At 32.1% G+C, this 115,343-nt stretch carries 116 protein-coding genes and 3 tRNA genes; 57 read left to right on the plus strand and 62 right to left on the minus strand.

What is annotated here, in order from left to right; all coding sequences use genetic code 11:
* Positions 1–159 precede the first annotated feature (159 nt).
* Positions 160–1,290, minus strand: a complete 1,131-nt coding sequence (xerA, locus tag Q0807_RS10235; RefSeq protein WP_299109354.1) for a site-specific tyrosine recombinase/integron integrase — start codon at positions 1,288–1,290, stop codon at positions 160–162.
* A 93-nt stretch (positions 1,291–1,383) separates the two neighbouring features.
* Here xerA and Q0807_RS10240 point away from each other — a divergent pair, with 93 nt between their 5' ends.
* The 9 genes from Q0807_RS10240 to Q0807_RS10280 all read left to right on the plus strand — a co-directional run bounded on the left by Q0807_RS10240 (position 1,384) and on the right by Q0807_RS10280 (position 8,737).
* On the plus strand, positions 1,384–1,767 hold the full coding sequence (locus tag Q0807_RS10240) for a hypothetical protein (RefSeq protein WP_299109357.1): 384 nt from the start codon (positions 1,384–1,386) through the stop codon (positions 1,765–1,767).
* A gap of 920 nt (positions 1,768–2,687) precedes the next feature.
* Positions 2,688–3,041 (plus strand): single-stranded DNA-binding protein, encoded by a 354-nt coding sequence (locus Q0807_RS10245; protein WP_299109359.1) that lies wholly within the window; start codon positions 2,688–2,690, stop codon positions 3,039–3,041.
* A gap of 78 nt (positions 3,042–3,119) precedes the next feature.
* Positions 3,120–3,500 (plus strand): DUF6876 family protein, encoded by a 381-nt coding sequence (locus Q0807_RS10250; protein ID WP_299109361.1) that lies wholly within the window; start codon positions 3,120–3,122, stop codon positions 3,498–3,500.
* Between the two features lie 10 nt (positions 3,501–3,510).
* Positions 3,511–3,708: a hypothetical protein gene (locus tag Q0807_RS10255; protein ID WP_299109363.1), complete on the plus strand. Its 198-nt coding sequence runs from the start codon at positions 3,511–3,513 to the stop codon at positions 3,706–3,708.
* Positions 3,709–4,098: 390 nt separating this feature from the next.
* A complete protein-coding gene (locus tag Q0807_RS10260) occupies positions 4,099–4,491 on the plus strand; it encodes a BfmA/BtgA family mobilization protein (protein ID WP_299109366.1) in 393 nt (130 codons plus the stop codon).
* A 4-nt stretch (positions 4,492–4,495) separates the two neighbouring features.
* Positions 4,496–5,524 carry a MobB family relaxase gene (mobB, locus tag Q0807_RS10265; RefSeq protein ID WP_299110220.1) on the plus strand — a complete coding sequence of 343 codons (1,029 nt, stop codon included), beginning with the start codon at positions 4,496–4,498 and terminating at the stop codon, positions 5,522–5,524.
* 1 nt (position 5,525) lies between these two features.
* Complete coding sequence (locus tag Q0807_RS10270) at positions 5,526–7,118, plus strand: type IV secretory system conjugative DNA transfer family protein (RefSeq protein WP_299109368.1); 1,593 nt, start codon at positions 5,526–5,528, stop codon at positions 7,116–7,118.
* Between the two features lie 75 nt (positions 7,119–7,193).
* A complete protein-coding gene (locus Q0807_RS10275; protein WP_299109370.1) occupies positions 7,194–7,481 on the plus strand; it encodes a helix-turn-helix domain-containing protein in 288 nt (95 codons plus the stop codon).
* A 5-nt stretch (positions 7,482–7,486) separates the two neighbouring features.
* A complete protein-coding gene (locus Q0807_RS10280) occupies positions 7,487–8,737 on the plus strand; it encodes a type II toxin-antitoxin system HipA family toxin (RefSeq protein ID WP_299109372.1) in 1,251 nt (416 codons plus the stop codon).
* 126 nt (positions 8,738–8,863) lie between these two features.
* Here the strand turns inward: Q0807_RS10280 and Q0807_RS10285 are convergent, their stop codons facing one another.
* The 7 genes from Q0807_RS10285 to Q0807_RS10320 all read right to left on the minus strand — a co-directional run bounded on the left by Q0807_RS10285 (position 8,864) and on the right by Q0807_RS10320 (position 15,741).
* The gene (locus Q0807_RS10285) at positions 8,864–9,697 is read right to left on the minus strand and encodes a DUF4138 domain-containing protein (protein ID WP_299109374.1); all 834 of its coding nucleotides are present in this window, start codon (positions 9,695–9,697) and stop codon (positions 8,864–8,866) included.
* 31 nt (positions 9,698–9,728) lie between these two features.
* On the minus strand, positions 9,729–10,658 hold the full coding sequence (traM, locus tag Q0807_RS10290) for a conjugative transposon protein TraM (RefSeq protein WP_299109376.1): 930 nt from the start codon (positions 10,656–10,658) through the stop codon (positions 9,729–9,731).
* Between the two features lie 20 nt (positions 10,659–10,678).
* Entirely contained in the window at positions 10,679–11,293 is a 615-nt protein-coding gene (locus Q0807_RS10295) for a conjugal transfer protein TraK (RefSeq protein ID WP_299109378.1), read from the minus strand.
* A gap of 11 nt (positions 11,294–11,304) precedes the next feature.
* Positions 11,305–12,147: a hypothetical protein gene (locus tag Q0807_RS10300; protein WP_299109380.1), complete on the minus strand. Its 843-nt coding sequence runs from the start codon at positions 12,145–12,147 to the stop codon at positions 11,305–11,307.
* 2 nt (positions 12,148–12,149) lie between these two features.
* Positions 12,150–12,776 carry a conjugal transfer protein gene (locus Q0807_RS10305; RefSeq protein ID WP_299109383.1) on the minus strand — a complete coding sequence of 209 codons (627 nt, stop codon included), beginning with the start codon at positions 12,774–12,776 and terminating at the stop codon, positions 12,150–12,152.
* 4 nt (positions 12,777–12,780) lie between these two features.
* Positions 12,781–15,183: a TraG family conjugative transposon ATPase gene (locus Q0807_RS10310; protein ID WP_299109385.1), complete on the minus strand. Its 2,403-nt coding sequence runs from the start codon at positions 15,181–15,183 to the stop codon at positions 12,781–12,783.
* Positions 15,184–15,453: 270 nt separating this feature from the next.
* On the minus strand, positions 15,454–15,741 hold the full coding sequence (locus Q0807_RS10320; RefSeq protein ID WP_299109389.1) for a hypothetical protein: 288 nt from the start codon (positions 15,739–15,741) through the stop codon (positions 15,454–15,456).
* A gap of 188 nt (positions 15,742–15,929) precedes the next feature.
* Here Q0807_RS10320 and Q0807_RS10325 point away from each other — a divergent pair, with 188 nt between their 5' ends.
* Positions 15,930–16,583, plus strand: a complete 654-nt coding sequence (locus Q0807_RS10325) for an N-acetylmuramoyl-L-alanine amidase (RefSeq protein ID WP_299109391.1) — start codon at positions 15,930–15,932, stop codon at positions 16,581–16,583.
* 120 nt (positions 16,584–16,703) lie between these two features.
* Here Q0807_RS10325 and Q0807_RS10330 read toward each other — a convergent pair whose 3' ends face one another.
* Genes Q0807_RS10330 through Q0807_RS10350 form a run of 5 tightly spaced genes read right to left on the minus strand, consistent with a single transcriptional unit; the run spans position 16,704 to position 19,397 of the window.
* The gene (locus Q0807_RS10330; protein WP_299109394.1) at positions 16,704–17,369 is read right to left on the minus strand and encodes a hypothetical protein; all 666 of its coding nucleotides are present in this window, start codon (positions 17,367–17,369) and stop codon (positions 16,704–16,706) included.
* Between the two features lie 3 nt (positions 17,370–17,372).
* A complete protein-coding gene (locus Q0807_RS10335) occupies positions 17,373–18,332 on the minus strand; it encodes a hypothetical protein (RefSeq protein ID WP_299109397.1) in 960 nt (319 codons plus the stop codon).
* A gap of 33 nt (positions 18,333–18,365) precedes the next feature.
* Positions 18,366–18,851, minus strand: coding sequence for a Pycsar system effector family protein (locus Q0807_RS10340; protein WP_115812865.1), 486 nt, complete (start codon positions 18,849–18,851; stop codon positions 18,366–18,368).
* A complete protein-coding gene (locus Q0807_RS10345; RefSeq protein ID WP_299109407.1) occupies positions 18,838–19,263 on the minus strand; it encodes a lecithin retinol acyltransferase family protein in 426 nt (141 codons plus the stop codon). The genes Q0807_RS10340 and Q0807_RS10345 overlap by 14 nt, the downstream gene beginning before the upstream one ends.
* Before the next feature lie 8 nt (positions 19,264–19,271).
* Positions 19,272–19,397, minus strand: a complete 126-nt coding sequence (locus Q0807_RS10350; RefSeq protein WP_262480634.1) for a hypothetical protein — start codon at positions 19,395–19,397, stop codon at positions 19,272–19,274.
* A gap of 146 nt (positions 19,398–19,543) precedes the next feature.
* On the opposite strand from Q0807_RS10350, the gene Q0807_RS10355 reads away from it, so the two are divergent.
* From Q0807_RS10355 to Q0807_RS10365, 3 genes are read left to right on the plus strand one after another with little or no spacing between them, the layout of a single operon-like run.
* Positions 19,544–20,227: an RNA polymerase subunit sigma gene (locus Q0807_RS10355; protein WP_115812869.1), complete on the plus strand. Its 684-nt coding sequence runs from the start codon at positions 19,544–19,546 to the stop codon at positions 20,225–20,227.
* The gene (locus Q0807_RS10360; protein WP_299109418.1) at positions 20,214–20,552 is read left to right on the plus strand and encodes a hypothetical protein; all 339 of its coding nucleotides are present in this window, start codon (positions 20,214–20,216) and stop codon (positions 20,550–20,552) included. Before Q0807_RS10355 ends, Q0807_RS10360 begins: the two co-directional genes overlap by 14 nt.
* Complete coding sequence (locus Q0807_RS10365; RefSeq protein ID WP_115812873.1) at positions 20,545–21,339, plus strand: ImmA/IrrE family metallo-endopeptidase; 795 nt, start codon at positions 20,545–20,547, stop codon at positions 21,337–21,339. Before Q0807_RS10360 ends, Q0807_RS10365 begins: the two co-directional genes overlap by 8 nt.
* Here Q0807_RS10365 and Q0807_RS10370 read toward each other — a convergent pair.
* From Q0807_RS10370 to Q0807_RS10395, 6 genes are all read right to left on the minus strand, one after another.
* Complete coding sequence (locus Q0807_RS10370) at positions 21,336–22,454, minus strand: hypothetical protein (protein WP_299109426.1); 1,119 nt, start codon at positions 22,452–22,454, stop codon at positions 21,336–21,338. The genes Q0807_RS10365 and Q0807_RS10370 overlap by 4 nt on opposite strands.
* Before the next feature lie 11 nt (positions 22,455–22,465).
* The gene (locus Q0807_RS10375) at positions 22,466–23,122 is read right to left on the minus strand and encodes an ATPase (protein ID WP_299109429.1); all 657 of its coding nucleotides are present in this window, start codon (positions 23,120–23,122) and stop codon (positions 22,466–22,468) included.
* A complete protein-coding gene (locus Q0807_RS10380; RefSeq protein ID WP_367180242.1) occupies positions 23,106–23,618 on the minus strand; it encodes a hypothetical protein in 513 nt (170 codons plus the stop codon). Before Q0807_RS10380 ends, Q0807_RS10375 begins: the two co-directional genes overlap by 17 nt.
* A 143-nt stretch (positions 23,619–23,761) precedes the next feature.
* On the minus strand, positions 23,762–24,040 hold the full coding sequence (locus Q0807_RS10385) for a helix-turn-helix domain-containing protein (protein ID WP_299109435.1): 279 nt from the start codon (positions 24,038–24,040) through the stop codon (positions 23,762–23,764).
* A gap of 324 nt (positions 24,041–24,364) precedes the next feature.
* The gene (locus tag Q0807_RS10390) at positions 24,365–25,204 is read right to left on the minus strand and encodes an RteC domain-containing protein (RefSeq protein ID WP_299109438.1); all 840 of its coding nucleotides are present in this window, start codon (positions 25,202–25,204) and stop codon (positions 24,365–24,367) included.
* 26 nt (positions 25,205–25,230) lie between these two features.
* Positions 25,231–27,633, minus strand: a complete 2,403-nt coding sequence (locus Q0807_RS10395; protein ID WP_299109440.1) for an aminotransferase class I/II-fold pyridoxal phosphate-dependent enzyme — start codon at positions 27,631–27,633, stop codon at positions 25,231–25,233.
* Positions 27,634–27,829: 196 nt separating this feature from the next.
* Between Q0807_RS10395 and Q0807_RS10400 the strand changes: the two genes are divergently transcribed.
* From Q0807_RS10400 to Q0807_RS10420, 5 genes are all read left to right on the plus strand, one after another.
* On the plus strand, positions 27,830–28,204 hold the full coding sequence (locus tag Q0807_RS10400; RefSeq protein WP_299109443.1) for a hypothetical protein: 375 nt from the start codon (positions 27,830–27,832) through the stop codon (positions 28,202–28,204).
* A gap of 29 nt (positions 28,205–28,233) precedes the next feature.
* Positions 28,234–29,205 carry a helix-turn-helix domain-containing protein gene (locus Q0807_RS10405; RefSeq protein WP_299109445.1) on the plus strand — a complete coding sequence of 324 codons (972 nt, stop codon included), beginning with the start codon at positions 28,234–28,236 and terminating at the stop codon, positions 29,203–29,205.
* A gap of 96 nt (positions 29,206–29,301) precedes the next feature.
* Positions 29,302–29,748: a MauE/DoxX family redox-associated membrane protein gene (locus Q0807_RS10410; RefSeq protein ID WP_299109448.1), complete on the plus strand. Its 447-nt coding sequence runs from the start codon at positions 29,302–29,304 to the stop codon at positions 29,746–29,748.
* Positions 29,745–30,839, plus strand: coding sequence for a hypothetical protein (locus tag Q0807_RS10415; protein ID WP_299109451.1), 1,095 nt, complete (start codon positions 29,745–29,747; stop codon positions 30,837–30,839). The genes Q0807_RS10410 and Q0807_RS10415 overlap by 4 nt, the downstream gene beginning before the upstream one ends.
* Before the next feature lie 98 nt (positions 30,840–30,937).
* Positions 30,938–31,213, plus strand: a complete 276-nt coding sequence (locus Q0807_RS10420; protein ID WP_299109454.1) for a DUF6520 family protein — start codon at positions 30,938–30,940, stop codon at positions 31,211–31,213.
* Positions 31,214–31,309: 96 nt separating this feature from the next.
* On the opposite strand, the gene Q0807_RS10425 is transcribed toward Q0807_RS10420, so the two are convergent.
* The 5 genes from Q0807_RS10425 to Q0807_RS10445 form a co-directional block, all read right to left on the minus strand.
* Positions 31,310–33,406 carry a zinc-dependent metalloprotease gene (locus tag Q0807_RS10425; RefSeq protein ID WP_299109457.1) on the minus strand — a complete coding sequence of 699 codons (2,097 nt, stop codon included), beginning with the start codon at positions 33,404–33,406 and terminating at the stop codon, positions 31,310–31,312.
* Positions 33,407–33,598: 192 nt separating this feature from the next.
* Complete coding sequence (locus tag Q0807_RS10430; protein ID WP_299109460.1) at positions 33,599–34,999, minus strand: RagB/SusD family nutrient uptake outer membrane protein; 1,401 nt, start codon at positions 34,997–34,999, stop codon at positions 33,599–33,601.
* A 10-nt stretch (positions 35,000–35,009) separates the two neighbouring features.
* The gene (locus tag Q0807_RS10435; protein ID WP_299110222.1) at positions 35,010–37,952 is read right to left on the minus strand and encodes a SusC/RagA family TonB-linked outer membrane protein; all 2,943 of its coding nucleotides are present in this window, start codon (positions 37,950–37,952) and stop codon (positions 35,010–35,012) included.
* 455 nt (positions 37,953–38,407) lie between these two features.
* Positions 38,408–39,499, minus strand: coding sequence for a FecR family protein (locus tag Q0807_RS10440; RefSeq protein ID WP_299109462.1), 1,092 nt, complete (start codon positions 39,497–39,499; stop codon positions 38,408–38,410).
* 138 nt (positions 39,500–39,637) lie between these two features.
* A complete protein-coding gene (locus tag Q0807_RS10445; RefSeq protein ID WP_299109466.1) occupies positions 39,638–40,171 on the minus strand; it encodes an RNA polymerase sigma-70 factor in 534 nt (177 codons plus the stop codon).
* Between the two features lie 357 nt (positions 40,172–40,528).
* On the opposite strand from Q0807_RS10445, the gene Q0807_RS10450 reads away from it, so the two are divergent.
* The gene (locus Q0807_RS10450; RefSeq protein WP_299109469.1) at positions 40,529–40,783 is read left to right on the plus strand and encodes a helix-turn-helix transcriptional regulator; all 255 of its coding nucleotides are present in this window, start codon (positions 40,529–40,531) and stop codon (positions 40,781–40,783) included.
* Positions 40,784–41,756: 973 nt separating this feature from the next.
* Here Q0807_RS10450 and Q0807_RS10455 read toward each other — a convergent pair.
* From Q0807_RS10455 to Q0807_RS10465, 3 genes are all read right to left on the minus strand, one after another.
* Positions 41,757–41,830 (minus strand) — tRNA-Arg (locus Q0807_RS10455).
* A 33-nt stretch (positions 41,831–41,863) separates the two neighbouring features.
* Positions 41,864–41,938: transfer RNA gene (locus tag Q0807_RS10460), tRNA-Pro, on the minus strand.
* 53 nt (positions 41,939–41,991) lie between these two features.
* A tRNA-Ser gene (locus Q0807_RS10465) sits at positions 41,992–42,080 on the minus strand.
* A gap of 470 nt (positions 42,081–42,550) precedes the next feature.
* On the opposite strand from Q0807_RS10465, the gene Q0807_RS10470 reads away from it, so the two are divergent.
* The gene (locus Q0807_RS10470) at positions 42,551–42,982 is read left to right on the plus strand and encodes a hypothetical protein (RefSeq protein ID WP_299109472.1); all 432 of its coding nucleotides are present in this window, start codon (positions 42,551–42,553) and stop codon (positions 42,980–42,982) included.
* Here the strand turns inward: Q0807_RS10470 and Q0807_RS10475 are convergent.
* The 9 genes from Q0807_RS10475 to tsaD form a co-directional block, all read right to left on the minus strand.
* Positions 42,969–44,150 (minus strand): class I SAM-dependent methyltransferase, encoded by a 1,182-nt coding sequence (locus Q0807_RS10475; RefSeq protein WP_299109475.1) that lies wholly within the window; start codon positions 44,148–44,150, stop codon positions 42,969–42,971. The genes Q0807_RS10470 and Q0807_RS10475 overlap by 14 nt on opposite strands.
* A 6-nt stretch (positions 44,151–44,156) precedes the next feature.
* Positions 44,157–45,245, minus strand: a complete 1,089-nt coding sequence (locus Q0807_RS10480; RefSeq protein ID WP_299109478.1) for an AI-2E family transporter — start codon at positions 45,243–45,245, stop codon at positions 44,157–44,159.
* A 48-nt stretch (positions 45,246–45,293) separates the two neighbouring features.
* Complete coding sequence (locus tag Q0807_RS10485; RefSeq protein ID WP_299109480.1) at positions 45,294–45,797, minus strand: TrmH family RNA methyltransferase; 504 nt, start codon at positions 45,795–45,797, stop codon at positions 45,294–45,296.
* A 219-nt stretch (positions 45,798–46,016) separates the two neighbouring features.
* Entirely contained in the window at positions 46,017–46,349 is a 333-nt protein-coding gene (locus Q0807_RS10490; protein ID WP_299109482.1) for a hypothetical protein, read from the minus strand.
* A gap of 5 nt (positions 46,350–46,354) precedes the next feature.
* On the minus strand, positions 46,355–47,020 hold the full coding sequence (locus Q0807_RS10495; RefSeq protein WP_299109485.1) for a hypothetical protein: 666 nt from the start codon (positions 47,018–47,020) through the stop codon (positions 46,355–46,357).
* Positions 47,021–47,041: 21 nt separating this feature from the next.
* Positions 47,042–47,683, minus strand: a complete 642-nt coding sequence (locus Q0807_RS10500; RefSeq protein ID WP_299110224.1) for a DUF4159 domain-containing protein — start codon at positions 47,681–47,683, stop codon at positions 47,042–47,044.
* Between the two features lies 1 nt (position 47,684).
* Positions 47,685–48,389, minus strand: coding sequence for a 16S rRNA (uracil(1498)-N(3))-methyltransferase (locus tag Q0807_RS10505; RefSeq protein ID WP_299109488.1), 705 nt, complete (start codon positions 48,387–48,389; stop codon positions 47,685–47,687).
* Complete coding sequence (locus Q0807_RS10510) at positions 48,389–49,021, minus strand: peptidylprolyl isomerase (RefSeq protein ID WP_299109491.1); 633 nt, start codon at positions 49,019–49,021, stop codon at positions 48,389–48,391. The genes Q0807_RS10505 and Q0807_RS10510 overlap by 1 nt, the downstream gene beginning before the upstream one ends.
* Positions 49,022–49,146: 125 nt before the next feature.
* The gene (gene tsaD, locus Q0807_RS10515; protein ID WP_299109493.1) at positions 49,147–50,169 is read right to left on the minus strand and encodes a tRNA (adenosine(37)-N6)-threonylcarbamoyltransferase complex transferase subunit TsaD; all 1,023 of its coding nucleotides are present in this window, start codon (positions 50,167–50,169) and stop codon (positions 49,147–49,149) included.
* Between the two features lie 186 nt (positions 50,170–50,355).
* Between tsaD and Q0807_RS10520 the strand changes: the two genes are divergently transcribed.
* From Q0807_RS10520 to Q0807_RS10545, 6 genes are all read left to right on the plus strand, one after another.
* On the plus strand, positions 50,356–54,744 hold the full coding sequence (locus Q0807_RS10520) for a translocation/assembly module TamB domain-containing protein (RefSeq protein ID WP_299109496.1): 4,389 nt from the start codon (positions 50,356–50,358) through the stop codon (positions 54,742–54,744).
* Between the two features lie 135 nt (positions 54,745–54,879).
* Positions 54,880–55,866 carry a 6-phosphofructokinase gene (gene pfkA, locus Q0807_RS10525; protein ID WP_299109498.1) on the plus strand — a complete coding sequence of 329 codons (987 nt, stop codon included), beginning with the start codon at positions 54,880–54,882 and terminating at the stop codon, positions 55,864–55,866.
* 35 nt (positions 55,867–55,901) lie between these two features.
* Positions 55,902–56,903 carry a type I glyceraldehyde-3-phosphate dehydrogenase gene (gene gap, locus Q0807_RS10530; RefSeq protein ID WP_299109501.1) on the plus strand — a complete coding sequence of 334 codons (1,002 nt, stop codon included), beginning with the start codon at positions 55,902–55,904 and terminating at the stop codon, positions 56,901–56,903.
* A gap of 78 nt (positions 56,904–56,981) precedes the next feature.
* Positions 56,982–57,845 (plus strand): N-acetylglucosamine kinase, encoded by an 864-nt coding sequence (locus Q0807_RS10535; RefSeq protein ID WP_299109504.1) that lies wholly within the window; start codon positions 56,982–56,984, stop codon positions 57,843–57,845.
* A 1-nt stretch (position 57,846) separates the two neighbouring features.
* Positions 57,847–58,209: a methylglyoxal synthase gene (locus Q0807_RS10540; RefSeq protein WP_299109507.1), complete on the plus strand. Its 363-nt coding sequence runs from the start codon at positions 57,847–57,849 to the stop codon at positions 58,207–58,209.
* Between the two features lie 97 nt (positions 58,210–58,306).
* Positions 58,307–58,492, plus strand: a complete 186-nt coding sequence (locus Q0807_RS10545; protein ID WP_299109510.1) for a hypothetical protein — start codon at positions 58,307–58,309, stop codon at positions 58,490–58,492.
* Positions 58,493–58,561: 69 nt separating this feature from the next.
* Here Q0807_RS10545 and Q0807_RS10550 read toward each other — a convergent pair whose 3' ends face one another.
* Positions 58,562–60,190, minus strand: a complete 1,629-nt coding sequence (locus tag Q0807_RS10550) for an acyl-CoA carboxylase subunit beta (protein WP_299109513.1) — start codon at positions 60,188–60,190, stop codon at positions 58,562–58,564.
* Between the two features lie 148 nt (positions 60,191–60,338).
* Here Q0807_RS10550 and Q0807_RS10555 point away from each other — a divergent pair, with 148 nt between their 5' ends.
* From Q0807_RS10555 to ettA, 6 genes are all read left to right on the plus strand, one after another.
* Positions 60,339–60,695, plus strand: a complete 357-nt coding sequence (locus Q0807_RS10555; RefSeq protein ID WP_299109516.1) for a DoxX family protein — start codon at positions 60,339–60,341, stop codon at positions 60,693–60,695.
* A gap of 1 nt (position 60,696) precedes the next feature.
* Positions 60,697–61,227: an NADPH-dependent FMN reductase gene (locus Q0807_RS10560; protein WP_299109519.1), complete on the plus strand. Its 531-nt coding sequence runs from the start codon at positions 60,697–60,699 to the stop codon at positions 61,225–61,227.
* Between the two features lie 54 nt (positions 61,228–61,281).
* Entirely contained in the window at positions 61,282–61,719 is a 438-nt protein-coding gene (locus tag Q0807_RS10565) for a MarR family winged helix-turn-helix transcriptional regulator (protein ID WP_299109522.1), read from the plus strand.
* A gap of 62 nt (positions 61,720–61,781) precedes the next feature.
* Positions 61,782–62,507, plus strand: coding sequence for a pirin family protein (locus Q0807_RS10570; protein ID WP_299109525.1), 726 nt, complete (start codon positions 61,782–61,784; stop codon positions 62,505–62,507).
* A gap of 107 nt (positions 62,508–62,614) precedes the next feature.
* Positions 62,615–62,797, plus strand: a complete 183-nt coding sequence (locus tag Q0807_RS10575; RefSeq protein WP_173301102.1) for a CAL67264 family membrane protein — start codon at positions 62,615–62,617, stop codon at positions 62,795–62,797.
* Between the two features lie 51 nt (positions 62,798–62,848).
* On the plus strand, positions 62,849–64,540 hold the full coding sequence (gene ettA, locus Q0807_RS10580; RefSeq protein ID WP_299109534.1) for an energy-dependent translational throttle protein EttA: 1,692 nt from the start codon (positions 62,849–62,851) through the stop codon (positions 64,538–64,540).
* Positions 64,541–64,595: 55 nt separating this feature from the next.
* Here the strand turns inward: ettA and Q0807_RS10585 are convergent, their stop codons facing one another.
* Both Q0807_RS10585 and Q0807_RS10590 read right to left on the minus strand, forming a co-directional pair.
* Positions 64,596–64,790, minus strand: coding sequence for a hypothetical protein (locus Q0807_RS10585; protein ID WP_299109536.1), 195 nt, complete (start codon positions 64,788–64,790; stop codon positions 64,596–64,598).
* A gap of 9 nt (positions 64,791–64,799) precedes the next feature.
* Positions 64,800–65,024 carry a hypothetical protein gene (locus tag Q0807_RS10590; protein ID WP_299109538.1) on the minus strand — a complete coding sequence of 75 codons (225 nt, stop codon included), beginning with the start codon at positions 65,022–65,024 and terminating at the stop codon, positions 64,800–64,802.
* A 409-nt stretch (positions 65,025–65,433) separates the two neighbouring features.
* Between Q0807_RS10590 and Q0807_RS10595 the strand changes: the two genes are divergently transcribed.
* The 11 genes from Q0807_RS10595 to Q0807_RS10645 all read left to right on the plus strand — a co-directional run bounded on the left by Q0807_RS10595 (position 65,434) and on the right by Q0807_RS10645 (position 77,578).
* Positions 65,434–66,780, plus strand: coding sequence for a microtubule-binding protein (locus tag Q0807_RS10595; protein ID WP_282030938.1), 1,347 nt, complete (start codon positions 65,434–65,436; stop codon positions 66,778–66,780).
* Between the two features lie 160 nt (positions 66,781–66,940).
* The gene (locus Q0807_RS10600; RefSeq protein WP_115816712.1) at positions 66,941–67,510 is read left to right on the plus strand and encodes a hypothetical protein; all 570 of its coding nucleotides are present in this window, start codon (positions 66,941–66,943) and stop codon (positions 67,508–67,510) included.
* Positions 67,507–68,553 (plus strand): hypothetical protein, encoded by a 1,047-nt coding sequence (locus tag Q0807_RS10605; RefSeq protein WP_115816711.1) that lies wholly within the window; start codon positions 67,507–67,509, stop codon positions 68,551–68,553. Before Q0807_RS10600 ends, Q0807_RS10605 begins: the two co-directional genes overlap by 4 nt.
* A gap of 94 nt (positions 68,554–68,647) precedes the next feature.
* Positions 68,648–70,609, plus strand: coding sequence for an AAA family ATPase (locus Q0807_RS10610; RefSeq protein ID WP_299109545.1), 1,962 nt, complete (start codon positions 68,648–68,650; stop codon positions 70,607–70,609).
* Between the two features lie 2 nt (positions 70,610–70,611).
* Positions 70,612–71,940, plus strand: coding sequence for a hypothetical protein (locus tag Q0807_RS10615; RefSeq protein WP_115816709.1), 1,329 nt, complete (start codon positions 70,612–70,614; stop codon positions 71,938–71,940).
* Between the two features lie 23 nt (positions 71,941–71,963).
* The gene (locus Q0807_RS10620) at positions 71,964–72,551 is read left to right on the plus strand and encodes an NUDIX domain-containing protein (RefSeq protein WP_115816708.1); all 588 of its coding nucleotides are present in this window, start codon (positions 71,964–71,966) and stop codon (positions 72,549–72,551) included.
* Positions 72,551–73,786, plus strand: a complete 1,236-nt coding sequence (locus Q0807_RS10625) for a DUF6638 family protein (protein WP_299109553.1) — start codon at positions 72,551–72,553, stop codon at positions 73,784–73,786. The genes Q0807_RS10620 and Q0807_RS10625 overlap by 1 nt, the downstream gene beginning before the upstream one ends.
* A gap of 41 nt (positions 73,787–73,827) precedes the next feature.
* On the plus strand, positions 73,828–74,367 hold the full coding sequence (locus Q0807_RS10630) for a hypothetical protein (RefSeq protein ID WP_299109556.1): 540 nt from the start codon (positions 73,828–73,830) through the stop codon (positions 74,365–74,367).
* 95 nt (positions 74,368–74,462) lie between these two features.
* Positions 74,463–76,160: a hypothetical protein gene (locus Q0807_RS10635; protein ID WP_299109558.1), complete on the plus strand. Its 1,698-nt coding sequence runs from the start codon at positions 74,463–74,465 to the stop codon at positions 76,158–76,160.
* Between the two features lie 196 nt (positions 76,161–76,356).
* Positions 76,357–76,833 (plus strand): hypothetical protein, encoded by a 477-nt coding sequence (locus tag Q0807_RS10640; RefSeq protein WP_299109560.1) that lies wholly within the window; start codon positions 76,357–76,359, stop codon positions 76,831–76,833.
* 31 nt (positions 76,834–76,864) lie between these two features.
* Positions 76,865–77,578 (plus strand): hypothetical protein, encoded by a 714-nt coding sequence (locus tag Q0807_RS10645; RefSeq protein WP_299109562.1) that lies wholly within the window; start codon positions 76,865–76,867, stop codon positions 77,576–77,578.
* Here Q0807_RS10645 and Q0807_RS10650 read toward each other — a convergent pair whose 3' ends face one another.
* Both Q0807_RS10650 and Q0807_RS10655 read right to left on the minus strand, forming a co-directional pair.
* A complete protein-coding gene (locus Q0807_RS10650; protein ID WP_299109564.1) occupies positions 77,579–78,043 on the minus strand; it encodes a GNAT family N-acetyltransferase in 465 nt (154 codons plus the stop codon).
* Positions 78,033–79,052: a formimidoylglutamase gene (locus Q0807_RS10655; protein ID WP_299109566.1), complete on the minus strand. Its 1,020-nt coding sequence runs from the start codon at positions 79,050–79,052 to the stop codon at positions 78,033–78,035. Before Q0807_RS10655 ends, Q0807_RS10650 begins: the two co-directional genes overlap by 11 nt.
* 108 nt (positions 79,053–79,160) lie before the next feature.
* Between Q0807_RS10655 and Q0807_RS10660 the strand changes: the two genes are divergently transcribed.
* Positions 79,161–80,048: a chromosome partitioning protein ParA gene (locus Q0807_RS10660; RefSeq protein WP_299109569.1), complete on the plus strand. Its 888-nt coding sequence runs from the start codon at positions 79,161–79,163 to the stop codon at positions 80,046–80,048.
* A gap of 91 nt (positions 80,049–80,139) precedes the next feature.
* On the opposite strand, the gene hutI is transcribed toward Q0807_RS10660, so the two are convergent.
* From hutI to fumC, 3 genes are all read right to left on the minus strand, one after another.
* Positions 80,140–81,375: an imidazolonepropionase gene (gene hutI, locus Q0807_RS10665; protein WP_299109571.1), complete on the minus strand. Its 1,236-nt coding sequence runs from the start codon at positions 81,373–81,375 to the stop codon at positions 80,140–80,142.
* 99 nt (positions 81,376–81,474) lie between these two features.
* Positions 81,475–82,869, minus strand: coding sequence for a T9SS type A sorting domain-containing protein (locus Q0807_RS10670; RefSeq protein ID WP_299109573.1), 1,395 nt, complete (start codon positions 82,867–82,869; stop codon positions 81,475–81,477).
* A gap of 32 nt (positions 82,870–82,901) precedes the next feature.
* Complete coding sequence (fumC, locus tag Q0807_RS10675; protein WP_299109575.1) at positions 82,902–84,299, minus strand: class II fumarate hydratase; 1,398 nt, start codon at positions 84,297–84,299, stop codon at positions 82,902–82,904.
* A 372-nt stretch (positions 84,300–84,671) separates the two neighbouring features.
* On the opposite strand from fumC, the gene Q0807_RS10680 reads away from it, so the two are divergent.
* The 5 genes from Q0807_RS10680 to Q0807_RS10700 all read left to right on the plus strand — a co-directional run bounded on the left by Q0807_RS10680 (position 84,672) and on the right by Q0807_RS10700 (position 90,098).
* Positions 84,672–85,376 (plus strand): esterase family protein, encoded by a 705-nt coding sequence (locus tag Q0807_RS10680; protein WP_299109577.1) that lies wholly within the window; start codon positions 84,672–84,674, stop codon positions 85,374–85,376.
* A 42-nt stretch (positions 85,377–85,418) separates the two neighbouring features.
* On the plus strand, positions 85,419–86,771 hold the full coding sequence (locus Q0807_RS10685) for a DUF4332 domain-containing protein (RefSeq protein WP_299109579.1): 1,353 nt from the start codon (positions 85,419–85,421) through the stop codon (positions 86,769–86,771).
* A 190-nt stretch (positions 86,772–86,961) separates the two neighbouring features.
* A complete protein-coding gene (locus tag Q0807_RS10690) occupies positions 86,962–88,056 on the plus strand; it encodes a carboxylate-amine ligase (RefSeq protein ID WP_299109581.1) in 1,095 nt (364 codons plus the stop codon).
* Positions 88,057–88,074: 18 nt separating this feature from the next.
* Complete coding sequence (locus Q0807_RS10695; protein WP_299109583.1) at positions 88,075–88,890, plus strand: type 1 glutamine amidotransferase; 816 nt, start codon at positions 88,075–88,077, stop codon at positions 88,888–88,890.
* A 5-nt stretch (positions 88,891–88,895) separates the two neighbouring features.
* Complete coding sequence (locus Q0807_RS10700) at positions 88,896–90,098, plus strand: hypothetical protein (RefSeq protein ID WP_299109585.1); 1,203 nt, start codon at positions 88,896–88,898, stop codon at positions 90,096–90,098.
* Positions 90,099–90,109: 11 nt separating this feature from the next.
* Here Q0807_RS10700 and Q0807_RS10705 read toward each other — a convergent pair whose 3' ends face one another.
* The 9 genes from Q0807_RS10705 to Q0807_RS10745 form a co-directional block, all read right to left on the minus strand.
* Positions 90,110–91,024, minus strand: a complete 915-nt coding sequence (locus tag Q0807_RS10705) for an AraC family transcriptional regulator (RefSeq protein WP_299109587.1) — start codon at positions 91,022–91,024, stop codon at positions 90,110–90,112.
* 16 nt (positions 91,025–91,040) lie between these two features.
* A complete protein-coding gene (locus tag Q0807_RS10710) occupies positions 91,041–92,174 on the minus strand; it encodes an MBL fold metallo-hydrolase (RefSeq protein ID WP_299109589.1) in 1,134 nt (377 codons plus the stop codon).
* Positions 92,175–92,275: 101 nt separating this feature from the next.
* Entirely contained in the window at positions 92,276–93,037 is a 762-nt protein-coding gene (locus tag Q0807_RS10715) for an RDD family protein (RefSeq protein ID WP_299109591.1), read from the minus strand.
* A 65-nt stretch (positions 93,038–93,102) separates the two neighbouring features.
* Positions 93,103–94,302, minus strand: a complete 1,200-nt coding sequence (locus Q0807_RS10720) for an acetyl-CoA carboxylase biotin carboxylase subunit family protein (protein WP_299109593.1) — start codon at positions 94,300–94,302, stop codon at positions 93,103–93,105.
* A gap of 169 nt (positions 94,303–94,471) precedes the next feature.
* On the minus strand, positions 94,472–95,884 hold the full coding sequence (locus Q0807_RS10725; RefSeq protein ID WP_299109595.1) for a M17 family metallopeptidase: 1,413 nt from the start codon (positions 95,882–95,884) through the stop codon (positions 94,472–94,474).
* 2 nt (positions 95,885–95,886) lie between these two features.
* Positions 95,887–96,660: an alpha/beta hydrolase-fold protein gene (locus Q0807_RS10730; RefSeq protein ID WP_299109597.1), complete on the minus strand. Its 774-nt coding sequence runs from the start codon at positions 96,658–96,660 to the stop codon at positions 95,887–95,889.
* 170 nt (positions 96,661–96,830) lie between these two features.
* Positions 96,831–97,502 carry a hypothetical protein gene (locus Q0807_RS10735; protein ID WP_299109599.1) on the minus strand — a complete coding sequence of 224 codons (672 nt, stop codon included), beginning with the start codon at positions 97,500–97,502 and terminating at the stop codon, positions 96,831–96,833.
* Positions 97,503–97,519: 17 nt separating this feature from the next.
* Entirely contained in the window at positions 97,520–98,194 is a 675-nt protein-coding gene (locus tag Q0807_RS10740) for an ABC transporter ATP-binding protein (protein WP_299109601.1), read from the minus strand.
* Between the two features lie 39 nt (positions 98,195–98,233).
* Positions 98,234–100,717, minus strand: a complete 2,484-nt coding sequence (locus Q0807_RS10745) for a DUF5916 domain-containing protein (protein WP_299109603.1) — start codon at positions 100,715–100,717, stop codon at positions 98,234–98,236.
* A gap of 227 nt (positions 100,718–100,944) precedes the next feature.
* Between Q0807_RS10745 and Q0807_RS10750 the strand changes: the two genes are divergently transcribed.
* Positions 100,945–101,223, plus strand: coding sequence for a hypothetical protein (locus Q0807_RS10750; RefSeq protein ID WP_299109605.1), 279 nt, complete (start codon positions 100,945–100,947; stop codon positions 101,221–101,223).
* 43 nt (positions 101,224–101,266) lie between these two features.
* On the opposite strand, the gene Q0807_RS10755 is transcribed toward Q0807_RS10750, so the two are convergent.
* The 9 genes from Q0807_RS10755 to Q0807_RS10795 form a co-directional block, all read right to left on the minus strand.
* Positions 101,267–101,842 carry a type 1 periplasmic binding fold superfamily protein gene (locus Q0807_RS10755; protein ID WP_299109607.1) on the minus strand — a complete coding sequence of 192 codons (576 nt, stop codon included), beginning with the start codon at positions 101,840–101,842 and terminating at the stop codon, positions 101,267–101,269.
* A 12-nt stretch (positions 101,843–101,854) separates the two neighbouring features.
* Positions 101,855–104,254, minus strand: coding sequence for a TonB-dependent receptor (locus tag Q0807_RS10760; protein WP_299109609.1), 2,400 nt, complete (start codon positions 104,252–104,254; stop codon positions 101,855–101,857).
* Positions 104,255–104,292: 38 nt separating this feature from the next.
* The gene (locus Q0807_RS10765) at positions 104,293–104,634 is read right to left on the minus strand and encodes a hypothetical protein (protein ID WP_299109610.1); all 342 of its coding nucleotides are present in this window, start codon (positions 104,632–104,634) and stop codon (positions 104,293–104,295) included.
* Complete coding sequence (locus Q0807_RS10770; protein WP_299109612.1) at positions 104,631–105,125, minus strand: DUF6787 family protein; 495 nt, start codon at positions 105,123–105,125, stop codon at positions 104,631–104,633. Before Q0807_RS10770 ends, Q0807_RS10765 begins: the two co-directional genes overlap by 4 nt.
* A gap of 49 nt (positions 105,126–105,174) precedes the next feature.
* Positions 105,175–105,612: a DUF6146 family protein gene (locus Q0807_RS10775; RefSeq protein WP_299109615.1), complete on the minus strand. Its 438-nt coding sequence runs from the start codon at positions 105,610–105,612 to the stop codon at positions 105,175–105,177.
* 212 nt (positions 105,613–105,824) lie between these two features.
* Complete coding sequence (locus Q0807_RS10780; RefSeq protein WP_299109618.1) at positions 105,825–106,460, minus strand: DUF937 domain-containing protein; 636 nt, start codon at positions 106,458–106,460, stop codon at positions 105,825–105,827.
* Positions 106,461–106,566: 106 nt separating this feature from the next.
* Positions 106,567–107,517: a D-2-hydroxyacid dehydrogenase gene (locus tag Q0807_RS10785; protein ID WP_299109620.1), complete on the minus strand. Its 951-nt coding sequence runs from the start codon at positions 107,515–107,517 to the stop codon at positions 106,567–106,569.
* 89 nt (positions 107,518–107,606) lie between these two features.
* Positions 107,607–108,668 carry a 3-phosphoserine/phosphohydroxythreonine transaminase gene (gene serC / locus Q0807_RS10790; RefSeq protein WP_299109622.1) on the minus strand — a complete coding sequence of 354 codons (1,062 nt, stop codon included), beginning with the start codon at positions 108,666–108,668 and terminating at the stop codon, positions 107,607–107,609.
* Between the two features lie 117 nt (positions 108,669–108,785).
* On the minus strand, positions 108,786–109,844 hold the full coding sequence (locus Q0807_RS10795) for an acyl-CoA reductase (protein ID WP_299109624.1): 1,059 nt from the start codon (positions 109,842–109,844) through the stop codon (positions 108,786–108,788).
* Positions 109,845–109,926: 82 nt separating this feature from the next.
* Here Q0807_RS10795 and Q0807_RS10800 point away from each other — a divergent pair, with 82 nt between their 5' ends.
* From Q0807_RS10800 to Q0807_RS10830, 7 genes are all read left to right on the plus strand, one after another.
* Complete coding sequence (locus Q0807_RS10800; protein ID WP_299109626.1) at positions 109,927–110,280, plus strand: 4Fe-4S dicluster domain-containing protein; 354 nt, start codon at positions 109,927–109,929, stop codon at positions 110,278–110,280.
* 223 nt (positions 110,281–110,503) lie between these two features.
* Positions 110,504–110,884, plus strand: a complete 381-nt coding sequence (locus Q0807_RS10805) for a hypothetical protein (protein WP_299109628.1) — start codon at positions 110,504–110,506, stop codon at positions 110,882–110,884.
* Between the two features lie 191 nt (positions 110,885–111,075).
* A complete protein-coding gene (locus Q0807_RS10810) occupies positions 111,076–111,603 on the plus strand; it encodes a nuclear transport factor 2 family protein (protein WP_299109630.1) in 528 nt (175 codons plus the stop codon).
* Between the two features lie 217 nt (positions 111,604–111,820).
* Positions 111,821–112,150: a hypothetical protein gene (locus Q0807_RS10815; protein ID WP_299109632.1), complete on the plus strand. Its 330-nt coding sequence runs from the start codon at positions 111,821–111,823 to the stop codon at positions 112,148–112,150.
* A gap of 311 nt (positions 112,151–112,461) precedes the next feature.
* Positions 112,462–113,553 (plus strand): sensor histidine kinase, encoded by a 1,092-nt coding sequence (locus tag Q0807_RS10820; RefSeq protein WP_299109634.1) that lies wholly within the window; start codon positions 112,462–112,464, stop codon positions 113,551–113,553.
* A gap of 8 nt (positions 113,554–113,561) precedes the next feature.
* Entirely contained in the window at positions 113,562–114,890 is a 1,329-nt protein-coding gene (locus Q0807_RS10825) for a sigma-54 dependent transcriptional regulator (RefSeq protein WP_299109636.1), read from the plus strand.
* Between the two features lie 187 nt (positions 114,891–115,077).
* Positions 115,078–115,254 carry a hypothetical protein gene (locus Q0807_RS10830; RefSeq protein WP_299109638.1) on the plus strand — a complete coding sequence of 59 codons (177 nt, stop codon included), beginning with the start codon at positions 115,078–115,080 and terminating at the stop codon, positions 115,252–115,254.
* Positions 115,255–115,343: the final 89 nt, after the last annotated feature.

Below are 115,343 nucleotides of genomic sequence, written 5' to 3' on the forward strand. Positions count from 1 at the left end.
CGTTTTTGCAAGACAGAAATAGGAAAATCAGAAGTGAAATTGTCAGCAGTTTGTTCATTTCGGGTATGTTGTACAACAATAGTATATAGAACATATGTTCTATATACACCCAAATATAAGATATATATAACATATGTTATATATATCCTTTATATATTCTTAAATATCTAAAGGGTTCTTAATTTTCTTAAAAGTGGTCGTGGCAACATGGGTGTAAATCTCCGTCGTTTTGGTAGAGCTGTGACCTAATAAAACTTGAATTTGTCTTAAATCCACTCCATCTTCTAAAAGGTGAGTTGCAAAACTATGTCTTAGTATATGTGGTGTTACAGTAATTTGTATTCCTGCCTTTATTGCGGCATTTTTTACTATTTGGCCAACACTTTGTGCGGAATATTGTTTTCCATATACGCCTTCAAAAATATAAGTTTCTGGTTTCCATTGTTTATAGTAGTCTCGTAAATCTTTTAATAAAGTATTAGAAAGTAACGTATAACGGTCTTTTTTACCTTTAGCGGCTTCAATGAGTATTAGCATTCGCTTACTATCAATATCTGTAATTTTTAAATTGATTAATTCGTTTCTTCTAATCCCAGATGAGTACAAAAGACTTACAATACATTTATGTTTTAAGTTATTTGTATTTGTAATGATTTTTAAAACATCCTCTTTTGAAAGAACTTTTGGCAATTTTTTTGCTTTTCTAGGCCTTTCTATTTGATAAAAACGATTTGGCATACCTAATACAGATTCGTAATAAAATTTGATACTGTTGATCGCTATATTTATATAAGAATCAGATTTGTTTTCTTGAATTAATTTGAGAATATAGTTCCTAACATCATTTTCATTGATCTGTATCAATTCTTTGGCTTTGTGATCGTTTATGAAGGTTTCAAAAGCAAGAATATAAGATTTTACAGTATTATTAGCGTATTTTTTTAATTGTAACTTATCTAAGTACGAAGTAGGACAGTGTCGAAAATTATTTGGTAGAGATCGTTGTCTAAACCAAGTGATATCCATGGGCTCAATATTATCATTTATTGGTTTTTTATCAAAAAAGTAATTACAATTCACCCAAACAACACCACTAAAAATATTAAATATTTTATTAAGGTTTTCATTTGAGTTTAAAATATAAGCCATGTTAAATTCATTGCTCCATCTTACGTTAGGCAACTCTTTAACAAGTGCCTGAATAATTTTGTCTGTATTGAATTGTAAGCCGATATATCTTTTATCTTTTATTAAAAGATGCTTTAAAGTAACGCTCCTTCCTTTTTCCATAAAGTATTATTTAATGCAATGTAGTGGATGTTAACGATTTAATCGTATCTTATTCGAATAGGATACGTATAACATACACTTAATATAAGGAACATGAGATTTTATAAAACTTGTATATATTGTAAGAACGAGTTAAAGGGAAGAACCGATAAGAAATTTTGCGACCCACAGTGTAAAAGTGCTTATCAATATCAACAAGCAAAAGAAAAACCGGAACGTTTTTATAATATAGTCGACAATCAGCTAAAACTTAACAGAAAAATATTGAAGGAATATAATAAAGGAGGTAAGGTAATAGTTAGGACAAGTATGCTTACTCAAGAAGGATTTGATCCAAATTTTTTCACACATTATTGGAAAAACACAAAAGGTGATGTCTATTTTTTTGTTTATGAATATGGATTTTTAAAAAGAGTGGAGCATGGTGTTCATAAATATGTACTAATAAAATGGCAGGATTATATGGTTCAGAAATAGAAAGTCCTCATTGAACATTATGACTTTATGTAAAATGTTAGAACAGTACTATCAAGTTCTATAGAATATAATTATAGTAGTAGACTCATTTTTGTGGAATGATTCTTATTACGCTAGTTATAGATAATCTTCAATAATGGGAACAAGTAGAAATTATTCTTTAGAGTATTTAGGATTTAGCTCTGTTACTACAGTAAAAATGTTTAAGGATTAAAAGTCATAATTAATCTTACTTAGAATAAACGATTTTTTGCATCTTTATTTTGATAATTTACATTAAACACGCAGGGATAAAAATTCATCTTATTCCATTCAGCACATTTCTCTACATTCCGCAAAAAGCTTCATTCCCATAAAAGAGCTTCATTAAACAAGGTCTTGAACCTAATCCCCACTTTTGACGCTTCATTCCGTTAACCCTTTCCGCTCTGCAGGAAAGGAACACTCTATTCTCACGTAAAAAGCGTGAATCAAGTTCCCTAAAAAGGATAAAAATGTATTTGCATTTTGTTCCACTTCCCATGATTTTATATTTCACAAAGTCTTTAGAATCACTTCCGTAATCCAACACCGTCAACTCTTTTTTTGACAGCAAAATAACAACATTCAGCTTTGAACGACAGCATAACCAGGCTCACTTCGACTGCGCTAAGCGCAGGCTACCCTCGCACTTTTTATATGTCTAAACAAAGCTGAATATCGAAAGCACTAAGCAACAAAAAGAAGGTAACAGCGTCGGCTCTATGGGAAGTAAATCTAAAATGAATCTTATGAAATCTTACAAAATAAATAAAAAGGAAGCGGAACAAAAGTTAAAAAAACCAAAAAAGGAAAACGCTCTGGATATAATAAGTAAATCAATAATACAGCCTTTCTGAATCGTTCAGATTGGTAAATATTAATCTTTAAATTTTTTAATTATGAGTACTCTAAAAAACAAAGTACAGTTAATTGGTAACGTAGGATACATGCCAGAAATTACAAACCTTGAAAACGGTAAGAAAATTGCAAAATTTTCAATCGCAACCAATGAATCTTATAAGGATTCTAAAGGTGAAAAAGTGACAGACACCCAATGGCACACTATTGTAGCATGGGGAAAGATTGCCGAAATCGTAGAAAAATATGTCGGCAAAGGAAAAGAGGTAGCAGTAGAGGGTAAATTGACCTCACGTTCTTATGAAACCAAAGAGGGAGAAAAAAGATATGTTACCGAAGTGGTAATTGATGAAATTTTGCTTTTGGGAATTAAAGGCGAGGATAACGCTACCTAATAATTGAAAATTAAAAGAGAGCGTTCCTGTCAAAAAGTAGCGCTCTCTTTTTCATTATTAACTAATAAAAAAAATATAATGAACGAAAAAGTTAACAAAATAAAAGCCGATTTACAACATTTTTGTGGTATCGAAATGGTCTTTAAAATTCCATTAATTGGAACGCGTTTTACTGACGGATTAAAATATTTAGCCAACGAAGCGGAATGCTTTTGGCTGATTACAGATGTATCCGTAATTGCAAAAAGTCTGTCAAATAGAAGTCATTTTATTACCATTGATTTTAAACGACTTTCTGAAAAGGAACAGTTTGAAAAGCAATGCGAAGCCATCATTAATTATAGTGATGGAAACGATAACATTTTTGAAACACATAGATATAATGTAACTGATTTTCCGTTGGATGAATTGCTATTATTTTTTGTAAATAATACGCTTATGCTTCCAAGTGAATACTAATTTTTTAGTCATGGTATATCTCAATTATACAAACCTCGATAACGAAACCCAAGAACGTTTGGTTTCGGTTTCCAAAAAAGATGTTGAGCATAAATTTGGAAATGATTTGAAACGTTACGCCAAAGAACATCATGTTGAATATGATATACTTTTGGAAGAAGAAGCTCTAAGAAATTTATATTCTTATGACTATATTTTTAATATTTAAGATCGAATTATTAACCTAGGACCTTTAAGTTTATTAAAGGTCTTTTTTTTTGTCCTGTTATTTTATATTCTGCAACAAAAAGTGTGGTTTGTTAAAGATACTTTTAAACTTCAAGAATAACACTCTTAAAAAATCGAATTACAATTAGCATTCGTTAAAAAGCCATTACATTTTTGGATGTAATGGTATTTTTTTGTCCAGCGCGCTGGACGAAAAGGAATAGCAAGAGGGTAACACGCTAGCGCGATGTTACAATTTTTAGTTTTTACAAAACACTAGTAATTTCAACACCTATCGGCGATTGGTTGTTTTGATTTTTGAATTTTCAACATGGTTTTTTCAGAAAAAACCCTCGCAGGCCAATAAAAACAACAAATATTTTCAGAAAAAATGGATAAAGGATATGAAAAAGAGCGGTTTGAGAAGCTCGGTATTAAAACTTCAGTCGCAGAGCGTTTTCGAGTGTTTTGTAAAAAAATATCTAAATCACAATCGATGACGTTGCTTCTGATGCTGGACTTTTTTGAGGACAATGGCATTTCGCCATATGAAACTTTAGGACCTAATATGAAAACCTTAGAAAGTCAAATCAAGAAGCGAATCAATGCGGTAATCGCCATTATAAAAGACATCGAGAAGAACCATGACAAACCCACAACTGCCATGTTACAATCTTTGTTTATGGAGTTTGAACCAAAGCAAGAAAAGTTGATTTTAGAAAAAGAAGTTGAAGAGAAGGAAGTGCTATTTGTAGAAAAAAATGATTCAAATAATCAATTATAATATTATGTATATCACAATCACGGCTCAAAAATTAGGAGGAGATTATTCGCAAAGCTCTGCCGATTTCGCTGAGTATCTGGAGAAGGAAAATCAAGGTTTGGAGCAAGCAGATGTAGAGCATTTTTTTAATCAATATGGCGATGAAATTGAAGCTAAAGACGTTGTGAAAGAAATTGATGGCAATACGGCGAAATTAAAAAGGAAAGAGCCTAAATTTTATTCAATTACCGTAAACCCAAGTCAGTCAGAATTACGAAATTTACAAAACAGTTCTGCCGATTTAAAGCAATATACCAGAGCCATAATGAACGATTATGCAAGGTCCTTCAATCGAGAAATTAATGGTAAGCCGATAACCGTTGACGACATAAAATATTTTGCAAAAATTGAACATCAACGAACATTTAAAGGCACAGATAAACAGGTAAAAGAAAACCAACTTTTTGCCACTAAAATACTTCAGCTAAAAACAGATATTCGGAAAATAGAGAATCATCAATTAGATGGAAATATCAAGAAAATGAAATCTAAAATAATCAAACTCGAAGCCGAAGCACCACATCAACAAAATGGAAAACGGATTGTTCAAGGCATGAAAAAAGCGGGTAATCAAAGTCATATTCACATTATCGTGAGTCGAATAGATGCCTCAAATTCTGTGAGTCTATCACCAGGATCTAAATACAAAGGTTCGGAAGTTGAGATGCATGGTAAAATTGTAAAACGTGGGTTTGATAGAGATGCGTTTTTCTCAAAAGCTGAAACCACTTTTGACAAAACTTTTAGCTACAAACGCAACTTTGCAGAATCCTATAAATCGAAAAAAGATTTTATTAAGAATCCAAAGTTGTACTTCGCAACATTGTTGGGTTTGCCAGCAAGTGAAAAAGCAGTTGCTTTTAAAATGCTTGCAAAATCTGGAGTCCCTAAGGCGAGTATTCCAACAAATCAAGTGCAGTTAGCGCTTAAAACTATACGATATTTAAAACGTGGTGTGGACGTTGCAATTAAATCGGGTTCAATAGGTATATAACATGGAAATACAAGGAATCACATTTACGATTGGATTAGTATTTGGAATGAGCTTGGTGTTCTCAAGTCTTTTCAAAATGACCCGATATGCCTTTTTTATAAATCTAATTTTAACTGTTATTTGTTTAGGGCTACTTTTCAAAATGAGCCCTTATTTGATACAATGGGTTATACAGTTGCTTTATATTGGTTGTCCACTTTTGCTTATCAATACGGTTCTATATGTGTTTCTTCACAAGGAAAATGAAATTTTAGATTCAAATGATAAACACCAAGTTCATTTTAAAGTAAAGTGTGGAAATTTCAAAATAAACAACATTAAACGAGGCGCTTCAATAATTGGTTCTGCAGGAAGTGGGAAAACCGAAAGTGTTGTTTTTAATTTTCTTCAGCATTTCAGTAAACATAAATTTTCTGGTGTGATTCACGATTATAAGAATTTTGAAATCACAGAAATGGCATTTCCTTTATTTGAAAAAAATGAAGTTGATTTTAAAGTGATTTCATTTAATAATATTCATGACCGAGTGAATCCAATAGCGCCAAGATACATGACCAATGAAGAAAGCGTAAATGAAGTTGCAAGAGTTCTAATTGAAAACCTTTTAGAGCAAAGAGAGTCCGGAAGTATAGGAACAACAAAATTTTTTAATGATGCAGCTGAAGGCTTAATAGGTGGGTTGATTTGGAAATTGAGAAGCTCATATCCGCATCTTTGTACACTGCCACATCTCATAGCCATTTATCAATTCTTGGACACAGACAGTATGATTGCTTTTTTGAGCTCTAATACAACTTCGAGAGCAATGGCAGACGCTTTTATTAGTGGTAAGGATTCCGACAGACAAACCGCTGGTGTAAAAAGCACTTTGGCCAATGCGCTCAAAAAAATAAGTACGCAACGTATTTTTATGGCACTTTCTTCAGATGATGTTCCGCTAGATATTAATAGCCAGGACAAACCTTTAGCTATTTCAGTAGTCAATAACCCAAAATATGAAACAGCCTATTCGCCCATCATAGCCACTATTATTCATACGATTACAAAACAAATGAGTGTGCGGAATTCAAATGCTTCATTTTTGTTGATGGAAGAAGCACCAACAATCAGATTATTAAATATGCACCGTATTCCAGCCACATTGCGTAGTTATGATATTGCCACGATTTACGTGATGCAAGACAAAATTCAAAATGATATGATGTATGGAGATAAGGCGAGTAAAGCCATTTTGAGTAATTTATCGTATCAGTTCTTTGGTAAAGTAAATGATCCAGACACCGCAAAATATTATGAACGCTTTTTTGAAATTGTAAAAAAAGAAACCACTAGCGTTAATCGAGGTCATAATCTCAATTTTGACACCCGAATTACAACCGGAGAACGTGAAGTCTCCAAAATTAGAGCTGATGTGTTTTTTAGACTAAAAGAAGGCGAATTTATTACGTTCGCTGATGGAAAGGACAAAAAAGTTCAATTTAAATTGCCTAAAATTGAAAAACGATTACCAAGAAGGTCACGGGATTATTCTGAGGTTGACTTACAAGCTAATTTTGATAGGATTTATGAAGAGGTACAATCAATTTTTAAGTGATTAGAAGTAAAGTGTATCGATTATTGTCGCTTATTTGTAGCAATATATCTATATTTGTTATAAATAAGCGACAAAATGAATTCTAAGAAAACCATTCTTCTTCCTAAATATCAGAAGATTTTTGAACAGATAGGTGAGAATATAAAGTTGGCAAGAAAAAGAAGAAAGTTAACAACAGAGCAGGTTTCTGAACGTGCAGGTATTCACAGAGCAACGCTTTATCGTATAGAAAAAGGAGACCCAGCTGTAGCTATAGGTCACTATTTTAATGTGTTTAGAGTGTTGAATCTTCAAGATGATTTTCTTAAGCTCGCCATTGATGATGAGTTTGGACGAAAATTACAGGATCTTGATTTATTATAAGCAAAATGGCTAAAGGAAAATTTGACATATACGTATTTGCAGACTGGGATGGTTTAGAAACTCCAACGCTCGTTGGTGTGCTTTCTGCGCATTTTGCGAAAGGTAAAAAGGCATTTAGTTTTGAGTATGATAAAGATTGGCTAAAGACCGATGCGCAACGATTACTAGATCCCGATATCGTTTTTTATTCGGGACCTCAATATCCTAACAACAAGGAGAATTTTGGGATTTTTTTGGATAGCATGCCAGACACTTGGGGGAAGACCTTAATGAAGCGTAGGGCGGCGCAAGAGGCTAGAGCAAATAATGAAAAAGCAAGTACACTCTATGAAATAGATTATCTGCTTGGGGTTTATGATGAGAGTAGGATGGGAGCTCTGCGCTTTAAAACGGAAATGGATGGTCCTTTTTTAGATAATGATAACCAAAATCCAACACCTCCTTGGTCTTCACTTGGTGAGCTTCAAGAGGCTGTAAATCAATTAGAAAATGATGATTATAGTGATGCTATAAGAAAATGGATAGCCGTTTTGATAGCGCCTGGATCTTCTCTAGGTGGCGCAAGACCAAAGGCGAATATTCTGGACGCAAAGAAGAATCTTTGGATTGCAAAATTTCCATCAAAGACCGATACCGTTGATAAAGCCGCTTGGGAATTTTTAGCATATCAACTAGCGACTGCTGCAGGAATTCAAATGGCAGATTCTAAAATAGAAAAGATTAGTGGTCAATATCACACCTTTTTAACTAGACGATTTGATAGAAACAATAGAAAACGTATTCACTTCGCGTCTGCAATGACGATGACAGGAAACACCGAAGATATTCTAAAAAATTCTGCACCAAGTTATCTTGAGATTGTTGAGTTTATTGAGAATTATGGTGCCGATGTAGACGCTAATTTACATCAACTTTGGCGTCGAATCGTATTCAATATCGCGATTTCTAATACGGATGATCATATGCGTAATCATGGATTTATATTAACGCCTAACGGTTGGGTTTTATCACCAGCGTACGATTTAAATCCTTCAATAGAAAAAGAAGGATTGTCTTTGAATATAGATATGGACGATAATGCTCTAAGCTTTGATCTTGCTAAAAGTGTTGGCGCGTATTTTAGATTAAATGATACAGAAATGAATGCCATACTTACAGAAGTATTAACAGTAGTTAAAGATTGGAAGATCGTTGCAAAGGACATCGGAATTAAAAACTCGGAAATAGCGCTAATGTCTGCGGCTTTTAGGATATAAGTAAATCCAAATAGGGAAGTGCATATTCACTCTATGTTTAAAAATTGTAACTCTTCTGTTTTTTTGACACAAAAAAAAGGTTAAAAATCCTCCAATAGGAGCATGGCGATGGCTTTCATTATCCTATTAATTGGGGTTATTGATATATTTATGGGATACTTTTAGTTCAATATTGCGTTCGCCACGTTTCTCGTTCAATTCTAAAATGACCCTTCTGTCATTAGATAATGAAAATTTAGGCATAACATATATAAGTCTTACCGTTTCATTTACTACAATTTTCGAAGGCAGATGATGTTTAAAAATTGGCTCTATGTACAAACGTTGTAAAGATTTTCTTTTCCCTTTTTGTCTTGTTTCAACGGAAATGTTCAAGAAATTCAAATCATAATCCAAAGTGGAATTATTCCTAATTTGAATAACAAAATAAAGCGCTTCTTTATCAAAAACAATAGTTTCAAGTCTCATGACAACACCATTATTTCGTCTTGTGTGTCTTCCTAGATATTGTCTTCTATCAAGAAGGTAAGAGCAGAAGTTTTGGTAATAATAGGTGCTATTATCAATACTTTTTTCGAAAGTTTTAGACTGAATCGAATCTTCAACTTTTGGTTTTTCATTCCCAATACTACTTGTCATTGGGATAAAATAATTAAGCTTTGAAAGCTGCGCTTTATATCTTACAATATACGAAAAAACTGAGCCATTTATATTGATTACCAGTAGATTACTTTCTTTTCCTTGTTTGGCTTGTAGTAAGCCAAAATATTGTTCTTTTTCACGATTGTAGGTAAACACAAAATTATCTGAACCTGTGATGCCTTGGCGTATAGGTTCTGGAAAAAAGAGAACCACATTTTTGGTGTCATTGGCGTAAATAGTGTCAAGTATTGTTGATGTTTGGGCTTCCATAAAAACGGAAGTGATAATAAGTGTTAGAATGCTCATATACTTTTTCATAAGAGTGTGTTTTTAAATGCTCATTATGAGCTCATAATTTTGGTTTTAAAATAAGTTTATAATTGTTCAATACGGTAACCTTCACATTTCGATTACTACGTTTCAATACTTTTGTTATGCCACCGACCTGTGGAACTGTTGGAATATTGATATCTCCTATAACATCGTCCAGAACTTCACTGATAGCTTCGGCTCTGAAGTTGTTTTCCACATAAATGCCTTCGCTGCCATCTTGTAAATCGAAAGCTTTGAGTTTTGTGGGGTGATGGTTGATATTCTCAATCTCAATTAATGCACGATTGGGCTGAAAGCTTATAAAACCAAATAAAAGTGTGTTCTTGGGCATTTGTTTTCCATTGACCATTGCAGCTTTAGTAAGTCGCATTCGCAATCGCGTATTTGCTTTTACAATTTGGTCGCCATCAACAACGGCGTAAATTGTGGTATCCGTATGACCCATGATTGAAAATGTATTGGGTTTTGGTGCAGCCGCAAAAAATAGTTGATGTTCCAGGCCCAATGCTTTAGCTTGTATTTTTAACTCTCTGATTATTTCTGAAGAATCAATAGCTATAGGGGGCTTTGTTTTTAGGTTATGTCGTCCAAAGTTTTGATATTTTAATTCTGAATATTGAATTTTTCCAGCGGCGTAAATACTGTCTACAATACGTTTTTTATGACGTTCTGGTAGTTCTGGATCGTAATACCCCATGGAGTCCATTAATTTTTCATCATAGATACTAGGAGCGTTGGTTTCGCGTACTTCTTTTAAATCATTAAGCGCATCTAATTTGGAGTCATATGTTTTCTGGTTGTCTTCTAAATCAGGAATCAACGTCTGTTCAAGGCTGTCTTTTTCATTATCGTCATTTCCCATGAGCATTAGGCTATAAGAAATAAGGAATATGAACACCATTGCTAATACTGCTATAAATACTATTTTGTTCTTTTCTACTTTCATTTGCGGATTTTTTTAGGGACTCAATTTTTAGTGTTTAGCTTTTTTAAGGTGTTTTCAAAATAATTGGTAATCAGAAGACCATGTGGATTGTTTGGGAAATTCCGGTCAACGCTAATTAAGTTCCCTTTGGAAACTAATTCATAAGTATCGACAATAGAGCCTCGATTAATTTCAAAAATGGTGGTTGTAGTAAACGTATATGAGCCATTGTGTTCTTTTAATTGCGTAGTAATTTGTAGTACTTTCTGAACTAAGGAATATTGTAATAATCGGTTATAAACACCGTCTGCTTTTTTTTGACGATACAAATTATCTACAGAACTGTTGCCTAACCAAAGCGCCTTTTCCAGATTTTTTTCATAGTTGCTGGCATCAATATTATAGAAGTAGTTGTGAAACAGTTCTAAATGTGCCAAAGCTTCCACTTTAAAATTTTCCTTTTGGTTAATGAGTTTCAGCGGAATAATGCTACCATCTGTGTTGATGGCAAAAGCACTATTCAAGGCATTTTTATATGTCCTAAAGGCCACCAAAACGGAAAAAGTACTCGATAGTAAGGCACAACTAACGACGACTAAAACTATAAATCGATTGAGCTTTAATACGTTATAGATGTTTTTGTATGGTGTTTTCATATTGAGTTGGATTAGCTGGTAAATAATCTTAGCGTAAATGATGTGGCTCGCTTATAGAGTTTAAATTTCAAGAAAACTATAAAGCCAACGGTGCCTAGTTGTACAACGGGTGCAAAAAAGCCTTGACCAAAATCGGTCCCAAATAGGTTGGTCCAGAAATTGGTGTTTAATTCCGTATAGATTGCATTGATAAATACATTGACTAAGAAGAAAGCGGGAACTAACATATAGACGGCTGCATAGAGTTTAAAAAAGGTATAGGCTAGTGAACGGAACTTTTCAAATACGGCTAGACTTATAACCAAAGGAAAAAAGGCTTGCATAATTCCTAATAGAAAGAAGCGTTCTGCTAAAAACAGAGGGTAGATAAATAGGTCAAGAATCCACAGCATGGTGCTTATTATAAAGGCTAATATCTTAAATCCATAGAGTGGTGTAAGCAAAGCTTCATAAAGAAGCGTCATTGCCATACTTGCAGCATCTAATAATCCTACATCTTCTTCAAGTGGTAAATCTTGTAGTTGTAATGGTAATAACGCAGGTGCAGTCCCTCTGTATTGCCCTTCAATGGCTACTAATATGCCATCAAAAAAAACTAATACCTGCGTTGAGAAAATAACCAAGAGCACGACAGCAAAATTCTTTGCGAGCTCACCAGGACTTAATCCCCAAGAGTACCCATCTTTATCTGCAACACCTTCATTGTATTTTTTTAGAATATTGATTAAGAAAAACAAAACCGCTAGCGTTTTCATTCCTGCAATGGTGTATTGCGAGAAGCTGCTGTTTTGTATGGTTTGAAATACCGTATCGATATATTCAAGTCCAATTCCTAAAATGAAGGCTGCAGTCATTATTAATAGTTTGTTTCGCGATTATTTACTTTATCCTGCATTTTTCTGAAGGAAATAATATCCTTGTAACGTCGCGTTTTTGTTTTGATATTGGAAACCATTTCCTTCGATTCTAATTCTTTTTCTTTTAGGACTTCGGCACGTTCGGCATCGGTCATTTTAAGATTATCGCTGGATAAAATTTCGCCCATAAATTCAACGGTGTCTAAAGCATTTTGAACTATCGCATCAAAGGATTCTGCAACTCGAGTTACTTCATCAGGTTTTATATATGGCGAGTTCAAAATGTCTTGTAAATCAGTTTGCATAACCTGAATAAGACGTTGGTTGTTTTGTGCAATTTCCTCAACCGCTCGGAGTTGTTGTACCACGCTGGATACTTTTTCTAGCGCTTCTTTAGCGTCTTTCAAAAATTGTACAGACTTAATCATCTGCGCAGTTTGTTTGCCCGATTCTACAAGTTGTTTTACCAAACTTATAAAATTGGTGTTGTCATAAGTCGGCATGCCTTGGCTTGTTGCCTTTAATGGAATTAATAGCATTAATGCTACTGCTAGTACTAAAATTCTGATTTTCTTTTTACTCATTGTAAAAAATTTGTTCTGGTATTCGTGAATCTTGGATTTCATAATATTACGTTTTAGATGTGAATTGAATTATTGCTTTTTGCATATCGTGATGCTCTTCGTAGAGCTTCATGATATCCTCATTTTCTCGTCCATCGGTTAGATATGCTGCATACACTTCTTTAGGGACCTCAAGCCTGAAAATGTTGCTTTCCTTTCCGATTTTGATGAACATTTCAGTGTACTTCCGTGAACCAGAAAGATTATTTTTAATGGATTTTAATTGGTTTAAGTCATGGCTTGATAGGTTGAGTCTTTTTACAAGTTCCTCATAACCTTTTTCATTATTCAGACTATAGATAACTTGGGTGTTTTCCAAAATACTTGCTGAGGTTGCATTGTCGGGAAGTTGATTAATGGATTGTAGTATGATCCCAATAGCTCCATTTTGTTTTCGTATCGCTTGATAGTAAAATTCAACACTTTCTAGTACGTTGTCAAACTTCAGTTGTTTCGCAAACTCATCGAATAAAATGATGCCTTTTTCGGCTCTGTTTTTCCATATAGTTCTTTGGATCGCTGATTTAATTAACTTCAACATTACCGACAAAATTTCTTTATTGTCTTTCACTTCATCCAGTTCAAAAACAATTAAGCGTTTGTCTTCGATTTTATACGTCTGGTCTTCACTTACTTCAAATAGAAAACTATATAGACCATCGCCAACGTACTCAGACATAACGTGCAAAAAGCTGGTCACATTAAAGTAGTCGGGATGGATTTTTAAGCGACTCAGAAGGTCTTTCTGGTGCTTTTCTATATAATTATAGAAACCTTCGAGCGAATGTTGTTTAGAAGTATGACGATAATAATGACGCAATATTTTCTTAACCGAAACCGATTGTGCTTTGGTGACTTTTATATCTGAAGCAAACAGTTCAAATAGAAATACGGATAAATCCTCTAAGCGTTCTGGAGTCAGATCTTTGACATCGCTGATATAAAAAGGATTGATCCCTAAGTTTTGTCCGCTCTCATAACGCAATACGGTATACTTTTCAGGATAGAGTTTGGCAAATTTGGTATAAGAACCCCCCAAATCAATGATGACTAATCGTACACCACTTTCAAAATATTGCCGTAAGATGTTATTAGCTAAAAACGATTTGCCTTCACCTGTGGGAGCGAAAATGGCGAAATTCCGAGCTTTGATGCGCTTCTTTTTTTCATCCCAAACATCTTTTAATACTGGAATGTTATGCTCTCTATCATTAAAAATAATGCCGGTTTTATCGGATTTGTAATTGGTGTTATTAATGAACAGACAAAGCGCGTGTTTCAAATCGGTAACGTACAAATCGTTGTTTGAGAAATTGGATGAAAAACAACAGTAACTGTTCAGGATATAATTTTTGCGTTCTTCACCTCTTGGATAATAAGGAATAATATCCAATTCCTTAAATTCAGTCTTAATTTGTGAGGTGATCTTATCTAAAGTTTTAGCGTCTTTTGACCAATAGATAATATTGAGATGACCACGAATGATTCGTGAATTATCATCGGCATTAATTTGATCTAGAATGTGTTGAATTTTTCCTAGAACGACTTTGTTTTGTGAACCAAAATTGGAACTCTTATTAAGTTCCTCGATTTTCTTATCCAATAGCTTACGCCACTTTTGCTTGTCGTCCAGATAAAGAATCTGGTTAACAATGTGATTCTCGTTAAGTGTAAGCCCTATACCATCAATAAATCCTTGATGAAATACAAAATCGTCCGAAGTAAATTTTTCATTGGTTTTGCTACTTTGTACATGTTCTCCAAAGCATAATTCACTGTTGACGGCAAGCGCATCAAAATGGTTTTCGCCTATGGTGACGTTTTTCTTTTCCAATAAAATGTCCGTGTCAAATCCTTCGTTGAAACCATTGAAATATTGTCGTGTTAATTGCTGAATATCTTCTGGTGGTAGTGGACGAAATTCCATTTTACGACTGTTGTTGATAAAGGAAACGGAATCGTTTACGGCGTTGGCGAAGCTTTTAATATTTTCATCTAGTTCTTGTGCAATCACTTTTGAAATTGTCTTGAAAGGATTGACATATTTAGGATGGTTTAGAGCCTTGTTCTTGGTTAAGATGAAGAACAAATAACAGTGGTGTTTTATATGCTCACGACCTTTAAAATGTGCGTTTGTGGCTTTTTCGAGAAAGGTGGTGTTTGGAAGCGGTTCTGAGTGATATGTTTTTTTAAGATAAATGTCTTGTTTATGGACCACGGTGCCAATAGGTAAGGATTTGAACGCCTGAAACCATGCACTATGTATATCTTCAAAATCCTTTTCAGATAAGGAATAGATTTCTGGCAGATGCCCCTCATAGCAAAACACTACATTACCATTGTTGGCAAATACCATATGGTCTTTAATAGCGACAATGGGTTGATATTTTGAAAGGTTAATCGTGTTCATAATTTAAAACAATAATTCTTTTGTTACTTATAAGTTTTGGAAAGGCTTTTGTCATCTGGAAAAGCTGTGGATGGTTTGTGATCCGTGTTAAAGCCACATATAAGCTGGCATTAAAAAACATCAGACCAATTATAACCCCAAAGCTGAATGAGAAAATGATGATTAATAATGACGCAAGAATAGCCACCATCATTAAAGCAAATAGGGAAATGGGCAATCCAAAAATGGCTGCCCGTTTTCTTATGTTCTTATAGACCTCAAACCGTTTCATTAGACAACGATGCTTATGAGGTAAGTAAAGATGCCTACCACTGCACCTGCAATCAAGACAAATACGAGAACTCGGGTAATGCCTTTTTTAAGATCTGCGTTTTCTCCAAAAAAATGACCAGCGTTAAAGAGGAATCCAATTAAAAAAATGACGCCCAAAATGATGGGGAATATGGCTCTTATGGTATCTGAAACATCATTAACGGAGTCTTCAATACCACCGATCTGAGCAAAGCTTGTGGCTGTTGCCAGTAAAAATGTGAATAGCGTAAACATTAATTTTTTCATAAGTGCTAGATTTAGCCATTTATCGATGGAATCGAAATGGCAGGTTTTGATTAATACGTTATGAAATCTAGTGCGAAATGAATCTGACGGAAGAAAATCTCTAAATTTTAACGCTTAGGGGTGTTAAACTTTTGAAGATTGTTAAGGAAGTGGTTGATTTCTTGAATATTGTGTAATCTAAAATGATTATGATGTATACGTTAAATCAAATGCTACTTGCGTTATTATGTTTGTTTTTTATTAATATTTCTTTTACACAGAATGAGAAAGATCAAGAAAAGAAACCCATTGTTGTAATAGATCCAGGACACGGAGGCAAAGATCCTGGGGCTATAACCACACAAGGTATAAAGGAAAAAGATATCGTTTTAGCAATCGTTTCTAAAATGGTAGTTCTCAATGATACTTTATTTGATGATCCGTTGAGGTTATTTTTCACTAGATATACAGACACCTTAATAGCCCTTCGTGATAGAACTCTTTTGGCAAAAACATTGAAAGCGGATATTTTTATTTCAATCCATTGCAATCAAGCTATAAATACAACCGCAGCAGGAACAGAAGTTTTTATTTATCCTAAAAGTGAAGCGCAGGCATCAGCATCTACTTATTTAGGGCTTACTATACAAAAAGGATTAGTTGATATCCTAGGTATTAGAAATCGAGGATTGAAATATGGAAACTTTCAGGTATTACGAGATAATGATAGTAATGCGTCAATACTATTAGAGTTAGGATTTTTATCTAAATCCGACGAGGCTATTTATTTGAGTAATGAAGAATCTCAAAGCGCTATTGCTTTGGTTATACTTCAATCGATTATTAAATTTTTGGGGTTATGAGTGAGTTGTATTTAAGAGTACTAAAGAGTTTGAAGGAATTATTAGTTACGTTTTTAACTTCCATAAAACACTTATTAAATAATCATAAAACGGACATATAAATAATCCCATCAACTTATTCTAAGAAACATTTTCTATTTTGCTTTCTGAAATTTTATTGAAAGTAATTAAATCACTTTCAAGTTGTTGCTTACCGTAAAGGCGTAATTTATTTACCAGAGGTCTACAACACTTTTTATATTTAGGGTTGCCACATATTGGACAATCTTTATTGGCTTCAAATTTATCACCCTTAATTGCTTTGTTAATCAAATTGATTATATATAAAGGGTCTTTAAGTCCTAACTTTGTTCTGTAATATTGTATAATTCCAGCTTCATGATGATCATATTCACCATTTGCGTAATGACCTTTGGATATTCTATATTGATGATTAGCGAAAAACGGATAGATAACATCTCTATAAAACTCGATTAAATTTATACCAGTGTTTCGTTTAAGAATAAGGTCATGAGTTATATCTAAACAGCATGCGCCTTTTTTAGAAATATGAAAATCCCAATCTCGTTCAATAACGTCACTCATCTCATATACTGAAGGGATGGTGTGAGGATAGGATGTATTTATTGTTATGAGCACTTTATAGTTTTTCCAATGTTGCTTTTTCTCGTCTACAACAGATATCTCTCCATAAAGTGCTTCACAATTATGTTTGTCAAGAGTTACATTATCAAATTTATGATAGACCTCTAAAAATTTTGCTATATCTCTTTTTAATAGCGACATTCTCTAATAATTAAAATATGGTTTACTGATTGAAGCAATTGGTACAAGATTAATAGGGTCAAGTTTTACTTTTGGACTGCCAATTGTTAGAATAACATTACCATTTTGATCTTGGACAGCGAAATCATTTTCTGTGATGTACTTTTCCCAATCAAAGTCATAATGATTGTAAAATCTACCATCTTCGTAATCCCAGATGGGTTTTGACTTTTGTTTGAAATATTTGTCATTAGACAATTGATTAAGGATGTGTTGACCAACAACGATTCCATTACTTAATGCAGTGGCTTGCATTTTAGGTGCTAAACTAGTGTGAAGACTAGAAGTAGTAACCTCTCCAGCCTCTCCTAATCCAGAATACATCCAAAGCACTTGGTTATCATGACCTAGATCTAGACCAGCTCTGGTAAAAATATCTTTGATCCCATTGGCTTCGAAATACTCTTTAAGGTCATTTTTCACGAAATAAGTAATCAATGCAAATGCTTTTAAAGCATCTTTGGTTGCTTGTATTTTCTCGATATTTTTTCCTCCAAAATAAACCATCAAGCCATCTCCTTGAATTCTATGTACATAGCCACCACATAAATTAACAGCAAATATTGATGCTTTGACAATGCCTTCAGTTATAAGCGCAACGGTTTGCAAGGTAAATCGATTATTCAATTGAGTACTTTTTCGAACATCAACAAAACCACTAATTATCCAATGCTTTTCGGTATTAGTAGTTCCACGTAAGTATGAGAAATCTGGGTGATTTCCAAGACTGGGTAAATTATTGATTGCAGGTGTTCCGAGTCCCTTAATCAATCTTGTAGATTCATTTAAGCTTTCAAGTCCAGGAAGTTCTGCTCGTAAACCTTTTATGTAACTTAAGTCATAATCTGAATCTTCTTGATGCAGACTAAAAAGTTTATTCATTCGTTTTGGGTCTTTGTCGACCGCTTTTTTGATTACGTCCAAATAAGGATTAAAAATGTTCATGGTATAGGGTTTTTATGAATTAATTAATATGAAATATAATGTGGGTAAAAGAAGAATGAATTGCACAACCAATAGTACACCGGCGAATTTCAATCTTGAAAATTTTGTTGTTAAACCGTTAGAAAGTATGTAGACTTGGGACCTTAAATCTTGCAGCTCATCTTTGTCACTATAGTTTTTTGATGTACTATTGAATTCAGACCGCTTCATTTTAGAAATAGCGCCGAAATAATATAAAGAATCTGGCTTTTTTGAGAAAAAAGGTATGCTTGCTATTGAAAGTACAATTAAACTGAAAACACCAATAAATAGCAGAACACCAATGCTGACTTTACCAATTGTTGACATGTCGCAAACAATTTCAGTTTGATTTAACAATGCAATAATACCACCAGTAATAAAAGTGTTTATTGCAATATATACAGCCGACTTATTGTTGACACTATCAAAATAGTGGTCAAATCTATCTATTGTGTATTTTAGTCTATCTTTCTCCATCGTTACTTGCTATTATTTGTATTGTAACCAAACCAGCAGCTATCCAAAGACCATTCTTAACTTGGTTGCTGGATTCTTTACCATATTGAACCCAATTAGCAAAATGCTCGCAATTAAAGCCCAGAAAACTATATTTATGTCCGAGTTTTTGTCTAGCTCTTATTATGGCATGTTGTACTTGAAAATGATTGCCATTAAAGCGTCTTATTTTTACAGGTTCATATTCTTGTAGCAATTCAAGTAATTCTGAATGAAAGACTTGTTTTACACTGCCTTTCAAGTTTCCTATGAAGACTCCATTTCCGAGGTGTACTATGTAATGGTCTAGTATGCGACCTAAACCACTTTTCTTTTTGGCTACAATAACATCTATTGGTTGCAAGCCATTAATTAACTGCAAATAATTTGTCATAACTAATTCTATTTTCCTTTACTATCTTTTCTATTGCTTCTAATATGCTCCTTAATAGTTATTGTTTTACCATTAACCTTTCTCTTGTGTTCTGGTATCCTATTGAATTTTTTACCTGTTGAATCTTTTGCCATAATTTTTGTTTTTAAGTTTATAAGGATTTTTTATTATATTTGAATCTCCCTATTAATTATTTGCTAGTATTTTATTGTTTTAACCAAAGGCTATATGTGCCCAGCTACTCATATACCCTAATAGATATATCCGTTTTGGTATATAAATGAATACAGATCTGAATCAAGACATAGATTTTGAAAAAATACCTAGTATAGAATTGCTTGAGTATATTTCTTTCAAAGATGAATTTCCTGCAGAAGCACAGAGTGCCTTTGTGGAATTTTGCTTCAGGTTTGAGAAAGAATTAAAGCGTAAATCAGAAATCTATTGTAATAAGTATGGATACAGTGAAGTTGTTGCTTTGGAAATAGCACATTGCACTTTTTCAAGAGTTTGGAAATATGGAAGTTTCAATAAAGAAAAAGCTAAATCCAATGATATGGATAAAGCCATACTATTATGGATGTATCCTATCGTATTTACCCAAATCATAAAGTATGGAAAAGAAAATACTTGTGCAGAACCGACAGAGGAAGAAGACTTAAGTTTAATTAATAATGCAGAAGAATTGGCTGAAAAATTGGATATCATCAATGTTGAAGCCAAAAGAGAAGTTGTTGCTAAATTAAAGACAATTGAAAGGGCTTTAACTCAATTGACAGTTAAACACCGTATTATTTATTTTACATATAGAGGATACAAAAAACAAGGAAAGAAAGTACCTCGAACAATTACTGCTCTGTTAAGAGAAAAGCTCTCATTAACTCAGAAATCTGTAAATACTTATTATGGAGATGCTGAAAGACACATTACAACCTATTTAAATATTATCAATGGCAAAGCTTAAAAAAATAGAGCTTATTGAAATTGAACAATTAGATACTTGGCTGAGTTCAACTGGTTTTCTGTTCCCAAGTAGTGAACTTGAATTAGATAGATTTAATAAGCTTTATGAAGACTATAATTATAAATTAGATAATTTTCATTTAGATCCAATCTCAATTATCAATAATACATTCCATAGAGAACCAAAGGTTATTACTATGTTCGAAAGTGACGTTGATAAAGAAATAGAAGGTTTGAGAATGGTTGCTAGAAAAGGTAATCAGAATCTGCCTCAGCATATTATAGAAAAAATGCGTAAAAAACATAATCAAGATCCAAGTGATTAATAAAAGCAAAAGCCTTAGCATAAAAAATCTAGCTGAAGTAATTGCTTTAGAATATAAGGATAAGATAACTCCGCTTGATAAGATTATTGAAGATGAAGGTTTAAAAGTATTCTATGATAGTTATGGAAAAGATACTTTTGATGGGATGACTCTATATGAAAATGGAAAATTTTCTATTCATATAAATACTGATTTAGGGAACTTGCATAATTCCGCCCGAGGCCGATTTACATTGGGACACGAGCTTGGGCATTACTACATTGATTCGCACAGAATAGGTTTGAAAAAAGGATTATTGAAGCCGCATCCCTCTAGAACTAATCGAAAACAATTTAATCAAATTGAACACGAAGCAGATTTTTTTGCATCTTGCTTATTAATGCCTGAAGAAAGATTTAATAAGGATTTTCAAAAGAAACCATTTAATATTGGATTAATTGATTTTTTGAAAGAAGAATATAAAGTTAGCCGAACAGCTTGCGCCTTCAGGTTTGCTGATATAGGGAATCATTCAATAATGATAATCTACGGAGAGGCAGGTAAGATTAAATGGTATAATTGTAGCGAAGGGTTCCTTTATAAATACCTTCTCTATGAAAAGACTGTAGCTCCCAATACAGTAATGGGAGAATTCTATAAAGATATCAAAGATGATATCTTTAAAACAGAAGAGATTTGGGCTGTAGATATTTTTAAGTATGTAAAGGATGATGACATAAATAAAAAATTTCTTGAGCATTGTATTACATATAAGAATAAGGCTCTTAGTATTATTTGGGGGGATTAAACCTTAATCTTCCCCCAAACCAAAGGATGCGCACTAGCAGCCACATTTTTATTAGAAACAGATTTGTAGATAGACCATTGTGGTTGTTTTTCTGGCCACATCGCTTTACGATTTAAACCACACGAAGTTATCTTACCAAATAGAGAAGGGGAGAAGAGCATATAATCGTTTTGCTTAATATTTACACCCATACGATAAGCACCAAGTCTAAAATAATTAGCATCATTCCCTTTATCAGAATCCACGTGAAAAGAGTGATGTTTAGTAATGTCTTTTAAGTCTGTGTCTTGGATTATTGGAGATAAAGAATTGCAATAAGGAGGAGCATTAAATGTGCCTGCAATGATGATATTGGTTTTACCTTCTGCTTTAAGCTGATTATAAATCGCTGCAATTCGGGTAACTTGATTTTTTCTAATGGTGTCAGAATAGGTTTTATCTTGTTTGTCTTTTATGAGGTAGACATTGAGCAGCCAAATTGTTTTTTTGGAAGGTGTGGTAATTTCATATACGATGAGGTTTTTACCATCGTCGTTTAGGGTGGTGTTGATGTTGTGCGTTCTCACAGACTCAAGATGATACCCTTCTCTAAGCGCAATACCCATTTCTAAACTATTCATATCATTGCCTTGTATGACAAATGATTGTGGATACGGTTGACATCCATATTTTGGAAGGATAAGCTGATTGAATTCTTCAAAAGAGGCTCTGTCTTCAATTTCTTGTAATAACAAAATATCAGGATTTACATTAGCAATAACCCGTGCTTTGTGATCTGTTGCCTTCGATTGGATGGGAATAGTTTGAAGTTCCACCCAACCATTCCAATTGGTAATATCATTTGCTTTATTTTCTAAAGAATGACTTAAGCCTTTCATATAGAGAAATCCTGCTTTTCTTCGTAAAATAGCATAAGGGCGAGGGCTTGGTTTTTCAAAACCAATGAGAAATGATAACTCTTTAATGCGGTCTTGTTGGTTCAAAGATTTAGAAGAATGAAGCATTAAAGCATCAAGTTCATGTACCCAATCGTTGATATTCTTTCCATAAGGTTTTTCTAGAAGACTTTTGTCTCTGTGAAATAAATTCTGAATGTTAAAGGTGGCGATTTTCATAATACGTGTTTTTATTTGCGTTTATCATTGGTGTTTTCATCAAAGGGAATAAGGTTGAATAGCTCGCGCATACGACTTCGGACGCGATGACCATATAAATCTTCCAATTCTTGAGCATTTAGATTTGTGGTGGCATGTGTTTTTATCTTGTGGTCTATAAAAAGCTCATGACGCGAGATCAGAATTTCGCCCATAACATTACAGTCTTTTCCATAATGTCGTCCCATAGGTTCAACACCTAAATCATCGAAGCAAAAGAATTGTCTACAGCCATAATCTTCAATAGTTTTATAACCAATATGATTAAACCCAAATACAATATTTCTACAAGGAATTAAAATATATGGTTTTTGTAGAGGGACGATATGTTTTAGCAATAACATTAAGCTTGTTTTACCGCAGCCCACAGGGCCGGAAAGTAGAATGCCTTTGTTGATGTCAATATCATTTTTAGCGCAATTGTCTTCATCTTTTATAACGTAATGACAGAGTTTTAAAATAATGTCGTGGTCTGCTTCATAGATTTTAAAACGGTTACCGAATAGCAATTTTCCTTTAATATCGAGGTAAATTAATATTTTTTCAAAGTCATAAATCACTTCTTTGCCATTTAAGGATCCAATAGAATATTCTATGTTTTGTTCAATGAGTTTACAAGGGTTGACCATAATTTTTTTGTTTTGAGGTTCTCAAGTTGTCCTTTTTATGAAACACTGCATTTTTAGTTTCAAGTTCCTTTGCTTTAAGCATCCAATTACTGGCGCTGGCTTGCCAATCTTCAATTTTTATTTTACCACCAATTTTCCAACCAATCGCTTGATAGTGATTGTAAAATTTTGAAGCTTCAATCGATGGCCATTTTTTACTTTTAAAAAAAACAAAAACTTCAAATTCATTTTTTGGTAGCTTAGTTTTATTTATGTTTTCTTTTTGTTTAGTAATGTTTGTATTAGGTACTAATGCTTGTTCAGTGCTTGTTTCATGCTTGTTTAGAACTTGTTTAGAGCTTGTATCAAAAATGAGCATCCTAATTTTGCTCCCTTTATAGGGGTTATGAGATGGCAAATAATGTATGTAGTCCCAACTGTTTAATTGCTTAAGGCAACGATGATAGGTTGCTTTTGATCCAATTTTAGATTGTAACATAATTTCTTGTCTATCCATATAAAATTCTTTTGGAAACCGGTTAACGTTCCAACATTGAAATAGTGCCATATATAAACTGACATGTGTTGGATTTAATCGCTTATCTAAATAGAATATTTGAAATATTGAATTGAGATGTTTTATATAGTTCATAAAGCGTTTTAAATGGTATTGTCCACGCGGTTCTTATCCATTACCTTTTGAATTTCTGCGGCGTCATAGTATATAATACCTCCAACCTTCGTAAAAGGAAGGGTGCCATTTACTCTGAGATTCTGTAATGTGCCTGGACTAATTTTGAGTAAATCCATGAGTTCTGAAGATTTTATATATTTCTTCAGTTGGCCTTGTGATTGTTTGCTGAGAATGTGTTTAATATCAGAGAGTAATTCTAATTTAAATTCTCTGAGATCATCGGTCGTGATTATAGTTGCTGGCATAATAAAAGGGTTTTAAAGAAAGAGACTAAAAAATGGTCTTAAAACATTTTGATAGTTTCTATCTCGATTTAGCTCACGACCATTACTATTTGACTAAATTAATGTTCGTGAATCTGTTGATTTGACTTTCGTTATGCAAATTTGTGGGTGATTATTCTATTGTCTTCAATAGTTTATCCAGAGATGGGAGTTTTTTTTAATATAAGTTTTGAATAGTTTTGGAGATGAGAAGGGCGAGTTCAATAAATTTATTGCCCTATTTTGTATTAAAAATAATGGAGTTTTTAGGAGGTATGGTATTCCCAACTTGGGGAAAACTTAGGGTTATTCATCCAAATCCTTAAAGCGCTTTAGAAGTACTTTTGTCAACCAATCTAAAAATTTTGTTTTACTGTTTTTTCTAGCTCTTATTTCTATAAAAGTGTGATAGTAATTGCCAAGTTCAATGTTAAATACCTGCTCAAACATAGAGGCTAATTCTTTAATGTCGGCAGTTCCGCTATTTATGGAGCCACTACTGTGGAGTGCATAAATTAATTCGGTTAACTCTGTTTTGCTTCCTGTCCAAAAAAGTTTTGAAGATGTTTGCTTCATCGTATTGGTTTTAGTGTCTTTATGCGACTGTAATTTTTCAATTTCTTGTTGCAGATAAACAATCAACATATCATAAGCAATAATGGTAGCTACTGTGGTGTCTTGACATGTAGAAAACTGATCGTCAATAAAAAAATGGAAGAATTCAGTTGGTAATCGTAAATCAGATTTACCTCTAATAAAATATTCTTCATCTAGGGTCGTTGCACCTCTGCGATAATAATGATAGAACTCTAAGTTATCATTGAAAAAGACTTGTAATTTGTTGATGTGATTATTTAAATATTCTATTTGGTACTTTGAGCTACTTCGAGGACGTTTGCTTTCAATATTAAAGAGCCTAACATAATAAATAAGTCTGCTAAATATTTGAGGTTTTATATGCTTAAAAAAACTAATTTCTTCATTTTTTGAACTAAACCCTTTTTTAAGGACTCTTTTTCGAAGTTTTTTAATGCATTTTTCAGTTTTAGTAATCCCATTTTCTGCTTTATATAGAATATCCTCAGTACGGGACTCTAAAGACTCCAGTGTTGTTTCAAATTCTGATATTAATTCTTGGTACCTCATAACCATACAAAACAAACTATTTGATTTCAATTACTTTCTAGTAGTCCCAATAGTTCCAAAGTGTAATTGTCTGAAGTTTGTATATAGGCATATTTCTCTTCTACCACAGCACCAAGTTTCTTTTTCTCAAAGGAAGCAGTCATTCCCAAATCAATGGTTTTAAATTTTAACTGGATCGCCCTTTTAAGCGTTTGATATAATAATTGTCTGTAAGTTTGAAAGATTTTAAGGTAATCATAGTCAATACCAACTAAGGAAGGAGCATAGGTTTGATTCTTGTTTTTATAACAAAACATAACTCCAATGATTTTGTTTGTTTGCTCAGGATGATGTATGAGTATAAACTCCCAATTGGAATGCTCAGACATGTTTTTGAACAGGTTTATGGGGTACGGAAAGGTATTTAGTCCAAGGTTGTTTAAGCGGACATTGTTATACAATAGATGAACTTGGTTGAGTTGGTGATTATTGAGTGTTTGTAAGATTGAGATCTTTAAGTAGGGTTCGTAAGCTAAAATGTCTTTCCTCAAATGTTTTCTGTTTCTTGAGGAAAGTCGAGATACATAAGCTTCAATGGATTCATTAGCTCTTAAATTAATGCGACATGAATTTGGCATTTGTATTCTAACAAAACCCTGACCAAGAAAATAACGATTTAAGCGATTGTTCATGCTAAAATCCCGAAGCGCAATCATTTTAGAATTAGAGCGCTGTTCCAATGTCTCTAAAGTTTGCATAAGCATATTTAGAGCTTCTTGTTTACTCGGATGATTAGCTTTGATATAAAGATGTTTGCCCTCAGTAAATAAACACCCTAAACTTAAAATTTTTGAGGTCATGTAATAAGGGTCTAATATGCGCTTTTTCTCAATAATTTTAGAGGCGTTTAAATTAGCTAACATATCATCCTTCCAAAGCGATGATGACAAAACTGTAGCCAAAATAGGGTGTCCATGTTGGTCATAGATTATTACATACCAAAAATCCCAATTATTTTCTTTAAATGCGTTATTACTGAAGGTGTGTTCAATAAATTTAAGTCCTTCATAATCCTGAACTCCTGAAGTTCCAACCAATTTGTTCCAGGTGACTTTGTCTATATTCGAAATGCTAGTTTCAATTTGCATTTTTAATTCTGAGCTAGATGAGGTATCTGTGGAGGTTTTTGGCTCTAATTTGAATGCTTCATAAACACGACGTAAGTTCGTATGGGTTTCCTCGATAGCTTTAGGTAAATGGTATTCCATAGCATCCACCAAAGCTTTTATTTCTTCCCGTTGATTGTGTCTAGAGATGGTTATTCTAACGCCAGTATTTTTTACAGGTACAGCTGGAAACATTCCTAAGTTCACATAGAAACCTTCGTTCATTAATCGATTGATAAAGTTATAACCAGTCTTTGGCATGCCAGTGCCGATAAAAAACACAGGAGATCTGTTCTTATCGACAAGCGGTAGAACCGTTTGTTTTACCAATTCATTAAAATAATCAATTCTGAGCTTTAGATCCTCCTGAAGTTCGTTGATTTCTGGTGAGAGATGAATCTCAGCAGAAGCCGTGGCAGCCGCAACAGATGCTGGCTCTAATTGCGCAGAGAATGTCAAAGGCCCTCCAAAGGTTTTTATCTCTTGATACAATTTTTTATTTGAGCAGACCAACACCGAACCGCTCGCGCCAAAGGTTTTACTTAAGGTTCCGAAAAGTAGCATGTTTTCTGATAGTTCATCTATTTCACTCATGACGTAACCTGTCCCATTTTTTCCAATCCAACTCATGCCATGGACATCATCAAAATAAAGATGTAATTGCGGATATTTTAAGCTTAATGTCTTTAATTCTTTTACAGGAGCGAAGTCGCCGAACATGGAATAAATACCATCAGCCATATACCATATTTTATTTTTAGTATTTGAATACAATTTAATTTTATCTTCTAACATGTTCAAATCGTTGTGCCGAACCATATCTACAGGAACACTTCTTAATTTTAAAACTTTAGCTGCGCTCTGAACACTCCAATGTACTTGGTGATCGAGAATAATGGCATCTTGATCTCTGACAGCGCTAGGAATCACACCAAGATGACCCAAGGTGCTATTTTTTGTGATGACAACGGGGTGATTGTACATTTCTGAAACCTTTTCCTCTAGTTGTCTATACAGTGGATTGGAGATGTACGATTTTGATAAAGGAAACTGAGTCCCGTATCGTTGTATTGCACTAATTGCGGCATCTTTCAATCTGGAGTCTTGTTCCAGCCCCAAATAACCTGTTGTGCCAAAATGGAATAATTTTTTGTTTTTTACTCCTATAGTTCTTCCGTTAAAACTTTCGCCTTCGGCATATAGATGAAGTATGCCCTCATCTATCGCATCTGTAAATACATTATTTACTGTATCTAAAAAGTTGTTGTGCTTAATTTTTGCCATCTTCAATAATTTAGAATATTAAGTTAATATCTTTTGTTAGACAATGAGAAATCTTGATACTTCTAAATCCTTTAGAGTCAATTCTTAATCCTTTGTAAGCAAATATTAATCCATATTGACTAATGCTAATTGAGAAATATGCAAATGTTATATTGATTATTTCGTAATTTTATAATCAACCAGTTTTCTAATCATTATGCCAATAGCTATTGAAAATGAATATGCTTCATATAAACTTATTGATGGCATTTTATATGTAACATATACTAAAGATGTTATTTTAGATTTGCCTGCAGCAGTTTATATTGTAAAAGAACGACTTTCAATCCATGAGGGACTTTATTTACCAGTGCTCTGTGATGTTCGGCATATTAAGGAAGTTAACAAAGCGGCCAGGTCTTATTTAGCTATAGAGGGGTCTATTTTAGTCAAAGCAGTAGCATTTATTGTAGATTCTCCAGTTTCAGAGATGTTATCAGAATTCTATTTACGTACCAACACACCTACAATCCCCACAAAAGCTTTTAGTAATTTTGATTTGGCCTTAAAGTTTTTAAACTCATATAAATGATTTTCAGAATAGAGCAATTTACAGAATGAATGGATACCAGTTTAAATCATAGAATGCAAGTCATCAATACGATGTTGCTGGAAATGGCTTCTGGTAATTTCTTCTATCGTATTGAGCGTAATTCTGAAAATGATGATATTGAGGCACTTATATTAACGCTCAATATGTTGGCCGAAGAGATACAGGATACTATAGTACATCAAGGCTATGCAAATACTGATCAAACCACTCTTGATATTGTTCAAATGAGTTTTATACTTGATGACAGGGGAATTATACAAATGATTAATCAACAAACCTGTAACGTTTTATCTCGTTTACAACACGATATTGTTGGTCATAATTTTAAAAACTTCATAACCGAGAAATCTATAAAAAAGTGGAACGTCATATGGAAACAGCTTAAAAATAAAGCGTTTTTTGATACTTCAATCGCAATACAGTTTAAGTCTAAAGGAAATCTTATTATTCCTAAAATTGCATATATCTCAAAATTTAATGATTCTACAATAAATGATAAGAAGACACTTATAACCATCGTACACCATTCTAATTTTCGAAATCAATTGGATGCAGATTTAAAGCAACGCGTTATAAAAGTTGGTAAATTTAATTCAGAAATCAAAAGTAAATCTAATAAGCCAAAAATAAGATTGAGTTTTGAGGATATTCGCAAAATACGCGAAGGTCATGATACAATCATCAATAATTTGGAGAGCGATTTCCCTTCTCTAAAAGATTTTGCACTACAAATTGGAACTAATGAATTTAAATTAAAATACGGATTTAAAGAATTGTATGGAACTACTGTTCATCGGTTTTTAATGCAAGAACGATTACGAAAAGCTCAAATGATGATTCAATATAGCGATGTATCGCTCAAATCAATTGCTTATACCGTTGGATTTAAAAGTATGCCCCATTTCTCTAGATCTTTCAAAAAGCGATATGGGTATTCTCCAAGCGCCTTGAGAAATAATTCGATCTTACCCTCTGACTAATTTCTTAGTCTATAATTACTTAATCCCTTATAGTCAATAGATTAAACTCTGAAAACAATTTTTTATACTGAATTTTACCATATTAAACTAAATGATATGATTAAGTTCAATAATATAGTTGATAGTATACCAACAATAGCAAGAACTCTATTAATAATATTATTTGTGTATGCTGCAAGTAGTAAGTTTTTAGATTTTAGCAATTTTCAGATTCAATTAGGGCAATCACCAATATTAACAGCTTATGCAGAGTGGGTCTCATGGGGAATACCAATATTAGAATTACTAATTGTTGCATTTTTGTCTTTTCCTAAATATGTGTATTACGCATTTTTTGCTAGCTATTCATTAATGATAATGTTTACTACCTATATAATTATCATTCTAAATTTCAGTGATTTTATACCATGTTCTTGCGGTGGAGTGTTGGAGAAATTAAGTTGGACAGAACATATGTTACTTAATGTTCTACTTATTGCAATTGCAATCTTAGGTATTGTTTTTACCACTAATAAAAATCACAAGACAAATAAACTCTTATGAAAACTCGAGAAATAATCATTTTGTTCAGTGTTGGAATTTTCAGTTCTCTAACGGTTATTGTTCTGTTTTTATTATCAGAACACACAGTCCACCGAAATAATGCTTTTACAAGACGATATCCACATCATCCAATAACTAAAAAATACGATTTATCTGTCAGATTTAATTCTTACTACGTTTCTGGTTTTGATGGTGATCATTTATATTTGGGAAACAAAACGGCTCCTTTGCATCTTCTTGAAATTAATCTTAAAACGAAGGATACAAACCATATTCAACTCACCTTAGAAAATAATAACTTTACGTTTCGGTCATTAAAGGTAAAATTAAAACCACCTTACTTTTTTATAATGGACGGAACCGTGCCTTGCATATATAGAGGAAGAATTGGTGACTGGAAAGCACATTTATGGATGGAGAATTACGCCTACTTTAGCAATGCCATTCCAATTGATAGCAACAAGGTTTACATTAGTACAACGGATAGCGAAAGCCTGATGACAACGCTTGGATTAATACAAAAACAAGAGAGCGATACAGCTTCAATATTTTTAAATTCTGATCTTCTTGAAAAGCAATTCGATGGTGTTTTTGACGTTGATGGACTTATGGTGTCTTCTTCCAAATCAAATTCTCAAGGATACGTTTATTACTATCGAAATGAATTTATGTTGATGGATTCAGATCTCAATCTTATTAAACGACAACGCAGTATTGACACAATAAAAATTGCTCAACTTCAAATTGTCAATATAGAAAATAGCAATGTGACTAAATTTAATGCGCCTCCAACTATCGTAAATAAACTTGCAATAATGTATGAAGATTTGATTCTAATTAAATCGGACAGGCTAGGGAAGTACGAGGATGAAATAATGTTAAATGAAGCTTCTATTGTCGATGTTTATAATTGGCAAAAAGAATCCTATGAATTTAGTTTTTACTTCTATGATATTGGTAAAGAAAAAATGAGAGAATTCAGTATGAATGACACATTCATGATTGGACTTATCGATGATAAAGTTTCTGTTTATGAAATCAATAAAGAACAATTTAAAACCACACCTAGGAACTCTGATGAGATTAATTAGAAGATGATAAAAATATTTATCTACTGGCCAGTAGCGGGATTAAGATTGAAAACCCGTAAAAAAGAGTAAATCACAATTTTTAATTTAAATTATATATTATGAAAATTCAAAAATTCAAATTTTTAATGCCAGTAATTGCAATAATTTTTGCGTTTACTGCTAGTGCCTTTACGACTCCTGATCATACCAATGTCGATGACGATTTTGCCATGATCACTGGTTATACTGCGAATACTATTCCAGGACAACCATGTCAATCGGTCAATGTGGATTGTTCTGTGGGAGGCGATGAGTTGTGCACCGTTAATGGTCAGCAAGTATTTAGATTGTTAAATGGAACCTCTTGTATTATTCAGTTGAAACGAACGAACTAATACAAGTCCATTTTGAGATTTAAGAGGTTACGCATCAATATAATTGCAGTTAGGATAACTTGATTGCTCTAGATATTTTTGGTAACCTCTTATTGATTAATTTAATGGTATCTTCTTTAGACATAAATTCAAATGGCCCAAAACAATTTGGTTATTTATTTTTGTTTTCAAGTCTCGTATGACATCATTTAAAATCAATAATTCTCCAGCGTAAATACTTTTTATATACGAGCTATAAAATCCATAGGTATGGCCTAATCCTACATATAGGTAATTCTTTTCTTGAAGAATCGACGCCTGAAGTAAGCTGATATAAGCAAGTTGTAGTTCTAATTTGCGGCTATCAGTAAGTGAGTTACGCCAATCAAAATCGATAAAAAGTTTATTTCTTAATGTTTCTAATATTTCAGTTGTAATTCCATTGTAAGCGTCGTGTTTTTCCATTTCCTCTAGTCTGTTCATCCTATAGGGTTCTATTAGTTCCGACATTATTTTTAATTGGTAATTCATTAAAAGATCAGCATCCGTAGAATACTGTAATTTGTTCAAAAAAGAGGGGTGCTTTAACCAGTCTGGAACTTCAAAAACATGACTTAACAAAAAATCTAGCGCTTCTAACTGAACTTCCCTCGGAATAGGAGTATAAACAGGTCCCGATTGTGAGCCCGATTTATACTGTATGGTATATCCACCTATTAATGAGGTAACTTGACTCATTTGATGATACCATAGTTCTAACGTTTTTTTATGTAATCTATCCAATAGAACATAATCTTTTTGACTTTCGTTTATTTTTGGTAAGAGTTCCAACACCCTTTTTATATTTTTTAAGCCAAGTTGGGTACTTTTAATAGGATCATTGCTCTCAACGACTTCATTTGTATTACCTGGACCAATGGTTTTAGGGTATTGATTATGATAACGATAATAAGGTGTAGCATCTTGTACCAAAATTAAATTTTCAAGATTTGATTTCTCATTTTCCGTAAAGATTTTATATCCCCATTTTATTTGATAATGATCTGTTGGGCCAACTTTCTGAATTAGCAAGTCCGGAGAAATACGGTCTTCAGGTTGCACAATATAATTGTGTCTTGCATAACTCATTATGCTCGGTGTATGCCCCATGTCCTCCAACCATTTTTCGTCACGCATCATTTCAAATGGATACGCAAATTCCCCAAAATCGGCATCTTTAATTCCAAAGGCATGTCCTGCTTCATGAGCAGTAACGAATTGTATGAGCTTACCCATAAGTTCCTCTCCAAACGGATAGTGTTGGGCGCGTTTATCCATAGGGGCACATCGTACTAAATAATTATCTGATAAATTCTGGTAAGAACTGTTTAAAATAATATCTGATTTCAATATTTCTCCTGAACGATGGTCAGATATAATATCTATCGTCGACCCACTATTATTTTCACCTCCACGTATATTTGATGGGCTCGCCCAACGTATAATGGAATAGTTAACGGAGTTTAGCATCCAAAGGGAGTCTTTAATAGGAAATTCTCTAATTTCAATTGCATTTGTAAATCCAGCAGCTTCAAATGAGGGCAACCATTCCATAACACCAGCTTTTACATAGGGTTTCCATTGCTCTGGCATCATTGGGTCAAAATAGAATACGATGGGTTTTAAAGGGTTTTTTAGTTTGCTTTTGTCCCCTTCCTTCTCTAAACGCCATCGCATAATGTTTGCTCTGGGAGATGCAGCGAAGCCGTTAATTCTGTCATATTCATCTTCAATTGTGAAACCCATGCGATGATCAAATGCCCTTGATTTCATTAAATTCGGTAATTTATAGAAACTGAAATTTACATTATCTGTTTTTTGATTACTGTCTCGCTGAATAGTTTGCACAGTACTAACGATTGTTTCATTTTTTAAGAAATGAATACTTTTCACATAAGATCTTTCAGTTAAGACTGGATCTAAATTTTTAGGATTCCATTTTAGAGTTGAATTAAAAAGAAGTTTAGTGACATCAATATAAAATAAATCAGAGTGGCTTTTCTCTTCAATAATTGGAAATCTACCTATAAGATTAGATTCATTTCTATAATCGTAGTTTACTGGAATAAGTACTCCAGAGGACGATTTTATTTGCGGAATTGTTAAAAGAATATGATTGCCTTCTTTAGACCAAACGACTTGATTATGTCCAATATCATGCCTTACAAAAAGCATGGGAGTATCAAGGTGTTCATTTTTTATTTCTAGATATGCCTTATCATTTTCCAAGTAGGCATTGATAAATTTGTTGTCCTGCCCCATTGTGGAGCAGGTGACTAACAAACTAATCAAATGAAACAAAAGTTTACCTTTGAAAAATGGAATACTATGGCTGGGATTATTGAGTTTTTGCATAATCACGTTTTCTTAATAGCCGTCATTTTGAGGCAATAGGTTAGGGTTTAATAGGAGTTCTGAATCAGGTATTGGCAGTAATAAATCCGTAGTATTCCAATTTGGCTTTATAGGCGAAAGAATGTCGTTGGCTCTTCCATTACGTTTAAGATCAAAAAAGCGATGTCCCAGTTCACTGAATAATTCAATTTGTCTTTCTTTTAGAATAGCGTTAAGAATTTCGCTCTGATTGTTGGACGTTATTGAATTGAGCATGGCTCTATCTCTAATGACGTTCAGTAAATTTTTTGCTTCGGATAGATTTCCTAATTGCGCATGTGCTTCTGCAGAAATAAGATATAATTCAGCTAATCTGAATAAGATTGAACACTCTTCAGTACTTCCAGTAGGCACATTTAATCTATATTTGAAAGGGAAATACCAAGTCTCTGAGCCTTCCGAAACCGATCCTACCCAATTTGTAAATCGGGCATCGCCAGCTTCAAAATCATTCAGTAAAAAGTTAGATAAAGAAGAGTTTGGTGGAGGTCCTGATACAAAGATAAATGTAACAGCCTCTTTTGTATTTGTTCCAAAAAATCCAGAACCCAATTGCCACAGTGTTTCAGTACTGCTTTTTACAAAAACCTGACTTAAATCAGAATTTAAATTGTAGTTCCCACTGTCAATAATTTCAAGAGATTCACTAAGGGCCATTTGCCATTCTTCTTGATAAAGATAAACTCTCGATAATAATGCAGATGCCACAAATCGATTAGGTTTTAGATTAGAAAAAGTGGTATCGTCCCCTGTTAGTAATGACTTTGCTTGTAGTAAGTCAGAAATGATTTTAGTATAGACTTCACTTTCTTCCAATCTTGAAACACTACTATTTAGCCTATAATCTGTATGTTCAATGTAGGGAATATCACCATAAAGATTCACTAAATAAAAATGAATAAATCCCCTTAAGAAATAGGCTTCACCCAAAAATCGAGATTTTTCATCTAGTGTGAGTGTTGTGGAATTCTCAACGCCTTCAAGAATGCTATTCGTTGCATAGATGAGATTATAACTCGTATCCCACCATTTTTTAATCGTTTGATCAGAGGGCAGAACAGTGTTATTTGTATAGGTTTCAACGGATGGCAAACTCCCACTATAAAGCGTCAATTCATCAGTGTAATGCCCCATTAAATAAGATAGGCCAGAAATAGAACCATCCGTAAATGCATTTTCTCTTAATTGACTATATATGTGCGCAAAGGCGGCGTCAACAGTATCCGCATTTTCAAATACATCAGAACCATTCAGTTGATTGTTAGGGGCGTCAACCTCTACAAAATCTTCACATGAGTTAAAAATGGGAATAATAAGTATTAAGGTTACCCACAGTATTTTAAATGTTTTAGTATTTATATATAATATATTCATGACTTTGGTTTTAAAATGTTATTTGAGTGCCCAACGTTATCATCTTTAAAGTAGGCAGGGTTTGATTATTTCTAGTCTCTGGGTCTAAACCAATGTAATTGGTCAATGTCCAAAGGTTTTGTCCTCTTAAAAACACAGTACATCCAAATCTTGAGTTTTCTTTTTTCGATAATTCAAAAGCCAGCGATAACGTTTTTAATCTCAAATAGGAAGCATCAGAAATTGCAGCATCACTTTGTGTATAAGTATTGAATGCTTGTAAACCATCTGGGTCTAGGCCAGAAGAGAACCGTTGAATAGACGATTGATCTCCCGGATTTTGCCATCGTTGGAGAACTAGATCAGGTTGATTGGCCATACCGCCAGGAAGAACTCCGCCATTAGACCAATAATTAAAGCCAAGCTGTTTTGTGAATTGAAACAATACATCCATGGTGAATTTACCATAAGTTAGAGTATTGGTGAATCCACCAAAATATTTAGGATTTAGGTCTTTAACCAATTGTCTGTCATCTGGGCTAGAAATGATGCCATCGTTATCGAAGTCTTCAAATTCATATAAGCCAGTTTCGGAATCAACACCATTTAACTGATATGTTTTTATAATATTTAAAGGCTCTCCTATAACCAATTGATTGGCATAGGTAGAGCCTTCTAGGTCAGGGAATCCTATTAATCTATTCTTAGGGATGGTAAGATTAAAAGATGTTGACCATTTAAAATTATGAGTCTTAATATTAATTGTATTTATAGAAAATTCCCAACCCGTGTTTTCGACAGTCGCATTAAGATTTGCATTAATGGAACTAAACCCTGTAGTAGAAGGCAATGGAATACCAACCAGCTGATTGGAAGATCTATGACGATAATAATTCCCACTGATAAAAATAGTATCATCTAATACCCCAAGTTCCATTGAAAATTCTAACTTTTTATTTGATTCCCAACTGTAATCAGGATTGAACAATCGGGTAGGTAATAGGCCAGTCGTATTTTGGTATTGGTTACTTCCAAACGAATAGGTGTCTAGATATTGATAGTCCCCAATTTGGTCATTCCCTGATGTCCCGTAACTCGCTTTTAACTTCCCAAAACTTAGCCATGGTATAGCGGATTTGATAAATTCTTCTTCTGAAAAAATCCAAGCAGTTCCTAAGGCTCCAAAGTTTGAAAAGCGTTTGTTAGGCCCAAAACGACTCGATCCGTCTCTTCTACCCGTTAGGTTCAACAAATACTTTCCTTTATGATTAATATTGATACGTCCAAAAAAGGCTTGATAACGGTAATTTTCATCGATGTCTGCAAGGGGAAACAAATTGGAGGCAGCTGAAACGTTTTCAATAAAGTTATTGTTAGAGAACCCAAACGCAAATTGAGATATACGGCTATCTTTTTGATCCTGAAATGATAGTCCAGCCAAGACTTCTAAACGTGTATCGTTTAAATCATAATTCCAGTGCAATTGTGGCTCAATAATCCAAGAGGTACGATTCGATGTGTTATGTACAGCATACGATGATTCTGCACCCACACCGAAGGCTGGATCGTAGATGGTGGATGGTACCGTATTTAATTCTGTTAGATGATTTTCCGTAAAGCCGAAATTTGAAACAAATTTGAGATTATTGAGAATTTCATAATGGACATTAAAATTACTTATTAAAGCTGAGGCATTGGCATTGTAAACACCTTCTAGTCTGCTCAAAGGATTACTCCAAGTGGAGTTTTCCCAATTTAAACTGCCGTCATCTGTATATAGAGTTGGTGGGTTAGGAGCTAGTTGAAAAGCTTCGAATACTAACAGACCGTCGCTTGGAAGATTATTTTTGTTGGAGGTATAGCTCGTTGAAAATTGAATAGACAATGTCTCATCTTTAGAAGTGTGAGTCAAATTTGCTAATCCAGATATCTTATCATTTTGATAATCGTTTGGAAAGACGCTCGTTTGTTTATGCGCATTACCACTAATTAAAAAGCGCGTTTGCGCATTACCACCAGATATTGAGCCTTGATAATTTGTGATGTATGAGGTTTTTCCGAATAATACTTTTTGCCAATCTGTATTTTTGGTTTCATCCCAAGTGCCATTGATATCATAAGCGTTGAAAGGCACAGGGTCAATACCATCATTAAAAAAGGCCTCTCTACGCATATTTAAATAATCGGCAGTGTTAAGTAGATCCATAGTATTGGTAACACTTCCGAATCCTGAAAGGACATTCAACTGTACCTTAGTATCTCCATAGTTGCCTTTTTTCGTCGTAATTAAAACGACACCATTCGCACCACGAGAACCATAAATAGCCGTGGCATCTGCATCTTTAAGTATTTCAATACTTTCAATATCTGTAGGATTGATGTTGTTTAATGGACTTATACCAGTTCCTGGAATGATTATAGAAGCTTGTTGCTCCCCCAGACTTGACGATGAAAAAGGGACACCATCTATTACAAATAAAGGATTATTTCCATTAGTACGAATACTATTCTGCCCTCTAATTTTTATATCAAACCCAGCACCTGCCACGCCAGAGGTTTGCACAATCTCTACTCCAGAAACTCTTCCCTGCAGCGCAGCCAATGGGTTAGAAATCGGTTGTTGTTCTATATCCTTTTGGGTTACTTTTACTATGCTACCGGTGCTTTCGCTTTCATTAACAGAGTAATACCCAGCATTAAGGGTAACAGCATCAAATGCGGTAACATCGTCTTGCAACTGTACATTAATGTCTTGTTGGCCATCAACAGGAATAGTCTGGGTCAAAAAACCTAAATAAGAAAAGACAAGGATATCATCAGCTCTAGCATTTATACTATAGGTGCCATCAATTAACGACGTAGTGCCTCTATTCCTGCCTTGTATAGCTATAAACGCACCAGAAATAGGAAGTCCTGCGGTGTCTGTAATTTGGCCCTTAACTTCAATTTGACGCTGTTTTGTTGGTGTTGACACCTTTTTACTAATGGTAATATAAGTGTCGTTAGTCGTTGTGATAGTGTAATCCGATTCTGGAAGATATTGCTGTAATAATTCTATAACCTTAATTACACCCTTCGTTAGAGGAATAACTGGTACATCTTTAAATATATCAGACTGGTAAATAAATGTACATTCTGTTTGTTTTCCTATTAGTTCCAACACCTCATAAATAGTCATAGTCTTATCTGAGTTGATGGTCACTTTCTCATTTTGCGAAAAAGTAGCGCTTGGTACAAGACTAAAAGCAGTAGTGCAGAATAGTAGTAAAAAAGTTTTCATGATGAACATCGAAATTCCTTTCCATCGAAAGAAATGCATGCTTGTAAATTTAATTTGCATAAATTTGTGCGTTAATTGGTTTAAAACCGGTTAATGTATAAAGGGGATTTAGCGCGTTACTGTCCAGGTAGTAGCTTTATTCCCTTTTCTTATTTAATTGTAATCGTCTTGTTTTTTAGGTCATAGTCATTTATAAATTTTGTGTTTTTAATTCCGTTTAAAATATCTTCAATATTCTGTTTCTTATGGAGTAGCCCACTGAATTTTACATGTTCTAAAGCTTGTGTTTCAAAGGTGATAGTAACATCATACCATCGGGATAGAACGCGCATAATATCTTTTAAAGAGGTATCTTTAAAATTAAAGTAGCCCTTAACCCAAGCCACATCATAATCCACGTTCACTATAGACTTAGTCAACTGGTTTGTTCTCAGGTCTATCTGAGTTTGTTCATTGGGGATTAATACCTCTAAGGTATCGCCTACAAGAATATTTATATGGCCCTCAACCAACGTGGTATACATATAGGGCTCATCATTGTAGGCCTTTATATTAAATATTGTGCCGAGAACGTCCACCTCTTGTTGTTTTGTTAGCACTTTAAAATGATTACCTTGATGCTCGGCACTAGGTGATACTTCAAAGTAAGCCTCGCCATAGACTAACTCAACAGTGCGAGGCTCTCCTTCAACAAAATTTACAGGATATTTTAGTTTACTGTCTGCATTTAACCAGACTAAAGTGCCATCAGATAATGCAATTTGATACTGCCCACCTCTAGGAACTGTGAGATAATTAAAAGAGCGTTTAGACGAGGTATTGGCTTTGGTATACGTTAAGCGCTCGCCGTCACTTTTAACCATAGCATTTTTATATTGTTTTTTCTCATCAAGAACTATAGCGCTACCATCATCTAGCGTTAAAATGGCTTTATCCGTTCCTGCTAAAATTTCGGTAGTTGAGGTATCTAAATCCTCATTTTCGATGCTATTGTTAATTGTCAGATAACCAATAGAAATAAATATCAGAATAGCAGCGGCTATTTTGTAAAAAGAAGAAATAGAAGAATGCTTTTTAGGTTTTACTTTACCATAACCAGAGATACCTTCCGCTACGTTTTTCCAATCCGCCTCTTTATCAATTTGGTTAAGTAGTTCTAAATTTTCTTTAATGGCTTCGTTAGACAGATGTTGTATAATATGCGTCTTGGCATCATCTGAAAACAAATCAGACGCTTCCAAATCTCGGAAGCCTTTATTTTCAAGCAAAGCTTTAGATAGCTTCTTGCTGAGTTTAAATATGTCTCTAAAAATTGTCATTATAAACCTTGGGTTATAACACCAAAACGACAAAAGTTAAAAAGAGGGTGTAAAAAAGAATTAAAAAATATTTAGGAGGCTGCCAAGAGCATGCCTTAGCTTCTTATAAGCAATACGCTTTTGAGATTTAACGGTGTTTTTGCTTATAGAGAGTTCTTCAGCGATTTCTTTATTAGTATAGGCATTTAGAGTTAGTCTAATAACAGCTTCACTTTTTTTGGGCAGTTGCTTTATGGCAGTCTCTAGCTGGGCATAGGTATCAATAAGTGTTAATTGGGTATAAAAAAACGTGTTGGTTACCATATGGTCAAAGTCAATATCAGGAGGCTGAACCATACTTCTATGATATTTACTTTTCAGATAGTCTAAACAGCGGTTTTTAACGGATTTATACAACAAAGATTTTATCGCATAAAAATTTGGATATGGGGTGTCTCGTTCCCAGATCTTAATAAATACCTCTTGTACAATATCCTTAGCCATATCCATATCATTGAGATATTTGTTGGCAAATAAGCACAGCGAAGGGTAGAGGGTCTCAAAAAGTGACTTAAACCCGTCCAAATTTTTGGGGTGTACTTTGCCTTCAGACATAATGCATTGGTATTTAAAGGGAATTTTTAAAATTTCCTTTTAATGTAGAGTACCATGCGTTTTATTAATTTTCAAACTATGCAGAAAAAATAGGGCGTGGAACTCAACTTATCCAATAGAGGTACTGGTATACCGTGCAGAGATAAGAGAGCTCACGCCCGGGACGTGAGCCTATCTACTTATCATCTCATCTGCAAAAATTACCAGTTTTCTATTGAGAGACTCAAAGCGATGGCTTCAAATATTTTTAAATACGAAGAATCGCAAATTTATGTAATTGATTACAAATATAACAAATTTATTTTTTGTCATCCAAATGGATTACAACATTTATTAATTAAATGTCAAAATTGCAGTATGTCCAAATTGAAGTCAGAAGATATAGAATTTAATAAAAGAGTAGCATTAAGAGTGAAAGAATTAAGATTGAACGTGAATAAAAGTCAATCTAAATTTGCTGAAGCTCATTTTGTAGATAGACAAATAATTAGCCGTTGGGAAAACACTAAAGATAGCAGAGGTATTTCCATACATACTATAAACCGATTCTGTAAAATGATTAATATATCATTAAAAGATTTTTTTGATAGTGAATTATTTTCTGATTGTTAAAATAATATTTAATTATAGTATTAATGATATCAATTATAACGTCTTAATTTGAGGATTCGTTATCGTATAAGTTAAGAAGACTTAATTTCTCTTTTTCCATTGTTTCGTAAAGTCGTCTTCTTCGGCACCTAATGGAAACAAAACATAGTACCACAAGCAATTTAGATAATAGCGAAGGATTCTAATCCATCTCGGGAGTTTTGATTTTGCCATAGTTAAAGTTAGGAAAAACATTTATTTCTAAGTTTGAGTTTTTCAAAGTAGCTTATGCTTTTCAAGAGCTATAGTTGTTTCATGACATTCTCCGTCATACTGAATTCGATTCGGCATGACGGAGAATCTTTACACAATTAAACATTAAATTTCATCATTTATTTTAAAAGAAAACTTTTTAGTAAGTTGGTTGTTTATTGTGATTTTTGCCAACTGAATTGAGACAAGTGATAAATTGAAAGAAATATACAGACGGAATATTAAATGCTTAATAAAAGGCTTTGTCATGAAATGCCGTGTTAAAAACCAATTAAGCCCTTATAAATTATTCATCAAATTACTTTGATAAGTATTGCCATATGTTAATCCAGTTTTAGCATTTGGTAGACCTGTTTTAAATGTTTATTTACTACTATTAACAAGATAGTAAACATCTAGCAAGCTTTGTGGTATTGACAACCGTAAAATAGCATATAAACAAAGATTTTCTTGGTTTTTGATTTGTACCTATCAATTATTAATAATTACTATCAAATTTTATTAAAATAGTGTTAAAAATCAATTTGTGTGCGTAAAGTGTGCGTAATCGAGAAATCCTACTAAAATTATTTTACTCATTAATTAATATATAGTTATAATTTTCGTGAAATTTAGGCTTGTTTTTATTAATAATAAAAAAGTGTAACTTTCTGACTTACAAGCTCATGAGGGTGTTTATTAAACACAAAAAAGCCTTAACAATAAATGTTAAGGCTTTTTGTGATCGCACTAGGATTCGAACCTAGGACCGCCTGCTTAGAAGGCAGGTGCTCTATCCAGCTGAGCTATGCGACCATTTAGAGTGAAACTCCAAATATTTCAAAAAAGTCGGGGTGGCAGGATTCGAACCTGCGGCCTCCACGTCCCAAACGTGGCGCGATAACCGGGCTACGCTACACCCCGAATTGATTATCTTAAAAATTATACTTACAGTCGTATTACTGCAGTAAATTTTGCGGAGAGACAGGGATTCGAACCCTGGGTAAGTGTTTCCACCTACGACGATTTAGCAAACCGCTCCTTTCGGCCACTCAGGCACCTCTCCAGTATTTAAATGAACGTAATTCGTTAAAATTGCGGATGCAAATGTAGTACTTCAAATTAAAGAAAACAACATTTTTATTGAGTTTTTAATAATTTTTATTGGTATGATTGATAGCTTGTTTATAAAGGGATAATTATCAGACTTATAAGTGTTAAAAAAAAATATTTTTTTATTTTTTATGTTCTTTTCAAATTAATGAAAACTGAATTGCAATTGCTCTTATTTGACCTAATCTAAAATTTAAGCATAAAAAAAATGAGATAACTATTTGATAACGAAGCTCTCTTTTAAAATATTAAGAGCATATTTTACCGTTAAAATGAATTTCAAAGTTCATTTTGTGTCAAAAATCGTGCATTTCGTCGAAAATATGGAACTTTTTATCGGTGTTTTGTTTTTGGTTTTATATGTTTGCCGTCCCAAATTAAAATGATCTAAGTTTTAAAACTTATTTCAAAAATTAAATAAAAATGAAAAACCTACTAAAGTTAACGGCTAGTCTTGGCCTAATTTTATTGTTCACTGATTGTACAGCTTCAATCGAAGATTACACAATTGAAAGTGAAAGTACTACAGAAATTGAAAGTACTACAGATGCTACCTTAGATCCTTGTAGTAATGAAGATCCAAAAACGAGAGTTATTAATAATGGAACTGTTTCATTTAATTTAGAAGTTTTAGAAGCAGATGGTACAACTGTTGTATCTATTATTAATATTCCTCCAAACTCAACAACATCTTGGGCGAGCTTTAATGAAGGTCCTGTTATGTTTTCTTTGAAGGGAACAGATTTTAACGTGGCTGACGATAAAGTTTTAATACAAATGGATAATTGTACAGCTTATGAAATCGAAGTAGATGCTAATAATGAAATAGTATCTTATCTTCCTATAGTACTTTAGAGCAAATAATTACAGATTTGTTGTCATTAATATCTGTCGTAAAAAATAGGTAAGACTGACCTCCATCTTTAATTTTAAGTTTTTTACGTATCTCACTAACTGAAAGCGGAAAGTTCCTTGTGGTGATATTTGCTTTACTTATATTTTCTTTTGCAATAATTTTCTTATTGTAAGGTAATATTCGTTCTATTTTAAATCTCCTACCAGGAAACTCTAAAAGTTCTTGTGAAGTATAAAGATGTGAATGTTGATGCAGTTTGTAGATTTTAATAAGTTCACTTACTGAATTGAATCCACCTGATTTTAGCACTGCCGAATTTGGCTCATATAAATAGGAGAGTGGCATACTATACGTAACATTTGCTTTCGATTCTTCTTTAAAATAATATTCAAAAAACTGTGGGTTTACATGTTTTAAATTCACAGTTTTTATTATTGTTTCTCCTTTGTAATCTCTTTCTAAAATCCATAATAACTCTTTAACTTCATTATTACTGGCTACAATATGGATTTCTTTTACATGTTGTAAATCACTTAATGTTGCTGTTAAATCTAATAAAGGCGATGTTTTTATCATTACATTTTTTGAATATTTTAAAAATAATTCTTGAAATGTTTTTATATTAGGTTCACAGTCAGCTAATAAAAACACCTTATTTTTTAAATCATCTCTTCTCGATGGATCAATATAAATCCAATCAAATTGTTGGTCAATTTGTTTTAAAGCTTCTATACCATTTTGGTTTAAACACTTTACGTTAGAGATTTTAAGCGCTTCATAATTGTATTGAACAATATTAGAAAGCTCACTATTTATTTCGCAATGTGTTACGTTTTCTACTTGTTTCGAAAAATGAAAAGTATCTACACCAAATCCGCCAGTTAAATCAATAAGACTTTGACCTGAAACTAAATTAGCTTTATAATTTGCAGTAGTTTCAGATGATGTTTGTTCTATATTTAGTTTATTAGGAAAATATATGTTTTGGGTATTAAACCAAGTGGGTAGTTTTTTTAAGCATCGTTTTTTAGCTTCAATTTGCTCTACAATTAATTTTGAACCTACATTTTTAAAAGGAACCCCTTTTAATAATAATTTTGTAGTATCGGAATTTATGTTGTCATTTATAAATTCTTGAATTTTAGTATTTAATATGTCTTTTTTCAAATTGAATTATAAACCTTTTGTGAACTTTTTAACGATATTACAATCTGATAAAAATTCTTTTAGAATCACTTTAATAGCAGTATACGTTGGTACAGCCACAATCATTCCTACAATACCAAACAGAATACCAGCAATGATAATTACTAAAAAAATTTCTAAAGGATGAGATTTTACACTTTTTGAGAATATATAAGGTTGACTAAAAAAATTATCTACCAATTGCGCAATGATAAAACCAATCATTACATAAGTTGTTTTTGGTAAAATAACGTCACTAAAACTCTCTCCTAAATTGCTAGACATACTTAATAGCAACATTAAAAATCCACTAACTAAAGGACCAACATAAGGTACTAGATTTAGTAGAGCACACAAAAAAGCAATGACGATGGCGTTATCAATTCCGAAGATTAATAATACAACAGTGTAAATTACAAATAGAATTAATATTTGAAATATTAGGCCAACGAAATAACGTGAGAGTAAATCTTTTATAGCATTAATAGAGCGTTTAGAGCGTTGTTCGTTTCCACTTGGCACAAATGTCATTATGCCATCTTCAAATAACTTACTGTCTTTTAAAAAGAAAAAAGAAATAAATAATACCGAAAATAATCCAATACTAAAACTGCCTAACCCACTAATAAAACTGTTAAGGAAATCTGGTATAATGGCAAAATCTAGTTTTGAGAGCACGTTAGAGTCTTTTATAGATTGCTCTACGTCAATATTGTTAAATTCAAAATACGTAACTATTTGGTCGTATAAATCTTCAACATTTAGTTGTAATTGCTCAATATTTAAAAGTGAAAGGTTATGACCTTGTTCTACTATTAGAGGAATAAATAAACCAACCAAGCCAACTAATAAACCAAGTAATAAAACCATTGTAACAACAACCGAAACTGTATTGTTGAATTTTAATTTACGTCTTAAAAATAATATGATTGGTCTGCCTATTAATGAGATTACAGCCGCAATAGCAATGTAAATTATTACAGATTGAATTTTAAAAAGAAAATACAATATTAAAGCGATTGCCAAAATAATGCCTAATGCTCTTAAGATACCGTTGGCTAAGGTTTTTGAATTCATTTCTTTTTATTTACTCAAAGATGCTGAAATTAATTCAGCAAGACAAATTTAAGAATTAAGTTGTTTTGTTATTTCATAAAGCGCAATACTTGTTGCTTGTACCACATTCATACTACTATTATTTCCATACATATTAATGTGTACAACAGCATCAACTTGTTTTAAAATGGTCTCAGAAACACCGAAATTTTCATCTCCTAAAATTAGAGCAATGGGTTGATTCGTTTTTAATTTGAATTCAGTTAATGGTTTGCTGTTTTCTGTAATTTCTAATGCTATGAGGTAATAATTATTTGCTTTTAAAGTCGCTATTTGAGTTTCTATATTTTCCGTTATGCTATGCTGAACATATTTTTCTGTAGAACGTGATGTTCTTGAGACTCGTTTACCAATAGAAATTTCTGCACCACAAAAAATAAGTTCTTCAATTCCAAATGCATCTGCTATTCTAAACAAGCTCCCAATATTAGGCGCATTGGTTACGTTATCACAAACAACTAATATTGAATGTTTCTGTTTTTTGAAATTCGACGTATAGTGGGTGAGTTGCATTTCAATAATTGAATTAAAAATCTAAAAATTACAATTGTATAAACTACAATGAAATGCTAAATGAGCTGGAGTAGGAGATATGTATGAGTAATCTAAATGATAACTATTGATAACTATTGAATAAGAATGTTCATTTATAGATTCCATGGTTTGAAATGTGAAAATCAAAACAAGTAATAAAGCAATTATCTTATATTTAAGTGAAAACTTTTCCATAGTTTATTTTACCATTGTGCCGTTAAATTTACTAGACTTTCTTTTCATTTCTGACCAAAACCAAATAGGAATTGTTCCTGTTAAGGTTGAAATAAAACCAAAATCCCACATAAAGTATGTCGCAACTGCAGCAATAGCAAGTCCGGCTATAACATATGTGTAATTATCGTCTGCATATAATCGGTTAATATGCTTTTTAGTGAAATGGCCACAATGTTTACAGCGTTCATTAAATTCATTACTTCCTCGTTCCATTAGCAAACCATATCTGTCTGTTGCTTTGGTTTTTATAGTATTATCTTTTTTGCAAGAACTACAACGGTAACTTAATTTCATATAAATTATTGATAGCTAATATAGGCTTCTGCTAACTCCATGTAGTCTACACACTTAAATTCTTTATTTTCAATTCTAATTAATAACTGAGGTGTATCCTTAAAATATTCAGAAGCTCTATTTCTAAATCCTCTGTTTTTATTAATGTGACCAAAACCCTCTCCATATGTTGTTATGAAAGTCGGTAATTCTTCTCCTGGACGTTTAAATAAAAATGAAATAGTATCAATGATGAAACTACTATTACCAGTTCTAGAAACTAATACATTGTTATTGTTAAAAAAATAAGTCTCTGCTAGATTATAAACATTTAACTCAGGCTCATTTAGTCTAACTAAAAACCAAAATTTACCACCCATCATTTTTACTTTTTTATTGGGCTTGTTTTTTTTAGATTTATATGGATATGTGTAATTATTCCTTTCAAACAAATATTCTAAATTATTATAATAATAAGAGACTTGATAAATGGTATTATTTTTAATTTTCTTTGTCTTTCCTTCTATTGTTGTTTTGTAAGTAATTGAACTTTTTAGCATTGCATTGGAGGGAAGTGTAGCAAAACCTTCTATAGTTTCACCATTTGTAAATACTATGCTTGTTTTGTAATATTCTTTAGCAGATACGTTGATGGTTGTCAATAACACTATAATAACAAGTAGATTTTTCATATTAAAAATTATATTTTTCATTTAATTTTCAAAAGCATATTTTATAATATTGGCGCCCATTTTCAAAGCCTTTTCCCTAACATCTTCTGGGTCATTGTGTACTTCTTGGTCTTCCCATCCATCACCTAGATCACTTTCAAAAGTGAATAACAAGACGAGTCGATCTTCTTGGAATATTCCAAAAGCTTGAGGTGCTTTACCGTCATGCTCATGAATTTTTGGTAATCCATTTGTGAATTCAAAAGCTGAACTAAAAATTTCATGATTCTTGGGTATTTCAACCAATTCACTATTTGGAAATACTTTCTTTAGTTCTTTGGTAATATAAGGTTCCATTCCGTAGTTATCATCAATATGAAGAAATCCACCAGAAATTAAATAACTTCTTAAGTTCTCAGCATCATCATCACTGAAGAAAACATTTCCATGACCTGTCATATGCAAAAAAGGAAATTGAAAAATATCAGTACTTCCAACTTCAACAGTTTGCACACTTTGGTTAATATTTGTATCAATATTATCATTACAGTATTTTACCAAATTTGGTAATGCGGTAGGATTACTGTACCAATCTCCACCACCTTTGTATTTTAGAATGGCTACATCCTGAGAAAAAAGGATTAAAGAAAATATAGAAAAGGCGATAGTGAAATAAACTTTCATATTACTCATTAGTATAGGCTACAGAATGACAAGCTGCAATTGCTGCTGTTTCAGTTCTAAAGCGTGTCTCACCCAAAGTTACAGGAATAAAGTTGCGATGCAAAGCCATTTCAATTTCTTTAACGCTAAAGTCGCCTTCTGGTCCGATTAAAATAGTACAATCAATAGCCGCTTTTAATTGAGATTTTAATGATTTTTTATCCGTTTCCTCGCAATGCGCAATGAAAATTTGATTATTAAATTCTTGAATAATAAATTCTTTAAAACCAATAGGAGGATTCAGCTTTGGTAAATAACATTGTAAGGATTGCTTCATTGCAGACTGAATAATTTTTTCAAATCGCTCTGTTTTTACAACCTTACGTTCACTATGGTCACAAATAATAGGTGTAATGGTTGCTATACCTATTTCTGTTGCTTTTTCTAAAAACCATTCGTATCTATCATTCATTTTTGTAGGCGCAACAGCCAAATGTAAATTGTAATTTCGTTTAGGTTGCAAGGTTTTAGAAATAATAGAAACAACACAGTTTTTTTGTTCTGCAATAGTTATTTCTGCGGTAAAAAGCCAACCCTTTCCGTTAGTAATGTGTAAAATGTCACCTTCTTTTTTTCTTAAAACTTTGGCAATATGTTTGCTTTCGTCTTTGTCGAATTTAAAGCTGATGTCGTTATCAGAAATATTTGGATTATAAAATAGTTGCATTAATCTAAATCTTCAGAAAATTTTAAAACTGTTATCTCTTCAATAGGTGTTTTTACTTCGGTTTTAACAACTAAATAGTATTTGTTATTTTCTATGTCATCAACAGTAAATACTTCGTTTAAAGGATGCTTTTCGTTAAAAGCTACTTCGTCAAAAGCAGTAGACATATCACCAGTTTTTATCCAACCAGTATCGCCTCCCATTTTCGCTGTAGGACCAGAAGAATTATGCTTTGCTAAATCTTTAAATCTATAGCCTTCATTATGCAGGGCTAGGACTTTATTTCTTTTTACAATGACATCTTCTAAAGAAGTTTTTGAAGCATCAAATACAATAATGTCGAATTTTGAATACATCACTTCAGACTTATCAATGACTTTATAGTAGGTTTTTTTAAAGTCAGTTTTAATTACTTTTTTTCCGCCTTTGGCTAAATTAAATAAATCGTTAGCTAATCTGGTTTTGTGTTTTGCTTTGTTAAAGGTGAAAATTTTGCCTTGTTTTGGTTTATTTTCTTTTAAAAAAGTCGTTGCTTCTTCAGAGCTAGAAATTGAATCTAGTTGTTGTTCTAATGTGTCTTGAGAAAAACTGAATAACGGAATAAATAGGAAAAGCGTAAATAAATACTTCATGTTTAATTAGGTTTTGATTTAAGGTATTACAAAACAACTAAAATTAGAGATACAATAAAAGTAAAGTGATAAAGATGTTAACAGATGTTTTAACAATTTAGAAAATTATGCAAGTATTTAGTTTATTACAACTTCAAACGTGCTGTAGCCATTACATCAAAATCTGAAAAATCCTTTTCTAAGTATTTCAAATAACCAACAATGGCAATCATTGCAGCATTATCAGTAGTGTATTCAAATTTAGGAATGTAGCTCGTCCAGCCAAATTTGCCTTCAGCATCTTTTAATGCTTTTCTAATACCCGAATTTGCAGAAACGCCTCCACCAATTGCAATATGGCTAATTCCGGTTTGTTTCACGGCTAATTTTAATTTTGCAATTAAAATTCCGATAATAGTATATTGAATTGAAGCACAAATATCATTAATATTCTCTTTAATAAAATTGGGATTAGCTTTCACTTCACGCTGAACAAAATAAAGAATATTGGTTTTTAATCCAGAAAAGCTAAAATTCAATCCATCAACTTTTGGTTTTGTAAACTGATATGCTTTGGGATTTCCCAGTTGCGCTCTTCTGTCTATTTCAGGACCAGCAGGATAGCCTAGTCCTAAAACTTTTCCGCTTTTATCATAAGCTTCGCCAACAGCATCATCAATAGTTTCTCCTAAAACTTCCATTTCAAAATGGCTTGTTACTTTTACAATCTGAGTATGCCCTCCAGAAATGGTCATTGCTAAAAAAGGAAATGGAGGCTTGTTATGGTCTTTTTCGTCTATAAAATGTGCTAAAATATGCGCTTGCATATGGTTAATATCTATTAAAGGAATATCTAAACCGTAAGCCAAAGATTTAGCAAACGATGTACCAACTAACAAAGAACCCATTAAACCAGGACCACGTGTAAAAGCAATTGCGCTTAGCTCTTCTTTTTTAATTCCTGCTTTTTCAATTGCTTGGTGAACCACAGGAACAATATTTTGTTGATGTGCACGCGATGCTAATTCTGGTACAACACCACCATATTCTGCATGGATTTTTTGGTCTGCTACTACATTGCTTAAAATACGGTCGTTACATAATATTGCAGCTGATGTATCGTCACAAGATGACTCAATTCCGAGGATGTAAATATTTTCTTTTTCCATAGTCGATATTAGGCACAATAATTGTTAATTTTACAAGTTAAAGTCCGGCACCTCATTTAACAACGTATTGTAAGGACAAAGGTAATAAGTTTTCAAACATTAAATCGTAATAATTTTATCAAACGGATACTCAAAATATTAGGTAAAATAGTAGCAATAATATTGCTGCTTTTTTTCATTTTGTTTTTGGTACTTTCTATACCGGCTGTTCAAACTAAACTAGGTAAATACGTCACAGATAGATTAAATAATGATTTTAAAACAGATATCAACGTTGGTAGAGTTGGTTTACAGCTCAATGGCGATGTAGAGCTAAAAGAAATCTTAATTAGAGATTATAAAAAAGATACGCTGATTAGTGTTGGTGAATTAAATAGTTCAATAATTAGTTTTAAGAATTTAATTGATACTAAATTGAATTTTGGAGATATTGATCTTCAGAATGTAATTTTTAATCTTAAAACCTATAAAGGAGAAACAGATACCAATTTAGATATTTTTGTTGCTAAGTTCGATGATGATAATCCTAGAGTTGGCCCAAGTGAATTTCTTTTTTCTTCTAGTGATTTATCAATTGAAGGTGGCATTTTTAGATTAACTGACGAAAATTTAGAAACTCCAGATATTTTTGAGTTTTCTGAGCTCAACGCTAATGCTACTAATTTTCTAATTAATGGTCCAGAGGTTAGTACTCGTATAAATAAATTTAGTTTTAGGGATAGCAGAGGTATTGCTGTTAAAAATCTAATGGCAAATTTTGAATATACGCTAGATCACATGACGTTTGGTGATTTAAATATAAAAACAGAAGCATCTGAATTAAAAGGTGATTTAAGGTTTAATTATAAACGAGAAGATTTAAAATACTTTAAAGATAAAGTTAATGTTGTCGCTAGTTTTAGAGATTCGGACATATCACTCACAGAACTTAATGCGTTTTTTGACGAATTTGGTACTGACCAACATGCTAAATTAAATGCAGATTTAACAGGTACTTTAAATAACCTTTACGCAACTAACCTAAATGTAAGCACAACTACTAATACAAGAATTATTGGTGATATAACGTTTAAAAATTTATTTAGTAGAGAGGATGATAGTTTTGCATTACAAGGAAATTTCCAAAATTTAGCTTCAAATTACAGAGATTTAACGGCTTTATTGCCGAGACTTTTGGGTAATTCTATTCCTAGTGTGATTTCTAAAGTTGGTAATTTTAATATTAAAGGTACCTCTTTTATAACCGCAAAAACTGTCGAAGCAGATATTGAAATAAATACTGATTTAGGTTTTATTAAATCTGACTTAGAACTCACCAATATTGATAATATAGATAATGCTAATTACATTGGTAATGTTGTTTTAAAAGAATTTGATATAGGTAAATTAATTAATGATCCATTAGTTAAAAGAACTTCATTAAATCTAGATGTAGATGGAAAAGGCTTTACAATAGATAATCTTAGAACCGATGTAAAAGGAGCCGTTTCTACATTAGAATACAACGGTTATACTTATAGGGATATTGAACTATCGGGTGATTTAGGAAACAAAATATTCAATGGAATTATTAATGCAGAAGATTTAAATCTTCAACTTAATTTTAATGGATTAATAGATTTTTCGCAAGACGTTAAAAAATTCGATTTTAAAGCCAAAGTAGGTTATGCTAACCTTAACGAATTAAACTTTGTAACAAGAGATAATATTTCGGAATTTAGAGGTTTAGTAACTATGAATGGTACGGGCTCTACGTTTGATAATGCAGAAGGTGCCATTAATATTAAAAATACCACTTATAAAAACCAAGACGGAAGTTACGACTTTCAAGATTTTGATATTGTGTCTTCATTTAAAGGCAACGAACGTACTATTGCAATTAATTCACCAGATATTATTGACGGAAACATTACAGGTCAATTTAATATTGAAGATGTTAGAGGTTTAATTGAAAATTCAGTAGGTAGTATTTATACCAATTATGTACCTAATGTTTTAGAAGAAGGACAGTATCTTGATTTTAAATTTAATATCTACTCCAAAATTGCAGCTGTATTTTATAAAGAACTTATACTTGGAAAGAATACTTTTATTGAAGGACGTATTGAGACGGATGAAAAAGGATTTGAACTTTCCTTTAATTCGCCAGAGATTAAGTTTAAAGATTATTTTGCTAATAAAATCAATGTAAGCATAGATAATAGCAACCCTTTATATAATACATTTATAGAAATAGATAGCATTGGTACAGGTGTTTATAATGCTTCACAATTCAGTTTAATTAATGTTACGAAGCGCGATACATTATTGATTAAATCAGAATTTAAAGGAGGAACAAATAATGCAGATAATTATAACCTAAATCTGTTTTATACTATAGATGAATTAAATCAATCTGTTGTTGGGATAAGAAAGTCAGATGTGAAATTTAAGGGTTATGAATGGCTTTTAAACTCAAAAAAAGATACGCTTAATAAGATTCGTTTTGATAGAAAATTTAAAGCTTTTGACGTCTTTCCTATTAGTATAACCCAAGGGAATGAAGAAATTTTGTTGTCGGGAAAAATAACGGATTCCGTCAATAAAAACTTTAATGTCGATTTTAAAGATGTCGAGTTAGTAAAAATTACACCTCGTATAGATAGTTTAGCACTTAAAGGTTTGGTGAATGGTAAACTCCAAGTCTTGCAAAATGATGGTGTTTATTTGCCAAAGTCTAATGTAGAAATTAGTGGGCTATTTGTAAACGATTATGATTTAGGGAATCTGAAAGCCAAAATAGAAGGCAACAATTCTATTACAAATTATAAGGTAGACGTGTCTCTTATAAATGATAATATAAAATCATTAGGAGCAAAAGGTACTATTGATGTTGCAGAAAATAATCCTACCATAAATTTAGATGTTGTTTTCGAGGAATTTTTACTAGATCCACTAAATCCGCTTGGAGAAGGTGTTATAAATAATATAAGAGGTTTAGTTTCAGGAAAAGCAAAGGTTAGTGGAAGTCTAAATAAACCGAGTATAGATGGCGAATTATTACTAGATAGAGCAGGTATGTCTATTCCTTATCTAAATGTAGATTATGGCTTTGATTTTGATTCTAAAGTAGAATTAAAAGGTCAACAATTTATATTTAAGAATGTGGCTATGACCGATTCTAAGTATTTCTCAAAAGGAAATCTAAATGGTTTTATTGAGCACCATAATTTTTCTAAATGGAGATTAGGTTTAAGACTTAATACAGATAGACTCTTAGTTTTAAATACCGAAGAGTCTGAGGACGAGCTATATTATGGTACAGGTTTTATTTCTGGTACCGCAGAAATAAAAGGACCAACAGAGCAATTAGTTATTGAAGTAAATAATGGTAGAACAGAAGCTGGTACAGAATTTTTTATTCCGCTTAATGATGCCGAAAGTTTTGGTGATAACTCATTTATACATTTTTTAAGTCCTGAAGAGAAGGAAGCAAGAATTAAAGGTGAAATTTCAGAACAAATAGAAGTAAAGGGGTTGATTTTAGATTTTGATTTAAATGTTAACCAAAACGCAACCATAGAAATTGTAATAGATAAAGAAGCAGGTAGTACTATAAAAGGAAAAGGTGAAGGAACCCTTAATTTCTTTATAAATACTAACGGAACCTTTAATATGTTTGGTGATTTTACAGTCTATGAAGGTTTTTATAATTTTAAGTATGGTGGCTTTGTAGAGAAGAAATTTAAGGTTGAAGAAGGCGGAAATATTGTTTGGCAAGGTGATCCTTTGGGCGCAGAATTAAATTTAAAAGCTGTTTATTCGGGTAGTGCCAATCCTTCAGTCTTGTTAGATAATCCAATAACACAGAGTATAGATGTAGATGTAGAAATACATTTAACAGGCCAATTAGAGCAGCCAGAACCTACATTCGATTTTAGATTTCCAGGAGTGAGTTCAACCGTTAAATCTGAGTTAGACTATAGATTATCCTCTAAAGAAGAAAAGGACAACCAAGCCCTAATCTTTTTAGCAACAGGTGGTTTCTCTAATGGTATACAAGGTGCTAATTTTACTGGTACAATATCTGAGCGACTTACAGGTATTGTAAATAATTTATTTGGCACAAACAACGGTAACTTAGATGTTGGTTTCGATCTAGAACTAGGACAAGATACACCAAACCTACAAACAGATAATAAGTTTGGAGTAACACTTCAAACTAAAATTAACGACAAAATATTAGTTAACGGAAAAGTTGGTGTACCATTTGGTAGCGCTAGTCAAACTGTAATTAGTGGTAATGTGCAAATAGACTTTTTATTAAACGAAGATGGTACTTTAAGAGCCAAGGTCTTTAATAGAGAAAATAGTATTGTAAACCTTGGTGATGAAATTGGTTATACCCAAGGTGTCGGTTTATCTTATAATGTAGAGTTTGATACTTTTAAAGAACTTCTTCAAAAAATCTTTTCAGGTAAAGATAAAAAGAACAACCCAACTAAAAATGAGGCGGAAAAAGACGCAAATGATAAGAGCGATTTTATGCCAGATTTCATGTCAGTGAAAGAAAAAAAGGATAAAACCAAGTCTTAAAAACCTAAAATCTTTCTTTTTATTAAAATACTTGTTAACGAAAACGTTTGAATTGTTTCTTCGCGTAATATTTATGACAATAGTCACTTTTTTCTATATATTGTTTCTTAATTTTACTGTAAATAAATTATAAAAATGCTACATACAATTAAAAAAATAGGTGTTTTAACATCTGGAGGAGATGCTCCAGGAATGAATGCCGCAATTAGATCTGTAGTAAGAGCTTGTGCTTTTCATGATATAAAATGTTACGGTATTTATAGAGGCTATGAAGGAATGATTGATGGTGATTTCATAGAAATGGATGCACGAAGTGTAAAAGGTATCATTAATAAAGGTGGTACAATTTTAAAATCTGCAAGATCAAAAAGTTTCAGAACTAAAGAAGGAAGACAAATAGCATACGATAAACTAAGAGAAGCCGGTATTGATGCTTTTGTAGTTATTGGTGGTGATGGTAGTTTTACAGGAGCTATGATTTTTAATCAAGAGTTCAATTTCCCGGTAATGGGAATTCCTGGTACTATTGATAACGATATTTTTGGTACAACTCATACACTTGGTTACGATACAGCTTTAAATACAGTTGTAGAAGTAATAGATAAAATTAGAGATACAGCAAGTTCACATAACCGATTATTCTTTATTGAAGTTATGGGACGCGATGTTGGGCATATTGCTTTAAACGTTGGTGTTGGCGCTGGTGCTGAAGAAATTTTAATACCTGAAGAAGATTTAGGTTTAGATCGTTTAGTAGAATCTTTAAGACGAAGTAAAGCTTCAGGGAAATCTTCTAGTATCGTTGTAGTTGCAGAAGGTGATAAAATAGGTAAAAGTGTTTTTGAACTGAAAGATTATGTTGATGAAAACATGGCGGAATACGAAGTACGTGTTTCTGTTTTAGGACACATGCAACGTGGTGGATCTCCATCTTGCTTCGATAGAGTATTGGCAAGTAGAATGGGAGTGAAAGCTGTAGAAAGTTTAATCACAGGTAAAAGTAATTACATGGTAGGTATTAAAAACGATATCATGGATTTAACACCATTTGACCAAGCAGTAAAAGGAAAATCAAAAATTAATATGGAACTTTTAAGAGTTTCAGACATAATGTCAATTTAATAATTAAGAACACAAATTAAAATAACAATAGAGAAATGGCAAATTTAAAATTAGGAATCAACGGATTCGGTAGAATAGGTAGAATTGTATTTAGAGCAACAGTAAAACGTAACGACGTAGATGTTGTAGCTATTAATGATTTGTTAGATGTAGAACATTTAGCATATTTATTAAAGTATGATTCAGTTCATGGAAGATTCGACGGAACTGTTGAAGTAAAAGATGGACATTTAGTAGTAGATGGTAAAACAATTCGTGTAACAGCAGAAAGAGATCCAAAAAACTTAAAGTGGGATGAAGCAGGAGCAACAGTTGTTGCAGAATGTACAGGTATTTTTACAACTTTAGAAACTGCTCAATATCATATTGATGGTGGTGCTAAAAAAGTAGTAATTTCTGCTCCAAGTAAAGATGCACCAATGTTTGTAATGGGTGTAAATGATAGTAAATTAAAAGCTAGTGATACTATTGTATCTAATGCATCTTGTACAACAAACTGTTTAGCTCCAATAGCAAAAGTTATTGAAGATAACTTCGGAATTGAAGAAGCATTAATGACAACTATTCACGCAGCAACTTCTACACAATTTACAGTAGATGCACCTTCACGTAAAAATTACCGTTTAGGTCGTTCTGCAATTAATAACATTATTCCTTCTTCTACAGGTGCTGCAAAAGCAGTAGGAAAAGTAATTCCTGAATTAGATGGATTATTAACAGGTATGGCATTTAGAGTGCCAACTGTAGATGTTTCTGTAGTAGATTTAACTGTAAAAACTAAAAAGGATACCACTTTAGCAGAAATCAAAGCAGCAATGAAAAGTGCAGCTGAAGGTTCTATGAAAGGTGTTTTAGGTTATACTGAAGATGCAGTAGTATCTCAAGATTTTGTAAGTGAAGAAAGAACTAGTGTTTTTGATGCAGATGCTTCAATTGAACTTAACTCTAAATTCTTCAAATTAATTTCTTGGTATGATAACGAATTTGGTTATTCTAACAAATTAGTTGATTTAGCTCAAAAGGTAAATAGCCTTTAAGACATATTATTAATTCTGAAAATTCCGTAGGATTATGTTTTGTCATAGACTACGGAATTTTTATTTACACACATTATCATGATTTTAATTACAGATGGTGGTTCTACAAAATGCGATTGGATTGCAATAGATGAAAACGGAAAACAAACCGTTGATAAAATTAGAACCAAAGGTTTGAATCCTGCTATTGTTGCAGAAAAAAAATTAAACAAAACAATTCGTAAGAGTAAAGAGTTAATGGCAATTGCCGACGAGGTAACGCATATATATTTTTATGGCGCTGGTTGTGGTACTGATAAACCTACATTATTACTAAAGTCAATTTTAGAATTTTATTTTAAAAATGCTATTGTAGAAGTTAGAGAAGATACTTATGCAGCAGTAAGAGCATGTATAAATACTAATGATGAAGCAGCGGTGGTTTGTATTTTAGGTACAGGATCTAACTGTAGTTATTATGATGGTAGAGATTTACACCAACGCGTATCTAGTTTAGGCTTTATATTAATGGATGATGCCAGCGGAAATTATTTTGGTAAGCAATTGATAAGAGATTATTACTTTAATAAAATGCCAGATACAATTAGCGTAGCATTTGCGCATAAACATAACTTAGAAGCTGACTATATTAAATACAACTTATATAAGCAAACTAATCCAAGTGCATATTTGGCAGATCATGCTGAGTTTATGTTTATTAATAAAGATTCAGAATATATTAGCAATCTTATAACTAACGGAATTCGCTTGTTTACAGAAAATATGATTCTTCAGTATAAAGAAGAATTAAAAGAAGGAATTCCAGTTCACTTTGCAGGTTCTATAGCTTATTTTGGTCAAGATGAAATTAAGCAAGTTGCTGCAGAATATGGATTTAAAGTTGGTAACTTTGTAAGACGACCAATAGAAGGGTTAGTGAATTATCACGTTAAGAATCTTTAATATGGAAATTGCAATAATTGCTCACGATGGTAAAAAAGCTGAAATGGTTCAGTTTTTAAATCAGAATAGTGAAATTTTAAAACAAAAAAAGATAACATTAATTTCTACAGGTACTACTGGAGAAAAAGTAAGTAAAGCAGGTCTTGAAGTTAAGGCCTTACTTTCTGGACCTTTAGGTGGAGATGCGCAAATTGCAGCGAGAGTAGCTGAAGGACAGTGTGATATGGTTTTGTTTTTTAGAGATCCATTAGATCGTCATCCGCATGAGCCAGATATTCTTATGTTAATGAGACTGTGTGATGTTCATAATGTTCCGTTAGCAACAAATCCTGCAACAGCAGAATTACTTATAAAAGCTATATAATTTTTAATAACCTGTTAATAAAACTAGTCAAGGCTGTTGTAAAACTTATATTTTGGTTATATCTTTGTACTATTAAAACGTAAATGAAACAAGAATTATGTTCGAATTTGATCAATATTTAGGATTTTTAGCATTTTTAACCATATTAACTATAGGGTTTTGGTTAATGATTTTCCTTTTAACCTTCGTTATTCCTTACTGGGTGTTTGGTTCGGCATTTGAACGTTTAAAAGAAATAAAAGAAGAAAAGAAGGCTAAGCGTGAAGGTTTAACCCTAGATTAGTATTCTAAATTTTATAAAAAAAAGAGCGCAAATTAAATTTGCGCTCTTTTTTTTATAATAATTGTATTTTTAAACCTGCAAAACACCCATATTAAAAGGTTTTTCAATAGGAGCGTGGTTAGCAGCTTCAATACCCATAGAAATCCATGTTCTAGTATCTAAAGGATCAATAACACCATCAGTCCAAATACGAGAAGCTGCATAATAAGGGGAGACTTGATCATCGTATCTCGATTTTATTTTATTAAATAATTCTTCTTCTTTTTCTTTAGTTATTGTTTCACCTTTCTTTTTAAGTGAAGCCGTCTCAATTTGAAGTAATACTTTTGCGGCCGAATTTCCGCTCATTACAGCCAATTCTGCACTTGGCCAAGCAGCAATTAATCTTGGGTCATATGCTTTTCCACACATGGCATAATTTCCTGCGCCATAGCTGTTACCTAAAACAATTGTGAATTTTGGTACAACAGAGTTACTTACTGCATTTACCATTTTTGCACCATCTTTGATTATTCCAGAATGTTCAGATTTACTACCAACCATAAATCCTGTCACATCTTGTAAGAAAACTAATGGAATCTTTTTCTGGTTACAATTGGCTATAAAACGTGTAGCTTTATCTGCAGAGTCATTATAGATAACTCCACCAAATTGCATTTCACCTTTGGCTGTTTTTACTAGTTTTCTTTGGTTAGCAACAATACCAACAGCCCAACCCTCAATTCTAGCGTAAGCTGTAATAATCGTTTTTCCGTAATCTTCTTTATATTCTTCAAATTCAGAATCATCAACTAAGCGTTTAATGATTTCTTTCATATCATATTGGTCAGCTCTACTTTTAGGTAGAATTCCGTAGATATCATCCGGATTCTCTTTTGGTTTTTTAGATTCAGCTCTGTTATATCCAGCTTTATCAAAATTACCAATTTTATCAACTATATTTTTTATTTTATCTAAAGCATCTTTGTCATCCTTTGCTTTATAATCGGTTACACCAGATATTTCACAATGTGTAGTTGCACCACCTAAAGTTTCATTATCTATAGTTTCGCCTATGGCAGCTTTTACTAAATAGCTTCCGGCTAAAAATATGCTTGCTGTTTTATCAACTATTATCGCTTCATCACTCATAATTGGTAAATAGGCTCCTCCAGCAACACAGCTTCCCATAACGGCTGCTATTTGGGTAATTCCCATACTACTCATTACAGCGTTATTTCTAAAAATGCGCCCAAAATGTTCTTTGTCTGGAAAGATTTCATCTTGCATTGGTAGAAAAACACCAGCACTATCAACTAAATAAATAATTGGTAAACGATTTTCTATAGCAATTTCTTGAGCACGTAAATTTTTCTTTCCTGTAATCGGAAACCAAGCACCTGCTTTTACAGTTGCATCATTTGCAACTACAATACATTGTTTGCCGTTTACATAACCCATTTTTACAACAACACCTCCAGACGGACAACCACCATATTGCTCATACATGGCATCTCCTGCAAAAGCACCAATCTCAATAGACTTAGCTTTTGAATCTAAAAGATAGTCCACACGTTCTCGAGCAGTCATCTTTCCTTTAGCTTTGTGCTTTTCTATACTTTTTTCACCACCACCTAATTTAACTTTAGCAAACCGTTTTTTTAAGTCGGAAACTAATAGTTTGTTGTGATCTTCGTTTTGGTTGAATTTAATATCCATTAATAGAGATTTGTTTTGTACGAATTTACAAAACGAAACTATTTTTGGAAAGCTAATGTTTTGTTAAAAAGTATTACATGGAAATATATTCCTAGGTATATAAATATATTTTATTATATATTTGCACTCTAATTAAATTACAAATAGAATGAAAAGAGATAAAATTATTTTTTATGTTGCCACAGGTTTATTGACATTATTAATATTGTTTTCAGTAAACATGTATTTTTTTAAGCACGATATGGTGTCAGAAATGTTTATAGGTTTTGGATATCCTTCGTATATTATTTACCCTTATGCAGTTGCCAAGTTATTAGGTCTATTTGCGCTATGGTATCCAAAGTTTAAAGCAATTAAGGAATGGGCATATGCAGGATTCTTTTTTGCATTTATTCTTGCCTTTTTTGCACATTATATGATTGGAGATGGAGGACAAATGACAGCATTAGTAGCATTAATACTTTTAATCGTTTCTTATATATTTAACAAAAAATCACAAAAGTAGTATGAAAAATATTATAGCATTTGCAGGAAGTAATAGTAAAAAATCCATAAATAAACAACTCGCTAGTTATGCAGCTAGCTTAGTTGATAATGCAAAAACAGAGGTTCTTGATCTTAACGATTATAATTTGCCACAATATAGCGTAGATTTTGAGCAAGAAAATGGTTTTCCGGAAAATGCTAAGCGTTTTGTAGAAGCAATTAGAAATGCAGACGGAATTATAATTTCCCTTGCAGAACATAATGGTGCTTATACATCTGTATTTAAAAATTTATTTGATTGGATGTCTCGAGTAGAGCAAAAAACATTTCAAAATAAACCAATGTTATTAATGGCAACTTCTCCAGGAGTTAGAGGAGGTGCTTCTGTTTTAGCTATTGCAAAAGACAGATTTCCAAGACATGATGCTGATATCGTTGGTGAATTTTCATTACCATCGTTTTTTGAGAACTTTTCAGAGGGAAAAATTAGTAATGATGGTTTAAATGAACAATTGCTAATTCAAGTTAAGCAATTTGAAAGCGCATTATAGATTTTGGTATTAAACGTGTAATTTAAAAGCTAGTAGATAAATAAAAAGAAATAAATGGGCGATTTTTCTAAAGATATCAATTCAACTTTTCCTAATCAAAAGGTTAAGGCCATGCTGAACATTATGTTCACAGCAAATTGGATTAATAGTTACCAAACTTCATTTTTTAAACCTTTTAAAATTTCATCTCAGCAATATAATATTCTCCGAATTTTAAAAGGAGCAGACGAGCCTTTAAAAGTTCAAACTATAAAAGAGCGAATGATAGAAAGGTCACCGAATGTAACGCGTTTAATGGACAAACTCTGTTCAAAAAACTTAATAGAGCGTATTTCTTGTCCAGGAGATAGACGCGTCGTTCATATAAAAATTACGGTAGAAGGATTAAACCTATTAAACGATATCTCTAAAGCAAATAAGAAAGATTTATTAGGGAATTTAACAGAAGAAGAGGCATCTCAGTTAAGTGACTTGTTGGATAAGGTAAGATGAACCAAGTATTTAAAATAGGTTAGCGTAAATACATTTTGTTAGAACCAAAAATTACATTAAAAATGAGAAAAGTAATTCATAAAGCAGAGAGTAGAGGATTTGCCAATCATGGATGGTTACAAGCTAATCATTCTTTTAGTTTTGCTAATTGGTATAGTCCTGAAAAATTACATTTTGGAGCGTTAAGGGTATTAAATGATGATATTATTGCTCCGAAAATGGGTTTTGGAACACATCCACATGATAATATGGAGATTATCACAATTCCGCTTAAAGGAATCTTAAAACATCGTGATAATATGAATGACGATTGGCAAGCCGTTATACCAGGAGAAGTGCAAGTAATGTCTGCAGGAACAGGAGTTCAGCATTCTGAAATCAATGGTTCTGTTGAAGAGCATTTAAGTTTGTTTCAAATTTGGATTATTCCTGAAAAGCGAAATGTTCAACCTCGTTACAGTCAAAAAATGTTTAAAGCTGAAAATAGAAAAGGAAAGCTTCAGACTTTGGTAACATCATTTAAAAATGAAGATAAAGAAAGTTTAAAAATTCATCAAGATGTAAAACTTTCAAGAATTGATTTATCTGAGGAGGAAGAATTTACATATGATATTAAAAGTGAAGGTCATGGCGTTTATGTGATGATTATTTCAGGTGATATTAATTTTGAAACCGAAGATTTAAAAACGAGAGATGCCATTGGTATTTCAGAAACAAATAGCTTTCAACTTAAATCAAATTCAGACAGTGAATTATTATTTATTGAAGTTCCAATGATTAAAATATAGTTTTTCGTTCATAATTATAGCAGAAGCATCACAAATCGTGATGCTTTTTTTATTTAAAATGCGATATTTGTATAATAACTAACTAGTAAAACTAAAAGATTAAGAATATGGCGATGAATAAAAATACAGTATTGTCTTGGGCAACTTGGATAATGATATTTGTAGGATGTGGATTAATTGCTCTTGGCGCATTTAGATATGATGATGTAGCAGGTTGGGGATTTGCAGCTGTTGGTGGTGGATTTTTTTGTATCGCTTGGGTTTTTAACGCATTAAAAGGTCGCGTTTAATCCGATTAGATAATTTTAAACTATTTAAAAACAAACTTTTATACCTATACAATGAGTGACGATAAAAAAGTAATTTTTGCTATGTCTGGTCTTACAAAGACCTTTCCTGGAGCAAACACACCTGTTTTAAAAAACATATATTTAAGTTTCTTCTATGGAGCTAAAATTGGTATTCTTGGTTTAAACGGGTCAGGTAAATCTACCTTATTAAAGATAATTGCAGGCGTTGATAAAAATTATCAAGGTGATGTGGTTTTTCAACCAGGTTATACGGTTGGCTATTTAGAACAAGAACCACAATTAGACGATGATAAAACGGTTATGGAAATCGTTAGAGAAGGTGCTGCAGAAACAGTAGCAATTCTTGATGAATACAACAGTATTAATGATCAGTTTGGTTTAGAAGAAGTATATAGCGATGCAGATAAGATGGAAAAGCTTATGAATCGCCAAGCTGAATTACAAGATCAAATTGATGCATCAAATGCATGGGAATTAGATACCAAGCTAGAAATCGCTATGGATGCTTTGCGTACTCCAGATGGTGATAAGAAGATAGGTGTACTTTCTGGTGGTGAGCGTCGTCGTGTTGCCTTATGTCGTTTATTACTGCAAGAACCAGATGTATTGTTATTAGATGAGCCAACTAACCATTTAGATGCAGAGTCTGTACATTGGTTAGAGCATCATTTAGCGCAATATAAAGGAACTGTAATCGCTGTAACGCACGATAGATATTTCTTAGATAATGTTGCTGGTTGGATTTTAGAACTCGATAGAGGTGAAGGTATTCCATGGAAAGGGAATTACTCATCTTGGTTAGATCAAAAATCTACACGTATGGCTCAAGAGAGCAAAGTAGCTTCTAAACGTCAGAAAACATTAGAGCGCGAGTTAGATTGGGTACGTCAAGGTGCAAAAGGAAGACAAACTAAGCAGAAGGCGCGTTTAAAAAATTACGATAAATTGATGAGTCAAGATCAAAAGCAACTTGACGAGAAGTTAGAAATCTATATTCCAAATGGTCCACGTTTAGGAACTAATGTTATTGAAGCCTCTGGTGTTGCAAAAGCTTATGACGACAAGTTGTTATATGACGATTTAAACTTTAATTTACCTCAAGCAGGAATTGTAGGTATTATTGGCCCAAATGGTGCAGGTAAAACTACCATTTTCAGAATGATAATGGGAGAGGAGAATCCTGATAAAGGAGAGTTTAAAGTGGGAGAAACAGCAAAGATTGCATACGTTGATCAAAAACACTCTAACATAGATCCAGAAAAAACAATTTGGCAAAACTTTAGTGACGAACAAGAGTTAGTTATGATGGGTGGAAAAGAAGTGAATTCTAGAGCCTATTTAAGCCGTTTTAATTTCTCTGGAGGAGAACAAAACAAAAAAGTAAAATTACTTTCTGGTGGTGAGCGTAACCGTTTACATTTAGCAATGACGTTAAAAGAAGAAGGTAATGTATTACTTTTAGATGAGCCAACTAATGATTTAGATGTTAATACATTAAGAGCTTTAGAGGAAGGTTTGGAGAACTTTGCAGGTTGTGCAGTTGTGATTAGTCACGATAGATGGTTCTTAGATAGAATCTGTACGCATATTTTGGCTTTTGAAGGTGATTCACAAGTCTATTTCTTCGAAGGAGGATTTAGTGAATACGAAGAAAATAAAAAGAAACGTTTAGGTGGTGATTTAATGCCAAAACGAATTAAGTATAGAAAGTTAGTTAGATAATTTTATTCTAATAAAACCAATCAAAAAAGCCTACATATTGTAGGCTTTTTTAGTTTTAGTATATATGGTTGTTACTTGTAAAATAATTTTCTTCAATATCAAGATTTTCTAGTTCCTTATAATTCCCATTGAATTTATCAATTTCGTTCTTAATAGATGCGTCGTGTTCATGAGCATACAAATCAGATTTGCTATAGATAGTATATATTAAAAAAAGTATAAAGAATAGAATAAGAAGTGCTACTTCCATAACCTACATTTAATTGTCTCCATAAAGATGACCACTTGGTGTATCTTCACCAGAGTCTTCATAATCTTTAAATGCATTAGTTTGCATTAATTTTTTGTTTTCAGCCTTTAACTTATACATCTTTAGAATTGCAACAATAATAAGTACTAAAAACACCGTAGCTACTGAAATTAAAATCATGGTAAGTTGCGTAGTAGTCACAATCAGAGCCTTAGAGAGTAGATTTTTAAGCATATCTTTTGGTATAGAATTGGGGTTCTAAAATGCTAAGATAGAAAAAATCTAATTCTTAATTCTTTAATTTTAAATTAATTACGTTTAATAATTGTAAAAATCACCGATTAAGAGTTTGTTAAATCCGTTAAACAACAGTGTTTTATAGCGAAGTACGACTTTTGTTGATTAGATAAAACTTTAAATTTTAACATTTAATAATTATATAGTGAAGTCATATCTTTTTAATTCTATTCATTTTTTAGGTTATCAAATGTTATTTAGTACAATTCGTAAAATAATTTCAGCATAAATTGTAACATTTTTATAATTAGATCTACCTATATTTTAGTAAGTAAAGTTTTTATAGTCTTAAAAAATTACCGAAATTGTTAACCTTAAACTGTTCAACTTAATAATACGATACAATATGTCTGATGATTTTGATTTATTAGAAACAAATTCCAACGAAAAAACAGCGAAAGTCGATGTAAATTGGGGAAAAGCCATAGACCAAATGAAGTCTAAATTGGCACAGGAAGATGATCCTGAAAGTCGTCAGAAAATATTAAATGCAACATTAGATAATGTTGTTGATATGGCGGAAAAAGATAGAACCACTTTATTAGATGCTATTAAAGACTTAACGGATTACCAAGATGAAGTTGGGATTATGTTCGAAGGTTTTTCAGCCTTAAATGCTTCAGAACAAAAAATCATTGATGATTCAATAAAACGTTTAGAGCGCGCAAAAGTTGAGTTAGAAGATGCAAATGCAAAGCCAGATACATTTTGGAACAATCTTTTCGGTAGAAAAGGAAAAATAAAAACCGCAGAACAAGAGCTTAAAGAAGCTCAAAAAGTGCGTGATGCTGCAGATAATAAAGCAAAAGCGATGTTTCAGCAACGTATTGAAACTGCAGATGTACAAACCTTATTAAATGAATTGTCATTTAAGAGTCAAGCAGCAGTAAAACGTTTAAAAGACAGAGAGATTGAAATTAAAGAAGTAGAAGAAAGTCTTAAAACAGCTATTGTAGAAGCATCTAACAATCATACAAAAGCACTTCAGAAGAAAAAAGAAGTAGAGGATAAGCTCGAAACTGAATATGCTTTATTAAAACAAGCACGTCAAGCTTTAGAAGAAGTTGCCGATAAACAATCAGAAGAATACTCTAAGGCTCTAGGTGCTGTAACAACATTAGAGCAAAAAGTAGAAGAATTAGAAGGACTTAAAAATGCGTATACTACGCTAGCCGCTTCAAAAGATAGTTTTGTTCACAAACATAATCTTACTATTAAAGTTTTAACGTCGTTACGTAGCAACTTACAAACGCATCGTGCAAAATTAAAGTCAGATACAGACGAGCGTCTTAAATATTACGATGGTTACGTTGTGGCTTTAAAAGCACGTACAGATCAAGAGTTTGCAGCCATTTTAGAACATTTAGGAGTTAAAACAGATGAGCATATTGGTGAAACTTTAGCATCAATGCATACAGCAAGTGCTAAAGCACGTCAAGAAATGATGGACAACATTCCTGTTCACGAAAAAGTAATGCAAGGTGTTTACGGAAGTTATGCTGAAGCTTTACAAGAAATTAGAGAAAAGGATAAGTCTATTCAAAAGAATTTCGCAGATCGTTACGGAATTGATATGAAAGAAATTTTTGAAGATTATTACGCAGCAGATGCAAATGCACCATCTGGTGATGGAGGAGGAGAGCCAGCAGGCGAACCAAAGCCAGAAGCTGGTGATGATGACCTTTTAGGATAATTTAATGATGGCGTTACCTACTTTTGTTTTAAGGACAAAAGTAGGTCAGGCTTTCCACTATATCTTTTTTTAGAAAAAGAAAAAAGGATGCCGTTTCAATCCTTAACGTAAAAAAAAACAATTTTTACTTATTTTCATTTAGTTATAGCTAAGTGTTTCAATGGAAGACTTTTTAAGAACAATAAAATTAATTGATACTTTCTCTACTACTTTGAATGTGTCTAGGTCCAAGTTTACTTCAGCTTTGCGTAATAATGTTGATGAAGCAGATATTGATGGATTGCTTTCTGGTGCATTTGAAGCATTTTCCTCAAGCGATAATATATTTACAGGTTCTGTTAATCAGAATGGCTTTAAGATAAGAAAAAGAAAACGTGCTTTTGAAAGTACTTTTATAAAAGCAACGGCAGAAGGTAAGCTTATTGAAAAAGGAGGTGCATTGGAAATTGATGTCCAAATTAATACTTCTAATAACCATATGATTTTGTTTTTTGGAGTTTTGACGATATTCTTTTTTATGGCTTTTAGTTTGTTAATAATTCGAGCTTTTTTTTTAGATAATGAATTTTCAACAATAATAAAAATAGTCCCAATTGTAGGTATTTTTATTCTCGCCCTATTTATGTTTGGAATTCCGTATTTAATTATGAAAAATGGCGTACAACATATAAAACAAGATTTAGAAAGAGAATTTCATTTTATCATAAGTAAATCTAATACTCTAAAATGATAGTTACACCATTAGATTCCGCAATATTAGATTCCAAAGAACAATATGTGTTTTATCACAAAATGATAGATTTCACATTAAAGGAACTTATATATGCTGTTCAAGAAAAACAAATTTTAAACCAACAAGAAGTCTTGCTGTTTAAGCAATACAGTGATTTGCTATTATATTCAATCGAGGCAATGCGTGTAAAATACATGTATGACGACGAGGAAAATATGAAAGTTGATTTAACCGATTCTGGTTTTCCAAACTATTTAGAATTTAGATATTTATTTAACGATTTAGAATTACGTGAAGAATACCTAGGAAAACTTACCAATACAGATGTCCTAAAAGAAGAATTTTTAGACACATTAATGCGAAAAAAAGAGCCTATCCCTAAACGTAAACTCTTTCAAGCAGCTTCAATTGTTTATTATACATCAGCTAAAAAAGAATATATTTTCAATCGTTTTGTACAAGGTAAAATATTACCAGCACCAGAAGGCTCTGAAGAAGAATACTTAGTTAGTTGGAGTTTCTATGATGTGTCTCATAACAGACCATACATTTGTTACATGTATTTTGATTATGATGGTAAAAATGTAGAAGATTATAAAGATGAAATTTATTCTATCCTTAAAAATGCAGCTGATCGCGATATGAATTTAGATACCATGGCTTACGCTATAGATAAACGATTACCAAAAGTATTTCCAAAACGTATAAGACGAGTAGACTTAGGACCTTTACATAATGTTTTTGCAAAGGACGAGAATAAAGTAACACATACCATATTACAAAGTATCGCAAACAAAGAGATTCCTTTAGAGTCTTATGCAATTTCTTTTAAAATAGATGAATTGAAATCTGGTAGTGAATTTAAAGAAGGTAGCTTTTTTAGTAAACAAACGTTTCAACGTTGGGATGCTATTTTTAGACAACGTTACGTTTTTGCACCACATAGAATTATTCAATTACTATATAATAAAACACCAGAGATTATGAATAAATTGGCTTTGGCGCCAATTCAAATCTCTGAATTAAAAATGGATAAATAATGGTTTAGTAGACTGTATACTAAAGACTAAATTAACGCAACAATAAGTCCGATAGCGTAAAAACTGAAGACTGCATACTGAAGACAAAAAATAAATGGAACACAACTCAACTTTCCCTATAAAACAAAATGAACTAGATATGCTTCGAGATGAAGCAACTACATATTTAAAATCTATTCAATGGGAGCAAAGTCAACGCGCAAAAAACAAAGATAACGACGCAAAAGATGAATCTATCTTATTGTATTTATCTCGAGCAAATAACGGAAGCAACGTTAATGTAACTTCAGTTTCAAAAACTATTTTGGCTTTAAAGAAACGTTTGTTGCCAGAATCTGTAGCACTTCCTATTTATTTAAATCAGACGTTGTTTGCTGTTCAAGAAGGATTAACACTTGGTATTTGGATTAAAGATAGCTTTTACGATGCGTCAGGTTTGTCTACGTTAAGCGAAAATAAATCGGCATTAGATAGTTCTGGTAGGCGTGAGTACGAAAGTAAAATGCACACATCAACGGCATTTATGTTGTTTTCTGCAGCTTATAAAATTCTTCATGATTTAAAACCACATGCTTCTGATGATTTATCTGTGATGAAGCAGAAGTTTGCAGGTATTCCGGAAGTGTCTTTACTGACACCTTTAAAGGGAATTTCTTGTCAATTATTTTATTATGATAAGTATTTAGGTCATCCTGATATTATAAAATCCGATAAAGATGTTATCGATTTTACGGTAGTTTATTTTGAAGCTTTAATAGATGAAATTCAACTTAGAAAAAGTAGTTTAGAATACACAGAAACTATTGTTGATAGAACTTACAAACTCGAAAATTCAGAGTTTGCCATTTCTGGTTGGGATAATGCTTTCTCTGGTACAGCAAAAAGTATTGAATTTAACAAAATTCAGTTTGAACAAATTGTAGGAAACAGAGATGCCAAGCATTTTGCACGTCGTTTAACGGAACGTTTACTAAGTTATGATATAGAAGCTAAGAAAAACCCATTCCAAGAACTAGGAGGATTTATGCCTGTTTTTATGGGTTACGGAATTCCTGGAACAGGTAAAAGTATGTTGATTGCAGCTATTGCAACACGGTTAAAAGAACATTCAGATAATTTAGATATTCCGTTTTTATTCCACCCAATGCCAGATACGTTGATTAGTACATTTCAAGGTGGTTCTGCAGAAAAAATGGTAGAGTGGATGAAGCCTTTGCAAGATCCAACAAAATTAATTTTTGCACCAATTGATGATGCAGAAAATAATTTACAAGAACGAACAGCTCAAGGTGTTTCTGCAGGTGTAAAAGAAGTGATTGGTGTATTTTTAAGATATACAGAAGGTGCTTATGCTGTAAATTACGGTAACAGTTCTATTGGCTTATTTACCAATTTACCAGAAATGTTGGATAAGGCTGTAATTTCTAGAGTACAAGGAAGATTTAAAATTGATGGAGCGCGCACTGAGCACGATTTTGTTGATCAAGATTACATTTGGTGGAAGAAGTTACAAGACACAATGCCTGATTTTGTGAACATGAATGATCCTGAGGTATATAAATATTTATCGGATCAAGGATTGGCCAACAGTATGGGAGAAATTCTTAATGCTATAGAAAAACCTTCTGAAGCAAGAGTTCATGATACGTTTGATAAAGTTGAAAAACTGCATCAGAATACTGACCACATGTTTTATGCAGCTTTATATAAAGAGATTCAGAAAATATTTCCGTTTTTCTCTTCAAGAGATGTTAGAAACATTCAATCTGCAATTTCATTACGACTTACGGATTTTGATTTAGAACAAGACTGGTTTGAAAACCCTGAAACCTATTTTAAAAAGGATTACGAAACTAAATTCAACATGCTTCAAGAATTAATGAAGTCTAATATGAAAGGTTTAAATTTTTCAGATATTAGAAGACAAGAAGTAATTAGATATTTAGATAACGTAGCAACCATTGCAGATACAGATTTTAAACGTAAAGTAGATGCTAGAGTAAATCAAATGAATATTGATACTAAGGCTCGCGAGCAGTTTGGGAATAAAAATTAATAATGGAAGACGACGTAAATAATGAAGTAAAGTTAGATAATTCGTCTAACAAACCTGTTAATAGTTGGTTACAGAGACTAAAGGATGAAAGCTGGGAAGCTGAGTTATTGGTGTCTGCAATAGCTATTTTTGGTACATTTCAATTATTTGATGTTGTAGAATGGGCAACAAATAAGTTTATTAATGTATTAAACCCTAGTCAATATTTAGTGGGTTATGCAATTGTTTTTCTTGGGCTATTTGCCATTAGCATTTTGGCATCCATGTTTGTAATTCATTTTATTCTTCGTGCGTATTGGATTGGGTTGGTGGGTTTAAATTCTGTTTTTCCAGATTATAGTATAGAAGACAGTGCTTATTCAAAAATATATACTGAGAAAATTCTGTCTATTCTTCCAAAATTAGAAGATTCCATAAAAAAGGTAGATGCATTATGTAGTGTTATTTTTTCTGCAGCATTTACGTTTTTATCAATGTATTTATATATGGCACTTTTTGCTTATGTGTATTTAATGATTTTTAATTTGTTGTCTAGTTATGTACCAACTTTAATTCTTTTAATTCCATTAGGTTTATTTATCGTAGCGATGTTATCTCAAATGGTAATTGGTATAGTTGCTAATTTGAAAAAAAATAAGGAAAAAGAAAACCTTCAGCTTTTATATTTCAAAGCTGTTAAATATGGTTCACTTATAATGATAGGACCTTTGTATAGGTCTATTCTTCAGATTACAATGATATTTGGTTCAAATTTTAAAAAGAATAAATCTCTAGCTTTTTTAATGATGTCTTTTTTAATTGTTGGGATGCCTTTGGCTGTTATTCAAATGAATAAAACTAACATTCCTTACTTAATTAAAAACGGACTTTCTGTTGAGTCAGATGCATTAAAAGTTAATCCTAATTATTACCAGTCTGAAAATTCTAATAGCACGTTTCTCTTAGCACCACAAATAGAATCAGATATAATAAAGTCTGAAGTAGTTAAAATATTTATACCCATTTTTGATAATGAAAAGAAAATGAGTGAGGAAACGTGTGATGCTTATATCGAAGATACCAACAAATCTAGGGTTGAACAGCGAAAGGAGCGTAGGTTGAATGCTCTAAACTGTTATCAGAAATACAATACGGTTTATTTAGATGATGGAAAAAAAGAGATTGACTTTTTAAAATATACGCACCCAATAACTAAACAATTTGGTATTATTGGCTATATGCCATTAAGCAATCAAAAGTTAGGAATGCATACTATAACTGTTAAGAAAGAATTTAGCCAAGATAATATAAGCACTTGGTCAATTCCATTTTATTATACACAAAACAATTAGATCTATCTAAAGGATAAATCATTATGAATAGTAATCTAAAAAGCATAAAAAAAACGACCCTCTCAAAAGAATGGGCAACATTAGATAGAATTGATTATGAATATCAATTTAAGAATGGTGATTGGAAATCTGTCTCTAGAGAATGTTATAATAGAGGTAATGGTGCAGCAATATTGTTGTACAATGCAAAAAAAGGCACTGTAATATTAACAAAACAATTCAGAATGCCAATTTATGAGAATACTAAAAGTGAAGCAATGTCCATTGAGGCTTGTGCTGGTGCTATTGATAATAATGATAACCCTTTAGAAACTATTATAAGAGAAACAGAAGAAGAAGTTGGTTACAAAATAAGTAATGCCAAACAAGTACTTACAGCATACACATCACCAGGAGCTTTAACTGAAAAAATGTATTTATTTGTTGCGGAATATAGTGATGCAATGCAAGTTAATGATGGAGGAGGATTAGAAAGTGAAAATGAAGAAATTGAAGTTTTAGAGCTTACGTTTTCTAAAGCTATAGAAATGATAAAAACAGAAGAGATTATTGATGCTAAAACGATTATGTTGTTGCAATATGCTCAAATCAATAATTTGATTGAATTATAATGAATAAACTAAAACAAGCCAACTTATACAGAAGCGAACTTATTTCTATCAGTGGAAAACTAGTTGAGCGTTACAACAAATGCTTAAAAACGCTTGGTTTTACAGAAACAAAACTAACATCATTTTATATTGATGGCATTGGTTGGAGCCCTGAGGTTGCGGAAGAAATGGAAAATATGCATTACCTAAATCATGGTGATGCTAATCCAAATGGTATAATCATATCACCTTTACAAAAGGGAAAACCTGTGTATTTGCCTTTTCATTCTTTTGATAAAGAAATGATGCAACATGTCTTTAGAACGCATGGTCAAAAAATTAATGATATCACAAGAGATTCTGCCATTTGCATAGATTTTGACCAGAATATTGATGTGTTTTATGAGCCATTAGACGTTTTAAAATATGATAGTATCAATATTAAATTCAGGCTTATTGATAATCTAGAACAGGTTCAGAAAGATCAATTAAAATTAGTTGATAAGTTTAAAACTGATAATAACTTTATAGACGAAGCAATACATCAGCAATTACTAGATTCGGCTAAAACTTATGGCGACTTACGAGAAAGAGATTTAAGCTTACATCCTTTACATTTTTCAACAGACTCGTTTTACACTAGGGCTTTTGGTGGTGTTTACTTGCTAAGAGATTTTATAAAACTTATTATTGTTTTTGAAGATGTGGAAGCTTATAAAGAAGCGATTAAAGATACCATACACGATGTTTTAATTTACCACATCGCACAACCAGAGCTAGTTGAGAAACTAAAGGATCACATTATTATTGAGTGCGATTTAGAATATATTGTAAAAACACCAAATTACGAACGTATTAAGAAATATGTACTTGCTCAATTTTTAAAAGATACAGCGCATCCTATTAAAGACATATTAAATGATAGTGTGTTGTTTAAAAGTTATTTGAATAAAATTGATATCAAGGAAAGAAAGCAAGTAATGAGTGTTGAGTTATATCTCGAAAAACTTGAGCGTAGCAATGCATATAAGATTGAAGATATAGTTGATCAATCGTTCTATTTTGCTTTGCATCAGCCACATTCGTCCTTGTCTTCTAATCATCGTGATTTAATTCATAAATTACTTATTAATATTGCTCCAAAGGATGTTTTATTCTTGTATTGGTATGATAAAGAGCAGTTTTATAAAAATTATGAAACTTGGGATGATTCATTTAAAGATTGGGTAATTGAAAGAATCCGTAACAATATATAATAATTTTAGACTAACTTTATAAGAACCTTAAACCAAAACTGATGTCACTAGAAATAATAGCATTTATAGCCTCAATTCTATTCGGAATTGTATTGTACTGGCGAGAATCTAAAAGCAATAAAGTATATCGCTTTTTCAACAAAATACTCTATTCTAAGGAATTACAAATGCCGCCAAATAGTAAAAAAGGATTTTTATACCAGCAATCTTTTTTAATGCGATTGGTATATGTAGCTGTACTTTTTCTAGCAGGTATCCTTATTGCAAGATTTTTAATTCCGATTGATTTAATGACAATTTCTTTATTTGCATCAAGCATGTTTGGGACATTATTAGGTACATATTTAGCTAACTTTGTGTTTAAATCTTCTGAAGTAATAGATGAAAAAGGTGATTCATTAATGGATGCTGTAAAAGAAACAGTAGAAAAAGGTAAAGATTTCATTCAAGAGTTAGAATCAAAAGATAAAAAGGGTGATGCTGAGACTTCGCGCGGAGTCGAGGAGTCTCAATCGGAAGCAAAACCCGAAGTTAACAAAACAAGTGCACGTGACCGATTGAAAGATAAGGGTCTTATGTAATATAAAATGTGGTCTTAAATTAGTTTTAAGACGATATTAATTAAAGAAATAAGTTTAAGGTTCTGATTTAAATTCAGAATTACAAAAAATACGAAATGATTAAAAAATACTGGAATAAAGGAGGAAAACAGAAAGCAATCACAATTTTTGTGGTTTTACTATTGTTAGTGTTATTGTTCTTTTTTAGAGACGATTATCAACCTGTTTTGTTATTTATACGTAAATACATTTTCATAATTATTATCAGTTTATTGGTTTTAATTTTGGGATTAAGAAAATTCAGAAAATCTGAAAGCGTAGGTGGTCGCTTAGGCATGTTAGCCTTGCTAATTATCTTTTTCGGAATATTATATGGTGTAGGTTGGCATTTAAAAATGTATGACTACATGAAAACTTATAATGTTTTCAACAGTTTAAACAAAGTTGAAATTAACGAATTGCCACTAACACAAAACGAACGTATTCAACCACTTAGAAATGTCTTTTCTATGGCCAATGAAAGTGTTGGTGAAACAAAAGATGTATCCTTACCTCATTTAGTAAGAATAGGTACTGAGAATAAATGGACAATGGCAATACAGCCAAGTGAAAAGTACGTCATGCAGCAAATGAGCGATAATACTGAAGAGGTATTTGCCGTGAGTAGTACAACACCGTTTCCTAGATTTTCTAATGAAAACCGTATTCCTGTTACATTTTCAATTGGAGAATCTTTAAAATTTAGTCGAAACACATACAATGCTGTTGTGCAACGTTTTAATCCTTGGATGCTTTTAAATTACGAACCAAGTGATACGTTTTACATGAAAAATGATGATGGCAAATGGGTAGAAGTTGTGAGTTTAATAAAATGGAAAGGCTTCTTTTTTCCTTATCCTTCTTTTGGAGGTGTTATGATTATTGATAGTGGTGAACACGATATGAATGATTATTTAGAACGTATCACTATTGGTAAAGGCACTTTTGTGAGTCCTGATGAAATTAAAAATTATCCGTTTTTAATGAAGCAAAACACGTTATCAGAAAAAGTATCCCAACTTGAAGCAGAATCTTTAAAATTTTTAGGTGGATTTAGCGATCCTTTACCTTGGAATATGGAAACAGCGGTTAAGATTCCGATGATGCCAAAAGACCAAAATCAACAACCTTATGTTACCGATTTTGATTTTGTAGGTTCAAATTCTGATGCATACAGTGGATTGTATCATTGGTTTGGATTAGAACCAGTAGGTAATGAGCGTACAAGTTTAAGTTATAGCGTATTTATTCCTGCTGACGGTACAGACAAATTATATTATTATGACCATGCTACTAAAAAACAAGGTTACGCAGGTGTTTCTGCTATGCCATTAAAGGTGAAAGAATCGCGTAAAGAATACGATTGGAGTGCAAGCACACCTGTTGAGTTTAGACCTTATATAAAAGAAATTGCGGGCAGAAAACGTATGTTTTTCTTAGGTACAATATCTTCTATTAGTTCTACTGACGCACAACAGTTTGATGGTTCTGCAACGCCAGATTTGGTTTTAATAGATAGTGAATATAGAGATGTAATTTGGATAGATGTTAAACATCCTAGTACCTGGGATGAGGAAGTATATAATCAACTTAATGAAGCTTGGAGAGCGAGTGAAGGTATTGGTTATTACTATAAAGAAGTGCCAAAAGATGAAGACATAATGGAGCAACAAATGGATTCTTTAATGAGTATTCCTAAAATTGATGATAATACGGATACAATTGATAAGTTACAACGTCAGATAGATTCTTTGAAGGCTGCTAAAGGTTTATAATTTACGATTCATTTTAAAAATATAAAGACCTGTCAGGATTTTAAAATCCTGACAGGTCTTTGATGTTAAGAGTATTTCAAAACCATGAATTATGGTTAACGAATCTATTTGATTTATCATTCTTAACATGCTTCGAAATCAACAAAACATGTAACAAATTCTCAGAATTATAGACTTATATTATAAAGAAGATATTATGGGTTTCATGGGTTTTGGCATGCAAAAATGGATTTATACGATGCGCCCACGTAAGCCATTTTCTATGCAGAGGAAAGGCTCATTCACTGCAGTGCCATCAAAAAGTAGAAAATTTAAACTACAACCATCAGAAAATAAAGGAAGTTGTAATTTAGCAATAGTTTTATTAATCATTTTCTCTTTATTGATAGGTTTAATGATTCCAAAATGGTCGGCTTATGAAAATAAGAGAATTAATGCAGAAATAGAATTTAGAGAATCTAGAAATAATACAGCATTTAATTTTTTAATTAAGTCGGGAAAAAATAGATTGAGTTCTGGAAAAATACACGGAGCATATTCTGAGTTTACCTTAGCTTTAAATTTAAAACCAAATAACAGGGAATTGAATAGTTTGTTATTAGAAACTTTAGAAATTCTTTGTTTTGATTATAACACGCATTGCGATGAATTAGAGGAGTTAGATTTTAATTAGTTAAAAATATAATAATCATAAAAGTATAAATTTGAGTTTCTACGAAAGAAAACGTTTAAAAGAAGAAAAGCTAAACATTGATTTTGAATCCGTGCATTGCCAAGACATCGGATTGTACGTTATTGGTAAATACCCAAGATTGCAGTTTGGTGGTTTAAATTTTTCAGATAGCTTAGATTGGAGTCATAATGCTAAAGCAACTATTAGATTAACCATTTTAAACTTAATTAATAATGGTGTTATTGAAGTTGTTAAAGTTTTAGATTCTAAAACTTATTTTTTTAAATTATTTAAAGGTTATTATACCAACTATTACTTTAAAATTACAGATTTACAAATAGATGAAGATTGGTTTTCAGTTTTAGTTTATAAATCAATAAATGAAGTAAATCAATCTGGTAGTCCTGATTTGACATTGTATATGGATAAAATAATTGAAAAATTGTTATATAAATATAACAGCTATAGTCATCCACCCAGTGCTTTTATAAAACAAATTCTAAGGACATATGCTAAGAAGTTTAAATGGATTGAATTGGTTAAAACTAAAAAGTTACTGGGATTAATTGATGATTTTAATCTAAAAGTTGAAGACATCTATATTCCACGAATAAGCATGCAACATAAATCTCTTACAGATATTGAGAACAATTTGTTACGCCAAAACAAGGATTACAAAGTTTTTTATAGAGCATTAAATAACAAAATAGATTATAGCTTTAGAAAAAGAAATAATGATGATTAATTAAAGTTCTAACAACATCTTTATATCAGAACGCAAATAAGGTGAATCTTTTTCTAGTTGTAATTCTACAAATCCATATTTTCGATATAAATAAATAGCATTTTCTAATTTTCTGTTAGAATAGAGTAGTAGTGTATTAAGATTTTGAGATTTACCAAAATCAATGCAATGTTGTAATAATTGTTGTCCTATTTTCTGCCCACGTTCCTCTGGTAAAACAGCCATTTTGGTTAATTCTAAAACACCATATTTTTCGGTAGGCATCAATGCTACAGTTCCAACGACATTATCTTCTTTAACAGCGAAGAATATAAAACCACCTTTATTAATAATGTATTTATCTGGTTGACTTAAAACGTCTTCGTCATAAGGTTCTACGTAAAAATACGTTTTTAACCACTCAATATTTAAATCATAGAAATCTTGTGTGTATTGTGGTTTAAAATCAATTATTTTAATTACCATTAGCTCTAATAAAATCAGTGATTAGGTAAGTAATTAGCTTTCCTACTTTGGACATTGTTTTTTTTGTTGGTGCAGCTTCGCAGATATGTAAATAAGAAGCATTTTCATGCTTTCCAAAATAATTAACAAACTGTCTGGCTTGTTTTACACTAAAACCACTAGGCGTCTTGGCACTACTCGGTATATTAATAATTGCATCACAATCTATTTCTATCCCGAATGATTTATCAGAAATATGGTCTAAAGCAGACTTCATTTCAGGTTTAAAATCAACTTCATTTCTAACTTCAATAGATTCGTGAGTATTGTACTTTATAGACTTTACTTTCTTCATCTTCTTTAACATGGTGTCAGAAGTATAGTTTTCATGTAATCCAAAGATGAAATAATTCTTTAAAAAGCCTTCAGCATAAGCATAACTAAATCCATTGCCACTATGTCTGCCTTCTTCAGCTCTAAAATCAGAATGTGCATCAAAATTAACCACATTTATTCGTTTATTTTTAGCAATAGCAGAACCTTTTATATTTCCGTAAGCATTGTTATGTCCTCCACCAATAACAATTGGGATTTTTCCTGCTTTAACAATAGAAGATACTACATTGGTTACATCTTGATCAATAGTTTCTACAAATTTGCGGACTTTAGAAAGTTCTTTCTTTTTAGATGTATCTAATGCAAGTAAAGCGTCGCGTTGTTCTGCATACTCTAAATGACCTAAGATTAGGACACGCTTTGCAGACGTAAAATTGTTACTTTGTATATTTAACAAAACTTTTAGAGTGGCTTCCCAAGCCATGTAAGTGCCTGTTTGTCCGAAGTTTCCGTAAACACCGATATCTTCTTTTATTCCAAATAAAACATAGTCAACGTCTAAATTAACAATATCATCGTATATGTTAGTGAGGTTAGGTATTAACTGAATATGTTCTCCAAATTTTGATTCTCCTTTACGTTTCTTTAAAAGATGTTGTTTTTCTTTTTCTGTAAATAAATTAAGATGATTCATTTGGATAAATTATTAAAATAATAGAATAAAAATACAGTTTTATTTAATTACTTTGATCTCAAATAAAATTTAAAACAACAATTAACAATACTTAAAACCAAACAATTTATGGAAGGTTCACAAAAATCAAACACAGGATTAAAAGTAGGCTTAGCAATATTAATTGTATTGTTCTTAGGAACTGCATTTTACACATCAAAGCTGTACAATGAAAAGAAAGAAAATGAAAAATTATTAGTTAGCGAAAAGCAACAAGTAATGAATAATTTTAATGATTTACTAAAAGATTATGATGAGGCAATTGCAGAAAGTGAAGTCAAAAATGTAGATCTAATTGCTGCAAGAGAACGTATTCAAGGTTTAATGGATTCTTTGAAAATATCTCAGAATAGTGTTAATAGTTTATGGAGATACAAAAAGAAGTACCAAGCGCTTGAAGAAGAAATGGAGATTTTATTAACTGAGAACGATCGTTTAAAAGTTGAGAACGAATATTTAGCAACGTCTTTAGATAGTACGCAAGTACAATTAGCAGAGCGTACAATGTTTACAGATTCTCTTTTAGTGCAAAACACGCAGTTATCTACTGTTGTTAAAGATGCAGCAGCATTACAGACTGTTGGATTAGTAGGAATGGGAGTAATTGAAAGAAGCAGTGGAAAACAAATCCCTACTGAAAGAGCAGGACGAAGCGATAAACTTAAAGTTTGTTTTACTGTTGCTAAAAATATGTTGACAGAAGCTGGTGATAAAGAATTATACGTACAGGTAATTGATCCTTTAAATAATGTATTGGGTGCAAATGATCAAATAAACTTTGATGATCAAGTTTTAAACTACAGCTTAATTAGTAGATTTAACTACGAAAACAGAAACTTAAGTATTTGCGAATATATAGATGAGTTAGAAGATTCTAAATTCGAAAAAGGTCGTTATAAAATAAATGTATTTAACGATAAGGCATTAATTTCTTCTTCAGAATTTACTTTGAAGTAAGGGTTGATATTAATTGATTGATAGCAAAAAATCCAGAAGTTCGCTTCTGGATTTTTTTTTGCTTTAAATTGTCTTAAAGTATATATGGTAATTATAGTAATTGACCATTTATAATTACTTGCTCAATAGGATTATGAGCAAAAGCATACGGAATCTCACTATAATGATTCATTGGTTTTGTAATGAGAAGGTTCGCTTTTTTACCTCTTGTAATACTTCCGTACATATTGCTAATTCCCATAGCGTAAGCACCATTTACTGTAGCTGCATTTATAGCTTCCTCTGGAGTCATTTTTAATTTTACACAAGCAGAGCTCACAATAAAATTCATGTTTCCGCTAGGAGCAGAGCCAGGATTGTAATCTGTAGCGATGGCTAACGGTAAACCAGCATCAATAATTTTTCTGGCTTGTGTATAAGGAATACTTAAAAAATAGGAGCAACCAGGTAATGCAACAGGTATAGTGTCGCTTCCTTCTAAAGCTTCAATATCTTTGTCGTTTAATTCTTCTAAATGATCTACAGATAAAGCGTTGTGTTTTACGCCAAGTGCAATACCGCCTAATATATTAAATTGATTAACATGAATTTTTGGTCGTAGATTATATGATTTTGCAGCCTCTAAGATGGCTTCTGTGTCTTTAATGTCAAAGTAGCCTTCTTCACAAAAGACATCTATAAAATGTGCAATGTTTAATTCGGCAGCTTGCGGAATTAATTTTTCAGTTATTAATTTTATATACTCTTGTTTTTTTGATTTGAATTCAGAAGGAATAGCATGAGCAGCTAGCAACGTAGGAATAATTACGGCTAAACTTTCTTGCTTAATACGTTTTATAACACGCAACATTTTTAATTCGGCTTCAACGGTTAACCCATATCCTGTTTTAATTTCTACAGCACCAGTTCCCATTGCAATTAATTCGTTTAATCGCTTAATCGATTGATTGTATAATTCATCTTCAGAGGTTTCTTGAAGTACTTTTGCCGAATTTAGAATACCACCTCCTTTGTTTGCTATTTCTTCATAAGACAAACCATTAATTCTATCTACAAATTCTGAAGTTCTATCTCCAGCATAAACGATATGTGTATGAGAGTCGCACCAAGATGGTAAAACAATTTTTCCAGTAGCATCGATAATAGTATTTGCTTCAATAGGTCTGTAATCTTCCATTTTGCCGTATTCAATAATAGTATCATGCTCAATGTAGACATACGCATTCTCAATCATAGAAAGCGTTTTCATTTCTTCACCTTTTAAAATGGTAACGTTAGACTCATGCGTTTGAAGGAGTTGTTTTATATTTAATATAAGGGTTGACATATTAGCTCGTGTTTTTGTAAAGATTGTTAAAATTTTGAACAAAAAAAAACGCTAATAACAATTTAAGAGCGTTTTTTTGATAATTTTTAAATAAAATCTTTATTCTTTAATGAATTTGGTAGATAATTTATCGTTTAATTTAATGGTGTAAATACCATTAGTTAAATTTGAAACATCTAGTTTTTCACCAACTGATAAAGCTTTAACTAAAACTTGTTTCCCTAATACATCATAAACAGTAACATTAACGTTACTATTGAAACCTTCAAAATTTAAAAAATCTTTTGTTGGGTTAGGAAATATTGAAATAGTCTGTAAATCTGAATTTGGTACACTAAGTACAATTTTCTGATTTTCGAAATAATTTAAATTATCGAGATTATATTCACAACTCGCAATATCTAAATCACCATCTCCATCAAAATCTTCTATGGCATATACAAATGCTTGACTTTGGGTGGCATCAATAACTTCTTCAGCAGCAAAACTTCCCGAACCATTATTTTTAAACCAAACAATATCATTACCAGCATTTGTTTTTCCACTACTTAATACGATATCTTTTAAGCCATCATTATCTAAATCTTTAAATAATGCTAACGCAGGATTGTTGATTGAAGTTGTAAAAACAGTTTCTGTAAAACCAGAACCATTATCTTCAAACCAATATAGATTTCCTGTAGGTCCATTTCCATAGGATACTTCAGTAGCCAAAATATCTAAATTAGCATCACCATCTATATCCTCAAAAGTAGCGCTGAACATACCAAATTTACCAGTTGCAACAGAAATAGCATCTTTTGTAAAAGATACGGTTCCAGATGGCACTAAATTATTTCTGAATATTTCAACAACATCTCCTGAGTAAACAGCGGTTACAACTAGAGCATCTAAATCACCATCTCCATCAATGTCCTTTAAGTTCACAACTCCAGGTGCGCTTAAAGTATTATCAATTTTTTCAGTTTCTAAAGTAAATGTTCCTGTTCCATTATTAGAGTACCAAATAACTTCACCACTATCATAAGCTGTAACTGCTACATCTATGAAGGTATCATTATTAATATCTCCAACATCGATACCTGAAGCACCAGACACACTATTAGAAATTACATTTTGAACTAAAAAGTTTCCTGCACCATCATTAGTAAACCATACAAGACGGTCATTATTATATGCTGTTGCTAAAATATCTAAGTAGCCATCATTGTTTAAATCTACAAGTTTTAAGCCTCCAATACCATCTAAAACATTAGAAACTAAAGTTTGAAGCGTAAAAGTGTTGTCACCATTATTTTTATACCATTCTATTGTGTTGCCGAGATTAGTAGCGATTACAATGTCTATAAAATTGTCACTGTCAATTAAACCAGTGTCAATAGAATAAGGCGCATCACCTGTCGCAGTATTAATAGTAACTTTAGGTAAAAACGTGGTTTGAGCAAAAGAAAAAGCACTAATTAAAGCAATAGCAAAAAATAATTTGTGTTTCATATAATATAGTTTTAATGAATAATTAATAGCTTTTATTTTAAGGTGCCAACCATGTTTTCTGGTTTTACCCATTCGTCATAATCTTCTGAAGAAACATACCCTAAGTTTACAGCTTCCTCTTTTAAAGTTGTTCCATTTTTATGCGCAGTATTTGCAATTTCAGCAGCTTTGTAATAACCGATTTTAGTATTTAAAGCGGTAACCAACATTAAAGAGTTGTTTAATAATTCTTTAATTACTTGATGATTTGGCTCAATACCACTAGCACAATGCTCTTCGAAACTCGCACAAGCATCACCAATTAACTGTGCAGATTGCAGAATGTTTGCAGCCATCATTGGTTTAAAAACATTTAGTTCATAATGTCCTTGCATACCACCAACAGATATAGCAACATCGTTACCCATTACCTGAGCACAAACCATTGTTAAGGCTTCACATTGCGTAGGGTTTACTTTTCCTGGCATAATAGAACTTCCTGGTTCATTAGCTGGTATAATAATTTCACCAATTCCAGAACGAGGACCAGAAGCCATCATTCTAATATCGTTAGCAATTTTATTTAATGAAACAGCTAATTGTTTTAATGCGCCATGTGTTTCTACAATAGCGTCATGTGCAGCTAAAGCTTCAAATTTATTTTCTGCAGTTATAAAAGGTAAACCAGTAAATTCAGCAATGTATTTAGCTACTAAAACATCATATCCTTTTGGTGTATTCATTCCTGTACCTACAGCTGTTCCTCCTAAAGCTAATTCACTTAAATGAGCTAAAGTATGTTCTAAGGCTTTTAAACCATGATCTAATTGAGAAACATATCCAGAAAATTCTTGACCTAAAGTTAAAGGTGTTGCATCCATTAAATGCGTACGTCCAATTTTAACAACAGTATTAAATTCTATAGATTTTTTGTGTAATGTATTTCTTAATTGAATAATACCAGGAATAGTAGTTTCTACAACTTTTTTGTAAGCGGCAATATGCATACCTGTAGGAAAGGTGTCATTAGATGATTGCGATTTGTTGACATCATCATTGGGTTGAATCGTTTTTTCGCCTTCACCAATAACTTTACCCGCAATTTGGTGTGCTCTGTTTGCAACAACCTCATTAACGTTCATGTTACTTTGCGTACCAGAACCCGTTTGCCAAATCACCAACGGAAATTGGTCATTGTGTTTTCCTTCTAAAATTTCATCACATACGTTTGCAATTAAGTCGCGCTTTTCTTTAGATAAAACTTCTAACTCGCAATTTGCGTAAGCAGCAGCCTTTTTTAAGTAAGCGAAACCGTTTACAATCTCTAGTGGCATTGATGCAGAAGGTCCAATTTTAAAATTATTGCGAGAACGCTCAGTTTGCGCTCCCCAAAGTTTGTCGGCAGGTACTTTTACCTCACCCATTGTGTCTTTTTCTATTCGGAAATTCATGTGTAATATATTTATAGCTTACACAAAATTAAGGGTTTTGTAAGTCTTATATGATAATTATTAAAGATTTATTTGAACAGCTTTTAAGCTAAACAGTTGATAAGTTTTCTTGATAATTTTATCTCATTTTCAAGCTTCTAATTTTTACGGATTTACTAAATTTTTACTAATAAATATATGTAATCGTTAAAATTGCAAAAAAACAATTGTCAATGACTAACAATATTCATTTTATTTAACGATATTTAAGAAGCACATTTAAGTGATTTTTGTCTAACTATTTAGTTTTCAGTATTGAAGAATAATTTATTTAAACTAAATATTGTATTTTTGCCGACTTAAATTTTTAATAACTAACTAAAAATTAATCAATTGAGAGAGGAACACTTTAAATGGTATTCACCAACATTAAGTCAAGATATTGAAATGCTTGTTTTTGGGCATGCAGGTTATCCTTTGGTTTTATTTCCTACAACCATGGGAAAACATAATGAGTGCAGAGATATGCAACTAATAGAATCTGTAAGATGGTTTTTAGAGCAAGGCTTAGTTCAAATTTATTGTCCAGATAGTATTAATGAATTAAGCTGGTATAATAAAGGTATTCATCCTGCTGATCGTGCTAAAAATCATGCTTGGTACGATGAGTTCATAATGAACGAAGTGGTTAATAAAATATGTGATGAAAAAGGCATGCAAAAGTTAGCTGTGGCAGGACCAAGTTTTGGAGGTTACCATGCAGCAAATTTTGCGTTTAAACATCCTGAGCGTGTAAGCCATATGTTTAGTATGAGTGGTGCATTTGATATTAAATCTTTTGTAGGTGATCATTACGATGATAACGTGTTTTTTAATAATCCTGTAGATTTTTTACCAGGAGCCAATCATCCTGATCTATGGAATATGAAAATTGTACTAGGAGTAGGAGAATGGGATATTTGTTTAGATGCCAACAAAAAGATGGCTAGCATTTTAACCGAAAAAAATATACCTTTTTGGTATGATGAGCATAAATGGGCAGAACACGATTGGCCTTTATGGAATAAAATGTTTCCACATTATTTATCAAAAATATAAATTAAATTATCTAATTAATTAAACCAACTAATTCATTATAATATGAGAAAAATAGGAATTTTATTCGGTCAAGAAGATACTTTCCCTTGGGCATTTATTGACAGAGTTAACGAAAAAATTAAAGCTCAAGGTATTAAGGATATGGTTGCAGAAGCTGTATCTATTGATACTGTTGAACAAGCAAAATCAGATGAGTATGCTGTAATCATTGACAGAATATCTCAAGATGTTCCATTTTATAGAGCGTATTTAAAAAATGCGGCTATTACAGGAACTGCCGTAATAAATAACCCATTTTGGTGGAGTGCTGATGAAAAGTTTTTTAATAATGCATTAGCAGAATCAATTGGAGTACCTGTACCTAAAACTTTCATATTACCATCTTCTCATCGTCCACCAGATACAGATGCCAATTCATTTAGAAACATGAAATTCCCATTCAATTGGGAAAAAATGTTTGATACTATTGGTTTTCCTGCATACATGAAACCACATGATGGTGGTGGATGGAAAAGTGTTTACCGAGTTGAAAGTCCTGAGGATTTATGGGGAAAACATGGTGAAACAGAGCACTTAGTAATGATGCTTCAAGAAGAAATTAACTTCACAGAATACTTTAGATGTTACGCGTTAGGTACTAATCAGATTCATATTATGCAATATGAGCCTAGAAATCCACATCATTTACGTTATGTTATTGATGGACCACCTGTAGATAAAAAGTTATTAGATTTAGTTGAAGCTTACTGTATTAAATTAAACACTGCTTTAGGTTACGATTTTAATACTGTAGAGTTTGCTGTGAGAGACGGTATTCCTTATGCTATTGATTTCTGTAATCCTGCGCCAGATGCGGATGTGAATTCTGTTGGCCAAGATAATTTTGAGTGGATTGTAGAGAATGCTGCTGATATGGCAATTGAAAGAGCAAAACAATACAAGAAAGGTCAAATGAATCTAACTTGGGGAACTTTTGTAAAAGACCAAATTACTGCTCCAAAGAAAGTAGTTAAAAAGAAAACACCTGTAAAGAAGGCTTCAGTAAAAAAAGTTTCTGATAAGAAACCTGTAGCAAAAAAGGCACCTGTGAAAAAAGCGCCAACTAAGAAAGCTGTAACTAAAAAAGCACAAGTTAAAAAGATAGTTACTACAGCAGACGACCTAAAAAGAGTGGAAGGTATTGGTCCAAAAATTGAAGCGACTTTAGTAAAATCTGGTATTGCTACTTATGCTGAATTGGCTAAAACTAAATCAGAAAAAATAGCTAAAATCATTGCTGATGTACGTGGAAATCATATCACTGATACATGGCCTAAACAAGCAAAATTAGCCGCTTCAGGAAAGTGGGATGAGCTTAAGAAATGGCAAGAAGAATTAAATGGTGGTAAGGCTTAATCGCAAAACTGCTTTATAATAAAAAGTTAACCTTAGTTCGTAATATGCTTTTGAACTAAGGTTGCTTTTGTAGTAAATTGACAATAAATTCCTATTTAAGGAATTTGAGTTCAATTATTTTTAAAATGATAGATTTTGCAATAAATCATCTTTAAAAAGCTTTTATCTAACCAAATATCAACATGTTGCTATGAAATTTACTTTAGGTATTGAAGAAGAGTATCAAATTATTGATCCAGTTACGCGAGAATTAATTTCTCACGATCAGCAAATTGTTTCTGAAGCTGCTAAGATTTTAAACGATCAAGTAAAGGCAGAAATGCATCAGGCAGTGGTTGAAGTTGGTACTAATATTTGTCAAGATATTAATGATGCTAGAGAACAAATCTCATATTTACGAAAATCAATATCTGGAATTGCTAATGACTTAGGATTTAAAATTGGTGCTGCTGGTACACATCCATTTTCTAAATGGGAACATCAGCTTATTACTCCAAATCCTAGATATGATGAAATTATAACTGAATTACAAGATACAGCACGTTCAAATTTAATTTTTGGATTACACGTACATGTCGGAATGGAAGATAAAGAAATGGCAATACATCTCGTAAATGCTATGCGTTATTTTTTACCACATTTATACGCTTTATCTACAAATTCACCATTTTGGGAAGGTAGAAATACTGGTTTTAAATCTTTTAGATCAAAGGTTTTTGATAAATTCCCAAGAACAGGAATTCCTGGGATCTTCGAAAATTATGCACATTACGAACATTATGTAAAACTTTTAGTTAAGACCAATTGTATAGATAATCCTAAGAAAATATGGTGGGATATTAGAGTACATCCGTTTTTTCCAACCTTAGAAGTTAGAATTTGTGATGTACCGTTAACTGTAAATGAAACCATTTGTATCACAGCTATAATTCAGGCTTTAGTAGCTAAATTATACGATTTAAGAACGCATAATCTTAATTTTATGAATTATCATCGTGCTTTAATAAACGAAAACAAATGGCGAGCAAGTCGTTATGGTCTAGAAGGTAAAATGATAGATTTTGGTAAAGAAGCTGAAGTTGATACTAAACTTTTAATGTTAGAACTTTTAGATTTTATAGATGATGTTGTGGATGATTTAGGATCAAGAAAAGAAATTGAATACATCCATGAAATGATTAAAAATGGAACAGGAGCAGACCGTCAATTAGAAATTTTTAAACAAACAAATGACCTTACTAAGGTAGTTGACTATATAACAGAACAAACTATTTTAGGATTATAAAATACCTACTTAATACCAATGAAAGAAAAATTGAAATTAGCAATTTTAGATATGAATAATGACGAACCCAATCAAGGGTTGCGTTGTATTAGAGAAATTGTTAGCACGTTTAATGATGATGTTGATTACCAAATCTTCAATGTTAGAGCAAAACTCGAAATACCAGACACTTCTTTTGATATTTACATATCAAGTGGTGGACCAGGAAGTCCTTTAGATGAAGGGGAATGGAGAACACCATATTTGCAATTAATGCAGGATCTTTGGGATTTTAATAAAACGTCTAATCATCAAAAAAAATCAGTATTCTTTATTTGTTATTCATTTCAAGTGATTTGCGATTATTTTCAACTAGGTGAACTAAAACCAAGACGAAGCACATCATTTGGGATTTTACGAGTGCATCAAACAAAAAAAGGTCATAATGATTTAATTTTTGAAGGACTAAATGACCCGTTTTATGCTGTAGATTCTAGAGATTGGCAACTTATTCAGCCAAAATTAACAGTGTTTAAAAAACAAGGCGCTACAATTTTGAGTTTAGAAAAAATTAGAACACATGTAGAGTTAGAGCGTGCTATAATGGCAGTTCGCTTTTCTGAAGAATTTGTAGGTACACAATTTCACCCTGAAGCTGAGCCGGTAAGTATGGAAGCTTATTTTAGTTTAGAAGAGAATAAGAAAAAAGTGATTGATAGTTTTGGAGAAGAGAAATACAACCAAATGATGGACCGTATGGATGACCCAGAAAAAATTGAATTAACTTACAATACTATTTTACCTAAGTTTATACAAAATGCTATAATGCAAATTAAGGAACCTTTAATGTCATAGCTATAATGATTAAAAATATCAGAGACCGTTATAATTCTAATTTTTCGGAAGAAAAGTATGAAGCTTTTTTACAGGATATCTATGGTACATACAATTACCATGTTCCTTTTAAAATCGCTGAAACACCTGTTTTTTTACCCAAAGCATTAAAGCAGAAATTAGTGGAGGCTTGTGATGATATTATGGCTGTAATTAACAAGCCAAATTTTAAAGAATTAACTAATGGAGCGTTTTTTGACCCTTCTACCATTGTGCCTAATGAAGATGAGCATTCAAAATTTATACAACTAGATTTCGGGATTTGTAAGGATGAAAATGGAGCGTTAACTCCAAAATTAATTGAATTACAAGGTTTTCCGTCATTGTATTATTTTCAAGAGTTATTAGGTCGTAAATATTTACAACATTTTGGAAATGTAATTCCTGAAGGTTTTTCTCAACATTTAAACGGAATGACATCTATTGATTATTTAGATCGTTTAAAACATGAAATAGTAGGCAACACAAACCCTAAGCAAGTTATACTTTTAGAGATTGAGCCAGAAAAACAAGCAACAGCTGTAGATTTCTATGCTACAGCAAAAGTGTTAGGTATAAAAGTACTTTGTATTACCGATTTAAAAAAACGAGGAAAAACGCTTTTCTATTTGGATGAAAATGGGAGTGAGGTTGAAGTTATAAAAATTTACAATCGTATTATATTTGACGAATTAGATCAAAGAACAGATCTTAAAACAGAATTCAATTTTCAAGATGAAGTTGATGCAGAATGGATTGGTCATCCTAATTGGTTTTACAGAATTAGTAAATACACAATGCCTTTGTTAAAAGGTGATTATGTACCAAAATCATATTATTTAGATCAACTAGAAAAGATTCCAAAAGATTTAGAAAATTATGTTTTAAAACCGTTGTATTCCTTTGCAGGAGCAGGTGTGGAGATAAATGTCACTAAAGAAATGATTGATAAGGTGACAAATAAAGCCAACTATTTATTACAAGAAAAAGTAGCTTATGCACCTGTTATTGAAACTATGGATGATCCTGCAAAATGCGAAATAAGAATGATGCTACTTCACAATTCTATAACCAATAAAACTGAAATTGTTAGTAATCTAATGCGTTTAAGTAAAGGTGAAATGGTAGGTGTAAAGTATAACAAGGATAAAACTTGGGTTGGTGGTAGCACTGGTTTTTTTGAAAACTAAATTTTATAGTTTTAAATTAAACGTTGTCTGTATTCATTAGGGCTCATTGTGGTTTTCTTCTTAAAGATTTTACTAAAGTATTGCGGATATTCAAACCCTAAACTATAAGCAATTTCACTAGCACTTTCTTTAGAATTAAGAAGTCTATTTTTTGCTTTCTCTATGATGTATTTATGAATATGGTCTTGTGTACTTTGTCCGGTTTCTTTTTTTAATAAATCACTTAAATATTTTGGAGACATGTGCATAGCTTCTCCACAATATTTTACAGACGGAATACCAAATTCAGCTTGTTTGTTTTCATTGTAATATGCCTTTAGGAGTTTTTGAAATTGACTTGCAATATCTTGGTTTAAGTTAGTTCTGGTGTAAAACTGACGATCGTAAAAACGGACACAATAATTTAATAATAATTCTAAGTTGGAAATGATTAAGGTTTGACTGTGCGCATCAATGTTACGACTAAATTCTTTTTCTATCTTTTCTGAAATTTCAGTAATAGTTTGTCGTTCTTCTTCTGATAAATGCAAAGCTTCATTTGATGCATATTCAAAAAATGAAAACTGATCAATTCGTTTACCTAGTTCAGATTTTCTAATTAAATCTGGATGAAATACAATGCTCCATCCAGTATCATTTGTATTAATATTTTGTCTTTCAAATTCTAAAACCTGATTTGGTGCTACAAAAATCATGGACCCTTCTTGGTAATCATAAGAATTTCTTCCATAATTAGAAATGGTGAAAGCACAATTGTCTTTTAAACTAATATGATAAAGATTCAGAGCGAATTTATAATTTTCAAAATCAATGTTATCTAAGTTTTTAGACGCACGGATAATAGAAATCAAAGGATGTTTAGGGCTTTCTAAGCCATATATATTGTGTATATCTGCAATGCTGTTGATGGTAATGATTTCTTTCATTTTGGTAATGATAAGGTTAAAGGTTTTTCCACCAATTTGTATAGTTATTAATAGAATCTTTAACCATAATTTGCTCTCCAATTTTAGGGGTAATAACTTCAAGGTTTAACTCATTAGCCTTTTTTGTTACACGCTCAATTGGATCTGTCCATTCGTGCAAGGCTAACTTAAATCCTGCCCAATGAATTGGCATTATTTTTTTAGCTTGTACATCAATACCTGCTTGTGCTGTTTCTTCAGGCATCATGTGTATATCAGACCACATTTGGTTGTATTGTCCACATTCCATAAGTGCTAAATCAAAAGGGCCATATTTATCACCAATTTCTTTAAAATGTGGAGCGTAACCACTGTCACCACTAAAATAAATATTTTCAGTTTTAGATTGAATTATCCAAGATGACCACAATGTGCTTTGGCTATTATTCATCTTACGGCCAGAAAAGTGTTGTGCTGGTGTACAAACCAAGTTTAAACCCTCTAATTGTGTGTTTTGCCACCAATCTAATTCGGTGATTTTATGAGAAGGTATATCCCAAGCTTCTAGGTGCGCACTAATACCTAATGGTACATAAAAATGATTGGTTTTATCCTTAATTTTTAAAACAGATTCGTAATCTAAATGGTCGTAATGATCATGAGAGAAAACAACGGCATCAATTTTTGGGAGTTTTTCAATTTCTAAAGGAAACGTTTCATTAAAACGATTACCTCCAAGCATTGCTAATGGTGCAGCTACTTTTCCAAACATTGGATCCAATAAAATCGTTTTGCCATTAATTTGAAGTAAAAATGAAGAGTGGCCAAACCAAACCATTCTTGCTTCACCTTTATAATCTGCAATACTTGCTGAATCTAGTTTGGTTGTTTTTAAGTCCTCTTTAGGTCTTCCGTTAGGTACTTTTGTAGTGAAAAAAGTATAAACTAATTTAGCTGTTTCTGAAAAACTTAAATCTTTAGGAACCGGATTTTTATTAATGAACTTTCCGTCTTTAAACTGTTTAGATTCTTGATAAACTAATTTTTGTTCTTTAGAAATATTTCCTCCAAAACTAGGGTAGAAGTTAGTAAACGCAAAGTATGTTATTACTAAAAGGCCAACTATAATAAGTGCTATAATCATTATTCGTTTTAATATTTTTTTTATCATTTTATTTAAATCATTCAATAAATAAATCTGAAACAAAATTAGAATAAGATTAGGATATGGTTGTATTCTAATTGCGTAGAATTGAATACTTTTTGCCGAAATTAGTTACTCATTTCTATCAATTCCCATTTACCATTAGGTTGTTTGGTGAGATAAACACCTACGTTAACGTCCTTATTATTTCCAAGAACTTTTATTTTTAGTTGTGCTTCACCAAAGCCATTATTAATGTTAATACTTCCAGTTGGCATAATTCCGTACCCCTTAATTCCTCCTGTTTCCTTTAGGATACTTTGGTTTTGTTCAATATTTTCAACGGCAATTTTATAAGCATCAGAACTTTTCATTGCAGAGCCTATAAATAGAATTAAAAAGGACATGAAAATTATAAAAGTACCAATTAAAGCAAGAATTCTAGGAGTTTTACTTAGCTTATTAGGGTTCTTAACCACAACAGTTTTAGCAATATTATCACCAAGACGTTTTTTTCCATCACTTGAAGCGAGAACAATAAATTCAATTGGCCAAATGATTAAAAATATATTCCTGATAAATAGTTTTCCAAAGGATGGTACAACTTCAGGGTTTTCTTCATCTCTAACCATGATTCTGAAAATCCATTTTCCAATACTTATGCCTTTTATAGAGTCTTTTCCAAAATAAAGAAAAAAACCAACAAGCATAACAACTAAAAGCGTTGCTGTTATATTGTTAAAGTCTGGCTCATTTAAAAAATCGGCTCCAAGTGCTAAAAAGCTAATGGCAATTATTAAAAATGTTATTACAAAATGATCAACGATATATGCTGCTATTCTTCTTTTTCTACTAGATAATTGATATTGGTAATTTGGATTTTCTGTCATTACTATTGTTGGTTACGATAAAACTTTGGTTGTAATAAAATAAATAGAATATTTATACTAAATTCTTACTCAGACTTATCAGGTGCAGGTAAGCTAGCATGAAATTCTTCACCTATACGTTTTGTATATTGATCTAATAATTCTAATACACGTTCGCTAGAATCTGAAACAACTATTAAACCAATATGCCAAGCTTTATTCATTCGCCAAACAATTTCTTTATCTGTAAAACTAGACGTATCAGGATGTTCAAAGCGGCTTAATGATACTACAATACCTGCATACTGATTATTAACTTTTGGAAGTTTATAGACCTTCTTTTTAAGATTTGCAGATTCTACTTTTGCCCATTCAGTCCAAAGGTTGATGCCAGAAGCGTATTGGACCATTTCAGCTAAATTGGCACCACCAACTCTAGAGGAAGTTTCTAAAAAGAACAACTCGCCTGTGGCTTTAGATTGTATAAACTCTGTATGTGAGGCACCAAACTGCATTCCGAATGCCTTCATTACTTGAGCATTCATTTTTTGTAATCCTTTTTCAATTTTAGAACCAATTTGAGAACTAGCTGATCTAAAGATTCCGCCTCCATGTGCCACTTCAAATGGTGTATCTAAATATTTACTGACCCTAGAAAAGACAACTTTCCCTTCAACATTTAGTCCATCTACATGGTAAACATCTCCTGGCGCAAACTTTTCTAATAAATAATTATCACGTTCGTTATCTAAATCATTGACAACGTGCCACAATTCTTCTTTAGAATGTATTTTTTTTATACCAGTAGCAGAAGCTTCCATTCTAGGCTTTATTAACCAAGGCGGACTTACACGATCTGCATATTCATTGATAGTGTCATTATTAAACAAATCTGTAAACTCAGGTACATTAACACCTTCTTCTAGAGCTTTCATTCGCATAGCAAGCTTATCTCTAAAATAGTGCGCTGTGGTTCTTCCCATTCCTGGCATTCTAAAATGCTCACGCAATAGTGCTACTTTTTCAACATCAAAATCATCTAGGGCCACAAAGCGATCGAACTTTATAGTTCTGAATTTGTAAGCAATACCTTTTTCAACATCTTCTTGGTTCCATTCTTCTATATAATAAGTGTCGTCTATAGATTCCCATGGCCAAGGATCATGCTCGTGCTTTTTCTTGGTTAATAAATAGACATTATTACCATCAGCTTTTACACTTTTTAGAAAATCTTCACCTTTAAAATAGGTGGATACGCAGAGGAAATTTAGCGGTTGTTTTGCCATGGTTGAGTTTTTATCATCGCGACCAATTAGCCGATTTGAACTAAGAGGAAAAGATATATTTGGTTAATTATTATAAATTAATTTAAGTAAAAATCACCATAATATTTATCAGGTAAATTCCACTTAAATTGATAAATATTTAGTTAACATCAATTTACAAAACTCAATTTTATTTTGAAGCCTTTTTCTTAATAAATTCAGTAATTAATTGAATTCCGTAACCAGAAGCACTTTTCATTTTTGCATAAGGTGAAGCGCCAAAAGAAACACCTGCAATATCCAAATGCATCCAATTTTTATGTTCTTCAATAAATGATTCTAAAAACTGAGCAGCATTAGTTGCACCAGCTAATGGCTTACCACTAAAGTTTCTAATATCAGCAATATCACTGTGTAAGTCACTTTTGTATTCTTCAAACATTGGCAATTGCCAAACGCGCTCGTGTACTTTATAACCAATATCAGACATTGTGCTTGCCATATCTTTATTATGCGTAAACATTCCGGCAGCTTCATAACCTAAAGTTCTAACAACACTTCCCGTTAAGGTTGCTAAATCAATAAGGTATTCTGGTTTTATGTTTTTAACAGCGTAACTTAAACCATCTGCTAACACCAAACGACCTTCTGCGTCTGTGTCAATAATTTCAATAGTTTTGCCAGAGTAGGAGTTAATAACATCACCTGGTCTGTAACTTTCTGCATCTACAGCATTTTCTGCAGAACAAACAATACCAACAACATTGATGTCTAGTTTAAGTTTCGTAATTAATTCTACCACACCTAAAACTACAGCTGCGCCACCCATATCACTTTTCATGTAATGCAGATTTGTAGACGGCTTAATAGATAATCCGCCAGAATCGAAAGTAATTCCTTTACCAACTAATGCAATATCTACTTTTTTGCTCTTTTTTGGTGTGTATTCTGTAATGATAACAACAGGTTTGTTTACGCTACCTTTTCCAACAGATAATACAGCTTCAAACCCTTGTTTTTTTAGTTCTTTGTGTTTAAGAATTGTACATTTATAATCTGCTTTTTTTGCTGATTTCTCTGCCCAATCACCTAAGAATTCTGGAGTTTTAATGTTAGGAGGTGCATCAACTAAAGCTTTTATTTTGTTAATGGTTTCTCCTGTGTATTTTCCTTCTTCTAGTGTATCTTTAATAGATTTTGTAGATGTAAATGAAATGGCAACTTTATTTGATTTTTCTTTCTCAGATTTGTATTCGCCAATTTCATATTGAGCCATTTCTAAACCAATGACAGCTTTCTTAATTTCATCTTCAGTTAAGTCTTCAGCATAAACTTGAATAGATTTATCCCAATGTTTTTGAGTTTCAAAAGCTAATTTTTGAAATGTGTTTTCTAACTGAGCACCATGCTTTTCTTCACCTAAACCAATAAGGTAAATTCTATTACCATCTTTACCATAAAGTTGTTGGTAAGTATTAAAACTACCATCAAAATCTGGTTTATTAATTGGTGAAAATTGCTTTATAGATTTAAGATTATCTTTTCTACATGGTAGAATAAAATCTTTTGAGGTGTTTAATGTTTTAGCGTGTTTATAAGTCATAATTATGAATTAAAATAGAGCCATTTTACGGCTTTCGGAAATTCTTCGCGCCAATGCATTTCAGAATGGTTTCCATGTTCGTTAATTGAAAAACGGAAATCAATGTCATAACCGTTTGTCATTTTTTCTTGAATGATATTTCCTAATCGATGTGCATTAGGCAAATGCTCAGCACTTTCTTGTCCGCCAGAATATAAATAGATTTTAGATTTCTCTAAAGGTTGAAACGTTTTAGTGCTTTTGAAAATTTTGTTTGAAATCCATAGGCTTGGTGAAAAAATCAACATTTTACCAAATACACCAGGATTTTTTAGTCCTGCGTGCAAACTAATTAATCCTCCCATTGAGCTGCCTCCAATTCCGGTATTCTCAAAATCAGTTAACGTTCTGTAGTGGCTGTTTATGTAAGGTATTAGTCTATGTATCATAAACTCAATGTAGAAATTACCTTTTCCTTCGCCAAAACGTGGATGAAAATATGGTAAATATTCACTGATACGTTCTTCATTTCCATGATCTATAGCTATGATAATAACATCACCAAAGCCTTCTTCTGCAAGTTTAGCCATAGATTTATCAATGGCCCAATCACCATAAGGTGCAGAAGGGTTAAATAAATTCTGGCCATCTTGTAAATAGAGTACAGGGTAGCGTTTATCTGTTTCGTAGTAATTACGTGGTAATAATGCTGATATTTTTCGCGTAGCATTAAGTCGCGGTATTTCGTAGGCTTCTTCTAGAACTTCAATAATAGGTTCGAACTCCGTCACTGTCATAAATTTTAAATTAGGTAAAAACTCATTTAAACTAAGATTATTTTGTCTTTTGGGTTTTAAACAAAATTATAAAATGAGTTCTAAGCGAAAATACTATTTTATGTAATTAGAAACCATAAAAAAATGAACTTTAATCACTTCATTGAAGTGAATGAAAGTAGCAGAGGAACTTACTTTTTAAGACGATAATATAATTTTAGTCCTAAACTAAATTCAATACCAAGTTGATTACCTTCATTTCTATAATATGGTGATGATTCTTCTTCAAAATTTTCATTCAATAGGAGGTTGGTAATATTACTGTAAGAATTGATTCTGTATTTTAACCCAACACCAGAGTATATATTTATACCAATTCTCTTACTGATATTTAGGAAAACACCAAGTTTAGGGATGACACCTAATTTTTGCCTATTATAATCAGCTTCTTCAAAAGAGAAATAATTGTTTTGTTGCGAACGAAATGTTTGCGATTTAAACTCCTCGTTATGATTAATATAGAGTAACTCAATTGAATAATAAAAAATCGCTTTTTCCTTAGATTTAATAATATGATAGTATTCTGGTCTAATTTCCCATAATAGATATTTGGAGCCTGTATTATAAAATGAAGTTGCTCTGTTTCCAAAACCAAGACTTAGTCCGACTTTAGAATTTTCGTTTATATTTTTAATAAAACCAAAACGTCTTCTAGGCGTGAAGAATTTTCCATCAAAATTGGCGTAATAGGTAGAAAGTAAATCCATTGTAATATAACTCTCGTTCCTTGGTTTAATTGGTTTTTCTTCTTGAGCTACTAAAGCAAAAGGAAAGAGTAGAATTACAAATAGAATAATTTTCATAAATGGGTAGTTTTAGTTTAGCCCATAATTTTCCCATCAACCATAGTGAGTTTTCTATCTGCCATTGCAGCTAGTTCTTGGTTGTGAGTAACAATAACAAATGTTTGGTTAAACTCATCTCTCAGTTTGAAAAATAAATTGTGTAGTTGCTCTGCAGATTCGCTATCTAAATTACCAGATGGTTCGTCAGCAAAAATAATGTTAGGTTTGTTAATTAAGGCTCTAGCGACAGCAACACGTTGTTGTTCACCTCCAGACATACTGTTTGGCTTGTGATGTATTCTGTCTTTTAAACCTAAGTAATCTAATAACTCAATAGCTCGTTTTTCTGCATCTTCCTTTGAAGTGTTGTTAATGAAGGCAGGAATACAAACATTCTCTAAAGCTGTAAATTCTGGCAATAATTGGTGAAATTGAAAAATGAAACCAATATTTTTATTTCTAAATTTAGCTAAAGCTTTATCGTTTAGAGTTTTTATAGATTGGTCGTTTATAATCAGTTCTGTTTCTGATTTGTAATCTGGTTTATCTAATGTTCCTAAAATTTGAAGCAATGTGGTTTTACCAGCTCCAGAAGCACCTACAATAGAAATTACTTCGCCTTCTAAAATGGTTAAATCAACACCTTTTAAAACTTGAAGGTCTTTATAGGCTTTCTTAATTTGTTTTGCGGAAATTACAGTTTTACTCATACGCTGTGAAAGTAATACTTAATGAATTAATTCACAATATTAGGATGTAGATTTGTTTCTAGTGAATACAGATTTTAGATTATTGTAATCTAGAAAATATTGTAGTCTTAGAGAGAATGTGTGTTGTATTGGTTCGTTAAATAAGGTGTCAATACTTTCAAAATAGTCATCTTCAGAATTATTGTCTCTATTAAATAATTGGTTGCGATATAAACCTGTAACAAAGCTACCTGGTGCTATTTGCCATGTGTAACTTAAATCTAAATTCCAAGTATTAAAATTTACATTTGGATCATCTACATCATTAACAGTATAGCCATCTTCGGTTGATAAAGTACCATTTTCTTCTAAACTGAATAAGTCATTATCATAGTTTACTGTAGACCAAAAGTTTCTGAATGATAATGATAGTGTGTGATATGGATTAAATGTATAGCTTCCTGAAATGCTATTCTCTGTTGAAAAAACATCACGTTCTCCAAAAATAATGTCATCATCAATTTTATTTACATAGCCACGACTTCCGTTATTGTTTCTTAAAGTAAAGTCGTAACTCAATCTAAATTTGTCGTTAAAACGTATAGTAGGCTCTAAACCAAATCCGAAACCTGCTAAATCCCTTTCGCTATCAAAGGCATGAAATCCATACATGAAAAACTCAACAGAAAGGGTTTTATTTTCATTGGTTTCAAACCATCCTTCAATATTTCCTATGTTTTTATAAATAAAATAGCGTTTGTTTTCAAAATCTCTAGGTTCAAAATAGTCGTATTGTTTTCCTGCTTCAAAATTAACGGAAGCTCCAAACCACAATAATTTTTTGTTTTGTGCATTCACTCGCATTCCAAAATTGGTTCCTGTAAAAGTGTCTGGCTTATATAGACGCTTATAGTTAAGCCATGTACTAATACTAAAATTGTTTAATTTCTCAGTAGGTTCAAAAATTTCATACGAAGCATCAACACCAAAGTTGCTGTAATTATTTCTGTAGATAAGGCCAAGGTCATTTATGTCATATCTTGTATTTGCAAAACTATGGTCAAAACTATATCTAAATTTTCCATGAATTTTTCTAATTCTAAAAAAGGAGCTTAAACCAGTTTCTAGGTTCTCTGGTTTATTAACATTACTCATTTTTACTTCACCTTGTATATTATAAGTGTTTCGCTTATTAGAGATATCGGCTAATAAACCGGTAACATTTGCATCTCTAAAATGACCATTTCTGGTTACGTTAGTGTTAATAAAACTTACGGAAGAGTTGCCATTAAACTGTTGGTCTATTACTAAAATATTATAGTTACTTAAAGGTTCTATGGTTTCTTTACGACTGTTTGTTATTGTTTCGGATAGTTGTGTATCTGGGTTTATAACTTCTTCTGATGATTTTATTGTAACATCCGTTTTTTCAGTAATGGCATTAAAGAAACCAATACCTAATCCTTTTTTTGTTCTACCAGAGAGTTTTATAGCATTAAGTACTTTTATGTCATTAGGATAATCTACAATTTCTTCATTATCTGCAAGTTCAATATTGCCAGAAGGATTGCCGCCAACTCTACGAGAAAAGAATAAATCTCCTTTGCTAAATAAATCAACACCTTCTTTAAAAAATTGACGTTGCTCGCCAAAGGTTTGTTCAAAAGGTCCAAGGTTTAAACTGACATCATCAAATGCTGCTTGACTAAAATCTGGAATCAATGTAGCATCTAACGTAAAATTTTCAGTAACACCATATTTTACATCTAAACCAATTTTAAAATCTGTTGTGTTTTCTCCATCATACGATTTTGAAATTCCAGAAACAAAAGGGTAGAGGCTTAATCTTGTTGGTGGTTCAATACTTTCAATTCCGGTAAGTTCTCCATGATACAAACCCGTATTTCCTTTTGTTCTATCTATTGGATTCCAAGAATATTGGGAGTTATCTATTCTATAACGTCTATGAAATTGTATACCCCAAGTTTGTACGTTTTCATTAGAGAAACGTAAGGCTCTGTAAGGAATTTTCATTTCAACAATCCAACCATCATCAACAATTTTTACAGCACTGTCCCAAACAGCACTCCAACCAAAGTCTTCGCCATTACTTGGTGTTGCCGTTGCGTCTGCTTGGGTACCAGAACTAAAAACAAAAAACTCTGTATCGTTTTGTGCATCGTTATTTGGGTTTAGAATAAGACCAAAAAAATCAGATTGCCCAAAATTATCACGACTTGTAAGTTGCTTTTGTATGTCTTCTGGTTTATCTTTTAAGTAAGCAGAAACATAGATTGCGTTATCATCATAAGCCATTTTTACAATGGTTTTTTGATGCATTTTAGATTCTACACCCATTTCTGGTCTAAACTGGGTGAAATCAGTTGCTATTTCTGCTGTTTCCCATACGACATCGTTTAAAACACCATCTATTTTTGGTGGGTTTTCTGTACGTTGAATGTTTAAGGTTTTTTTGTTTTGGGAATTAGCAATGTCAGAGAAACATAATAATGCTATAACAAAAAGGATAAAATTAAAGCGCATGATTGATTGAATGATTGATGATACTTTATAATGCATTAAAGATGCAAAGGTGAGGCGATTGTTACACTTTAATACTTGCAAATCTAATAGCTCACGTTAAGCAATATTCTTAATTAATTGTTAAATAGTATCTATTTCTACTAATTAGATATTTTTAGACTGAAAGAATTCTATTACTTGGAATAATTATTGCTTTAATTTAAGTAATTAATACTTTAAAAATTTAAATGAAAAAATACCAAATACTTTTACTAGGCCTTTTGTTTGATGCACTAGGATTTGTTTCTTTTATAATACCTGGAGTTGGAGAATTCTCGGATATAATTTGGGCCCCAGTTTCGGCTTGGTTAATGACAAAATTATACGCTGGTAAAGCGGGTAAAATTGCAGGAGTCATAACCTTTGTTGAAGAAGCCTTGCCAGGATTTGATGTAATACCAACATTTACATTAATGTGGATTTATACTTTTGTAATTAAGAAAGGGGAGTCTAAAAATAAAGCATAAAAAAAGCACTCTACAGAGTGCTTTTTTAAATTATAAACTTGTTTTAGTTAACATCGTAAGTGAATGTAACTTCTGCATCGGTTGCTCCACCAGCGTTAGTAATGTCACCATCACTAACTCCAGAAGCAGTTTTGCTAGGCTCATGCCTTAAAACAACGACTAGTGTGTTGTTAGTAGAAGCAACACCAGAGTTAAATGTAATATCAACTCCAATTGGATTTCCGTCTTCATCTTGGTCGTTATAAATAACTGTGCTTCCTGCATTGCCAGAAGTAAAAGTGTAAAAAACTTGGTGTTCATCGCCTTCTTCTAAAACTTCTAAAGTAATATCTTCAGCAGGATCTTCAAGTTCATTTAAAAATTCGATTTCACCGTCATATACAGTCGATGCAGAAATGTTACCTGTAATTGTAACAACAGGAGCGTTTGGTCCATCTCCATCTAAATCTTGACTTTGAAATACAACCGTTTCTCCACTTGTAGTTGGAGTTAATTCTAAACGAACCGTAGTTATTATTTCTTCCTCATTTACTGGGTCTGGATTGTCATCATCTGAAGAACAAGATACTAAAATTGATAAGCTTAATATTGATAAAAATAAGTATTTAAATGTTTTCATGTTTTTTGTTTTTTAATAATTAAATTGTAGTTGTAACATTATATTTCTTCCTAAGTCATCAGCAAAATAACGAAGGCGATTTAAGTAAGCTCTGTAATTAGTGTCTAATATATTATTAACACTAAGAGCTAAGTTTAAGTTTGTATGTTCTGAAGTATTCAACGTAACTTCAGAATAGAGGTGTAATAAATGGTAAGCACTTGGTGGTGTGCTAATATCTACTAAAACTGTTTGTCCTGTTTGAGCAATATATGTTTCAAAATTATTATCTGGATATCTAGTTTGTTTAGCTGTCCATTCACTAGTTAATGAAACAGAAAAGTTTTTCCAACTTTCATTAGTGTAATTTACGCTATTACGTATATTAAATGCAGGTATATTAATTAGTGGTTTATTGTTCTCAATATCATTTCCTACAGTATATGAGGATTTGTTTGAAAAATTAAACTGTTCTGTAATATTGTAATTAGCACTTAAATCGACACCAAATAGTTCGGCATTAGTTTGCCTATAATTCCAAACAGGAAATGCTCCTCTTATCGTTTGCTCAATACCTGTAGGTTCTATATACATAAAATCCTTAATACGATTATAGAAGCCTTCTGCTGTAAGATTGAATTTTTCTGAATAATGATTAAAACTCGCAGAAATTCTGTTTGAAGTTTCTTTATTTAATCTTAAATCTCCTAATTCTATTCTGGCAGCAGAGTGATGTAAGCCATCACTAAAAAGCTCAGCAGGATTTGGAGGTCTGCTAGATAAACTATAATTAGCAATTAAATTACTTTTACTATTAAGTTGATACTGAATCCCAGCAGAAGCCGAAAAATTATGATATTTAAAAACAGGATTAGTTAATAGCTGTGTTCCTAAATCTTCAATAATGATATTTGAGAAATCTGTATCATAACCTTGTTCTTCCCAACGTGATGTAATGTAGAATTTTTTAGCATCAATATGATTGTAATCATAACGTAAACCAAAGTCTAAAGTAGTTTTAGAATTCAAATTATGTTGAGCTGTAGTATAAATACCAAAATCATATTTATCATAATCCGGAATTAAACGTCTAACACCTGTATCTGGATTTGCAAAATTATTTTGATATCTACCCATTATACCAAACTGTAATTTGTAATCTGATATAGCATCTAAAACAATATCTGATTTTAGTGTATGTGTTTGTAAATTAAGGTCTAAAGAAGCCTTATCTCTATCATCACCTACGCGGATATCATATTCAAAACGTTGATTATTTTGATAATCGTATTGTAAATTTACTTTTCCAAAATTATTAAAACGTTTGTAAAACATGGCTTTAGCTAAATGATGGGTTACATCTTGTTTAGGCGCATCAATGTTATAACTAAAATCTTCTATAACTAAAGGTTGTTGACTGTTAATAGCACTTACTAAATCTTGAATATTCCCAATATGCGATGCACTAAGGATTCCCAATTCATTATTTAGGTAGCTATAGAATAATTCAAAACCAGATTCAAAGTTTTGCTTTCCACCTCTAAAAGAAAAACCCTTAGAGTTTGAACCTGTGTTGGTCAAAAAATAATCAGGAGTTTTAAAATCACCATTTTGTCTAATTGTTCCTTGTGCAGAAGCAAACCAACCATTATTGGAGTATTTATTTAATTTAGAGCTTAATGAGTAACCTCTGCCATTAGATTGTCCAGATAAGGTGGTCTTACCAAATAATGTATCTTTTAAAAATACACGCTCTGGGTTAACAACCACAACACCTCCAATAGCATCACCACCATAAGCTAAAGCACCAGAACCTTTAATTACTGAAATATGAGATGCCGTATTAACATCAATATTAGGTGCATGTTCAATTCCCCATTCTTGATCTTGTAATCTTACATTATTATTTAAAATAAGTAATCTACTACTATGCATCCCATTTATCATAGGTTTTACAATAGCGTTACCAGTATTAATAGATGAAACACCTGCCACTTCTTTTAATGCATCACCAATACTTAAAGCTGCATATTTTTTTAAAACATTAGCTTTAATAACTGTTTCTTGAGCTGTTTTAGTCTCTTGTTTTTCAACATGAGCAGAAACAGAAATTTCATTGAGTTCTTCAATGTGATGTTCAATTAAAATAGTCTTAAATGTATCACTATTTATATCAAATATAACCGTTTTTGTTTCGCAGCCAACATGAGAAATTGTAAGAGTTAAGGTATCGGAACAAAGGTTTTCAATTTTGAATTTACCATCTAAATCCGAAACTAAATATTTATCATTTTCTTTAATGTAAATAGTAGCCGATTCAATGGTTGACCCATCATGAAAATCTTTTAATTCACCTAAAAAGATATAATTGCAATCCTGACCATAGCTAAAACCAGATAAGGTTAGAGCTAGGCCAATAATTATTCGTATCATTCAAATAGATTTATTAGAGTATTAGAAAATTTTTAATTCTAACCAACCTGAGGTGGACCTCTTACAAACCTTAATAATTGCTGATAATTATTTAAAGAAATATAATATGAAGACAGCTGTTGAGGAGCTGTATTTTTTGGGGATATTTCGTAGTTGTTAAATACTAGAAATAAGTTGTTTGTAAGTTTGAATTTATAAAAATCACAATCAAAATCAGATACATGGAAATGTGTATCTGTAGAATCATCATTATCACAAACTTTATGTGAATGATGGGTGAAAATATGGTTGAATTTTACAGCAGAAGGCAACAATACAGCAAGCACTAGCACAACTGCTAAGCCTTTAAATATTGATGATATTACTGTTTTTAAATTCAATCTAAAAAACGTTTAAGTCCAAATCTTGTTAGCATTTTCTTTTCAAAATTCCAGAAAAATTTAAACTGACCAAAAAGCCATCCAAATGTTACTAAGAGAATTTGATAGAAAACGAGACCAATGATAATGAATAATACCCAATAGAGGGCAGGGTTTAAGTTTTCTTTAGTAATTCCTATAAATTTAATTATCGGTCTTCCCACAAATAATGAGGATGAACCTGTAATGGCAAAAACCATAAAAACTCTAATCATTTCCCATTTATAATCGAGAATCCATTTCTTTTCAAGTTTTGTAAATAAAAATAGAATAAACTTTAAAAGGAGATAAAAGGCAACAATAGCGACTGCAATTATTAAAACTATATTATAATCTTTAAGAATAGCATTAGAAATTCTAAAAGCAGAATAGCCTAAAATTACAATACCAAAAAAGGGAAATAACAACTGCCAATTCTGTTGTATTTCCCAATGTTTTTTAAATTTTTCCATAGCACTAATATCGTGCTGCGAAATTAACAAATTAAGATGTATTTATAGTCTAAATTCTCGGTGTAAAAGAAGAAAGCCGTTGTTTGTACTTTAATTGAAAGTATAGAAAGTAGTTATATAGTTTATAGTTGACCTCATAACCATAGTCTGTGCGTGTATCATAGTCTATACGAAGTTCATATAAGTCTGGGTCGTAAGAGCTAGGTTGAAGGTTTCTTTGGTTCCATGTTTGTACCATCATCGCGTTTCTTGTCTCTAACCATTGTTGCGAATGGTAACCTTCTGGTCTTGCTGTAGATACTAACCATGAATTAAAACCTGGTTCTATTATGATGATTTCGTAATCACTTTCATCACTACTAATTATTACTGTATCATCTTGAGTTAAGTTGTTATCATTATCATTATTAATAGTTTCGTTGTTATTGTACGATTTACAACTTGCTATTAATATTAAGATAATAATAAATGGAATAATCTTTTTCATAATATTAAAGGTATTAAAAAAATGTTAGTGTATTTAAATTTTTACTTTGATTTAACAATGCAAAGCAATGCGATATTTAAGGATAAAACAATCAACATTATGTAAACATACCTTTTGAATGCGTTAAGCTATCTTTTTAGAAAGTGTAACTACTCAAAACAAAAAAAGCAGCTCCTTAGAACTGCTTTTTTTATATAATAGGATTGGATATTTTATTTTCCGAATAAACCTCCTAAAAGACCACCAAGTCCTCCTGAGCTTTTACTACTTCCTAAAACCATACCAGCTACATCATCAATAACGCTACCGTCACCATCTGCATCTAATATTTTTTCTAAGAAACTTTGTTCGTTTGCTGTATCATTTCCTCCAAGTAAACCACCTAAAAGACCCGTAATTCCGTTTTGGTCACTTACGTTATTTTGGCTAGCTTGTTTCCCTAAAACTCCCATTAAAATTGGAGCAGCTACTTTTAAGATATTACCAACAGCACCAGAATCTAATCCAGCTTTTTGACCAATTACTTGCTCAACACCTTGTTGCTTACTACCTAATACGTGGTTAAGAATTTTAGAGCCATCATTAGTTACTTCTTCATCAACACCACCACCAAATAAACCACTAAGGTTATCTAATATACTACCGTTGTGCTTTCCGCTTAATGCACCCATAAGTCCTTGAGCACCTTCTGGAGTAGAAGCATTACGTTCCATTGCCTTCATAAGTACAGGTAAAGCCATAGTTAATACACTACTCGTTTTTCCTTGGTCTGTTCCTGTTGAACCAGAAACACCACTTATGATTGTTTTTCCTAAGTCACTGTTTAATAAATCTAAAATTCCTGCCATGTTGTTATATATGTTTTAAGTTAAAAAAGTTAATCTTTTCAAGGTACAAAAAAAGTCCCACATTAGTAGGACTCATTTTATTTGGATTGGTCACATTTTTTTATGACTAACCTAATATTTTAATAATTTGTTCAGCTAATTCAACGCCAATTCTATCTTGAGCTTCATTAGTTGCAGCACCTGTGTGCGGTGTTAATGATAATGAAGAATTCATTAATAATTGAATTTCTGGTTTAGGTTCTTTTTCAAAAACATCTAAAGCTGCACCTGCAACTTTACCACTTTCAATTGCTTTTACAAGTGCTACTTCATTAACAACACCACCACGTGCAGCATTGGCTATAATTACACCATCTTTCATTTGGTTAAATTCAGCTTCGTCAATAACGTAGTCTTTTTGTGCTGGTACATGTAACGTTAAAAAATCTGATTGTTTTAGTACTTCTTCTTTAGAAATTGTTTTAATTTCAAAATTCACTTTTTGGCCATCAAAGAAATCTAATTCTAAATCTGCTTTTTCTAAAAATGGGTCAAAAGCAACAACTTTCATTCCGACACCTAAAGCTACTTTTGCTGTGGCTTGACCAATACGACCAAAACCAAGTACACCTAAAGTTTTACCTTTTAATTCAGTTCCTTTTGCGTAAGCTTTCTTTAAACCTTTAAAGTTAGCATCACCTTCTAATGGCATATCACGATTAGAATTATGTAAAAAACGTGCTAAACCATAAAAGTGTCCAAAAACTAATTCTGCAACAGAATGAGATGATGCAGCTGGCGTGTTAATAACACTTAATCCTTTGCTACGTGCATAATCTACATCTATATTATCCATACCAACACCACCACGACCTATAATTTTTAGGCTAGGGCAGTTGTCAATTAAATCTTTTCTTACAGTTGTTGCACTTCTTACTAATAAAACAGAAACTTCATTTGAATTGATATAGTTTTCTAATTGTTCTTGAGCAACTGTTGTGGTAATTACCTCGTAACCAGCCGCTTCTAAGGCATCAATTCCACTTTGAGAAACTCCATCGTTTGCTAATACTTTCATTATTTTTTATTTTGTCATTACAAGAATGAATGACGATTATTATTTATTTCTAGTAAGGGTATATAGTGCTAATCGCAACTACTTACTTTTTATGCTTTACTTTCTAATTCGCTCATAATCTCTACAAGTGCTTTAACGCTATCTAAAGATAAAGCGTTGTACATTGATGCTCTATAACCACCAACACTTCTATGACCATTGATACCATTAATACCTGCTTCTAAACACATTGCATCAAAAGTTTCTTTTAGGTTTTCATTTTCTAATGTGAACGTTGCATTCATATTAGAACGGTCTTCTTTTGCTGCATAACCCTTAAATAATGGGTTTAAATCAATTTCAGAATAGATTAAGCTAGCTTTCTTTTCGTTGATTTCTTCGATAGCTTTAATTCCACCTAAATCTTTTAACCATTGCATCGTTAACATAGAAACGTAAACAGCAAACACAGGAGGTGTGTTAAACATACTTCCTTTACTGATGTGTGTTTTATAATCCATCATTGATGGAATTTTACGAGATACTTTTCCTAAGATATCTTCCTTTATAACAACTAAAGTTGTTCCTGCAGGCCCCATATTTTTTTGTGCTCCAGCATAGATTAGATCAAATTGAGAAAAATCTAACTGACGAGAAAATATATCACTACTCATGTCACATACCATTGGTACTGGTGACTTTGGAAAGCTCTTCATTTGTGTTCCAAAAATGGTGTTGTTAGATGTACAGTGAAAATAATCGTAATCTTCAGGGATATCGTAACCTTTAGGAATATAGTTAAAATTGGCGCTTTTAGAAGAACCTACTTCGTAGATATCGTCATAAATTTTAGCTTCTTTGATGGCTTTATCTGCCCAAGTTCCAGAATTTAAATAACCAGCTCTTTTTTCTAAAAGGTTCAATGCTACCATTAAAAACTGAGTGCTTGCTCCACCTTGTAAAAACAAAGCTTTATAGCCTTTTCCTTCCAAGCCTAATAATTCTAATGCTAAGGATCTAGCATTTTCCATTACATCAACAAAAGGTTTGCTACGATGCGATATTTCTAAAAGCGATAAGCCTTCGTCAAAGTTTAAAACTGCTGCTGCTGCTTGTTCCATTACCGATTTTGGTAATACACATGGTCCTGCACTAAAATTATGTTTTTTCATTTATTCTTAATTTATATTTCAGAAAATTTCAACATTTCTGAGTTTTTAAAAATTTAAACAGTTACAAAGGTGCTACTTATTTGATTAAATAGTGTTATTAAAATGATAATTTTTATGTCATATTTCTAACAAAAATTCAACAGTATCTACATTGTCTGCATAATCGGATAACCTAGGATTTTGAGTTTCTCCAAATGGGATTTCGTGCTCTAAAAATGCATCGGCAACTACACATTGAATTTTATCAGTTTCTGAAATTATCTTTTCTTTCAAAGTTTCACTGTCGTTATAGTACTCATAGAAGAGCGTAGCAATAGGAGAGGCATAGCTTTCGTCTTCTTTAATCATAAGGAATCCGTTTTCTAACATATCGAATTCGCTCATTAAATATACAGCTTTGTTATAATCGTAATTATTTGCGTATTTAGACTCATTTATTATTGGGTGCCATTTGTAAACTGCTTTAAAAAGCGCTTGGAAATCATAATCTTTTGGTACAAACAGTTTAGATACATTTCTGCAGCCTAAGCCATAATATCTAAAAATGTCGTCTGCTAAGTTTTCTAGTTGTTCTGTCGTTTCTTTACCTGATAAAACAGCAACTGAATTTCTGTTTTTTCTAATAATAGAAGGTTTGTTTTTAAAATAGAATTCAAAATAACGCGCTGTATTATCGCTTCCGGTTGCAATGACAGCATCAAAATTTTCTAGTTTTTCTTCTGTAAATTTAATTTTACCTTTAAACTCTGGTTCTACTAATTCTAAATACTTTGCTAAATACGGAAGTAAGTGCTTATCATTTGAGGATTGTTTTACTAATACATTGTGACCAGAAATGAGTACACATAAAAAATCATGAAAACCTACTAAAGGAATATTTCCTGCCATAATTATGGCAACTGTTTGTGGGTTTAGAGTGTTAAAGTTATACTTGTTAATCCAGTCGTTAATATTACTTTCAGTTAGTGAATTAGACCAGTTTTTTAAAGTAAAATTAATATTGTTTTTTGTAAACCAGCCATTGTGTTCTTTTGCTAATTTTATTTGATGTTTAAAGCCATCAAAAAATAAATCGTTAGTTTCAACTTTATCATTTTTAATGATGTCATCATTCTGAAATTGATTTAAAAACGCACCTAATTTTGTAAATGCGTTAATTCTTTGTTGTAAATCCATATATGGTTTGGTTATACGAGGTTTTGGCTTTATTTTTGCATTTGCAAAATTACGGAAAGTAAAAAGAAAAAGATAAAATACTATGGCAATAATAATCACAGACGAATGTATAAATTGTGGAGCATGTGAGCCAGAATGCCCAAATACTGCTATTTACGAAGGCGCTGATGATTGGCGTTATTCTGATGGAACTAGTTTATCTGGAAAAATAGTTTTACCTAATGGTAAAGAAGTTGACGCAGATGAAACTCAAGAGCCTATTGATGATGAAGTGTATTACATTGCGCCAGATAAGTGTACGGAATGTATGGGCTTCCATGAAGAACCTCAATGTGCTGCAGTTTGTCCTGTAGATTGTTGTATACCTGATGATGCACATGTAGAAACAGAAGAAGTACTATTAGGAAAACAGCGCTTTATGCATCCTGAAGGATAATTTTATATCTTATACATATTTAAAAACCCGAAGTATTAAGCTTCGGTTTTTTTTTGTTATTTAGGCTTTATCTAGGTGTTTAAGATTATTTAATCAAGTTTTAAATTTAGGTTCGTATAAGTATAATCAGTTGACTTATAGAAATATACGTAGATCTACGTATAGCATTGTATTTATAATTACACTAATTTTAACTCATTATAAATCAGATAAATATGTAATTATGTGTCAAAGAATTCCTCAAATGATTGCTATGGGAAAAATAGCAGCAAATGGTAAAATTTTAAGAGCTACTCCTGGTATATGTATTAAGCCAGAGATAATTCCTGGAAATATTTATGGTCTAGGAGGTGATGTTGGATATACAGTGAAACTACCAGAACGATTGGTGTGTGATGCAAATTATATTATTCAATTAACGGCAGAGAATTTTGGAGAAGATGGTCCTGATTATACTATAACAACAATAGCTTATAGAAATCAAACTAAAAATGGATTTGAAGTCATTGTTTGGGGAGATCGTGCCCAAACAATGAATGTTGTAGGGCAGACTATTGTGCCAGTAAAATGCAATTGGTCATTCGTGTTGTATGACATGCTTTAAATTAGACGTATCGTTATAATTCAAAATTAATTTCAAAATCCTGAGTCATTGGCTTGGGGTTTTTCGTGTTTTCTATTATTGAGTTCAACGTAATTAATTGATTTTTAGAAACATAGATAGTTCTACGTATGTGGGTGTTTTAAAATTTATCGTATCTTTAACTCCTTGTTAATCAATTAAATCTATAAATTATGAAATCTAAAATAACAGTTGTTTTTCTTTTGCTGTTCTCAATAGCACTTTTGGGATGCAAACAAGAAGAAGAAAAAGTTGAGATAGTAGAAGTCGAGGAAGTGAAAATTGATTTAGTTAATGATGAGTTTCCAGAAGCAAAAAAAGAAGTATTGGATACTTGGGATGCTATTGCACAAAGTCTTAAGGATGGTGATTTGGATGAGTTGATTGCTTTTCATGCCTATAGTCCTAAATTTACGGAATTTAAAGGAGGAGCACCCAGAAATGGTAGTGTTGCTAATGAAGAATACGAACGAAATACGTTTGGAGCTGTTACAGAGGTTGTTAAGTTTGATGCTGATGATATAAAAGTGGCTGTTTATGGTGATGTCGCTAATTTAACTTTTCATTCTGATTTTCATCTTAAATTTGGAGATAACCTCGTTGTTGTTAATAATCAAATTTCATTATTATTTGTAAAAACAGATAAAGGGTGGAAAATTGTGAGCGAACATCATTCGCCTCTTAAAATAGAAGACAGCTAAAGAACAATTTATAACCTAATTGCTAACAAAACCAGCTTGTTTATTTAACTCTTAATTATTTAGAAATCCTGAGTCTTTTGGCTTGGGATTTTTTTTAAAATTAAAAACGCATCTATCTATTGCTATTATATAAGGAAAGCCTAATTTTGTTACACTATGCTGAACATGTTTCAGTAGGTTATAAAATTATAAATTAGAATACATTATTACTCACCCTATGAAACAAGCAGAATTTTTAGAGAAAAATATATTTACAGGTTTAACAAATATTAATGACGGCTTTGATGCAGAAGAGATTCAATATTTCTCAGAGTCAGATTTCGAAACCCTTCTTAAACGCGCAGAACACTTTGGTCTTAGTATTTATGCCATTTCGCCGTGGTTAAATGGTGAATTGTACGATGTTTCTGGGCATGATGCTTTTAGAAAGAAAGCCACTGACCCAAAATGGTATACCAAAGCATTTACGGAATTTAAAAAACGTCAAGAAGGATTAGCTTATTCAGCCACTTATAAAGTTTCTAAAAAACTATTGGAGCGCGAATAGTAGAATTTAAGATATAGTAATATTATCTAAAACCCTGAGTCTTTGGCTTGGGATTTTTTTTGTTCAAAAAACATGCAGTTTTACAAATTGTTAATCAGTCTTAAAAAAGTTAACTTCGCTTAGAGCAGGAGATGAATATAAAAAAAAACTGAAATGGTTTATGATTAATAACTAATTATAAATTTTTTAGAAAAATCTAGAAAAACATAACATCTGAAGTTGAATCTAGAAAGAATTTTAGAAATAGACTCAAAGTAATCGTGTTTATTTTTTGGCTAATTGGGTAAAAAAAACACAAAAAAATAATATTAATGAGTACTACAGAGCAAGTATTAAAAGAGCGAATTAAAGAGTTAACATGTCTTTACGAAGTGTCTTCTATTATTGGTAATGCCAACTCAGATTTAATTGAAGACACCTTAAGAGCTATTGCGTTTAGTTTAAAAAATGCTTTTCAGTTTCCTGAGATTACAGTGGTGACTTTTTGTGTAGATGACATATCAATTTCAACGGATTCGCAAGTTAATAATGCTTTCAAAATACAATCTCATATAAAAATTTTTAATAAAGATAAAGGTGAATTGATTGTTATATTAAATAGTTTTAACAATAATAAAATCAGTTTTTTAAAAGAAGAGCAATTGTTGTTAGATAATGTAGCTATAAAAGTAGGAAGTTTTTTAGAACGAATAGAAATTCAAAAAAATGAAGCCTCTTTGAAACGACAGATGGAACGTGCTGATAGGCTAGGTATTTTGGGTGAAATAACAGCAGGAATTGCTCACGAGCTAAATACACCTTTGGCTAATATTCTTGGTTTTGCTGAGTTAATTAAAACCGATTCTAAGCTTACTAAAAATGTAGAAACTGACTTAGATAAAATTATAGATAACGCTATTTACTCGAGAGAAGTGGTTAAAAAGTTGATGTTTTTTGCATGCGAAATGCCACAAGAAATGAAGCGCGTTAATGTTGTTCCTAATATAAAAAATGCCATCAATTTATTGGATGCTACATTTAGAAAAGAAGATGTAAAATACCTTGTTAAGATTGAAGCTGAAGAGCTTTGGTTGCGTGCAGACCCAATTCAGCTCACACAAATTATTTTTAATTTACTAATTAATGCCATTTACTTTTCTCCAAATGGAGGATTGGTAACCATAGAAGCCTACAAAACAAAAGAAAATATTGTGCTTAAAATTTCTGATGAAGGCAAGGGTTTTAAAACAGAGGACTTAGAGAAAGTGTTCCAGCCATTTTTTACAACAAAACCTACAGGTGATGGGTCTGGTTTAGGATTGAGCGTTGTGCATGGTATTGTGGCTTCTCATAAAGGCACAATAACAGCAGAAAATAACATTAAAAAAGGTGCTATATTTAGAATAATACTACCTAAAAATTAATTTTAGCTATGCTATTACGTAAAGAAAATATACTCATTGTTGATGATGATATCAATATTTTAGAACTTCTACAACGTCATTTACAGTCATGGAACTATCATGTTTTTAAGGCGATTTCAGTAAAAGAAGCCGTTGTGATTTTACGAGACACTAAAATTGATTTATTGATTACCGATTTAAAAATGCCAGAAATTGATGGCTTTGAGCTCATAAAATATGTGTCTGAGCATTATCCTAAATTGCCTAAATTAGTAGTTACTGGTTATCCATCTGTTCAAGGTTCTTTGGCTGCAATTAAGTCTGGTGTGGTAGATTATTTAACAAAACCCTTTACAAGAGAAGAATTAAAACTAGCATTAGAAAGGTCATTAATTACGTCTGGTGAAAAGGTGTTACCCTCCAAAAATACTTCATTAGAAAAGCATAAAGCCTACGCAGAAATCATTGGCAATTCAGAAAAAATAAATGATGTTATACAAGTCATTGAGCGCGTAAAAGACAATAAAGCAACCATCTTTGTAAAAGGAGAGAGCGGAACAGGTAAGGAGTTGGTAGCACGTGCCATACATTATCAAGGTAAGTTTTCTAGAGCTCCATTTATTGCTGTAAACTGTGGTGCTATTCCTGAAAATTTATTAGAATCAGAACTGTTCGGCTATTTAAAAGGCGCATTTACTGGAGCAGAAACGAATAGAGAAGGCTTTTTTCAAGCCGCAAATGGAGGGACTATTTTTTTAGATGAAATAGGAAACGCTTCGTTAGCTGTGCAATCGCGTTTATTGCGTGTATTGCAAGAAAAGGAGGTTGTTAAAGTGGGTTCTACAAAGGCAGAGAAAATAGATGTCCGTGTTATAGCAGCTACAAATAGTGATTTACAAGACATGATTAAAAAACAGACCTTTAGAGAAGATTTGTTTTATAGGTTAACGGTTGTAGAAATCAATGTGGCACCATTGCGAGAGCGAAAAGAGGATATTGCCTTATTAGTCGATAAGTTCTTATTTAAATATGGTTTAGAATACAAAGATAGATTTGTAAAAATCACACCTGAAGCTCTAGTTATTTTAGAACGCTATAATTGGCCTGGTAACATAAGAGAACTCGAGAATGTTATTCAGCGTTCCGTTATTATGTGTGAAAAAATTATTGATGTAGAGCATTTGCCAGAACATTTAAAACATACGTTAAGTTTTTCTTCAGAAGCATTGGTTCCGTTAAAAGTTATCGAGAAGCAATACATTGAAAAGGTATTGCGAGCTACAGGAAATAATAAAACAAAGGCAGCAGAAATACTTCAAATAGACCGAAAAACTATTCGGCAAAAACTTTCGGAATAATCATTTTTTACTGATACATTTTTACTCAACTGGGTAATTATGTACCACTTGGTTTTTTAATCAGAATTTTCATAATACTACTCAAGCCCTTTATTCTAAAGGGTTTTCTTGTTTTGCTATTTTTTATCTAAATGCTTTGGCATAAGCATTGCCTTTTGGTACATGTATAACAATAATAAGTTTTAATATGAATCACTTTAATATTTGTCCGAGTTGCATGCATCGCAATAATTGTGTGTTAACAGCACAAAAAGACAAAGTTTGGTCTTGTAGCGAGTTTGACGAAGAAATGCCAAATAATTGCGATTTAGAGACTGTAAAAAAAACAGGAGAACCCAAAAAGCAAGTTCTACAATTAGTTTAATTATTTAACGCTAAACATTATGACAATAAACACATTAATAGCAACAATTACATGTCAAAATTCCATAGGTAAAACGTCTAGAAACATAT

The sequence above is a fragment of the uncultured Winogradskyella sp. genome (assembly GCF_947495255.1).
Lineage (GTDB): Bacteria > Bacteroidota > Bacteroidia > Flavobacteriales > Flavobacteriaceae > Winogradskyella.

Bases quoted from the DNA above. Each gene is read 5' to 3' on its own strand.
- Q0807_RS10770 (WP_299109612.1), bottom strand. From the start codon at position 105,125: ATGGAAAAATTTAAAAAACATTGGGAAATACAACAGAATTGGCAGTTG.
- Q0807_RS10490 (WP_299109482.1), bottom strand. From the start codon at position 46,349: ATGAAATTAAGTTACCGTTGTAGTTCTTGCAAAAAAGATAATACTATA.
- Q0807_RS10625 (WP_299109553.1), top strand. From the start codon at position 72,551: ATGAATAAACTAAAACAAGCCAACTTATACAGAAGCGAACTTATTTCT.
- Q0807_RS10735 (WP_299109599.1), bottom strand. From the start codon at position 97,502: ATGAAAATTATTCTATTTGTAATTCTACTCTTTCCTTTTGCTTTAGTA.
- fumC (WP_299109575.1), bottom strand. From the start codon at position 84,299: ATGAATTTCCGAATAGAAAAAGACACAATGGGTGAGGTAAAAGTACCT.
- Q0807_RS10565 (WP_299109522.1), top strand. From the start codon at position 61,282: ATGGGCGATTTTTCTAAAGATATCAATTCAACTTTTCCTAATCAAAAG.
- Q0807_RS10250 (WP_299109361.1), top strand. From the start codon at position 3,120: ATGAACGAAAAAGTTAACAAAATAAAAGCCGATTTACAACATTTTTGT.
- Q0807_RS10275 (WP_299109370.1), top strand. From the start codon at position 7,194: ATGAATTCTAAGAAAACCATTCTTCTTCCTAAATATCAGAAGATTTTT.
- Q0807_RS10590 (WP_299109538.1), bottom strand. From the start codon at position 65,024: ATGCTTAAAAATCTACTCTCTAAGGCTCTGATTGTGACTACTACGCAA.
- Q0807_RS10325 (WP_299109391.1), top strand. From the start codon at position 15,930: ATGATGTATACGTTAAATCAAATGCTACTTGCGTTATTATGTTTGTTT.
- Q0807_RS10795 (WP_299109624.1), bottom strand. From the start codon at position 109,844: ATGGATTTACAACAAAGAATTAACGCATTTACAAAATTAGGTGCGTTT.
- Q0807_RS10535 (WP_299109504.1), top strand. From the start codon at position 56,982: ATGATTTTAATTACAGATGGTGGTTCTACAAAATGCGATTGGATTGCA.
- Q0807_RS10815 (WP_299109632.1), top strand. From the start codon at position 111,821: ATGAAACAAGCAGAATTTTTAGAGAAAAATATATTTACAGGTTTAACA.
- Q0807_RS10380 (WP_367180242.1), bottom strand. From the start codon at position 23,618: ATGGATAGACAAGAAATTATGTTACAATCTAAAATTGGATCAAAAGCA.
- gap (WP_299109501.1), top strand. From the start codon at position 55,902: ATGGCAAATTTAAAATTAGGAATCAACGGATTCGGTAGAATAGGTAGA.
- Q0807_RS10655 (WP_299109566.1), bottom strand. From the start codon at position 79,052: ATGAATCATCTTAATTTATTTACAGAAAAAGAAAAACAACATCTTTTA.
- Q0807_RS10640 (WP_299109560.1), top strand. From the start codon at position 76,357: ATGGGTTTCATGGGTTTTGGCATGCAAAAATGGATTTATACGATGCGC.
- Q0807_RS10260 (WP_299109366.1), top strand. From the start codon at position 4,099: ATGGATAAAGGATATGAAAAAGAGCGGTTTGAGAAGCTCGGTATTAAA.
- Q0807_RS10725 (WP_299109595.1), bottom strand. From the start codon at position 95,884: ATGACTTATAAACACGCTAAAACATTAAACACCTCAAAAGATTTTATT.
- Q0807_RS10800 (WP_299109626.1), top strand. From the start codon at position 109,927: ATGGCAATAATAATCACAGACGAATGTATAAATTGTGGAGCATGTGAG.
- Q0807_RS10830 (WP_299109638.1), top strand. From the start codon at position 115,078: ATGAATCACTTTAATATTTGTCCGAGTTGCATGCATCGCAATAATTGT.
- Q0807_RS10255 (WP_299109363.1), top strand. From the start codon at position 3,511: ATGGTATATCTCAATTATACAAACCTCGATAACGAAACCCAAGAACGT.
- Q0807_RS10610 (WP_299109545.1), top strand. From the start codon at position 68,648: ATGGAACACAACTCAACTTTCCCTATAAAACAAAATGAACTAGATATG.
- Q0807_RS10550 (WP_299109513.1), bottom strand. From the start codon at position 60,190: ATGGATATTAAATTCAACCAAAACGAAGATCACAACAAACTATTAGTT.
- Q0807_RS10545 (WP_299109510.1), top strand. From the start codon at position 58,307: ATGTTCGAATTTGATCAATATTTAGGATTTTTAGCATTTTTAACCATA.
- Q0807_RS10760 (WP_299109609.1), bottom strand. From the start codon at position 104,254: ATGATACGAATAATTATTGGCCTAGCTCTAACCTTATCTGGTTTTAGC.
- xerA (WP_299109354.1), bottom strand. From the start codon at position 1,290: ATGGAAAAAGGAAGGAGCGTTACTTTAAAGCATCTTTTAATAAAAGAT.
- Q0807_RS10370 (WP_299109426.1), bottom strand. From the start codon at position 22,454: ATGAAAATCGCCACCTTTAACATTCAGAATTTATTTCACAGAGACAAA.
- Q0807_RS10415 (WP_299109451.1), top strand. From the start codon at position 29,745: ATGAAAACTCGAGAAATAATCATTTTGTTCAGTGTTGGAATTTTCAGT.
- Q0807_RS10340 (WP_115812865.1), bottom strand. From the start codon at position 18,851: ATGGAGAAAGATAGACTAAAATACACAATAGATAGATTTGACCACTAT.
- Q0807_RS10585 (WP_299109536.1), bottom strand. From the start codon at position 64,790: ATGGAAGTAGCACTTCTTATTCTATTCTTTATACTTTTTTTAATATAT.
- mobB (WP_299110220.1), top strand. From the start codon at position 4,496: ATGTATATCACAATCACGGCTCAAAAATTAGGAGGAGATTATTCGCAA.
- serC (WP_299109622.1), bottom strand. From the start codon at position 108,668: ATGAAAAAACATAATTTTAGTGCAGGACCATGTGTATTACCAAAATCG.
- Q0807_RS10485 (WP_299109480.1), bottom strand. From the start codon at position 45,797: ATGCAACTCACCCACTATACGTCGAATTTCAAAAAACAGAAACATTCA.
- Q0807_RS10395 (WP_299109440.1), bottom strand. From the start codon at position 27,633: ATGGCAAAAATTAAGCACAACAACTTTTTAGATACAGTAAATAATGTA.
- Q0807_RS10430 (WP_299109460.1), bottom strand. From the start codon at position 34,999: ATGAATATATTATATATAAATACTAAAACATTTAAAATACTGTGGGTA.
- Q0807_RS10605 (WP_115816711.1), top strand. From the start codon at position 67,507: ATGATAGTTACACCATTAGATTCCGCAATATTAGATTCCAAAGAACAA.
- Q0807_RS10805 (WP_299109628.1), top strand. From the start codon at position 110,504: ATGTGTCAAAGAATTCCTCAAATGATTGCTATGGGAAAAATAGCAGCA.
- Q0807_RS10650 (WP_299109564.1), bottom strand. From the start codon at position 78,043: ATGGTAATTAAAATAATTGATTTTAAACCACAATACACACAAGATTTC.
- tsaD (WP_299109493.1), bottom strand. From the start codon at position 50,169: ATGGAAAAAGAAAATATTTACATCCTCGGAATTGAGTCATCTTGTGAC.
- Q0807_RS10280 (WP_299109372.1), top strand. From the start codon at position 7,487: ATGGCTAAAGGAAAATTTGACATATACGTATTTGCAGACTGGGATGGT.
- Q0807_RS10295 (WP_299109378.1), bottom strand. From the start codon at position 11,293: ATGAAAACACCATACAAAAACATCTATAACGTATTAAAGCTCAATCGA.
- Q0807_RS10600 (WP_115816712.1), top strand. From the start codon at position 66,941: ATGGAAGACTTTTTAAGAACAATAAAATTAATTGATACTTTCTCTACT.
- Q0807_RS10425 (WP_299109457.1), bottom strand. From the start codon at position 33,406: ATGCTTTTTGTAAGGCATGATATTGGACATAATCAAGTCGTTTGGTCT.
- Q0807_RS10570 (WP_299109525.1), top strand. From the start codon at position 61,782: ATGAGAAAAGTAATTCATAAAGCAGAGAGTAGAGGATTTGCCAATCAT.
- Q0807_RS10350 (WP_262480634.1), bottom strand. From the start codon at position 19,397: ATGGCAAAAGATTCAACAGGTAAAAAATTCAATAGGATACCAGAACAC.
- Q0807_RS10410 (WP_299109448.1), top strand. From the start codon at position 29,302: ATGATTAAGTTCAATAATATAGTTGATAGTATACCAACAATAGCAAGA.
- Q0807_RS10320 (WP_299109389.1), bottom strand. From the start codon at position 15,741: ATGAAAAAATTAATGTTTACGCTATTCACATTTTTACTGGCAACAGCC.
- Q0807_RS10810 (WP_299109630.1), top strand. From the start codon at position 111,076: ATGAAATCTAAAATAACAGTTGTTTTTCTTTTGCTGTTCTCAATAGCA.
- Q0807_RS10480 (WP_299109478.1), bottom strand. From the start codon at position 45,245: ATGAATTCAAAAACCTTAGCCAACGGTATCTTAAGAGCATTAGGCATT.
- Q0807_RS10400 (WP_299109443.1), top strand. From the start codon at position 27,830: ATGCCAATAGCTATTGAAAATGAATATGCTTCATATAAACTTATTGAT.
- Q0807_RS10420 (WP_299109454.1), top strand. From the start codon at position 30,938: ATGAAAATTCAAAAATTCAAATTTTTAATGCCAGTAATTGCAATAATT.
- Q0807_RS10245 (WP_299109359.1), top strand. From the start codon at position 2,688: ATGAGTACTCTAAAAAACAAAGTACAGTTAATTGGTAACGTAGGATAC.
- Q0807_RS10330 (WP_299109394.1), bottom strand. From the start codon at position 17,369: ATGTCGCTATTAAAAAGAGATATAGCAAAATTTTTAGAGGTCTATCAT.
- hutI (WP_299109571.1), bottom strand. From the start codon at position 81,375: ATGTCAACCCTTATATTAAATATAAAACAACTCCTTCAAACGCATGAG.
- Q0807_RS10555 (WP_299109516.1), top strand. From the start codon at position 60,339: ATGAAAAGAGATAAAATTATTTTTTATGTTGCCACAGGTTTATTGACA.
- Q0807_RS10755 (WP_299109607.1), bottom strand. From the start codon at position 101,842: ATGAAAACATTTAAATACTTATTTTTATCAATATTAAGCTTATCAATT.
- Q0807_RS10710 (WP_299109589.1), bottom strand. From the start codon at position 92,174: ATGATAAAAAAAATATTAAAACGAATAATGATTATAGCACTTATTATA.
- traM (WP_299109376.1), bottom strand. From the start codon at position 10,658: ATGAAAGTAGAAAAGAACAAAATAGTATTTATAGCAGTATTAGCAATG.
- Q0807_RS10775 (WP_299109615.1), bottom strand. From the start codon at position 105,612: ATGAAAAAGATTATTCCATTTATTATTATCTTAATATTAATAGCAAGT.
- Q0807_RS10685 (WP_299109579.1), top strand. From the start codon at position 85,419: ATGAGAAAAATAGGAATTTTATTCGGTCAAGAAGATACTTTCCCTTGG.
- Q0807_RS10390 (WP_299109438.1), bottom strand. From the start codon at position 25,204: ATGAGGTACCAAGAATTAATATCAGAATTTGAAACAACACTGGAGTCT.
- Q0807_RS10695 (WP_299109583.1), top strand. From the start codon at position 88,075: ATGAAAGAAAAATTGAAATTAGCAATTTTAGATATGAATAATGACGAA.
- Q0807_RS10615 (WP_115816709.1), top strand. From the start codon at position 70,612: ATGGAAGACGACGTAAATAATGAAGTAAAGTTAGATAATTCGTCTAAC.
- Q0807_RS10745 (WP_299109603.1), bottom strand. From the start codon at position 100,717: ATGCGCTTTAATTTTATCCTTTTTGTTATAGCATTATTATGTTTCTCT.
- Q0807_RS10305 (WP_299109383.1), bottom strand. From the start codon at position 12,776: ATGAAATCCAAGATTCACGAATACCAGAACAAATTTTTTACAATGAGT.
- Q0807_RS10310 (WP_299109385.1), bottom strand. From the start codon at position 15,183: ATGAACACGATTAACCTTTCAAAATATCAACCCATTGTCGCTATTAAA.
- Q0807_RS10660 (WP_299109569.1), top strand. From the start codon at position 79,161: ATGGAAGGTTCACAAAAATCAAACACAGGATTAAAAGTAGGCTTAGCA.
- Q0807_RS10300 (WP_299109380.1), bottom strand. From the start codon at position 12,147: ATGACTGCAGCCTTCATTTTAGGAATTGGACTTGAATATATCGATACG.
- Q0807_RS10360 (WP_299109418.1), top strand. From the start codon at position 20,214: ATGGCAAAGCTTAAAAAAATAGAGCTTATTGAAATTGAACAATTAGAT.
- Q0807_RS10785 (WP_299109620.1), bottom strand. From the start codon at position 107,517: ATGAAAGTATTAGCAAACGATGGAGTTTCTCAAAGTGGAATTGATGCC.
- Q0807_RS10445 (WP_299109466.1), bottom strand. From the start codon at position 40,171: ATGTCTGAAGGCAAAGTACACCCCAAAAATTTGGACGGGTTTAAGTCA.
- Q0807_RS10705 (WP_299109587.1), bottom strand. From the start codon at position 91,024: ATGAAAGAAATCATTACCATCAACAGCATTGCAGATATACACAATATA.
- pfkA (WP_299109498.1), top strand. From the start codon at position 54,880: ATGCTACATACAATTAAAAAAATAGGTGTTTTAACATCTGGAGGAGAT.
- Q0807_RS10285 (WP_299109374.1), bottom strand. From the start codon at position 9,697: ATGAAAAAGTATATGAGCATTCTAACACTTATTATCACTTCCGTTTTT.
- Q0807_RS10560 (WP_299109519.1), top strand. From the start codon at position 60,697: ATGAAAAATATTATAGCATTTGCAGGAAGTAATAGTAAAAAATCCATA.
- Q0807_RS10505 (WP_299109488.1), bottom strand. From the start codon at position 48,389: ATGCAACTATTTTATAATCCAAATATTTCTGATAACGACATCAGCTTT.
- Q0807_RS10540 (WP_299109507.1), top strand. From the start codon at position 57,847: ATGGAAATTGCAATAATTGCTCACGATGGTAAAAAAGCTGAAATGGTT.
- Q0807_RS10690 (WP_299109581.1), top strand. From the start codon at position 86,962: ATGAAATTTACTTTAGGTATTGAAGAAGAGTATCAAATTATTGATCCA.
- Q0807_RS10450 (WP_299109469.1), top strand. From the start codon at position 40,529: ATGTCCAAATTGAAGTCAGAAGATATAGAATTTAATAAAAGAGTAGCA.
- Q0807_RS10500 (WP_299110224.1), bottom strand. From the start codon at position 47,683: ATGAAAGTTTATTTCACTATCGCCTTTTCTATATTTTCTTTAATCCTT.
- Q0807_RS10355 (WP_115812869.1), top strand. From the start codon at position 19,544: ATGAATACAGATCTGAATCAAGACATAGATTTTGAAAAAATACCTAGT.
- ettA (WP_299109534.1), top strand. From the start codon at position 62,849: ATGAGTGACGATAAAAAAGTAATTTTTGCTATGTCTGGTCTTACAAAG.
- Q0807_RS10575 (WP_173301102.1), top strand. From the start codon at position 62,615: ATGGCGATGAATAAAAATACAGTATTGTCTTGGGCAACTTGGATAATG.
- Q0807_RS10715 (WP_299109591.1), bottom strand. From the start codon at position 93,037: ATGACAGAAAATCCAAATTACCAATATCAATTATCTAGTAGAAAAAGA.
- Q0807_RS10405 (WP_299109445.1), top strand. From the start codon at position 28,234: ATGGATACCAGTTTAAATCATAGAATGCAAGTCATCAATACGATGTTG.
- Q0807_RS10750 (WP_299109605.1), top strand. From the start codon at position 100,945: ATGAAAAAATACCAAATACTTTTACTAGGCCTTTTGTTTGATGCACTA.
- Q0807_RS10720 (WP_299109593.1), bottom strand. From the start codon at position 94,302: ATGGCAAAACAACCGCTAAATTTCCTCTGCGTATCCACCTATTTTAAA.
- Q0807_RS10820 (WP_299109634.1), top strand. From the start codon at position 112,462: ATGAGTACTACAGAGCAAGTATTAAAAGAGCGAATTAAAGAGTTAACA.
- Q0807_RS10375 (WP_299109429.1), bottom strand. From the start codon at position 23,122: ATGGTCAACCCTTGTAAACTCATTGAACAAAACATAGAATATTCTATT.
- Q0807_RS10700 (WP_299109585.1), top strand. From the start codon at position 88,896: ATGATTAAAAATATCAGAGACCGTTATAATTCTAATTTTTCGGAAGAA.
- Q0807_RS10825 (WP_299109636.1), top strand. From the start codon at position 113,562: ATGCTATTACGTAAAGAAAATATACTCATTGTTGATGATGATATCAAT.
- Q0807_RS10240 (WP_299109357.1), top strand. From the start codon at position 1,384: ATGAGATTTTATAAAACTTGTATATATTGTAAGAACGAGTTAAAGGGA.
- Q0807_RS10670 (WP_299109573.1), bottom strand. From the start codon at position 82,869: ATGAAACACAAATTATTTTTTGCTATTGCTTTAATTAGTGCTTTTTCT.
- Q0807_RS10470 (WP_299109472.1), top strand. From the start codon at position 42,551: ATGAAAAACCTACTAAAGTTAACGGCTAGTCTTGGCCTAATTTTATTG.
- Q0807_RS10620 (WP_115816708.1), top strand. From the start codon at position 71,964: ATGAATAGTAATCTAAAAAGCATAAAAAAAACGACCCTCTCAAAAGAA.
- Q0807_RS10635 (WP_299109558.1), top strand. From the start codon at position 74,463: ATGATTAAAAAATACTGGAATAAAGGAGGAAAACAGAAAGCAATCACA.
- Q0807_RS10385 (WP_299109435.1), bottom strand. From the start codon at position 24,040: ATGCCAGCAACTATAATCACGACCGATGATCTCAGAGAATTTAAATTA.
- Q0807_RS10510 (WP_299109491.1), bottom strand. From the start codon at position 49,021: ATGAAGTATTTATTTACGCTTTTCCTATTTATTCCGTTATTCAGTTTT.
- Q0807_RS10780 (WP_299109618.1), bottom strand. From the start codon at position 106,460: ATGGCAGGAATTTTAGATTTATTAAACAGTGACTTAGGAAAAACAATC.
- Q0807_RS10595 (WP_282030938.1), top strand. From the start codon at position 65,434: ATGTCTGATGATTTTGATTTATTAGAAACAAATTCCAACGAAAAAACA.
- Q0807_RS10495 (WP_299109485.1), bottom strand. From the start codon at position 47,020: ATGAAAAATCTACTTGTTATTATAGTGTTATTGACAACCATCAACGTA.
- Q0807_RS10270 (WP_299109368.1), top strand. From the start codon at position 5,526: ATGGAAATACAAGGAATCACATTTACGATTGGATTAGTATTTGGAATG.
- Q0807_RS10740 (WP_299109601.1), bottom strand. From the start codon at position 98,194: ATGAGTAAAACTGTAATTTCCGCAAAACAAATTAAGAAAGCCTATAAA.
- Q0807_RS10345 (WP_299109407.1), bottom strand. From the start codon at position 19,263: ATGACAAATTATTTGCAGTTAATTAATGGCTTGCAACCAATAGATGTT.
- Q0807_RS10730 (WP_299109597.1), bottom strand. From the start codon at position 96,660: ATGACAGTGACGGAGTTCGAACCTATTATTGAAGTTCTAGAAGAAGCC.
- Q0807_RS10630 (WP_299109556.1), top strand. From the start codon at position 73,828: ATGTCACTAGAAATAATAGCATTTATAGCCTCAATTCTATTCGGAATT.